Annotated in this window: 111 protein-coding genes and 1 riboswitch (2 of these 112 cut by a window edge); of the genes, 60 read left to right on the plus strand and 51 right to left on the minus strand. The window is 35.5% G+C overall.

Going from position 1 to position 115,343, the window contains the following annotated elements; translation table 11 throughout:
* The 7 genes from CJF12_RS00280 to CJF12_RS00310 form a co-directional block, all read right to left on the minus strand.
* Window positions 1–1,339, minus strand: partial view of a glycosyltransferase family protein gene (locus CJF12_RS00280; RefSeq protein WP_034682494.1) — the 5' portion only. It extends 29 nt beyond the left edge of the window; only the first 1,339 of its 1,368 coding nucleotides appear in the window; it begins with the start codon at window positions 1,337–1,339; its stop codon lies beyond the left edge, outside the window.
* A 184-nt stretch (window positions 1,340–1,523) separates the two neighbouring features.
* On the minus strand, window positions 1,524–4,064 hold the full coding sequence (locus CJF12_RS00285; protein WP_034682493.1) for a YfhO family protein: 2,541 nt from the start codon (window positions 4,062–4,064) through the stop codon (window positions 1,524–1,526).
* Between the two features lie 32 nt (window positions 4,065–4,096).
* The gene (locus tag CJF12_RS00290) at window positions 4,097–4,321 is read right to left on the minus strand and encodes a hypothetical protein (RefSeq protein ID WP_034682492.1); all 225 of its coding nucleotides are present in this window, start codon (window positions 4,319–4,321) and stop codon (window positions 4,097–4,099) included.
* A 25-nt stretch (window positions 4,322–4,346) separates the two neighbouring features.
* Window positions 4,347–5,396 carry a DUF6263 family protein gene (locus CJF12_RS00295; RefSeq protein ID WP_034682491.1) on the minus strand — a complete coding sequence of 350 codons (1,050 nt, stop codon included), beginning with the start codon at window positions 5,394–5,396 and terminating at the stop codon, window positions 4,347–4,349.
* A 493-nt stretch (window positions 5,397–5,889) separates the two neighbouring features.
* Entirely contained in the window at window positions 5,890–6,639 is a 750-nt protein-coding gene (rlmB, locus tag CJF12_RS00300; protein ID WP_034682490.1) for a 23S rRNA (guanosine(2251)-2'-O)-methyltransferase RlmB, read from the minus strand.
* A gap of 122 nt (window positions 6,640–6,761) precedes the next feature.
* On the minus strand, window positions 6,762–7,232 hold the full coding sequence (locus CJF12_RS00305) for a DinB family protein (protein WP_034682489.1): 471 nt from the start codon (window positions 7,230–7,232) through the stop codon (window positions 6,762–6,764).
* A 207-nt stretch (window positions 7,233–7,439) separates the two neighbouring features.
* Window positions 7,440–8,777 carry a peptide-N-glycosidase F-related protein gene (locus CJF12_RS00310; protein ID WP_034682488.1) on the minus strand — a complete coding sequence of 446 codons (1,338 nt, stop codon included), beginning with the start codon at window positions 8,775–8,777 and terminating at the stop codon, window positions 7,440–7,442.
* Window positions 8,778–8,895: 118 nt separating this feature from the next.
* On the opposite strand from CJF12_RS00310, the gene CJF12_RS00315 reads away from it, so the two are divergent.
* From CJF12_RS00315 to CJF12_RS00365, 11 genes are all read left to right on the plus strand, one after another.
* The gene (locus CJF12_RS00315) at window positions 8,896–10,191 is read left to right on the plus strand and encodes a hypothetical protein (protein WP_034682487.1); all 1,296 of its coding nucleotides are present in this window, start codon (window positions 8,896–8,898) and stop codon (window positions 10,189–10,191) included.
* 241 nt (window positions 10,192–10,432) lie between these two features.
* Window positions 10,433–11,437 (plus strand): AAA family ATPase, encoded by a 1,005-nt coding sequence (locus CJF12_RS00320; RefSeq protein WP_034682486.1) that lies wholly within the window; start codon window positions 10,433–10,435, stop codon window positions 11,435–11,437.
* A gap of 9 nt (window positions 11,438–11,446) precedes the next feature.
* The gene (locus CJF12_RS00325; protein ID WP_034682485.1) at window positions 11,447–11,905 is read left to right on the plus strand and encodes a GNAT family N-acetyltransferase; all 459 of its coding nucleotides are present in this window, start codon (window positions 11,447–11,449) and stop codon (window positions 11,903–11,905) included.
* A gap of 99 nt (window positions 11,906–12,004) precedes the next feature.
* A complete protein-coding gene (locus tag CJF12_RS00330) occupies window positions 12,005–12,868 on the plus strand; it encodes a DUF58 domain-containing protein (RefSeq protein ID WP_034682484.1) in 864 nt (287 codons plus the stop codon).
* Between the two features lie 172 nt (window positions 12,869–13,040).
* The gene (locus CJF12_RS00335) at window positions 13,041–13,937 is read left to right on the plus strand and encodes a BatD family protein (protein WP_185097160.1); all 897 of its coding nucleotides are present in this window, start codon (window positions 13,041–13,043) and stop codon (window positions 13,935–13,937) included.
* On the plus strand, window positions 13,930–14,922 hold the full coding sequence (locus CJF12_RS00340; RefSeq protein WP_034682482.1) for a VWA domain-containing protein: 993 nt from the start codon (window positions 13,930–13,932) through the stop codon (window positions 14,920–14,922). The genes CJF12_RS00335 and CJF12_RS00340 overlap by 8 nt, the downstream gene beginning before the upstream one ends.
* Window positions 14,922–15,929 (plus strand): vWA domain-containing protein, encoded by a 1,008-nt coding sequence (locus CJF12_RS00345; RefSeq protein ID WP_034682481.1) that lies wholly within the window; start codon window positions 14,922–14,924, stop codon window positions 15,927–15,929. The genes CJF12_RS00340 and CJF12_RS00345 overlap by 1 nt, the downstream gene beginning before the upstream one ends.
* A 100-nt stretch (window positions 15,930–16,029) precedes the next feature.
* Entirely contained in the window at window positions 16,030–16,776 is a 747-nt protein-coding gene (locus CJF12_RS00350) for a tetratricopeptide repeat protein (RefSeq protein WP_034682480.1), read from the plus strand.
* A complete protein-coding gene (locus CJF12_RS00355; protein WP_034682479.1) occupies window positions 16,776–18,509 on the plus strand; it encodes a BatD family protein in 1,734 nt (577 codons plus the stop codon). Before CJF12_RS00350 ends, CJF12_RS00355 begins: the two co-directional genes overlap by 1 nt.
* Window positions 18,510–18,552: 43 nt before the next feature.
* Window positions 18,553–19,155 carry a MarC family protein gene (locus tag CJF12_RS00360; protein WP_034682478.1) on the plus strand — a complete coding sequence of 201 codons (603 nt, stop codon included), beginning with the start codon at window positions 18,553–18,555 and terminating at the stop codon, window positions 19,153–19,155.
* A 5-nt stretch (window positions 19,156–19,160) separates the two neighbouring features.
* Window positions 19,161–19,355: a hypothetical protein gene (locus tag CJF12_RS00365; protein ID WP_034682477.1), complete on the plus strand. Its 195-nt coding sequence runs from the start codon at window positions 19,161–19,163 to the stop codon at window positions 19,353–19,355.
* 504 nt (window positions 19,356–19,859) lie between these two features.
* Here the strand turns inward: CJF12_RS00365 and CJF12_RS20310 are convergent.
* From CJF12_RS20310 to CJF12_RS00390, 6 genes are all read right to left on the minus strand, one after another.
* A complete protein-coding gene (locus CJF12_RS20310; RefSeq protein WP_262483401.1) occupies window positions 19,860–19,988 on the minus strand; it encodes a hypothetical protein in 129 nt (42 codons plus the stop codon).
* Window positions 19,989–20,462: 474 nt separating this feature from the next.
* Window positions 20,463–21,440, minus strand: a complete 978-nt coding sequence (locus tag CJF12_RS00370) for a chorismate-binding protein (RefSeq protein WP_034682476.1) — start codon at window positions 21,438–21,440, stop codon at window positions 20,463–20,465.
* Between the two features lie 161 nt (window positions 21,441–21,601).
* The gene (locus CJF12_RS00375) at window positions 21,602–22,030 is read right to left on the minus strand and encodes a PaaI family thioesterase (RefSeq protein WP_034682475.1); all 429 of its coding nucleotides are present in this window, start codon (window positions 22,028–22,030) and stop codon (window positions 21,602–21,604) included.
* An 86-nt stretch (window positions 22,031–22,116) separates the two neighbouring features.
* Window positions 22,117–22,704: a 1-acyl-sn-glycerol-3-phosphate acyltransferase gene (locus tag CJF12_RS00380; RefSeq protein ID WP_034682474.1), complete on the minus strand. Its 588-nt coding sequence runs from the start codon at window positions 22,702–22,704 to the stop codon at window positions 22,117–22,119.
* 313 nt (window positions 22,705–23,017) lie between these two features.
* Complete coding sequence (locus CJF12_RS00385; RefSeq protein WP_034682473.1) at window positions 23,018–24,736, minus strand: PspC domain-containing protein; 1,719 nt, start codon at window positions 24,734–24,736, stop codon at window positions 23,018–23,020.
* Between the two features lie 11 nt (window positions 24,737–24,747).
* Window positions 24,748–25,077, minus strand: coding sequence for a PadR family transcriptional regulator (locus tag CJF12_RS00390; RefSeq protein WP_034682472.1), 330 nt, complete (start codon window positions 25,075–25,077; stop codon window positions 24,748–24,750).
* A 400-nt stretch (window positions 25,078–25,477) separates the two neighbouring features.
* Between CJF12_RS00390 and CJF12_RS00395 the strand changes: the two genes are divergently transcribed.
* A complete protein-coding gene (locus CJF12_RS00395; RefSeq protein ID WP_034682471.1) occupies window positions 25,478–26,068 on the plus strand; it encodes an HD domain-containing protein in 591 nt (196 codons plus the stop codon).
* Window positions 26,069–26,151: 83 nt separating this feature from the next.
* On the opposite strand, the gene CJF12_RS00400 is transcribed toward CJF12_RS00395, so the two are convergent.
* The 4 genes from CJF12_RS00400 to CJF12_RS00415 form a co-directional block, all read right to left on the minus strand.
* Window positions 26,152–27,528, minus strand: coding sequence for a DUF4932 domain-containing protein (locus CJF12_RS00400; RefSeq protein WP_034682470.1), 1,377 nt, complete (start codon window positions 27,526–27,528; stop codon window positions 26,152–26,154).
* Window positions 27,529–27,763: 235 nt separating this feature from the next.
* Window positions 27,764–28,147: an acyl-CoA thioesterase gene (locus CJF12_RS00405; RefSeq protein WP_034682469.1), complete on the minus strand. Its 384-nt coding sequence runs from the start codon at window positions 28,145–28,147 to the stop codon at window positions 27,764–27,766.
* A gap of 116 nt (window positions 28,148–28,263) precedes the next feature.
* A riboswitch (cobalamin riboswitch) is annotated at window positions 28,264–28,445 on the minus strand.
* 55 nt (window positions 28,446–28,500) lie between these two features.
* Entirely contained in the window at window positions 28,501–29,298 is a 798-nt protein-coding gene (locus tag CJF12_RS00410) for a hypothetical protein (protein ID WP_228379065.1), read from the minus strand.
* 211 nt (window positions 29,299–29,509) lie between these two features.
* The gene (locus tag CJF12_RS00415) at window positions 29,510–31,657 is read right to left on the minus strand and encodes an endonuclease MutS2 (RefSeq protein WP_034682468.1); all 2,148 of its coding nucleotides are present in this window, start codon (window positions 31,655–31,657) and stop codon (window positions 29,510–29,512) included.
* 122 nt (window positions 31,658–31,779) lie between these two features.
* On the opposite strand from CJF12_RS00415, the gene CJF12_RS00420 reads away from it, so the two are divergent.
* Window positions 31,780–32,289 carry a GNAT family N-acetyltransferase gene (locus tag CJF12_RS00420; RefSeq protein WP_034682466.1) on the plus strand — a complete coding sequence of 170 codons (510 nt, stop codon included), beginning with the start codon at window positions 31,780–31,782 and terminating at the stop codon, window positions 32,287–32,289.
* A gap of 130 nt (window positions 32,290–32,419) precedes the next feature.
* Window positions 32,420–33,061, plus strand: coding sequence for a uracil-DNA glycosylase (locus CJF12_RS00425; RefSeq protein ID WP_034682465.1), 642 nt, complete (start codon window positions 32,420–32,422; stop codon window positions 33,059–33,061).
* Here the strand turns inward: CJF12_RS00425 and CJF12_RS00430 are convergent.
* Window positions 33,048–33,548 (minus strand): hypothetical protein, encoded by a 501-nt coding sequence (locus CJF12_RS00430; RefSeq protein ID WP_034682464.1) that lies wholly within the window; start codon window positions 33,546–33,548, stop codon window positions 33,048–33,050. The two genes, CJF12_RS00425 and CJF12_RS00430, sit on opposite strands and share 14 nt — an antisense overlap.
* Window positions 33,549–33,560: 12 nt before the next feature.
* Window positions 33,561–34,052: a DUF456 domain-containing protein gene (locus CJF12_RS00435; RefSeq protein WP_034682463.1), complete on the minus strand. Its 492-nt coding sequence runs from the start codon at window positions 34,050–34,052 to the stop codon at window positions 33,561–33,563.
* Between the two features lie 131 nt (window positions 34,053–34,183).
* On the opposite strand from CJF12_RS00435, the gene CJF12_RS00440 reads away from it, so the two are divergent.
* From CJF12_RS00440 to CJF12_RS00485, 10 genes are all read left to right on the plus strand, one after another.
* The gene (locus CJF12_RS00440; protein WP_034682461.1) at window positions 34,184–35,446 is read left to right on the plus strand and encodes a mechanosensitive ion channel family protein; all 1,263 of its coding nucleotides are present in this window, start codon (window positions 34,184–34,186) and stop codon (window positions 35,444–35,446) included.
* A 178-nt stretch (window positions 35,447–35,624) separates the two neighbouring features.
* Window positions 35,625–36,344, plus strand: coding sequence for a pyridoxine 5'-phosphate synthase (locus tag CJF12_RS00445; protein ID WP_034682519.1), 720 nt, complete (start codon window positions 35,625–35,627; stop codon window positions 36,342–36,344).
* A 123-nt stretch (window positions 36,345–36,467) separates the two neighbouring features.
* Complete coding sequence (locus tag CJF12_RS00450; RefSeq protein WP_034682459.1) at window positions 36,468–37,247, plus strand: alpha/beta fold hydrolase; 780 nt, start codon at window positions 36,468–36,470, stop codon at window positions 37,245–37,247.
* A 115-nt stretch (window positions 37,248–37,362) separates the two neighbouring features.
* Window positions 37,363–37,599: a microviridin/marinostatin family tricyclic proteinase inhibitor gene (locus tag CJF12_RS00455; RefSeq protein WP_034682458.1), complete on the plus strand. Its 237-nt coding sequence runs from the start codon at window positions 37,363–37,365 to the stop codon at window positions 37,597–37,599.
* Window positions 37,600–37,665: 66 nt separating this feature from the next.
* Window positions 37,666–37,863: a microviridin/marinostatin family tricyclic proteinase inhibitor gene (locus tag CJF12_RS00460; RefSeq protein ID WP_034682457.1), complete on the plus strand. Its 198-nt coding sequence runs from the start codon at window positions 37,666–37,668 to the stop codon at window positions 37,861–37,863.
* A gap of 90 nt (window positions 37,864–37,953) precedes the next feature.
* Window positions 37,954–38,913: an MvdC/MvdD family ATP grasp protein gene (locus CJF12_RS00465; RefSeq protein ID WP_034682454.1), complete on the plus strand. Its 960-nt coding sequence runs from the start codon at window positions 37,954–37,956 to the stop codon at window positions 38,911–38,913.
* Window positions 38,903–39,910, plus strand: a complete 1,008-nt coding sequence (locus CJF12_RS00470; protein WP_034682453.1) for an MvdC/MvdD family ATP grasp protein — start codon at window positions 38,903–38,905, stop codon at window positions 39,908–39,910. Before CJF12_RS00465 ends, CJF12_RS00470 begins: the two co-directional genes overlap by 11 nt.
* Before the next feature lie 442 nt (window positions 39,911–40,352).
* Window positions 40,353–41,366: an NAD-dependent epimerase/dehydratase family protein gene (locus CJF12_RS00475; protein ID WP_034682518.1), complete on the plus strand. Its 1,014-nt coding sequence runs from the start codon at window positions 40,353–40,355 to the stop codon at window positions 41,364–41,366.
* Entirely contained in the window at window positions 41,367–43,130 is a 1,764-nt protein-coding gene (locus tag CJF12_RS00480; protein WP_034682451.1) for an AMP-dependent synthetase/ligase, read from the plus strand.
* A gap of 88 nt (window positions 43,131–43,218) precedes the next feature.
* Complete coding sequence (locus CJF12_RS00485) at window positions 43,219–44,277, plus strand: diphosphomevalonate/mevalonate 3,5-bisphosphate decarboxylase family protein (RefSeq protein ID WP_034682450.1); 1,059 nt, start codon at window positions 43,219–43,221, stop codon at window positions 44,275–44,277.
* Window positions 44,278–45,026: 749 nt separating this feature from the next.
* Here the strand turns inward: CJF12_RS00485 and CJF12_RS00490 are convergent.
* Window positions 45,027–46,157: an endonuclease/exonuclease/phosphatase family protein gene (locus tag CJF12_RS00490; protein ID WP_228379064.1), complete on the minus strand. Its 1,131-nt coding sequence runs from the start codon at window positions 46,155–46,157 to the stop codon at window positions 45,027–45,029.
* 85 nt (window positions 46,158–46,242) lie between these two features.
* On the opposite strand from CJF12_RS00490, the gene CJF12_RS00495 reads away from it, so the two are divergent.
* Together CJF12_RS00495 and gloA2 are read left to right on the plus strand one after the other, a co-directional pair.
* Complete coding sequence (locus CJF12_RS00495; protein WP_034682447.1) at window positions 46,243–46,692, plus strand: nuclear transport factor 2 family protein; 450 nt, start codon at window positions 46,243–46,245, stop codon at window positions 46,690–46,692.
* Window positions 46,693–46,706: 14 nt separating this feature from the next.
* Complete coding sequence (gene gloA2, locus CJF12_RS00500) at window positions 46,707–47,084, plus strand: SMU1112c/YaeR family gloxylase I-like metalloprotein (protein WP_034682446.1); 378 nt, start codon at window positions 46,707–46,709, stop codon at window positions 47,082–47,084.
* A gap of 3 nt (window positions 47,085–47,087) precedes the next feature.
* Here the strand turns inward: gloA2 and CJF12_RS00505 are convergent, their stop codons facing one another.
* Together CJF12_RS00505 and CJF12_RS00510 are read right to left on the minus strand one after the other, a co-directional pair.
* Window positions 47,088–47,471: a DUF1634 domain-containing protein gene (locus tag CJF12_RS00505; RefSeq protein WP_034682445.1), complete on the minus strand. Its 384-nt coding sequence runs from the start codon at window positions 47,469–47,471 to the stop codon at window positions 47,088–47,090.
* On the minus strand, window positions 47,468–48,298 hold the full coding sequence (locus CJF12_RS00510) for a sulfite exporter TauE/SafE family protein (RefSeq protein WP_034682443.1): 831 nt from the start codon (window positions 48,296–48,298) through the stop codon (window positions 47,468–47,470). The genes CJF12_RS00505 and CJF12_RS00510 overlap by 4 nt, the downstream gene beginning before the upstream one ends.
* 87 nt (window positions 48,299–48,385) lie before the next feature.
* On the opposite strand from CJF12_RS00510, the gene CJF12_RS00515 reads away from it, so the two are divergent.
* Together CJF12_RS00515 and CJF12_RS00520 are read left to right on the plus strand one after the other, a co-directional pair.
* On the plus strand, window positions 48,386–48,934 hold the full coding sequence (locus tag CJF12_RS00515; protein WP_034682517.1) for a DUF1543 domain-containing protein: 549 nt from the start codon (window positions 48,386–48,388) through the stop codon (window positions 48,932–48,934).
* Between the two features lie 253 nt (window positions 48,935–49,187).
* Window positions 49,188–50,297 carry a 5-(carboxyamino)imidazole ribonucleotide synthase gene (locus tag CJF12_RS00520; RefSeq protein WP_034682441.1) on the plus strand — a complete coding sequence of 370 codons (1,110 nt, stop codon included), beginning with the start codon at window positions 49,188–49,190 and terminating at the stop codon, window positions 50,295–50,297.
* A gap of 69 nt (window positions 50,298–50,366) precedes the next feature.
* On the opposite strand, the gene CJF12_RS00525 is transcribed toward CJF12_RS00520, so the two are convergent.
* The 4 genes from CJF12_RS00525 to CJF12_RS00540 all read right to left on the minus strand — a co-directional run bounded on the left by CJF12_RS00525 (window position 50,367) and on the right by CJF12_RS00540 (window position 54,980).
* Entirely contained in the window at window positions 50,367–50,999 is a 633-nt protein-coding gene (locus CJF12_RS00525; protein WP_034682440.1) for an HdeD family acid-resistance protein, read from the minus strand.
* 221 nt (window positions 51,000–51,220) lie between these two features.
* On the minus strand, window positions 51,221–53,344 hold the full coding sequence (locus CJF12_RS00530) for a cation:proton antiporter (protein WP_034682438.1): 2,124 nt from the start codon (window positions 53,342–53,344) through the stop codon (window positions 51,221–51,223).
* Between the two features lie 8 nt (window positions 53,345–53,352).
* The gene (locus tag CJF12_RS00535) at window positions 53,353–53,922 is read right to left on the minus strand and encodes a hypothetical protein (protein WP_034682436.1); all 570 of its coding nucleotides are present in this window, start codon (window positions 53,920–53,922) and stop codon (window positions 53,353–53,355) included.
* A gap of 152 nt (window positions 53,923–54,074) precedes the next feature.
* The gene (locus CJF12_RS00540; RefSeq protein ID WP_034682435.1) at window positions 54,075–54,980 is read right to left on the minus strand and encodes a DMT family transporter; all 906 of its coding nucleotides are present in this window, start codon (window positions 54,978–54,980) and stop codon (window positions 54,075–54,077) included.
* Window positions 54,981–55,190: 210 nt separating this feature from the next.
* Between CJF12_RS00540 and purE the strand changes: the two genes are divergently transcribed.
* Window positions 55,191–55,694, plus strand: a complete 504-nt coding sequence (purE, locus tag CJF12_RS00545) for a 5-(carboxyamino)imidazole ribonucleotide mutase (RefSeq protein WP_034682433.1) — start codon at window positions 55,191–55,193, stop codon at window positions 55,692–55,694.
* Window positions 55,695–55,827: 133 nt separating this feature from the next.
* Here purE and sph read toward each other — a convergent pair whose 3' ends face one another.
* The 3 genes from sph to ahcY form a co-directional block, all read right to left on the minus strand.
* A complete protein-coding gene (gene sph, locus CJF12_RS00550) occupies window positions 55,828–57,408 on the minus strand; it encodes a sphingomyelin phosphodiesterase (protein ID WP_084675604.1) in 1,581 nt (526 codons plus the stop codon).
* A gap of 165 nt (window positions 57,409–57,573) precedes the next feature.
* A complete protein-coding gene (locus tag CJF12_RS00555; protein ID WP_034682432.1) occupies window positions 57,574–58,377 on the minus strand; it encodes a hypothetical protein in 804 nt (267 codons plus the stop codon).
* Between the two features lie 112 nt (window positions 58,378–58,489).
* Window positions 58,490–59,806, minus strand: a complete 1,317-nt coding sequence (gene ahcY / locus CJF12_RS00560; protein WP_034682430.1) for an adenosylhomocysteinase — start codon at window positions 59,804–59,806, stop codon at window positions 58,490–58,492.
* A gap of 54 nt (window positions 59,807–59,860) precedes the next feature.
* Between ahcY and CJF12_RS00565 the strand changes: the two genes are divergently transcribed.
* Window positions 59,861–60,475: a 4'-phosphopantetheinyl transferase family protein gene (locus CJF12_RS00565; RefSeq protein WP_034682428.1), complete on the plus strand. Its 615-nt coding sequence runs from the start codon at window positions 59,861–59,863 to the stop codon at window positions 60,473–60,475.
* On the opposite strand, the gene CJF12_RS00570 is transcribed toward CJF12_RS00565, so the two are convergent.
* The 3 genes from CJF12_RS00570 to porU all read right to left on the minus strand — a co-directional run bounded on the left by CJF12_RS00570 (window position 60,456) and on the right by porU (window position 67,902).
* Window positions 60,456–62,717, minus strand: coding sequence for an FUSC family protein (locus tag CJF12_RS00570; RefSeq protein WP_034682427.1), 2,262 nt, complete (start codon window positions 62,715–62,717; stop codon window positions 60,456–60,458). The two genes, CJF12_RS00565 and CJF12_RS00570, sit on opposite strands and share 20 nt — an antisense overlap.
* Window positions 62,718–62,793: 76 nt before the next feature.
* Window positions 62,794–63,957 carry a type IX secretion system outer membrane channel protein PorV gene (gene porV / locus CJF12_RS00575; protein ID WP_034682426.1) on the minus strand — a complete coding sequence of 388 codons (1,164 nt, stop codon included), beginning with the start codon at window positions 63,955–63,957 and terminating at the stop codon, window positions 62,794–62,796.
* A 60-nt stretch (window positions 63,958–64,017) separates the two neighbouring features.
* Window positions 64,018–67,902, minus strand: a complete 3,885-nt coding sequence (porU, locus tag CJF12_RS00580; RefSeq protein ID WP_034682425.1) for a type IX secretion system sortase PorU — start codon at window positions 67,900–67,902, stop codon at window positions 64,018–64,020.
* 164 nt (window positions 67,903–68,066) lie between these two features.
* Between porU and gldJ the strand changes: the two genes are divergently transcribed.
* Both gldJ and CJF12_RS00590 read left to right on the plus strand, forming a co-directional pair.
* Complete coding sequence (gldJ, locus tag CJF12_RS00585) at window positions 68,067–69,668, plus strand: gliding motility lipoprotein GldJ (protein WP_034682424.1); 1,602 nt, start codon at window positions 68,067–68,069, stop codon at window positions 69,666–69,668.
* A gap of 67 nt (window positions 69,669–69,735) precedes the next feature.
* Complete coding sequence (locus CJF12_RS00590; protein WP_034682422.1) at window positions 69,736–71,007, plus strand: UDP-N-acetylmuramoyl-tripeptide--D-alanyl-D-alanine ligase; 1,272 nt, start codon at window positions 69,736–69,738, stop codon at window positions 71,005–71,007.
* Here CJF12_RS00590 and CJF12_RS00595 read toward each other — a convergent pair.
* Together CJF12_RS00595 and CJF12_RS00605 are read right to left on the minus strand one after the other, a co-directional pair.
* Window positions 71,000–71,611, minus strand: coding sequence for an NUDIX hydrolase (locus tag CJF12_RS00595; protein WP_034682421.1), 612 nt, complete (start codon window positions 71,609–71,611; stop codon window positions 71,000–71,002). The two genes, CJF12_RS00590 and CJF12_RS00595, sit on opposite strands and share 8 nt — an antisense overlap.
* A gap of 1,213 nt (window positions 71,612–72,824) precedes the next feature.
* Entirely contained in the window at window positions 72,825–73,379 is a 555-nt protein-coding gene (locus CJF12_RS00605) for an acyltransferase family protein (protein WP_095591027.1), read from the minus strand.
* A 396-nt stretch (window positions 73,380–73,775) separates the two neighbouring features.
* Here CJF12_RS00605 and CJF12_RS00615 point away from each other — a divergent pair, with 396 nt between their 5' ends.
* Complete coding sequence (locus CJF12_RS00615; RefSeq protein ID WP_034682417.1) at window positions 73,776–74,120, plus strand: hypothetical protein; 345 nt, start codon at window positions 73,776–73,778, stop codon at window positions 74,118–74,120.
* Between the two features lie 283 nt (window positions 74,121–74,403).
* Window positions 74,404–74,793: a hypothetical protein gene (locus tag CJF12_RS00620; RefSeq protein ID WP_034682416.1), complete on the plus strand. Its 390-nt coding sequence runs from the start codon at window positions 74,404–74,406 to the stop codon at window positions 74,791–74,793.
* Between the two features lie 30 nt (window positions 74,794–74,823).
* Here CJF12_RS00620 and CJF12_RS00625 read toward each other — a convergent pair whose 3' ends face one another.
* The 6 genes from CJF12_RS00625 to CJF12_RS00650 all read right to left on the minus strand — a co-directional run bounded on the left by CJF12_RS00625 (window position 74,824) and on the right by CJF12_RS00650 (window position 79,919).
* Window positions 74,824–75,867: an anhydro-N-acetylmuramic acid kinase gene (locus CJF12_RS00625; protein ID WP_034682414.1), complete on the minus strand. Its 1,044-nt coding sequence runs from the start codon at window positions 75,865–75,867 to the stop codon at window positions 74,824–74,826.
* 10 nt (window positions 75,868–75,877) lie between these two features.
* A complete protein-coding gene (gene lptC, locus CJF12_RS00630) occupies window positions 75,878–76,471 on the minus strand; it encodes an LPS export ABC transporter periplasmic protein LptC (RefSeq protein WP_034682412.1) in 594 nt (197 codons plus the stop codon).
* Between the two features lies 1 nt (window position 76,472).
* Window positions 76,473–77,774, minus strand: a complete 1,302-nt coding sequence (locus CJF12_RS00635; RefSeq protein WP_034682411.1) for a hypothetical protein — start codon at window positions 77,772–77,774, stop codon at window positions 76,473–76,475.
* A 292-nt stretch (window positions 77,775–78,066) separates the two neighbouring features.
* Entirely contained in the window at window positions 78,067–78,654 is a 588-nt protein-coding gene (locus CJF12_RS20315; protein ID WP_084675603.1) for an aldehyde dehydrogenase family protein, read from the minus strand.
* The gene (locus CJF12_RS20320; RefSeq protein WP_084675602.1) at window positions 78,650–79,387 is read right to left on the minus strand and encodes an aldehyde dehydrogenase family protein; all 738 of its coding nucleotides are present in this window, start codon (window positions 79,385–79,387) and stop codon (window positions 78,650–78,652) included. The genes CJF12_RS20315 and CJF12_RS20320 overlap by 5 nt, the downstream gene beginning before the upstream one ends.
* Before the next feature lie 103 nt (window positions 79,388–79,490).
* The gene (locus CJF12_RS00650) at window positions 79,491–79,919 is read right to left on the minus strand and encodes an organic hydroperoxide resistance protein (RefSeq protein WP_034682410.1); all 429 of its coding nucleotides are present in this window, start codon (window positions 79,917–79,919) and stop codon (window positions 79,491–79,493) included.
* Window positions 79,920–80,241: 322 nt separating this feature from the next.
* Here CJF12_RS00650 and CJF12_RS00655 point away from each other — a divergent pair, with 322 nt between their 5' ends.
* From CJF12_RS00655 to CJF12_RS00675, 5 genes are all read left to right on the plus strand, one after another.
* On the plus strand, window positions 80,242–81,360 hold the full coding sequence (locus tag CJF12_RS00655; protein WP_034682408.1) for a DNA polymerase III subunit: 1,119 nt from the start codon (window positions 80,242–80,244) through the stop codon (window positions 81,358–81,360).
* 398 nt (window positions 81,361–81,758) lie between these two features.
* The gene (locus CJF12_RS00660; protein ID WP_034682405.1) at window positions 81,759–82,385 is read left to right on the plus strand and encodes a TetR/AcrR family transcriptional regulator; all 627 of its coding nucleotides are present in this window, start codon (window positions 81,759–81,761) and stop codon (window positions 82,383–82,385) included.
* Window positions 82,369–83,682: a TolC family protein gene (locus CJF12_RS00665; RefSeq protein WP_034682403.1), complete on the plus strand. Its 1,314-nt coding sequence runs from the start codon at window positions 82,369–82,371 to the stop codon at window positions 83,680–83,682. Before CJF12_RS00660 ends, CJF12_RS00665 begins: the two co-directional genes overlap by 17 nt.
* Window positions 83,683–83,697: 15 nt before the next feature.
* Entirely contained in the window at window positions 83,698–84,810 is a 1,113-nt protein-coding gene (locus CJF12_RS00670; RefSeq protein ID WP_034682402.1) for an HlyD family secretion protein, read from the plus strand.
* Between the two features lie 191 nt (window positions 84,811–85,001).
* On the plus strand, window positions 85,002–86,579 hold the full coding sequence (locus CJF12_RS00675) for a DHA2 family efflux MFS transporter permease subunit (protein WP_034682401.1): 1,578 nt from the start codon (window positions 85,002–85,004) through the stop codon (window positions 86,577–86,579).
* A 54-nt stretch (window positions 86,580–86,633) separates the two neighbouring features.
* Here the strand turns inward: CJF12_RS00675 and CJF12_RS00680 are convergent, their stop codons facing one another.
* Together CJF12_RS00680 and CJF12_RS00685 are read right to left on the minus strand one after the other, a co-directional pair.
* Window positions 86,634–87,647: a TQO small subunit DoxD gene (locus tag CJF12_RS00680; RefSeq protein WP_034682400.1), complete on the minus strand. Its 1,014-nt coding sequence runs from the start codon at window positions 87,645–87,647 to the stop codon at window positions 86,634–86,636.
* 50 nt (window positions 87,648–87,697) lie between these two features.
* Entirely contained in the window at window positions 87,698–88,054 is a 357-nt protein-coding gene (locus CJF12_RS00685; protein WP_099668543.1) for a hypothetical protein, read from the minus strand.
* Between the two features lie 208 nt (window positions 88,055–88,262).
* On the opposite strand from CJF12_RS00685, the gene CJF12_RS00690 reads away from it, so the two are divergent.
* From CJF12_RS00690 to CJF12_RS00705, 4 genes are all read left to right on the plus strand, one after another.
* Window positions 88,263–89,084 (plus strand): SDR family oxidoreductase, encoded by an 822-nt coding sequence (locus tag CJF12_RS00690; RefSeq protein WP_034682398.1) that lies wholly within the window; start codon window positions 88,263–88,265, stop codon window positions 89,082–89,084.
* 116 nt (window positions 89,085–89,200) lie between these two features.
* Window positions 89,201–90,121 carry a helix-turn-helix domain-containing protein gene (locus tag CJF12_RS00695; RefSeq protein WP_034682396.1) on the plus strand — a complete coding sequence of 307 codons (921 nt, stop codon included), beginning with the start codon at window positions 89,201–89,203 and terminating at the stop codon, window positions 90,119–90,121.
* Window positions 90,121–90,441 carry a MazG-like protein gene (locus CJF12_RS00700; RefSeq protein WP_034682393.1) on the plus strand — a complete coding sequence of 107 codons (321 nt, stop codon included), beginning with the start codon at window positions 90,121–90,123 and terminating at the stop codon, window positions 90,439–90,441. The genes CJF12_RS00695 and CJF12_RS00700 overlap by 1 nt, the downstream gene beginning before the upstream one ends.
* On the plus strand, window positions 90,438–90,989 hold the full coding sequence (locus tag CJF12_RS00705) for a DNA-3-methyladenine glycosylase I (protein WP_034682391.1): 552 nt from the start codon (window positions 90,438–90,440) through the stop codon (window positions 90,987–90,989). Before CJF12_RS00700 ends, CJF12_RS00705 begins: the two co-directional genes overlap by 4 nt.
* A gap of 147 nt (window positions 90,990–91,136) precedes the next feature.
* On the opposite strand, the gene CJF12_RS00710 is transcribed toward CJF12_RS00705, so the two are convergent.
* Both CJF12_RS00710 and CJF12_RS00715 read right to left on the minus strand, forming a co-directional pair.
* The gene (locus tag CJF12_RS00710; protein ID WP_034682390.1) at window positions 91,137–91,526 is read right to left on the minus strand and encodes a winged helix-turn-helix transcriptional regulator; all 390 of its coding nucleotides are present in this window, start codon (window positions 91,524–91,526) and stop codon (window positions 91,137–91,139) included.
* Window positions 91,527–91,588: 62 nt separating this feature from the next.
* A complete protein-coding gene (locus CJF12_RS00715) occupies window positions 91,589–91,957 on the minus strand; it encodes a winged helix-turn-helix transcriptional regulator (RefSeq protein ID WP_034682389.1) in 369 nt (122 codons plus the stop codon).
* 97 nt (window positions 91,958–92,054) lie between these two features.
* Between CJF12_RS00715 and CJF12_RS00720 the strand changes: the two genes are divergently transcribed.
* Entirely contained in the window at window positions 92,055–92,585 is a 531-nt protein-coding gene (locus tag CJF12_RS00720; protein ID WP_034682387.1) for an NAD(P)H-dependent oxidoreductase, read from the plus strand.
* Between the two features lie 235 nt (window positions 92,586–92,820).
* Here CJF12_RS00720 and CJF12_RS00725 read toward each other — a convergent pair whose 3' ends face one another.
* Window positions 92,821–93,078, minus strand: a complete 258-nt coding sequence (locus tag CJF12_RS00725) for a winged helix-turn-helix transcriptional regulator (RefSeq protein ID WP_316930822.1) — start codon at window positions 93,076–93,078, stop codon at window positions 92,821–92,823.
* A 187-nt stretch (window positions 93,079–93,265) separates the two neighbouring features.
* Here CJF12_RS00725 and CJF12_RS00730 point away from each other — a divergent pair, with 187 nt between their 5' ends.
* On the plus strand, window positions 93,266–94,168 hold the full coding sequence (locus CJF12_RS00730; RefSeq protein WP_095591028.1) for an IS1595 family transposase: 903 nt from the start codon (window positions 93,266–93,268) through the stop codon (window positions 94,166–94,168).
* 80 nt (window positions 94,169–94,248) lie between these two features.
* On the opposite strand, the gene CJF12_RS00735 is transcribed toward CJF12_RS00730, so the two are convergent.
* Window positions 94,249–95,835: a patatin-like phospholipase family protein gene (locus CJF12_RS00735; protein WP_034684256.1), complete on the minus strand. Its 1,587-nt coding sequence runs from the start codon at window positions 95,833–95,835 to the stop codon at window positions 94,249–94,251.
* Window positions 95,836–96,766: 931 nt separating this feature from the next.
* Window positions 96,767–97,666 (minus strand): magnesium transporter CorA family protein, encoded by a 900-nt coding sequence (locus CJF12_RS00740; protein WP_034684257.1) that lies wholly within the window; start codon window positions 97,664–97,666, stop codon window positions 96,767–96,769.
* A 71-nt stretch (window positions 97,667–97,737) separates the two neighbouring features.
* On the opposite strand from CJF12_RS00740, the gene CJF12_RS00745 reads away from it, so the two are divergent.
* Entirely contained in the window at window positions 97,738–98,760 is a 1,023-nt protein-coding gene (locus CJF12_RS00745; RefSeq protein WP_034684261.1) for a 3-oxoacyl-ACP synthase III family protein, read from the plus strand.
* Between the two features lie 325 nt (window positions 98,761–99,085).
* Window positions 99,086–99,820 (plus strand): hypothetical protein, encoded by a 735-nt coding sequence (locus tag CJF12_RS00750; protein WP_034684265.1) that lies wholly within the window; start codon window positions 99,086–99,088, stop codon window positions 99,818–99,820.
* Between the two features lie 112 nt (window positions 99,821–99,932).
* Here the strand turns inward: CJF12_RS00750 and CJF12_RS00755 are convergent, their stop codons facing one another.
* The 4 genes from CJF12_RS00755 to pruA all read right to left on the minus strand — a co-directional run bounded on the left by CJF12_RS00755 (window position 99,933) and on the right by pruA (window position 103,939).
* Window positions 99,933–101,093: a thioredoxin family protein gene (locus CJF12_RS00755; protein WP_034684267.1), complete on the minus strand. Its 1,161-nt coding sequence runs from the start codon at window positions 101,091–101,093 to the stop codon at window positions 99,933–99,935.
* 184 nt (window positions 101,094–101,277) lie between these two features.
* Window positions 101,278–101,490, minus strand: a complete 213-nt coding sequence (locus CJF12_RS00760) for a hypothetical protein (protein ID WP_034684270.1) — start codon at window positions 101,488–101,490, stop codon at window positions 101,278–101,280.
* 151 nt (window positions 101,491–101,641) lie between these two features.
* On the minus strand, window positions 101,642–101,860 hold the full coding sequence (locus CJF12_RS00765) for a hypothetical protein (RefSeq protein ID WP_034684273.1): 219 nt from the start codon (window positions 101,858–101,860) through the stop codon (window positions 101,642–101,644).
* Between the two features lie 453 nt (window positions 101,861–102,313).
* Window positions 102,314–103,939, minus strand: coding sequence for an L-glutamate gamma-semialdehyde dehydrogenase (gene pruA / locus CJF12_RS00770; protein WP_034684276.1), 1,626 nt, complete (start codon window positions 103,937–103,939; stop codon window positions 102,314–102,316).
* Window positions 103,940–104,333: 394 nt separating this feature from the next.
* Between pruA and CJF12_RS00775 the strand changes: the two genes are divergently transcribed.
* From CJF12_RS00775 to CJF12_RS00835, 13 genes are all read left to right on the plus strand, one after another.
* Window positions 104,334–104,696, plus strand: coding sequence for a hypothetical protein (locus tag CJF12_RS00775; protein ID WP_131329528.1), 363 nt, complete (start codon window positions 104,334–104,336; stop codon window positions 104,694–104,696).
* Between the two features lie 151 nt (window positions 104,697–104,847).
* Window positions 104,848–105,150 (plus strand): urease subunit gamma, encoded by a 303-nt coding sequence (gene ureA, locus CJF12_RS00780; protein ID WP_034684280.1) that lies wholly within the window; start codon window positions 104,848–104,850, stop codon window positions 105,148–105,150.
* Window positions 105,151–105,162: 12 nt separating this feature from the next.
* Window positions 105,163–105,531: an urease subunit beta gene (ureB, locus tag CJF12_RS00785; protein WP_034684282.1), complete on the plus strand. Its 369-nt coding sequence runs from the start codon at window positions 105,163–105,165 to the stop codon at window positions 105,529–105,531.
* Between the two features lies 1 nt (window position 105,532).
* Window positions 105,533–107,254 (plus strand): urease subunit alpha, encoded by a 1,722-nt coding sequence (gene ureC / locus CJF12_RS00790; RefSeq protein WP_034684284.1) that lies wholly within the window; start codon window positions 105,533–105,535, stop codon window positions 107,252–107,254.
* Window positions 107,255–107,327: 73 nt separating this feature from the next.
* Window positions 107,328–107,993, plus strand: coding sequence for a hypothetical protein (locus CJF12_RS00795; protein ID WP_034684288.1), 666 nt, complete (start codon window positions 107,328–107,330; stop codon window positions 107,991–107,993).
* Window positions 107,983–108,495, plus strand: coding sequence for an urease accessory protein UreE (gene ureE / locus CJF12_RS00800; RefSeq protein WP_034684291.1), 513 nt, complete (start codon window positions 107,983–107,985; stop codon window positions 108,493–108,495). The genes CJF12_RS00795 and ureE overlap by 11 nt, the downstream gene beginning before the upstream one ends.
* Window position 108,496: 1 nt before the next feature.
* Window positions 108,497–109,186 (plus strand): urease accessory protein UreF, encoded by a 690-nt coding sequence (locus CJF12_RS00805; protein ID WP_034684434.1) that lies wholly within the window; start codon window positions 108,497–108,499, stop codon window positions 109,184–109,186.
* 125 nt (window positions 109,187–109,311) lie between these two features.
* Complete coding sequence (gene ureG, locus CJF12_RS00810) at window positions 109,312–109,950, plus strand: urease accessory protein UreG (RefSeq protein ID WP_034684295.1); 639 nt, start codon at window positions 109,312–109,314, stop codon at window positions 109,948–109,950.
* A complete protein-coding gene (locus CJF12_RS00815) occupies window positions 109,951–110,760 on the plus strand; it encodes an urease accessory protein UreD (protein ID WP_034684298.1) in 810 nt (269 codons plus the stop codon).
* Between the two features lie 87 nt (window positions 110,761–110,847).
* Window positions 110,848–111,549, plus strand: coding sequence for a hypothetical protein (locus tag CJF12_RS00820; RefSeq protein ID WP_034684301.1), 702 nt, complete (start codon window positions 110,848–110,850; stop codon window positions 111,547–111,549).
* A gap of 201 nt (window positions 111,550–111,750) precedes the next feature.
* The gene (locus tag CJF12_RS00825; RefSeq protein ID WP_034684304.1) at window positions 111,751–112,641 is read left to right on the plus strand and encodes an urea transporter; all 891 of its coding nucleotides are present in this window, start codon (window positions 111,751–111,753) and stop codon (window positions 112,639–112,641) included.
* Window positions 112,642–112,662: 21 nt separating this feature from the next.
* Window positions 112,663–114,915, plus strand: coding sequence for a TonB-dependent receptor (locus tag CJF12_RS00830; protein ID WP_034684307.1), 2,253 nt, complete (start codon window positions 112,663–112,665; stop codon window positions 114,913–114,915).
* 256 nt (window positions 114,916–115,171) lie between these two features.
* Window positions 115,172–115,343, plus strand: partial view of a helix-turn-helix domain-containing protein gene (locus CJF12_RS00835; RefSeq protein ID WP_051887271.1) — the 5' end (the start) only. It continues 719 nt past the right edge of the window; 172 of the gene's 891 nt are visible here — the first part of the coding sequence; it begins with the start codon at window positions 115,172–115,174; its stop codon lies off the right edge, out of view.

Consider the following 115,343-nt stretch of genomic DNA (forward strand, 5'->3'; position numbering starts at 1 on the left):
GATGTCTTCTTGAAAACTGTTCTATATTTTGAGCGTTTTCAAGAAGATTTCCTTTTTTCCATAATTCGAATTTTTCCAGGATAAATACTTTAATCATTTCAGAGTCTTCATAGCTGAAATGCTTTCCGGCATGAGTCTCTTCCAGTATCTTCGAAACGTCTGCTTTATCAGGGCCAAATGAAATAATCTGTTTTCCTGTAGCTAAATATTCGAAAATCTTTCCGGGAATAATACCTTTGGATGATTCGTTAGGAAAATTGGTGATCAACAGCACATCAGAATTTTGCATTTCTGTAATTGCCTTGTCATGAGATAGGTAGCCTAAATCCAGGATATGTTTTTTCAGGTTTGAATTCTGAAGCGAAGTTAGAATTTTATCATCGATTCTGCCTGCAAATTTCAAAGTGAAATGTTGGGCAAAATCAGTATCGGTTGTAACCAGATTGTCCAGTGCTTTCCAAAGGTTTTCAGGATTACGAAGCTGCTCTAAAACACCGATATAGCTTAATGTAAATTGAGTTTGAGGGTTTGAGGGTTTGAGTTCATTGTCTCCGTTATCTAACATTTGAGCAATTTCGCCATTTTGCAAATTTGCCTTTTCGCTATTGTGCCCTTCAGCTTTCTTTTCTGCATCACTCTCATCAAATCCATTGGTAATACAGATGGAGTTTGCTCCATTTTTCCTGAAGTTTTCGGCATCAGTATAGCTGGTGGCTAATGTAATATCCGCATTTTTAAAAACTTCACTTTCCAGTTGACGGTGTTTTCGATCTGAACTTTTGGTTAGTTTCAAATGCTTATAATATGAAATTTCTGTCCAGGGGTCACGGAAATCAGCGACCCATTTTAGAGATGGAAATTCTTTTTTAAGCTGTAAGCCGATAAGGTGTAAGGAGTGGGGTGGTCCGGAAGTGACTATAACATCAATTTTATGCTCTTTTAAATATTGTTCTAAAAACTTCACAGATGGCTTTACCCAGAAAACTCTGGCATCAGGAATGAAAAAATTCCCTCTTATCCAGATAGAAAGTTTGGATTTCCAGTTTTGGTTGGTGCCGACATCAAATTGTCCGGCCTTAAACTTTTTATTGCTTTTATTGAGTTTTTCAGCCAGCTGATAAGGTTCCCAGATGTTGGTTTTAATAATGTCAAGATCTTTTGGAACATCATTTAATAAACTTTCATCTAATAAAGGATAACTGGGATTTTCCGGTGTATAAATGATCGGCTTCCATCCGAAATCGGGTAAATATTTTGCAAACTTCAACCACCGCTGAACACCCGGACCTCCTGCCGGAGGCCAATAATAAGTGATGATCAATATTTTCTTCTCTTCCATTAATAGGGATGTTGTATTCTGTCGACAAAAACGTTAATCATCTTTATAACCTAAATGAGTCTTAATATTTTAAAATTTAACCATTAATCAAAGGTTGAGAATATTAAGAGATTTCTCTTTCGTCGAAATGACAGATGCTAATTGAATTTATATCGCAATTTAACAAATCAGCGATTTCTCCATTTTACGCTTTCTCGTCGGTTAAGACTTCTTTCTTTTTGTTTTTATTGATCCAGAATATTCCAAAGGCACTTAATGCGATAAATAGCCCGAAACAAAGTAAAGAAATCCATTTCCCTTTCTCAATAACTTCTGGCTCGAAAATCATTGTGATATGGTGTTTTCCTGCAGGAACGTGAACAGCACGAAGCAGATAGTCAGCTTTGATATATGGAACTTCTTTTTCATCTACAAACATTTTCCAACCGTGAGGATAGTAAATTTCAGAGAATACAGCCAATTGTGGGGTTTTAGATTCGGATCTAAACTCCAGTTCATTAGGCTGGTATTTTGTTAAATTAATAAATGCAGTAGAATCTGCCTGTACAGGCTTATTACTAAAATAAGATTTATCTTCGGAAGCAACGACAGCAGTTCTTTTGCTGTTGATCACTCCTATTGATTTGATCTCTTCATTCGGACTGTTGACAAACTGTATATCACTTACAAACCATGCATTACCGTTTGCTTTGGTATTAGGTACTGTCTGAGGATTTTCAGGACCACCAACAACCCAATATTTTGCATTGAGAAGGTTCAGAACATTGGGAACCTTTACAGAATCTGTGATTTGGAAGTACTCATTGATCACGTCATCATATCTTCTCAACTTTACTGCATGATAACCTCCGATAGAAGATTTGAAATAAGAGGTATTGGTTTCACTGAACGTTCCTAAGATGTTGTTGAAAATTCTATAATGAGATTTGTCTTTTTCAGCAATCGTTTCTAATGTTTTATTGACATTCACATTGGCTAAAATAGATCCAAGGCTTGGGTTAGCTTGTACTTTTTCTGCAAGCAGATCAGAACCTTCAGTCTGAAAAGGGTTTTCTGCAAAAACTTTATCTACATAATTTTCATCATTCAGATAACGTTTGTTTACCGTCCATAAATCAAATAAGCTCACAACACCGATAATGATCAATGCAATGTTCTGGCTTAGCTTTTTCTTCATGGTCAGGAATAAAACGGCAGCAGTAATAGCAAGATAAATAAATGCTTTGATAGCATCAATCTTAAACAATTTAAATCTTTCATCCACCAGATAATCCAGTAAAAAAGGTGGGAAATACAGCTTTTCATTATCCGTATAAAAGCCTAATAACCCCTTTCCGAAAATTAAAAGGATGAGAATAAAGCCTAAGGTTCCGCCTCCTACATAAAGAAGGATTTTCTTTTTATATTCTTCCGTCAGTTTCTCATCAGTGAAGAATTTATACAACCCGATAATGGCAATTAGCGGGAATAATAATTCTACGACTACCAGGATAGAAGAAGGTGCTCGGAATTTATTATAAAAAGGAACAAAGTCTATGAAGAAATCAGATAATGGCATAAAGTTGCTTCCCCATGCCAATAAAATGGTCAATATAGAAGCTCCTAAAATCCAATATCTGTATTTTTTAGAGGCAAAAAAGAATCCTAAAAGTGCCAGGAAACATACTACAGCACCCTGATAAGCAGGTCCAGAAGTTCCGGGTTGGTCACCCCAATAGGTTACGCTGCTAAATCCTTTGGAAATTCTATCCATTTCAGCTTGTGAAGTTACATTCTCCTGAACAAGCTCCTGAACTTTGTTCATGATTTCCTTAGCTTCAGGTTCCTGGCTTCCTCCTCCCATTAATCTTGGGATAAAAAGATTCAGGGTTTCCAATCTCCCATAGCTCCACATCAGCATACTTTCTTTATCCATTCCGGATTTCCCTGAAGTATGGGTTTCCGTATTCAAAATTTGCTTTCCACGGACAGTTTCTTTTATGTATTCGGAATTGGCCATGATTCTTTGAGAATTCATTCCAACACCGATGATACAAGCTCCTGCAATAATAGCTGAGGATGTGATGAAATGCTTCATCGGAACCTTTTTTTGAATAGCCCTGATCAGTTCAGAGATAAACAAAAAGCCTAATGCAAGAAATAGATAATAGGTCATCTGTGGGTGGTTTGCTGCCACCTGTAAGCCCATAAAGAGTGTCGTGACAATAAACCCTAAAACATATTTCTTACGGATATAGACCAATAAAATTCCTGCCAGCAGTGGGGCAAAATATTCGATCGTATTTACCTTACCGTTATGTCCGGCAGCAATGATGATATAGAAATAGGTGGAAAGTCCGAAGAAAGTTGCGCCTAATAAAGCATACTTCCAATTTCTGACAACCACCATTCCCAAAAGGAAAAATCCTGCAAAAAGTAAAAACAGATAATTAACCGGTCTGGGAAAGAAATTCAGGTTGCTATCAATTTTTTTGATGATATCTCCTTTAAACTGACTTCCCATCTGGTAAGTCGGCATTCCCCCAAACATAGAATCACTCCAGTAGGTTTCTTTTTCAAAATTAGCTCTGTAATCAAGAAGTTCTTTTGCGCCTCCTCGATACTGAACAATGTCATGTTGGAAAAGCTGTTTTCCCGTAAAAACAGGAGTGGAATATAAAAATGCTAAAACTATAAATACAACTAATGAAATTGCAATATAAATTAAGTTTTTATTTTTCGCCATGCTGGTTATTATCTTTTATTTCTTGGAATTTTTTACTTTTTATCCTTAGGTTCCTTTACTTCCTCGTAGTCCACAGTTTCTGCGTCCCAATTGATTTTTTGGTTTTTATTCTTATTTGAGTTTTGTATATCCTGATGCTTATTATTGTTGTTATTGAACCGGTAGCTATAGAAAGTCTTAAAGAAAATCCTTTTAAGGATATTCCAGACAAAGAAAAGAATAATAGCCGTCAGTATTAGCTCAAGAATCCACTTCATATCTTTTTAATTTTATAAACCTCAATTATTTGGCAGATGGGTTGACCATTACCGAAGAATTGGAAACACTTTTCATAGATTGAGACTGTTTTCCGTCAGAAATAGTTTCTACCTGTGTTGTTTTCACTGTAATATTCTGGTTGGTAATCCATCCTGTATTTTCATCAAATTTTATAGTACCATTTTGTACCAGCTCACTGCTGATGCTGTGAGTCATCGGACCTTGTGCCTGCTTGTCTGTTTTTTTAGGAATTCCACCTGTTACAGAGATTTCAGCTACACCATTTCCTACACTTTTCAGTTGGTAGTTTGAAGTTACTTTAATTTTACCATTAGGATCTGCATTTTCAGTATTGGACCATTTGTCGCCAACTTTTACTCCCTTTTTAGGCATAATAGTCAGGTTTTTGCTAAATTGATCTTTTAATACTTTCTCGTTAAAGCTTTCTTTAAGGCTGGCTACAACACTTGCCTTTTGGTTAGCATCTTTAACCAAAGTACCTACTGCATTGGAAACTTTAGTATAAACAGGATCGAAACCTGTAATAGAAATTACATTTCCTTTGGTATCCATTTTCATATTCAGCTTATTGCTGGTCAATGCTCTGTTGATATTCCAGATCATTTTAAGATCATCCTCTTTAGGAATAGGTTGCTTGGTATCTACCACAATCGTTTTTCCATCAGCAGTCTGAGAATTTCTTTTAGAGATCAGGTTAAGCGTAAGATCGTAAACATTATCCTTGACATCGTTTACGGTAAAGCTCATTTCATCTGTAGATTCGCTGGTTCCGTTTAAGGTTTTACCTTGTGGGTCAGTCATCGTTTTTACATCTCTCTGATAAGTTGTCAAAGGATAAGTTTTTCCTTTTTCAAGTTTGAAAGTTTGAGTGTATACTCCTGCAGAATCACTGATTGCAGGATGCTCAACCACTTTCGCTACTGAATCAGCCGGAACTTCTACTGTTACTGTTTTTCCGGTTTTAGGGTCTACTTTTGTTATTTTTGTTGTTTCTTTTTTACAAGATACAACAGCTATAGATGATATTAGCATTAATGCTGCTATGTTTTTCATTCGATCTTTTTTTATTTTTTACTACTATTTTTATATATACTTTCTGCAATATCCTGCAGTTTTCCTTGTGAAAGTCTATCCGATTCATTGGAAAGTAAAGCTACTCTCATATTTTTTGAAGGATACATCTGTTGGGCACTTGAAAAACCAAAGTTTCCTCCTGTATATCCGAAGGTCTTACTATCGTCTTTATAAGGATGAATTCTCCAAAATAAGCCGATGGGATCTCCGGTAGATTGAGCAAAGGCGTATGGGCAGCTATCCTATATTTATTATTTTTAAGGCGAAGCTGCGTATTATTCCACTATATCTTCACTTGTAAAGTAAATATCAATTGCCTGAGCCATTTCAAAGCATTATTTTTCCCTTTTCATCATAATCGGTCATAGTCTTGCAGAGTTCGTGCCAAGTATAGTGTGCTTCATCTTAAACTTTATGCATTCATTTCAAATGATACAAAACGTAATGATAAAAGAAACTATCTTGTCGTGAATTAAGGATTTGGAATTGCAGTTATCTTCTGCCTTACCGCCTCATATAAAATCGCTCCACATGCTACAGAAACATTTAGGGATTGAGTTTTACCCTCAATAGGTAGTTTTATTTTTTCATCTGAATGATGTAAAACTTCTTTTGATATACCCGTTTCTTCGTTCCCCATTACTATAGCACAAGGTCCTGTAAAATTAACATCATAAATCAGTTTCTGAGCTTTTTCAGTAGCTGCAAATACAGCAATTCCACTTTGTTGAAGAAAATCTACGGTATGTGCTAAGTTGTTTTCCTTACAAATCTTAATATTATAAAGTGCTCCTGCCGAAGTTTTGATTGCATCCGAATTGATCGGCGATGCTCCTTTTTCAGGAATAATAACAGCATCAATTCCTACACATTCTGCTGTTCTGCAGATAGCTCCAAAATTCCTTACATCGGTAAGCCTATCCAAAATCAATAAGAAAGGAGTTTTTCCTTCTTCAAATAATTGAGGAACGATATCTTCCACTTTATGAAATGGAACGTCCGAAATAAAAGCGACCACCCCCTGGTGGTTTTTTCTTGTAAAACGGTTCAGTTTTTCGATCGGAACGTAATTGGGACGGATTTTATTTTTTGCTAAAACTGCTTTCAGATCAGCATAAATAGGACCTTGAAGTGCATTTTGCAAAAAGATCTTGTCAATAGTTTTTCCCGCCTCAATAGCTTCAATTACGGGGCGCAGCCCGAAAATAAAGTCGTCTTTCATTTAATTTGTTTAAAGTTTAATGTTTAAAGTGGTCCGAGATTTTGGATACGAGTTCAAAAAATTGAATTTGTCGTTAGGGATTATTGTTTATTCCCTCTTCCTTATGTCCCTTCTTCCTTCATTTAATATTTTTCTCCTAAAATTGCTCTTTTTTGCGAAAGCAAATAGCCATAGTGTAAGCTTTCGTGCATGTTGTTAAAGATGATAGCATCCTGAATGCTTTTCAAATCCATACCGAAACTGGTAGTATATGGTGTGTAATCTGAGAAGAAATCACTGTCATAATCTTTCATTAAGATCTTTGAAGTTTCAGTCAATAGAAACTCTAAATCTTCCACTTCAGACTTCTGAACATTCAGATTAGGTAAGGTTCCTTTTTTATAGGTTTCAATCCAGTATTTATCAATTCTGAAAGGATTTCCGCTTAGGTAATAATGCAAAAGTTGCTGTGTAGCAACCGTATGGGCAATATTCCAATACATATTATTGTTGAAGCCATCCGGAATAAGCAAAAGATCTTCATGGGAAGTATTTTGCAATATATCCAATAGGTTTCTTCTTACCTGTCTGTGAGCTTGAAAATGATAATTCATTTTACAAAATTTTAATCACCAAAAATAGTTTAATAAACTGGAAATGACAATTTTTTGAAAGAGGGATTAAAGCAAAAATTTTTTAACCCTGGCCAATACGTTATTTATTTTCCTCTTTTTGTAAACTTTTTCTTTCTATAAAATAGACTCTAAAAAAGGTTTTGTTGTTTTTTTAAATAATAAGGTTTAAGTGTTTATATGAGAAAATTATTTTTTTATGATTTTATGTTTAAAGGCAGTACCATCCTTCATGACAATATTTAAAAAATAAATACCCGAACTGTAAGTGGAAAGATTGATGATGTTTTCTCCATAATTTTCAAATAATTTTCTTCCATCTATACTGAAAACAGCTATAGAGGAAACATCTGTCTTTGATTGGATATGAACAAGATCAGAAGTCGGATTGGGGTATATACTGACATCTATAGTCTTAATATCATTTACGTTCAAAACACTGCTGCTTTTTCCTTGCACATAGACCGATAAATAGACGTCCCCTTGCTGTTGATTAAATACAGCCGTTGGTATTGTATGTTTCAAGGTATGATTCCCGGCAGTTATACTAGGTAATGTGAAGCCTCTGATAGGTACGGAGTTGCCCGGGCACCAGTTTTTCCATGAAGTCCAGTCGGCAAAACTCTTTGGAGTAGAGCCGTAAATTCCGTTCCCTTGCGTATTGTATACCCTATAAGGTTCACAGGAAATACCGCCGGGTGTATAGGTGAGGACTTGTACATCATCTATGTAAGTGTAGTTTTGCCTTCTTATGTACTCTTCTCCACCGCTATTGGCACCATGGGGAGTAGATATTACAAAAAATCGGGCATCCGTAATAGTATTGGGCAGGTTGAAATTTAAGATTCTGACTGTTTCTCCAGTGACATCCGTGCTGTTGTAGTTGTTAAGTCTGCTGTAGCTTAGTAAAGGAACCAGACTATTGTAATCTGAAGCAGTTGCTCCCGTATTGGTTGAGAAAAATGTCAGAGTTCCTGAAAAAACATCAATTCTTCCAGCACATCCTGTAATCTGCGTTTGTGCTGCATAAGGAACGCCAAAAACATCCAGCTCCATATACATATCATACGTAGTCCGTAATCCGGTATCATGAAATACACTGTACAAATTACTTAAATCATATGTGTAAGGAACCTCCATAGGAGAACGGTTTTTGTTCATAAATGGAGTGATATATCTGCCTACTTCAATTCTTTTCACATTGGTGTCATTTGTTGTGTAAGTAGGTTGATTTTTAGGAACCATTGCTAAATAAACACTTCCCAGACGGTCATAATTATCACATAAAGCACCGATGGTTACTCTCATGGCAATTTTTGCCTTAAAGGAATTGAGTTCAGTATCTGTAAGTTTTCTTGCATACCTTGTGTTTGATAGCCTGATCAGTCCGGGTGGGACAGGGGTGGATACCGTAGCTGCATAACCATCATAATACACGGCTTGTGAAATCACATTGACTTCAGAAGTCGTCTGTGATTTAAGAAGGCCGGCAAAAAGTAGGCTTAAAAAAAATAGTTTTTTATGCATATTATTTGGGTGTTTAATACAAATATATTAAGATGTATGATTAAATAATCACATTTGTTGGAAAAATTAAAACTTTAATGTTAAATTAGCAATATGTATCAGGTTAATTTTATTAAATATGAAGAAAATTTTACTTTTATCTTTATTATTGACAGTATTGCTATTTAATGCTCAAATAAATATAAATATTGGAAGTACAGGTGTGGGAACTGTACCGATAAGTAGTTTTTTTTCCTATTCTTATGTTCATCAGATATATCCGAAGCAGGAAATAAATGCTAATGCAGCAGGGAATATCACAGGTCTTACATTTTATTTAGACTCATCAGCCAGTATCACCGATTCATCAAATTGGACTGTGTATCTTGGACATACCTCAAAGACCGCTTTTACTTCCGGAACAGATTGGATTCCTGTCTCACAACTAACTCAGGTATTTGCTGGAAGTGTAGTCAATAATAATGGTAAAGTTCAAGTTTCTTTTACCGTACCATTTTCCTATAATAATACAGATAATCTGGTGGTTGCAGCAAAAGAGAATTCTCAGAGTATTGATATTAATAATTTTGATGAAGCTTTTCATGTTTATCAGCATCTTCCTTATTCAACTCTTTATTATAAAGGAGATAAAATGATTGTTGATCCCGCATCTCCACCAGGTGGAATAAGGGCTGATTATAAATCAGCTATGACGATTTCAGGTTTAATACCGAGAGGAACTCCTGCCTGTCCTTTTATCATTTATCCATTAAATAATAACCAATCAGTTCCTTTGTCTCCTAATGTCGGGTGGTTTCCTGTTTCCGGAGCAAATTCTTATAGGGTTTCAATAGGAACGAGTCCAGGAAGTATAAATATTGTTAATCAACAGGTAGTAACCAATCCTAATTTTTCTCCATCAGTTCCTCTTAGCCCGGGTACAGATTATTATTTAAAAGTGACTAGTGTTTCTGCGGGTGCTGAATCTTCTGGTTGTACGGAAATTACTTTTAAAACAGTACCTCCCGTACCGGTAAATGATGCATGCTCTGGTGCTTTGTCAGTGACAGCTTTTCCTTATACCTATACACAGAATGATGCGATATCTGCTACTAATAATGCCGGCAATATCAATGTATGCGCTGATGCTATGAATGACGGAAGCTGGTTTAAACTTGTAGGTGACGGAAGCCAATATATCATTAAAGTATCTATGCCTGCAGGCAGTGCTTTTGATCCACAGATAGGTGTTTATAGTGGAAATTGTAATAACCTTGTATGTGTTAACACAGTAGACAATGGGGGAGTAGGTACTGCTGAAACAATGACTATAACCACTACGATGGGGAGTGAATATTTTGTAAATGTAGGATCCTATGAAGAATCGACAGATGTGGCAGAAGATACATTTACGATTAGCATTACCAAGCTTTAAATAGATCAGCAACCTGTTTCAGTTAATCATGCTTTCGAAGATTAAGTGTGATGACGTTATTATGAACAGGATATTATTTCATGTATTAAATTGATTTTTCAGATCGAAAATACAGCTGGATTACTCTGAAAGTCTTTCTAGCCCACGGAATATTTAACAAACTTTAACTCAAAAATGGCATTAATTGTGTTGATTAATGCGAGTATTTATTAGAAATTTACCAATTATTTTAAATTAAGCTATGTCAGATACATATCAAGCAGAAGATATTCGCCAGCTAACGGAGAAAGTAAAGGAAAAAAATTACTTGTTTTCTCTTCTGAGACAGGAAATCAACAAAGTTATTATTGGACAGGAATATATGATAGACCGCCTTTTGGTAGGTCTTTTGGGGAATGGTCATGTCCTTCTGGAAGGTGTTCCCGGATTAGCTAAAACCTTGGCTATAAAAACTTTGGCTGAGGCTGTGCATGGTGATTTTTCGAGGATTCAGTTCACCCCGGATTTATTGCCTGCTGATGTAGTTGGGACAATGATCTATAGTATCAAGGATAATGATTTTTCCATAAAAAAAGGTCCTGTGTTTGCTAATTTTGTACTTGCGGATGAGATCAACCGTGCTCCTGCAAAAGTGCAGTCTGCTCTTTTAGAGGTGATGCAGGAAAAACAAGTGACGATCGGAGATGAGACTATGAAACTACCTAAGCCTTTTTTGGTATTGGCAACTCAAAACCCAATCGACCAGGAAGGAACATATCTTTTACCAGAGGCTCAAAGTGACCGTTTCATGTTGAAATGTAAAATCAATTATCCCGAATTTGAGGATGAAAGAAAGGTGATGAGGATGGTTTCTACAGCTCACCAGCCTACTGTTCAGCCGGTTATTTCTCTTCAGGATATTGTGGATGCAAAAGATTTGATCAACCAGATTTATCTGGATGAGAAAATTGAAAAATACATTCTGGATATGGTTTTTGCAACCCGTTACCCTGAGAATTATGGGCTTTCCGAACTGAAAAACTATATTAGTTTCGGAGCTTCTCCAAGAGCATCCATCAATTTAGCCATTGCATCGAGATCGTATGCATTTCTAAAAGGAAGAGCATTTGTAATTCCTGAAGATGTAAAAGAGCTGGCTAAGGATGTTTTGAGACATAGAATTGGTTTAACTTTCGAAGCAGAAGCGGAAGAAGTTTCAACAGAAGAAATTATCAATAGAATTTTAGCTAAAATTCAGGCCCCTTAATATTATTGTATGGATAAAGTGGTAATCAGAAGCGCTGTACAGGATGATTGCGCTCCCATGTTAGAGCTTATTAAAGAACTTGCTGAGTATGAAAAAGCGCTGCACGAAGTTACAGTGAGCCTGGATGAGTTTATTGATGCCGGATTTGGAAGCGAACCTGTCTGGGGAGCTTTTGTGGCTGAAGTAGATGATGAGATTGTTGGCATATCTTTATACTATAATAGGTACTCTACCTGGAAAGGCAGAAGACTGTATCTTGAAGAGCTTGTTGTTACGGAAAGGATGAGAGGAAAGCAGATCGGGAAAAAATTATTTGACGCTACATTGGAATACGGGAAATCCAATAACTACAGTGGAATGATGTTTCAGGTATTGGACTGGAATGAGCCTGCCATTAATTTTTATAAAAAATACAGCCCTAAATTCGATAATGAATGGTTGAATGTATCTATTGAGTTTAAAGATTAAAGTTGAAGAAGGAATATGAAGTAAGGAAGCTAGGAGAAGGAGGTTAGATGAAGAATTAATACACTATAGCTCTAAACTATCAACCATTAACGATATACTATGCAGATAAAAGATATTGTAAAAAAAGTAAAACAGATTGAAATCCGCACCCGAAAAAAAACGGAGGCTACTTTAATGGGACAATATCACAGTGCTTTTAAAGGACAGGGAATGACTTTTTCAGAAGTTCGACCTTATCAATTTGGAGATGAAATCCGAAGGATCGATTGGAATAAAACAGCTCGTTTTCGAGAACCATTTGTAAAAGTAATGGAAGAGGAAAGAGAGTTGACCATGATGATTCTGGTTGATATTTCGGCCTCGATGGATTATGGAACCAAGTCTCAGCTGAAAAGAGAGTATGTAGCTGAAATTGCTGCAAGCCTAGGGTTTTCAGCAGCAGGTAATAATGATAAAGTTGGATTGATCCTGTTTGCAGATAAAGTATATAAAGTGATTCCGCCGCAGAAAGGCAGAAAACATATTCTTTCCATCATCAGCAATATTTTAACGGCAGATTATGTTCCCGCTGTATCTAAAGTGGATAAGGCATTGGAATATATGATGGGAATTTTTAAAAGAAAATCTTTGGTTTTTTTATTTTCCGATTTTGAGGATGAATACGATTCCAAAATGCTAAGGGTTGCTTCAAAAAAGCATCAGTTGCTGGGAATGAGAATTTATGACGAAAAAGATAATGAAATTCCGAATGTTGGATATGCTCTTTTTTATGATTCAGAAACAGGAAAACAGGTTTGGGCTAATACATCCAGTGCAAGATGGAGGTATACCTTTGCTGAAGCTCAGAAACAAAAAGTAAGAGCACTCGAAGATGATTTTGCTAACAGTTCTGCCAGTTTTATGAACGTTGCTGCGGGCGAAGATTATTCTAAACTATTATATAACTATTTCCAGAAGAAGTAATTGTATGAGAAGTAGAGTTAAAATGGCTGAATCGCAGATCTGTTAAAGCATTAAACTGCAAGAGAAATCTCAGGATAATTTTAATTACTGATTAAGCTGTCATGAACATTGAGTTTTAAATTTCCAGATCAGAATGATAAAGTTGCTTAATCATTAAAATGTATTGAAAAAATTGAAAAAAATATTATTTATATTATGTTCTTTAATCTGTGTCAGCAGTTTTTCACAGATACTGTCTTCCCACCTGGAGAAGCAGACCATTGCTTTAGGAGAACCTAATCATTTGATTATTAAAGTAAATAATCTCAATAATCAGCAAGTTACCTCGGCTGCTAAAAATGAATTGTTGCCTTTTCATTTTGAGGAAATAAAAGACAGCATAGGAACACAGCCCAATGTATACGAAAGAAAAATTGAATTTGCAGTTTATGAAGAAGGAAAATTTACAATTCCTGAACTTGAATTTAAGGTAGGGGACAGAGTATTGAAAACCATTCCTTATGAAATTGATGTTATTAATACGGCTCAAAAAGGAGATCAGATTAATGATATCATGAAGAACAAAGAGATCAAGCTGGGAACTAAAGACTACTGGGAGCTTTATAAGTGGTATATTTTAGCAGGCTTGTCGCTGATTGCTCTCATTGTTGCAATCATTATGTATCTTAAATGGGGAAGAAAATCGAAAAGTTCGCCTGCTGTGGCAACCAATCATACACTAAAAGAATTGGATTCACTTAAAAAGAAAAAATATATAGAAGAAGGAAATTACCGTTCGTTCTACGTAGAATTGATTGACATTTCAAGAAAATTTATCACCAAACAATATCATTTACCGGCAGATGTACTGCTTACGGATGATCTTGTCCACTTACTGAAGGAGAATAATACCATTTCGCTGGATAATGAAAAAGTAGTCGAAGAAGTATTTCTAAGAGGGGATTTGGTAAAGTTTGCCAAAACATTCCCTGATCAAAAGACTATGGAAAATGACTTTGCGGATATCAGAGAATTTGTAAAAAGATCTTCTAAAGATCTGGAATTTGAAAACTTAAGAAAGGATGTTTAATTTTGAATTGTATAGTCCATGGTTTTTGCTGCTTTTTCTGCTGTTTATTCCTCTTTTATTCAGGGATATAAGTAAACAGAAGAAAAAAGGTATTAAGGTCCCGACTGTAAAGAATATGGACCCCAATAATGGAATTCTCGCAGTACTTTTTCTTTTGAAAATATCAAAATATCTGATACTTTCTGCCCTTATCATTGCGATGGCAAGACCAAGAACTTTTACAGTTTCCCAGGACAGAGATGACACCAAGGGAATTGACATCATGCTCTCTGTAGATGTATCGCTAAGTATGCTGGCTAAAGACCTAACTCCTGACCGTTTGACTGCACTTAAAAATATTGCAATAAAATTTGTTGAAAAACGTCCTAATGACAGGGTGGGGCTTGTGACGTATTCCGGAGAAGCCTTTACAAAAGTTCCGGTCACTTCGGACCATCAGGTAGTCATCGATGAATTAAAGAATCTGAATCCCCTGGAACTCCAGCCGGGAACGGCAATCGGGGAAGGACTTTCTGTAGCGGTTAATCACCTGAAGAACAGCAAAGCAAAAAGTAAAATTATTATTCTGATGACAGATGGTGTTAATACCATTGAAAATGCAATGCCTACGCAGGTAGGAGCAGAGCTCGCTAAGAATAATAATATAAAAGTATATTCGATCGGGATAGGAACAAACGGTTATGCATTAATGCCTACACAAACAGATATCTTTGGTGATCTGGTGTTTACGGAAACCGAAGTTAAAATTGATGAGCCTATTTTGAGAGAAATTGCTCAGGTAACCGGCGGTAAATATTTCAGAGCAACTTCCAATAGTAGTCTGGAGGAAGTTTATGATGAGATTAACCAACTGGAAAAATCTGACGTGAAGGTCTCTAAATTATATAATTATGAGGAATATTTTAAAATTTTCCTTTGGATAGCCCTGGGAATGTTAGTAATGGATGCATTGTTGAGATGGGTATTTTATAAATTTTTAAGCTGATGAATTGGTATTTAGGAAATTATTGGTATTTATTGCTGTTGCTGCTTTTGCCGCTGCTGGCCTATCTATTGGTTCATTATCTGAAATGGAAAAATAAGAAGAAGAATATTTTTGCAGACAGTCAGTTTCATGAAGACTTATTTGAAAAGAAATCCGGATTTACGAAGGTTTTTCCAACCTTGTACTTATTGGGCATTTTATTTTTAATCTTTTCAATCATTGATTTATTAAACGGATCGGAAGAAATAAAGACCAATCAAAAATTAAATAATGTGATCTTTATGCTTGATGTCTCCAATTCGATGAATGCTGAAGATATTAATCCTAACCGTTTAAACGAAGCAAAAAATGTAATGATCAATACCATGCAGAAGATGAGAAACGATAAGATTGGTATTGTGATTTTTGCAGGTGAGGCAACTTCTATTATGCCGCTGACTACAGATTACGCTTCTGCTGAAACATATATTAATGCAATAGAGACCAACTCTATGCAGATTCAGGGAACTGATTTTTTAAAGGCTATGCGCACGGCGGTGAACAAATTTAAAAATGTAAGCAAAGGAGCCCGGAAAGTAGTCTTGTTGAGCGATGGGGAAGATAATGAAGGAAATGATAATGCAGCGATAAAATTAGCTAATAAAGAGGGCATTATGGTTACTTCTGTAGGAATCGGCTCCGATGAAGGAGCACCTGTACCAGAGTATGTTTTCGGACAATTAATGGGGTATAAAGCTGACCGAAATGGAGAGACTGTAATTTCTAAAAGACAGACAGCAGCTTTAAAAAAGATGGCGGAATCAACAGGCGGAAACTATATTGATGGAAATAATGTTAATGAGGCACCGGATCGGATTATTGATGCTCTGAACAGAAAAATGTCTTCTTCAGAAACATTGGTGAAATCTCAGAATGCGAATCATTATTATCAGTATTTTCTGGCCGTTTCTTTATTCTTTTTCTTTTTAATTTACATTTTCAATCCAAAGAGAGATTTCAATGTGTAGTATTATCCAATTTTCTTTGTATTTTTAAGGGAATACTTTAACCCAACTTTAACAAATAAAGGCCTGTTTATTAACATATAAAGGAATAATTTTGCACATAATGAATACTAAAATCATTTTTTTATCGTTTATAATTGCTTTTCTAGCGTCAGATTTCTTGTTTGCTCAAGAAAACTATAGGACTTTGGTGTATGAGGGTAATCAAAAATTCAATGGTAAAAACTATGATGGAGCATCTTCTAAATACATGGAAGCTATTAAATCCAATGAAAAAGATTTTACGGCACATTACAATCTAGGCAATGCTTTGTATAAAAATAAAAAATATGAAGAGGCCAAGGTTGAGTTTGAAAAAGCACAACAGCTTTCTCAGACGCTTCCTGATAAAGCAGCAGCTCTTTATAATTTAGGGAATACTTATATGCAGATGAATCAGCCGGATAAGGCTGCAGATTATTATAAGCAATCCTTAAAACAGGATCCTTATAACGAAGCAATCAGAAAGAACTATGAGATTGCCAAGCTCAAGGAAAAAGAAAATCAACAAAAGAAAAACCAAAAGAATAACTCAGGCAAAGGAGGCGGTGGTAAAGACCAACAACAAAATGATGATCAAAAAGGTAATCCTAAAGATCAAAAACAAGATCAGGGAAAAGGTCAGCAAAATCAAGGTGAAAGTCAACAGGGTAATGACCCTAACCAGAACCAAAACAACGAGGGCAAAATACCCAAAGATCTTGAAAACGCAATATTAGATAAAGTAAGCGATAAAGAAAAAGAAACCGCCAGAAGAATTTTAAATAAAAATTCTTATTCGATGCCTGAAAGCAACGAGAAAGATTGGTGATGCAGCAAAAACTGATTTACATACTAGTTATTCTTACGTCCGTAATTTCTTACGGACAAGTAAACATTTCTGTAACTCCGGATAAAACGGATTACAACAGTAAGGATATTGTAAATCTTACCATTGTTCTTGAATTGAATGGTAGTGAATATAATCAGCAGACCCCACTTCGTTTACCCGATCTGTCAAAGTTTACCATGGTTGGTAGCGGATCTGTTAGCAGTGGTTATATGGATCCCGAAACCAACACAGTAATCACTCAATACGTTACCCGGGTAGCTCTTGAGCCTAAGCAAAAAGGGAAAGTGAGAATAGGCTCTGTTTTGGTTACGATTAATAACAAAATTTACAAAACCGAACCCTTTGAAATCTTTGTAAGAGAGGGTGACAAAAGATCTGTTGCCAGCGCTTCGAATGATGTTTATCTGAATATGGAAATTGATGATAAGGAGGTGTATCAGGATCAGCCTACCATTGCTGTTTTAAAGGTATATTCTAAAAATATTGATAATTTCAGAAAAGTAAAAAACATTCGTCTTCCGAATCAGGATAATCTCAATGTTCATCCGATCAATTTTAAAAGATCTGAAATTGACCCTTCAGGATATGGGAATATGGCATCTCAGATTTTAGCCATGTTTCTTGTATTTCCTAATGAAGCTGGCTATGTTGAGGTACCTTCTGTCTCAGCTTCCGTAAATACTTATGCTAACAAGAATAAAATTCTATCCAATAAAGTCAAACTGAATGTCAAAAAGCTTCCCGAAGGCTCTCCTGAATACTTTACCAATGCAGTAGGGAATTTCAATGTAAGTGTATACAATGCATCGAAAGACAAAATTGAGGCTAAAAAGCCGATGAATGTGGTTGTAAAAATTTCCGGTGAGGGAAATCTGACGGATATGAATCTGCCGAAAATTGTCGAATCTCCGGATTATGAAGTGTTCGCACCTAAAATTACTTCTAAAGTAGTTCCCGGATTATCGGGAATAAAAGGAGAGATACTGGCGAATTATGTTGTCATTCCAAGAAAAGCAGGTCCTATTTCGATTAAAACAGAGCAATTTGCCTTCTTTAATCCGAATAGTAAAGAATATGTTGATCTGGGGCAGAAAATACTGGCTTTGAATGCTTTTTCCCACGAGCAGATTCTGGAATCACGTTCTACGGTTGAAAAAGTAAATGAGTATACCAACAGTCTGCTTGAAACGGTCAATACTCCGGTATTAAAAACAACAACATTTAAGGTTAAAGAAAAAAGTAAGTTTCACTGGAATATTCTTTTGACCAATATTGCCATTCTTTTAGCACTGTTAATAGGCTATATTTCATTTAAGACTTGGCAAAAAAAGCGTAAATTAATTAAAGAAACCGTACCTGTAAAACCTTTGGGTTCCGTTGCTGAAACAGAAAAGGAAATAAGAGAAAGGCTGAAAACTGATGTGAATGATTATTTCAGCTATTTAGAAAATCTTAAGGACAGCGGAGATTATAAAAAGTTCTTTGAAACGGTAGATGAACTGGATACTGAAGTGAGAAAAGAGTATTTCCAAGGCTCTTCAAAGGATTTTGGGAAATTTTTAGAAAGTTATAAAGGAATTGCTGTTGCTGAGGAATATAGAACTCTTTCCCAAAAGATCCAGATAGAAAAGTATTCACCTGTGAAATCTTCAGAAGGAATAGATGAACTTTTAGTGGCTGTTGTTAATTTGTATTCTAAGATTAGCAAATAGTCAGTTATTTTTCATATTTTTGCGAAATTTTTAATTACAAAGGATGGAAATTTTTGATCATTTTTCTTTTAAAGAAGTCATTACCTGCTTTATGGTTCTTTTTGCCGTAATCGATATTATTGGCTCTATTCCTATTGTTGTAGGTTTACAGCAGAAATTTGGGCAAATAGAGGCCGGGAGAGCGTCAATAACCGCAGGGTTAATTATGATTGTTTTCCTATTCGTAGGAAATAAAATTCTAAAGTTTATCGGAGTAGATGTTAACTCTTTCGCCATTGCTGGTGCATTTGTTATTTTTGTGATTGCTCTGGAAATGATTTTAGGCATTGAAATTAATAAAACGACCGAAGCTAAATCTGCCTCCATCGTTCCTATTGCTTTTCCACTGGTTGCAGGAGCAGGAACTTTGACTACAACATTATCGCTGAGAGCTGAATTTCATGATATTAATATCATTTGTGGAATTATACTCAATACAATTTTCGTATATTTGGTGCTGAAATCAGCGAAATGGCTGGAGAAGAAAATGGGCGAGGCTACATTGGCTATTTTGCAAAAAGTTTTCGGAATTATCCTTTTAGCGATTTCTATTAAATTATTTACAGCAAACTTTGCCCAATTGGTGCAAAACTATATTAATTTTTAAGTATCATGCAGAAGTTTTATAAAGTATTTTTAGTACTATTTATCGTTTTCATCGCAATTAACCTTTATGCTCTAGACTGGCAGTCAGAAGTTTTATCTGAAGATAACCTGAAGTTTGTTTTTTCAATCGCTTCAGCGGTAATCGGATTGATTCTTCTTTTTGTTCTGAATACATGGAGTAAGATCGGAGTAAAGAGATAATCTTTAATATTTATAGAAATTAAAAATCCTCACTGTATTCAGATGAGGATTTTCTTTTATGACTATTGAGGACTTGTGCTTTGAGATCCCTGAAAGACAAGTCTATCCGTAAAGTAAACTTTGTCATTCAGGAGGGATCTCGCCCTTATTATTTAAAAATTTAAAAAAGCCCCTATCCAGAAGATTTGTTATGAAAAGATATTTGAAGAGATAGGATAGGGGCTTAAAGATTAAGCTTCCCTATTAATAAAAGTAAAGATTGGTTTTATAATTGTGGGAGCATATTTTACTGCAACGACAGCCAATATTGCAACTAATAGGAAAATCATCATTTTTTTCTTCTTGTTTAACATCATTTGTTGTTTTTAATGGGTTAAGATTTAAAATATATTGTGTTTTTTATTAATAAAGTCTTTTTTACTCATTATCATTTTTATCTTAGCATAGGTCATGAAATTACTTATGACAACAAGACCTCACTATTACACTGACTTAATGAATATGTTAATCATTCGTCGTGAATAGTTCGCCGCTATAATTTTCAGTGAAATTTTTAGAAGTAAGGAAAAATAGGCTTTCAGGACCTTGTATACCCGTAGCTATCTTCCTATGATAATAGGTAGTGTTTTTCATCCATTTGGTTTTGTGCAAAATTATAAAAAAAATATAAGATAAACAACTGATCTGTTGAGAATCAATTGTTTGTATTTTTAATCTAGAGTAGATGATATAATGATTGATTTTCAATAAAATCATTAACTATCTAATGATTTTTAAGATTATCTAGTGAATTTTTAAATTTATTTGACTTATCAGAAATAATTATAATAAAAAAAACTTAATTTTTTTTTCAGAATGGTTGCTGGATTTTTTGTACTGAGGTGTATGTGGTGTCCGCGGGAAAGGTATCCTTTTGATGTTCTTCTGGATTAGGAACTAATTCTTGGCTTTCATTATATTTTTTGGAAGAAACATCCTTACAGGCTACAAAAAGAAAGAAGCTTATTAAAATTTAAAAAGGAATTTTCATCATGATCATATTCAGGCTAATGAAAGGAATTAGTCAAGAATTATAGCATGCAGAAAATAATGGGAATCCAGTATGATTTAAGAATAAATGAGATTTTTTAAAACAGCCTCAGACTTCAATTCCGTTTCCTGCCATTCTTTCTCAGGATTACTTTGTGCTGTAATGCCACCACCAACAAATAGATGAACAGAGTCCTGATAAAGCTTTGCACAGCGTAAATTAACGAAATACTGAACTGTATCTTTGATTTCAACTTTTATATAGCCTGCATAAAGCTCACGGGGAAATTTTTCAAATTTTTCAATATTTTCTCTGCAAAAATCTTTGGGAATACCACAAACAGCCGGTGTAGGATGCAGCTCACGTATAAGCTGATCTACGATCTCTTCTGTATTGAGCTTTAGTTTAAAATCTGTTCGGAGGTGTTTAATATTTCCCGAAATATGCTCACTAGTAGGGGATTCTTCGATTTCATCAGCAGGCGCATATTTTTTTAGAATATCCCGGATGTATTTAGAAACAGGCTTTTGTTCTTCAATTTCTTTTTCAGACCAGCTTTCAGAAACCGGAAGAGTACCCGCTAGGCTCATGGTTTCAAATTCATGAGTGATGGTACTGAATTTTCCTAAAACCTCTGAAAAAGCACCCATCCATGAGTTTCCTTCATGAATGAAAATATACCTGAAAGCATTAGGGTAGGCAGAGCAAAGGTTTTTAAAACTTTCTTTTAAATCAATAGTATTAAATCCTTCAATGATCTTTCTTCTGGAAAGTACCAGTTTGGGAAGTTGATTATTTTTAATAACTGCAATTACTTTGTTGAGTTTTTGGATATACTCATCTTTAGTTTCAGCAATGACAGCATCTGCTTGTTTGGGTAAAGACTGATACGGAATTCTTATTTTTTCAAAATCTTCTGGCTTAACTTCTATAATATCTCCTTTGAAATTCAATTGTTCAGAATTATCGAAAGCGTAAAAAGTGACGGAATTTTTAGATAGGTCTTCGTTGATTGTATACAGTTTTTCGTCAAAAGGAAGTTTGAAATAAATCATGAGTCTGCTATTAAATAGTCTTAGCCTGTTTTCTTACTGCAAAGGTATTATTAGTCTTAATGATGTCAAAATCAAATAAGGCTTTTTTTGTATTAATGTGGGATAAGGACATTAAAAAGGCCCAAAAATTGAGCCTGTATATATTTATTCTGTAAGATAGCTTATCTGTTGATAATATTATTGGTCATGGTAGTATGATTGATCAGTTGTCCTTTTTCATCACGGATTTCAATTTCTGAAACATGCATGGTTTTTCCCTTTCTGATAAATCGAGCCGTTCCTGTTATGATCCCATCTTTTTTGCTTCTTAAATGATTAGAATTGATATTGGTTCCAACCCCATAAAACTTTTCACCATCAATGAAAATATTGGACAGGCTAGACCCTAGGGTTTCGGCTAAAACGCAACTTGCACCACCATGTAAAATGCCAAACGGCTGATGTACTCTTGGCAGGACAGGCATCGTAGCGGTGAGTGTTTCATTAGTCTGATCTATATCAATGAATTTTATTTCAAGTGCTTTGGCTAATGTTTCTTCCCCCCAATTATTCAGGAAGTCTAATAGCTCATCTTTGGTCATATCTTTCATAGATTATACTTTTTTATATGGGTAATAAGTGATAAACAATCTGCAATGTGCATTACTTATTAATCATTAATAATTACTTATTTTTATTAGTCGTTTTCTGTTCCTATAATATTGGGGTTCCAGTTTTCAGGAACTTTTGGTGTAATATCATTCTTAATGTAATAGTTCTGAATTTCTTCCATAATTTCTGTAAAAGGAACAGAAGCAATTCTCTCATACGGAATGGTATATCCTAAATAAATGATGTTTTTTTTAAAATCTCCGGCTGCCAGGACAATAGGTACTTTGGCTGCTAAAGCCATATGGTAAAATCCTTTTCTCCATTTTGGCACCCAGCTTCTGGTTCCTTCAGGAGTAATTACCAGACTGAAATCTTCTTTGGCAAATTGAGAAGCAACGAAATTAACCAGATCATTTTTCTGGCTTCTGTCGATGCCAATTCCACCAAGACCTTTTACAATTCCACCGTACCAGGCTTTGGTATGGGTATCCTTGATGATGATTTTTAATGGCTTTTTTAAAGACCAATAAGAAAAATTACCCAGTATGTATTCCATATTGTGGGTGTGGGGTGCAACGACAAGAATACACCTGTTTAGATTGTTTACATCGCCCTGAAGAACGACTTTCCAACCCATGAGTTTCAACATCAAATTGCCGATTAGTTTTTTCATATATTTTCGTATTAAAACAAAAAAAGTATAACCAAATGAGTTATACTTTACAAATATATTGAAATATTATCGCTCTTAAAATAAACCGCTGATTAAATCTACGATTTTCATTACAATTTCTAATGCTACTTGTACCATGGTTGGGGTGTTTTTAAATGATTTGGTTATGATTTATATAACTATACGAAGGTATAACAAATTTTTAACATAAAGAACTAAATAGAGCAAATTTTTTGGTGTTGCTGAGAGAAGAAGAGTGTGAATTTCAAACGATTGTCTTCCATTCACACCTTCTGCCACTCTCTGCAGTTTGTTATTTAGTTTTTATGGATATTTCTTTTTTTCCATCCTTTATTTGGATGTCAACATTTCCTTTCTTTTCGATACTTGACTTTACTGAATCAAGTACTTTTTTAGATTGAGAGCTTGGAACTTTTTTTCCGTTGATGATGATGCTGTCTTTATCATCAGAGCTGTATTCAAACGTAGAGCCGTTTACTGAAATTTTATTTTTTTCGATTCTGATATTTCCATGATCATCATCTCCATTCTGGTCGTCATCATCGATTCCGTCTCCGTTAAGATCCCCATCAAAATCAATTCCTCCTTTTTTTAAAGGGATAATCACTGCATTTTGAGGGACTACCAGCTCATAATCTACACTATAATCTCTGAAACGGTGTTCATAAGGATATTTGATATAGTTTGGCAGGATCACTTTGTTATTTACGATTTCTACAGGAACGCTCACATTCAGCGGAACATTATAACCTTTGGCTTCTTTTTTAATGATCAGATAAGGAGTTTTTATACCCGCTTTTCTTGTTACCTGAACATGAATCCAGTCTTTTTCAAACACAGATACCTTGTCAGAATAAAGATCGTTGTCGTATCCTGTAAAACTTTGTGGAATAGCTATTTGCTTCAGGTCTACATATAAACTGTCGGAAGGGGTATTAATAGAGACCTCTTCAGTATCTTCTTTATGCCCTTTTAAAAACATTTCTCTTTTGGCCATACTTACTCCGAAATAAGCTCCAAGAGCCATTAGAGTAAGAAATAAAGCGCCTATAACCCAACCTATATTTCTCAATTTAGTTTTTGGAGAGAAGATTTTTATGCTTAATAAACTGAATATAATGGCAGGAATTAATGATCCAATGATAATGATTGCAGATAAGACTTTATACAGTCCGCTGTCATCGAAATAGAATTTCATTTGATTAGCGCCCGGGAAGTTAGAATCCATTCCGAAAAGCCCGAACACAACAAATACTCCAATAATACTGCTTATTGCCATTAAAGCAAGTATTCCGCCAATTACATATTTTAAGATATTCCAGACTCCATTCCCGGCATTGTTGATATAAGGTTTGTTTTCAATGTATATTTCTCCGACTCTCTGTGTAGATTCGTTAGCAAACTGTACCAGTTTGTTAGATTCGTTTTTCAGATTATCGAAGTTCATAGGCTTTCCCTTCATTTTCAAAAAATCGGCTGCTGTTTCTGCTTTGGGAAGTACTATCCAAAGAATGATATAAAGCAAGGCAACTAATGAAGAAGAAATTGCGGCTGTAAATATTCCTAAGATAAATACACCTAACCAGATGGCTCGCATTGCAGTAATATCCATTCCTACATAGTGTGCTAATCCAGCACAAACCCCTGCAATTTTTTGTCTTTCCGGATCACGGAACAATTGCTTTTTATCTGTTTGTTCAGTACCTGAATTATTAGTTTTCTTAGAATTTTTTTCAGAATAATACGCCTCTTCCTGTTCTTCAATCTTTTCAGGAGTACCGATTTGTGCGATTACTCTTTCTACATCTGTATCGTTGATAACTTCACGTTTTCCTAACGAATCCCTGAAAATTTCAACCATTCTTATTTCTATGTCATGCATTACCTCGTCTGCCTCTGAAGCATCTAGTGAGCTTCTCAGTGCATTAAGGTAGTCGCTTAGCTTTATGTATGCGTGTTCCTCTATCGTAAAAGAAAAACCTGCGAGTCCTATTGAGAGTGTCTTGTTCATAGCTTTGTTTTTTAATTTTTTTGAGTGATTTGGTTTACTGAATTGGTTAATTCGTGCCACGTGTTTTGAAGTTCATCTAAAAACAATTTACCTTTTTCTGTAATTTGGTAATATTTTCTTGGTGGTCCTCCGGTTGATTCTTCCCATCTGTAAGAAAGAAACTCACCATTTTTTAATCTTGTTAAAAGAGGGTAGAGTGTGCCTTCTACAACATCCAGTTTTCCTTTTTTCAGTTCATCTATTAGGTCGGAAACATACATTTCGCGATGATTGATAAGACTTAAAATACAGAACTCCAGAATCCCTTTTCGCATTTGCGCCTTGGTATTTTCAGTATTCATCTTAATAAGTTTTTAATTAGTTAGTATTTTAGACTTCAGTTCCTAGCTAGTTGAACCTATTCTAATTTTACATTACAAAGATATGTAATTAAAATGGTATTATGCAATACAAAGTAGTGTTATTTTTAAATGTAATTATTTAAACAACTGTAAATCAATTAAATAAATTTATTTAATTTTTTAATGAAAATGAAATTTTGTTAAAATGAGTAGTGAATGTTTAAAAATTTAATGGCTATTCTTACTTTTGTTATGAATTTTATTCATAATCAGTGAGAGAATTCAGATTAAAAAATACATGTTGAATATTATATAATTTCAGCAAAATTTGAGCTCAAAGAGAAAAATAGATATTGACACATAAAATATCAGATAGATCAATATTACAAATAAGCGTATCATGAAAATACAAAAGGAAATCGATTTTATTTTAGCAGTAGATGCTTTAAAAAATGTACAAAGAAGAAATTTTAATGCAGATGATTCAAGAAGAGAGAATACTGCTGAGCATTCATGGCAGATTATTATTTTAGCTCAGGTGCTCTATCCTTATGCAAAAAACAGAGCTGACATTGATCTCCTAAGAGTTATAAGAATGCTTTCCATTCATGATTTGGTTGAAATAGAAGCAGGAGATACTTTCATATTTGATGAGAAAGCAATGGTAGGAAAATTTGAAAGGGAAAAATTATCTGCTCAGAATATTTTTGGAATTTTGGATGAACCTTTACGTTCAGAATTTTTAAACCTTTGGCTTGAATTTGAAGAAGAGCAAACGCCGGATGCTATTTTTGCCTGTGCTATAGACCGTATTATGCCTTTTATCCTTAATTCGCACACGTCTGGAAAAAGCTGGACTGAAGCAAAGGTAACCGAAAGCCAGATCAGAAACATGTTAGAAAACGCAATAAGCCGTGCTTCCGATGAAATGGGAGAAGCCTTTCAACTTTTATTGAGCAAAAGTTTGGAAACGGAAAAAGTTTTAAAGTAATTCAACTTTTATAAAAGAAAAGACACTGTTCAGCTATTTTGAGCAGTGTCTTTATTTTTAATTTATAGGCAGGCTGAAATTATTTATGATGAAAGTAATAAGTAGTTTCGGGGATTTAGTAAAATACCATTCTTAGAATAAAGTCCTGTTTTACTATTCCATATATGAAAAGATAATCCAAAATCTTTATATGGAGTATCTAATTTGAATTTAACTTCTTTTCCATTTTTGGACCAAACTGGATTTGTAATAGTAATAATGGTTCTGTTATTGGTTTCTTTTCCATCTACTAATTCAAATAATCTCAGTTGAATACTTTTCGTCCTTTTCATGGGTTCTGTGAATTGTATTACTAGATTGTTTTTGTCAACCTTCTCAAGGTTTTTGTTGTTTGCGTTGACAACAGAAGGTTGGGAAATGCTTTTCTCCGTTTTATGAGTCCATTGTAACATTGGGGAATATAATTTTTCCAGGCTCTTATTACTTTTGTAAAGCTCTATCAATTTTTCGGAAAATAAATTTTGGGCTATAAATCCACGTGTGATATTTGTTTTATAATAGATAGTAGAGATACTATCTACTTTTTGTTCCGGAAAATTTTCTCGGATAAATAAATCATATACTGCCCAGGTCATATATTCATTAAAAGAATTAATATCGGAATATCCTGAATTTTTATCCCAGTTATTAAGACTGAAATTTTCCTTTATTTTATTGGAGTATTGATCAGAAATTGGATTTACATAACCATGGTCTATCTCCGAGAAAATAGTATGATTATCAATAATCCTCTGCGCAATATTACCTTTTAAATTTCCAAGTATCAGATCTTGGCCTATATTGGGGAAATCAACCGTTAATAAGCTGTTGATATCTCTATGGCAGTTTTGTCCACCGACCAGAGGAGAAATAGCAATAGCATAGGTTCTGCTGTTGTCGTTGGTAGGTCTTCCCGCAATCTTGTCTAGAAAAGCATAAGATTCGTTGATAAAGTAATAGTCTTTGTAATTGTTGATTAAAGAATTATAAAAACTCTGATGGTCTTTATAAAAAGTCCGATAATTAGATTTTTTTACAAAGTCATTGATTAGCTCAAGATTTTCATCTACTTCTTTAGGGCCAAATGAATTGAAAGGGTAATCTCTTTTCAGTAGTCCTTTTTCATCAAATGAAAAAGCATAAAAATCGGTTCGGAAACCCAGGAACTTTTTCCAGTCTTTTCTGGAATAATTTACTTTTTTTAATAAAGGATGGCCTTTTACAGGAGAAAAATAAGTGATGATTTCATCATAATAGGGAGGTATCTTTTGAACATCATAAGGGTCTGTTTTTCCATATTCGGTTAATGCTAGAATAATATTTCCTAATTCATAACCTTCAGGAAGCTCAATTTTTATGTTCTTTTGTGACCATATAGAAATTGAAAAGAAGAATGAAACAATAAAAATTATTTTTTTCATAGAATATAAATCTGTTGATCGTTTTATTTATTTTAAGGTTAGCAGAAGGAAGTATGAAGAGAATAATTATGCTCTAATTTTTTATATTTCCTTATCTGCTAAAATAAAAAGTAAAATAACTCTAGCAGTATTTAAATAATTATGATAAAACGAGCAATTTTGCTTTAAGAATAGAGAAGCTTATTTTCGAATAAAAAGACATCCGGCGGCCAAAGGCCGCCGGATGCTTCTCTAATTATAGTATTTGTATGGGCTTTTTGAATTCATCAATTGCGACAAAAGTAAAATCACCTACAATGGCTCTTTCCCTTTCATAAGAATACATTTGTTCCGTATAAATTTCTACATTGACTTTCATACTTGTTTTGCCGACATGCGAAACAGTTCCTATCAATTCAACGATAGTTCCTGCAGGAATAGGCTTTTTGAAATCGATTTTGTCACTGCTTACCGTTACTACTCTTTTTCTTGCAAAGCGGGTTGCGGTAATGAATGCCACTTCATCCATCAATTGCATCGCTGTACCTCCAAAGAGGGTATCATAATGATTGGTTGTATTGGGGAAAACCGCTTTAAATATTTTGGTTTCGGATGCCTGAATTCTTTCTTCTGTTGTCATATTTCATTATTAAATTAAAGCGAAATGAAATAGATTGAAACAAACAGAATAATAACAGGAATGGTGAAATCCCTGAAACAATCCATCAGATCAATAAACTTCAAGCCGCGAAAGTTTCTTGTTTAAAGAAATAGGCAGGTCTCCTGACTTGTAACATCTTTATTTCCTTCCCATACACATAGCACAGTGGATTCCTTATAAAGACTTTTAGCTACTTACAGTTGCGCGACAGTTCGTGATTTTCACACGATTCCCTTTTAATCTGTGGTTAAACAGAACCAACTTCTGTGATGAATAAGCATTAAAACTTTTTCAGTGGCAAAAATAAGGATAAAACAGAGAATTATGGTAGATTATTCCGGATTTTTATAAATAATCTGATTGGCAACCCGTCCTTCTTTGATTGTCCAAAGAGTTGTGTATCTGTTTTCGCCGGAACCGTTGATCATGTAAAGAAAAATATTATCGTTGTCAATGGCTGCAACATTGATGTTATTGAAATCCATGGTTGGCTGAAACATGTTTTTAATGGCTTCTCTTACAAAGACAGAGCCTCTTCCCGGCTGTTGTACTCTAATAGATTTAATTTCCGTCATCCCTTCAGGAATTTCATTGCTGATTCCCCAGGGTTTTATTTTGTCTATGGTTAGGAGTTTTCCCTCAGCATCTTTTTCCTGCTTACGATAGCTAGCATTGGAAGGGTAAACATCAATAATTACTTTACTTCTTTGCGCTGTCGGAATTTTAGGATTATTGTTATCCGTGAAAATCATGGATCGCCCGTTCTTAGATTTAGAAGGAGTGTATTGAGGGAGCTGGTCGATAAAAGCTACCCGGTCTTTATTCACCATGCCTTCTTTTTCAAGGGTTTCGTATCGCACAAAAGGTTTTTCCGTTTCTTCTTTGTCCGGATATTTGATCCACAGCCATTCGGTTTCGCCCGGGGCTGGTTTTACATAAAGAAAAACATCGCCTTTACGCATGCGGATCTTACCTACAATTTTTCTGTAATTATCCTTGGCAACACGAACGTTTGCATATCGATCTTCAGCTTTTACCACTCCAAAAGGAATTTTTTGTTGCCCTTGTATAAAAGCCAGAGAAAACAAACTAAAGGCTGATAAATAAAACGCTTTGCTTACGGAACTCATGATGAAAAATTTTAGATTCCTCAAATATATAAATTAAATGCTTTTGAGAAGACAAGTATATAAGCCAAAATCCTTGTTCGTTTAACGATAAAAATTAAAAAAGAGGATATTAATTAATATCCTCTTTTTTATAAATTTTAATTCCGTCTTCTTTCTTATAAAGATTTAGGAATTTTAATCAATCTATATTTTTCCAATACAAAGCGGTAGTTTAGATCCTTTCCAACTCATCTGCGTTGATTGTTGTCTTGAAAGTTCCATAGTTGACAATCACTTTATTTTTAGAGATTTTTTCTATGGTTCCGACACTTGTGCTTCCGGGAATACGAACACGTTGTCCTATTTTCATCCATACTGCACGGTCGATTTTACGCTTTTCCTCTATCTTTTCATTCGTTTCAGCTATCTTTTCAATAACATCTTCTTTCTTCAGCTGTTGCGTGATCTTTCTTTTGACCACCTGTAAGCGCTTGGTTTCATCTTTGTCAGCTCCTAATTTTCTGAATTTTTCCTGCTCTAATAATTTGACGAAATCTTTAACCACATCTTTTCGGGATTTACCTTTGGTATAGCTGTCGATAAAAGTTTCGATCTTATTCCCAAACTGTAGCTTACGGTGTTCTTCTTCATACAGCTTTTGGAAATTGAAAAGTTTTTGCTGGAGCTGCTCATTTAATTTCTGGAAATTGTCACGTTTATCTTCAACGGATTCCTTTCTTTCTGCCAGATCTGTTTTTAGTTTTTCAACTTCAAATTTTTCCTGTTGGAGCTTTACAATTGTTTTGTCAAGATTGACGATATCATGTTCTACTTTTTTCTTTGCAGAATGAATGATGAACCTTGGAATTTTATTCTTTTCTGCAACCTCAAATGTAAAGGAGCTTCCGGCTTGTCCTACTTCCAGTTTATACATTGGCTCAAGAGTTTCCTCATTAAACAACATAGCTGCATTTTCGGCATTAGGAAGCTGTTCTATTACCAGTTTGATATTGGTATAATGGGTTGTAATAATTGCAAAACTCTTTTTATCATAAAAGAATTCCAGAAAACTTTCGGCTAAAGCTCCTCCTAATTCCGGATCAGAACCTGTTCCAAATTCATCGATCAGTAAAAGCGTATTGGCATCCGATTCACGAATGATTCCGCTCATCTTTTTCAATCTGGAAGAATAGGTGGAAAGGTGGTTTTCTATGGACTGATTGTCACCAATATCCGTCATGATTTTTTCAAAGAAAAACATTTCGGATTTGGGATGTACGGGAACCAGTATACCACTCTGAATCATAAGCTGAAGCAGTCCTACAGTCTTTAATGTAATGGACTTTCCTCCTGCATTAGGTCCGGATATACAGATGATTCTGTTATGTTCCGTTAATGACAGGGTTTGTGGGAAAATGGTTTTATTTTCAGCTTTATTTCTCAACCATAATAAAGGATGGAAAGCATCTTTTAGCCTTAATGTTTTATGACGGTTGATTTTTGGCAGGATACCATTTACAAGCTCTCCAAACTTAGCTTTTGCTCTCGTCAGATCCAGATCGAAAATATACATCTGATATCTCCAAAGCTGGGGCTGGAATTCTGCGAGCTCAGCGGTAAGCTTTCTAAGGATTTTATCAATTTCCTTTTTCTCTTCTTCCTGGTTTTCGCGAAGTTTAAAATAATGCTTTACTACAGTATCCGGCTGGATATAAGTAATAGAACCTGTTTTAGAAAGCCCTAAAACTCTTCCGGGAACTCTTTTTTTGTATGCGGATTTTACGGCTAATACCCTTTGATCTTCAATAATACTTTCACGGATATCATCTAAAAAATCGCTTTGTCCGTAATTGAATAATACACGGTTGAAATTTTCCTGAATTGCTTTTTTAGCCTGCTGAATTTCTGTTCGCAGCGTCTTCAAAATGGGTGAGGCCTCACTTTTTACTTCTCCAAAACGATTAAAGACTTTATCAACCTTATCAATAATTTCTTTTTTAAATTCCAGAACAGAAGCATCTTCCATTAATTTAGGGAAGGTCTCTGGCATGGTAGGGAAGAACTTCTGAAGTTTTCCTATTTGTTCCGTAAGGGTTTTAATTTTGATAAATGCACTGTTTTCCAGACGATAATTTTCAATCAGCATTAATTTTAATTCTGCTTCAATATCTTCATATTCATCGAACGGGATAGCATTGGAACTTTCAAAACTGGACAGGTATTCTGAAGTTTTTTTTAAAGAAAGGTCTGCTTCGTCAATTTCCATCGGACGAAGTTGAAGAATTTTTTCTCTCGTTTTCGGAGAATAGGCAAATGGAGAAATTTCCGCAAGCAATTGCGGAAATTCTAATTCGTTTAAATCTTCTTTATTTATATACACGCTGCAAATTTAGTGAGAAATTGTGAATGTTAGGAATGTGGTCGTTTGAAAATGAGTTAATTTGAAAATTAATGTATGAGATACGATCATTTTGATTGAAGCAATTTTATTAAATTTGGAATATGAAACTTGAAACAGAAAGATTAATTCTGAAAGAAATCAATGAAACTCATGTAGAGGATATCCTGCGGATCCGAAGCAATGAGCTGATCAATAAGTATGTTATAAGAAATTCGCCAAAAACGAATTATGAGGCACTAGATTTTATCCTAACCATTAAAAAGAATACGGAAAATAATAAAACGATTTATTTAGGAGTTTCATACAAGAATGAATCTAATATTATCGGAACGATTTGCCTGTGGAATTTTTCTGAAGACAGAAAAACTGCAGAAGTAGGTTATGAATTGTTACCGAACTATCATAGAAAAGGGATTATGTCCGAAGCATTAGAAGCGGTTTTAAACTACGGTTTTAATGAACTAAATTTGCAGGAAATTATAGCGATTACCAATAAGTATAATGAAAGCTCAAAAGCTTTGCTTCTAAAGTATAATTTTGTTTTAGAAGAAGACAAGAAAGATGAGGACTTTCCCGATAATATTATCTTTAATTTAAAGAAAATTAATTAATTTGTCATTCCTAAAAACAAGGGAATATAAAGCTTAATAATCTTAATTTGATTTTAATGTTTCAGATTTAGGAGATAAGCTTCAACTTAATTTTAAAATTAACTCATTTTCAAATTTTCAAATTGAAATCATGACCTGGACAGAAATTTTAGCCCCGATAAAAAACACAGAATATTTTACCAATCTTTGGGAAAAAGTAAAACAAGAATATGCTACTACCAAAGTATTTCCTCCCAAAAATCAGATTTTCAGAGCACTGGAAATCACTCCTTTTGAAGATATTGAAGTAGTAATTATTGGCCAGGATCCTTACCATAATGATTACCAGGCAAACGGCTTATGTTTTTCTGTTTCAGAACAGGTTGCTGCACCACCATCCCTTAAAAATATATTTATCGAGTTAAAAGATGATTTGGGAGTTGTGAGGACTTCAAAGGAACTGGATGATTGGGGAAAACAAGGCGTTTTATTATTAAATGCAACGTTGACTGTTCGTGCCCATTCTCCTAATTCCCATAAAGATCTTGGATGGGAAAAATTCACGGATTATATCATTAAAGAAATTTCAGATAAAAAGGAAAATGTTGTTTTTGTATTGTGGGGGGCTTTTGCACAAAAAAAAGCCGAACTCATTGATCCGGCTAAACATTTTATTTTGAAATCGGCACATCCATCACCATTTTCTGTGTATAGAGGGTTCTTTGGAAGCAAACCTTTTTCAAAAATTAATGAATATCTTATTTCAAAAGGAAAGAAACCTATTTCGTGGTAGGGTTTTCTCCTGTCTTTTTAATAGTAATTCCAATTTTATATTTTCCTGAAAGTGCTTTTGTTCCTTCTTTCTCTGTAGGATAGGGCGTAACATTGGTCAACGAAATAGTATATCCGTTGAACGGAGCAGACTGTGTATAATTTCTTCCCGGGTTATCCGTGGTGGCCAAACTTAGTGTAACGGGTCTTGTTGCAACTCCCATTACCGTAATATTAGCAACGGCTACACCTGCCCAGATGCAGTTAACACCTTCAGGACATCGGCTGTCTTCAGAGATAGTGTTGAAAGTAACATTCATTTGATATTCCTTAAGGAATCTATTTTCACCTTCAGTGAAGTACATAATGTCGCCTTCTTTATTCATTGTTTTCGTGTCTGTGGTTGATGCTGAAGCAGATGAATTTGTTGTGGTCTTTTTCTCCTTTTGAGCGCTGCAGTTTGTCAATGCGAGCATTCCTAAGCTGAATAAAATGGTTTTGTGTAACATGGTGATTTTCTTTTAAATATAATTAAGCATATCTAATACTACTACCAAAAACATTGCCACACCTACCACAAAGCTGAATCCTGTTCCATAAATAAAACCTATAAAGGCTCCCTTTGTTGATTTCAGGGCCTTATTCATGTCTTTGCTGTCATGGAGTAATTCCCCGATAAATACCCCGGCAAACATTCCAATTAAAAATCCTAATGGGATTGGGAGAAACATCCCGACAATTGTTCCGATAACTGAGCCTACACTTCCCCATGTCGTACCACCGTATTTTTTATTGGTCCTTGCAGGGATTACATAATTTAAAACTGCGGAAGCTGCGGTGAGAATTCCGAAAACCCAGATATACAGCATAGGCAAATCAGAATCTGTCCCGAATTTATAAATCAATAATCCTCCGAGGCTTAATAATAACCCGGGTAAGACGGGAAGAAAGGTTCCTAGTATTCCCAGGACTAAAAGAATAAGGCAGAGAATATTAATTAATGTTGTATCCATTCCGTAAAATATTAATGCAAGATATAAAAAAAGAAGATTTATGGTGGTTTTATTATTTTGGGCTGAAAATTGATGCAGAATAATAAAATTCAGACGATAAAATCATCCCTAAATTTCATAAATTTGCTATAATGAAAGACGAACTACAAGACACTAAAGACTTTTTGCAGGATATAAGCGATCAGATCCATTATTTTGTAAGAAATAATGTGCCGAATGATTTCGTACTTATTTGTCAGATCATCCTTAAATTTTTATTTTTAGCAGGGGTGGTCTATCTGTTGGATTTCATTTTTAAAATTCTGGTCAATACCATATTTAAATATTTTTTTGATAAAGAGAAATATCCGGCTTTAAAATCAATCTACCAATCCAGGATTACCAATTCAATTGTTCACTTAGGGGCATTAAGCTTTGCAGAATCAGCTTTAAAATCTGTTTTTTGGAGACATCCTAAAAGTTTCGAGCTCTTAGGAGTTATTGTAGGTGTATCTATTATTTTTGTTATTGCAGGAATGCTGTTCAGAGCACTAACTGCTTTAAGAAATTATTTTGTAATCAAGCAGGATTTTTATAAAATAATGGCTTTAAATGCTATTTCAGAATCAGTCAAGATTTTTGGAATCTTCATTCTTACTGTGGTGGGGATTTGTCTGATTTTCGGTATAAAAGGTGGAACTATTTTAGGAAGCTTAGGGGCGATCACTGCTGTTTTGGTCCTTGTTTTCAGAGATACAATTCTAGGATTTGTAACCGGATTGCATGTAGCCACATCTAAAAATATGAAGGTAGGAGACTGGATCGGAATTCCTAAATATAATATTGAAGGGAATATTGCAGATATCAGTCTTTTGACAACAAAGATTACCAATTTTGATAAAACGGTTTCCACTATTCCAACTTATGATTTGTTGACGACAGAAATCAAGAATCTTCAGGTCATGTCCGAATCGAATACAAGGCGGATCAAAAAGTCAATTTTTTTCAATATCAATTCTTTTAAATTTTTAAATGATGAAGATATTGAACGTCTGAAAGATATCAATCTCATTTCTGAATACCTTGAAGGAAAGAGTGTAGAGATCAGAAATGAAAAAGAAAAACTCGCTCACAAAGATAAAATTGTTAACGGAAGACAGCTGACCAATATTGGAGTGTTCAGATATTATGCTCAAAAGTATATTGAGAATGATCCTGATATCGATGAAAAAGGAATGAGAATGGTTCGCCAGTTGGATATCACGCCTCATGGTTTGCCCTTGGAAATTTATTGTTTTACCAATGATTCTAAATGGGAACGTTTTGAACAGATTCAGGCAGATATTTTCGACCATTTATTAGTGGCTTCCAAAGAATTTGATCTACAGGTAATGCAGGTAACGCTAAAAGTATGATGAGTAGGAGGTTAGGGAGTTTGAAGTAGGAGGTCATCAGCATTATAATTGAAAATAAGTTTGATTAAATAATTTAATAATAAAGGGTAATAGATATTAATAAGCTAAGAGATGTTTTTTATCTGGAATGACTTCCAGCTCCTGGCTTTTTTCAACTACTCAAGATCTATATAAAAACATGACAAAACTAAGTGTAAACATTAATAAAATTGCTACTTTAAGGAATGCAAGAGGAGGCGAAACGCCAAGTGTAACAGAAGCGGCAGTAAAAATTCAGGAATTCGGAGGACAGGGAATCACCATCCATCCGAGGCCCGATGAAAGGCATATTACAAGAAAAGATGTTTATGATCTGAAACCTTTGGTTACAACAGAATTTAATATTGAAGGAAATCCACATCGTTCATTTATTGATATGGTGCTGGAAGTAAAACCTGAGCAGGTTACACTGGTTCCCGATGCGGATGACGCGATTACTTCCAATGCGGGCTGGGATACCAAAAAGCATTTGGATTTTCTTAAAGAAATCATTGCTGAGTTTAAAAATGCAGGAATCCGGACTTCAATTTTTCTTGATCCAACTCCTGAATTGGTTGAATATGCTGCAAAAACGGGAGCAGACAGGATTGAACTTTATACAGAAGCCTATGCGAAAAATTATCTGATTAATAAAGAACAAGCCATACAGCCTTATTATACAACAGCTGTTGAAGCGGGTAATTTTGGATTAGGAGTAAATGCCGGGCATGATCTCAGCCTTGAAAATTTAAAATATTTTGCTGATAATATTCCAAATTTACTGGAAGTTTCAATAGGTCATGCTTTAGTTTCTGAAGCGTTGTATATGGGAATGGAAAATACAATTCAGGCATATCTGAAGAGGTTGGCAAAATGGTAAGCCCGGTAGGGTTTGAGAGTACGAGTGTTTTAGAGTGCAGGGGAATGACTGATTAAGAAATTACTATTGATTATATGATACCTACAAACTGCTACCTATCATCTAATAGTTAAAAAAATAAATATGGAAATTTTACATTCAAAAATATTTGGCGAAGAAAAATCGTCGACTCCTCTTTTGGTATTTCACGGATTATTTGGAATGCTAGATAACTGGGGGAGTTTTGGGAAAGAATTGGGGGAATTTTTACCCGTTCATTTATTAGACTTACGAAATCATGGCAGAAGCTTTCATTCTGAGAGCATGACTCATGATGATCTGGCAGATGATATTGCCCGTTATATGGAACATCAGGGAATTGAGAAAGCTCATGTATTAGGGCATTCTCTAGGTGGAAAAGCGGTAATGCAGTTTGCTGTCAAATATCCTGAAAAAGTTGAAAAACTGATTGTTGTTGATATGACTCCTAAAGCTTATCCTCCGCATCATCAGGGTATTATTAAAGGATTGGAAAGTGTTGATTTTAATACAGTCGGTTCAAGAAGTGATGTTGAAGCTGTTTTAAGCCAATACATTCCTGAAAAGTCAACGATTCAGTTTTTGGCTAAAAGTCTCTATTGGAATGATGAAAAAAAGCTGAACTGGAGATTTAATCTTAAAACTTTGTCTGAAAAATACAATGAATTTGTTTCCAATGCCATCAAATTTGGTGTTTTTGAGGGAGATACCTTATTTATTTCAGGAGAAAAATCCAATTATATTTTGCCGCAGGATGAGTACATTATTAAGCAACAGTTCCCAAAGGCTACAATAGTAGTTGTGAAAAATGCTGGACATTGGGTTCAGGCAGATAATCCTGTTGATTTTACTAATGTTGTTAAGCAATTTTTAGGTTTAAATTGATTTGATTTACTATTTTGTGTGTTTTTGTTAAAATTGTCTTAAAAGAGTGATTTATTTTTTTCTCTATTGGAATTTTAGTAATTTAGGTTGGTCAAAAAGTTAAAAATATTTACTTATGAAAAACAAAAAACAAAAAAAACCATTCTTTGCTTCGTTTTTAGAGAAACAAATTCAGGATCCTGAAAAAGTAACCGGTGGAGGAACTATTACAACGCCTAGTATAGATGTTGTAACGATTCCTACAAGAGATAATATTACTTCTTTTGTAACTGATAATATAACGACTCCGGGAAATGATCATGTGACCTTAAAATACCCGTCTGATAGCGACGAGTCGGGACCTCTTGAATAGAGCTGTCATTACCGATAGATTAACAGGAAATTCATCAAAATATTAAATTCAATTAAACTAAACATTATGAAAAACAAGAATTCAAAGAAAAAGCCATTTTTCGCATCATTCCTTGAGAAGCAATTAAAAGATCCACAATCTGTTACAGGAGGAGGACCTGACATTACAATTCCAGAAAGAGATGTTGTTACAAAGCCAACAGTAGATTTGGCACATACTATGAAATATCCATCTGATGGAGATGATGATGCTCCAACAGTATAATAAGTTGTTTATATAATCGATCAACTTATTAACAAGTCATAATTAAAGGAAACTTACACTCTAAGTTTCCTTTTTTAATAAAAACAGCACATGATTCTTTGTATCACTCACTCTAATGATTTTTATAATATTGATATTTTCTTTGAATATCTTACTTCCAAAAACATTCCTCATTTCAGGTTGAATTCTGATCGTATGAACCATCTTCAGAAGATAAGCATTACTGAAAATTCTTTTGAACTGACAGATGAATACGGAAATTTGCTTCGCTCTGAAGAGATAAAAGCGGTCTGGCATAGAAAAGCCTGGAAGATTACGGTTCCTGAAGAGCTGGATAAAGATTATGAGCGAATTTTTCTAAATGAATATGGAAGCCTTAGATATAATCTCCATACTTTTTTAGAAAATATTCCCTGGATTAATCCGTACGAACAGGAAAGGAAAATAGATGGAAATAAGCTATATCAATTAAAGGTTGCTCAGAGAAATCAGTTGGTGATTCCTAAAACACTTTTTTCCAATGATGAAAAGAAAATAACCGAATTCTTTTATGAGCATTGCAATGGGAAAGCAGTTGCCAAGCTTCATGGTGTTGTTGAGAAATCAATGAGTGGCGAAAATTTACTTTCCACAACCATAATTGATGAAGAGAATTTGGAATTTATTTCAGATATTGAATATTGTCCTATGATTTTTCAGCCCTATGTTGAAAAAGAATATGAGCTGAGGATTGTATATCTGGATGGGATATTTTTTACCGGGAAAATTAATAATAGCGAGCATGTAGACTGGCGCGTGAGTCCGGGTAATCATTTCTGGTCTGCCTATGAGTTGCCTGAAGATATTAAATCCCGTTTGACTCTTATGATGAAAGAGATGGGATTATATATGGGAGCGATCGACATGATCAAAGGAAAAGACGGGAACTATTATTTCCTTGAGGTCAATCCGCAAGGAGAGTGGGGAATGCTACAAAAAGAATTAGACTTTCCTATTGCGGAAAGTATTGCTGATAACCTTATCAAAAGAATGAAAACCAATGAACAATAAAATTTTAATCATTACCCATACAGGGGATAATTTTTCAATAGAAAAAGTAACGGAGTATATCGGAAAAAACAATTTTGAAGTAATCCGATTTGATGTAGATTTATATCCTTTAAAAAATAAATTATCAACTACATTTCAGGATGGAAAGTGGATTTGTATCCTTGAAACTCCTGAAGCTAAGCATCGTCTGGACGATATTGCTGCAGTATGGTACAGGAGGGCTTATAATATGGGAAGTGGTTTAAAAGAAGAAATAGATGCTAAATTCTATGGTCCGGCGATGGGTGAAATAAGAACCACACTTTTTGGATTTTTAGAATCTATTGATGCATATGCTTTAGGGAAACCGAGTGTATACCGAAGATTAGACAGTAAGGAAGAACAACTGAAAATAGCGGATAAGATAGGATTTAAAATTCCTGAAACCTGTATTACCAATAATCCCGAGGAAGCAAAAGCTTTTATTCTTAAACACAAAAATGTGGTCGGGAAAATGCAGTCGGGTTTTGCTATTTATGAGGATGGTGTCGAGAATGTAGTATTTACCAATGTTATAAAAGATGAAAATCTTGAAGAACTCGATTCGCTGCTATACTGTCCGATGCAGTTTCAGAAAAGGATAGAAAAGAAGAAAGAGCTGAGGGTAACGGTAGTAGGACAGGATGTTTATGCTTTTGAGATCGATTCTCAGCAATCTGAGGAGGCAAAAGTAGATTGGAGAAAAGATGGTGTAAATCTGATTGACAAATGGATCCGTACAGAACTTCCGAAAGATATCGAAGAAAAGGTATTAGAGCTTTTAGATGTTTATCATGTGGATTACGGAGCCTTGGATATTATTGTTTCTCCTGAAGATGAATATTATTTTATTGAGATTAATGCTGCCGGAGAGTTTTTCTGGTTGGATAATCTTACAGAAGATAATTTAATTTCTAAAAGTATTGCGGATGTTTTATGTGATAAAGCACCGAGAAGAAATAATATGGTATTGGCTTAAATAAATCCGGATCTCGTTACAAAAAACATTAAGAAATTTCTCCTATCGAAATGACAAGGTTATCCGTATTTACAAATTTACGATTTAGTAATACTTAATAATCTTAACAACTTAACTCTAAACTTAATGGTTCAATTTAAAACATTAAGAATTATTTTAGAAGTTAAGAATATGAAGAGATTTCTCCTATCGAAATGATAAATACCTTTTAAACCTATAATTTAGCAAATCAGCAATTTTGCAGTTTTGCCATTACAAACATAGAAGCTATTTGGCAGATACTATTTTAACAGATAATATTGATGAAATAAAGCTGGATTATGTTTTAAAAATTGCAAATTTGCAGATGCTTTTTTTCGTGATACTTTTTCATTTCAATGAAGAATTGGCGAATAAAAAATATTGTCATAATTTAGTCAACAATCCAGTAGAAATATAATTGATGGTTTTTGTAACGGGAGCAACCGGAATTTTGGGCAGAGTACTTGTTTTAGAACTTCTGAAAAGAGGTAAAAGAGTACGTGCATCCAAAAGATCTGCAAGCGATTTAAAGGAAGTAAAACATTCATATCAGTTTTATACGGAAAATCCTGATGATTTTTTTGATAAAATAGAATGGGTAGATGTAGATTTTGATGATATTAATTCTTTGCAGGAAGCTTTGAAAGGAGTGCAAGAAGTATATCATTGTGCTGCCAAAGTGAGTTTTCATCCCAAGGATGAAAAAGAAATGTATCATACCAATATCAAAGGTACAGAGAATCTTCTGTTTGCCTGCGAAGGTTCTGATGTTACAAAATTCCTTCATGTAAGTTCTGTTGCCGTTTTAGACGGTTTCAACGAGAAAGGAGAGTTGGATGAGACTTCCGATTTCAATCCGAAAATCGATCATCCTGCCTATGCTATTTCTAAACATTTATCTGAAATGGAAATTTGGAGGGCATCTGCAGAAGGCTTGAATACAATCATTATCAATCCTGCTATTATCATTGGAAGTGGAAATTGGAATCAAAGTAGTGGAGAATTATTCTCGACTTTTGAAAAAAATAGCTTTACTTTCTCAGGAGGATCAGCGTATGTTGATGTGAGGGATGTTGCAAAGATCTCTGTTGATCTTATGGATAAAGGTGCTTTTGGAGAACGTTTTATTCTCATTTCAGAAAGTAAAAGATATGCTGAGGTTGGGAAACAAATTCGCAGCAGACTAGGATTAAAAGATGCAAAAATCCTTTCTCAGACAATGCTTAATGTTGGAAGGTTGGCCAATATCCTTTTTGGATGGCTGATTCCTCAACTGAAAATTGTTACCAAATCAAATATTGAATCCGTAACTTCTTTTACTACGATTTCAAATCAGAAAATTAAAGAAAGGCTTAGCTACCAGTTTATTCCGGTAAGTGAAAGTATTGATTTTCATCTCAATAATTATATTAACGACAAAAAGCTGAAGAACTAAATGAATCTTGCAGAAGCTATTATCAATAAAAATGTAGAGACTCACCCTTTAAAATCAGCTATTGGTTTTAAAACTAAAGAAGCCTGGAAAGAACTGAGCTGGAAGAAATTCAGCGAAATGATTTTTAAAACAGCTAATGCCCTTAAAAATGTGGGTGTTCAGGAAGGTGATAAGGTGGCTATTTATTCGGATAATTCTGCCGAATGGATGATTTTTGACCTGGCCTCGATGTCAATCGGAGCGATTACAGTACCTATTTACACTACCAATAACGCTGAACAGGCGGAATATATCATTAATGATGCACAGGCAAAAGTAATTCTAGTTGGCAACCAGGAGCAATATGATGCTTCTTTTGAAATTGTAAATAAGGAGGCAAGCTCTCTTCATACAGTTATAATTACTAAAAAAGCGGTCTGGATAAAAAAAGAAAACAGTTTTTATTTAGAAGATTTTATTGCAAAAGCATCTCCAAAGCTGGAGATATGTCATAAAGAATATGAAGATGTAGCAACGCTTATCTATACTTCAGGGACCACAGGGACACCTAAAGGAGTGATGCTGACTCATGGTAACTTCATCAAAGCTTTTGATGCTCATTTTGAATTCTTTACATTTAAAAACTTTGAAGAAGAGCTGTCTCTGGCATTTTTACCCCTCAGCCATGTTTTTGAAAGAAGCTGGAGCCTGCTTTCTTTGTATGGCGGAGCAAGAGTTTATTTTTTAGAAGATCCTAAAAATATAGCAAAAGCTTTAGTGGAAGTGAAGCCGACAATGATGTGTGCTGTTCCCCGGTTTTTCCAGAAGATCTATGCCGGAGTGAATGATATGGCCGCTGAAAGCTCCTCTTTAAAAAAGAAAATCTTTAACTGGGCATTGAAAGTAGGTTCAGAAACAGCAGAGCTGAGAAGAAATGAAATCTCAGCACCGTTAGGATTGAAAATAAAAGAATCTATTGCCAATATGCTGGTCTTTAGTAAGATCAAGGAAAAGATGGGTGGAAGACTTTGGTTCTTACCTTGTGGTGGAGCTTCTTTATCTCCTGAAGTTACCCGTTTTTTTGAGTCCGTAGGGATTCACGTTACAGTAGGATATGGTTTGACGGAAACGACGGCTACTTTAACACTTTTCCCATTGACTCATTTTGAACATGCTACCAGTGGAAAACCACTGCCCGGTGTAGAAATACGAATAGGTGAAAAGGATGAGATCCAGGCACGTGGAAATGGTATTATGAAGGGGTATTACAACAAGCCTGAAGATACAAAAGCTGTATTTACGGAAGATGGCTGGTTTAAAACCGGAGATGCTGGTAAATTTGACGATAAAGGAAATTTAATCATTACTGACAGGATTAAAGACCTTATGAAAACTTCCAACGGAAAATATATTGCACCACAGCAGATTGAAAATCTTTTAACCAATAATAATTATATCCAGCAGATTGTATTAATTGCAGAAGGAAGACAGTTTGTTTCCGCTTTGATCGTTCCGAATTTTGAATTTCTGGAAGATTATATCAAAAAGAATAATATTCCTTTTACAAGCTGGGCTGAATTGGTGAAAAGTGAGCAGATCATTACACTTTATAAAAATAAAATTAAAGAATTACAGGAACACCTGGCGGATTTTGAAAAGGTTAAAAAGTTTACACTAATGCCTTCGGAATTTGAGATCAATACAGGAGAAATTACACCTACTTTGAAGATCAAGAGAAATGTAGTTCTTAAGAAATACGAAGATATTATTGAGAAAATGTATTAAATGAAATTTGAAACTCCGCAAACAATATTGCAGTAAGCTGTTTAATACTTGTAGGATGTATTCGAGTTTTATCATTTTGAATTAAATTATGACAACACAAGAATTTTTAGGGAAACAAAATTTTACCATCAACACACAAACGGTTTCAGAAAGCTGTCCATCCAATATTGCTTTGATTAAATACTGGGGGAAATATGAACAGCAGATTCCTGCAAACCCAAGTATCAGCTATACCCTAAACCATTGTAAAACGAACACAACTATAGAGTTTTTTGCAAATGAACCTTTTTCTGTACAGACTTTTTTATCTGGAAATGAAGAACAGAAATTCGCTGAAAAAATTGAAAAATATTTTCAAAATATAGAACAGTATTTGCCCTGGATATTAAAAGGAAAATATATCATCAAAACTGAGAATACCTTTCCCCATAGTTCAGGGATTGCGAGTTCAGCCTCAGGATTTGGAGCTATTGCCAAATGTCTGATGAAACTGGACGATCATTTTTCGGGGAAGATATCTGAAGAAGATGCTCTGAGAAAAGCTTCATTTTTGGCGAGACTGGGAAGTGGAAGCGCCTGCCGAAGCTTGTATAACGGATTGGTAGTTTGGGGTGATTCTGATGAGGTTTCCGGAAGCTCAGATTTATTTGCTGTTCAATATCCGAATACTGAAGTTCACGAAGTTTTCAGAGATTTTAATGATTGGGTACTATTAATTCATGAAGGTCAGAAAAGCGTTTCTTCGACTGTAGGTCATGGTTTGATGAAAACGAATCCTTATGCAGAAAGGAGATTTCAGGAAGCGAGAGAAAATTTTATTCCAATGAAATCAATTCTTAAAAGCGGGGACTTGGAAAGCTTTATCAAATTAGTGGAACACGAAGCATTAACTCTTCATGCCATGATGATGATGAGTGATCCTGCATTTATTTTGATGAAAACAGGAACTCTGGAAGTGATTAACAAAATCTGGGATTTTAGAAGAGAAACTCAATTGCCGCTATTCTTTACTCTGGATGCGGGAGCTAACGTTCACCTTTTATTCCCTAATAATGGAACGGAAGAACAGGTTAAAGGTTTTATAGAAACTGAACTATTACAGCATACTCAGAAGAATGGGGTAGTGAAAGATATTATGAAGTTTTAAGTTTCCATGCATACATATAAAAACCGGGCTTTGGCTCGGTTTTTTATTTTTACCCTGATTAGAAGCTTTTCAGATTATTCTTTGTTTAGATTCCTAAGGAATGACAAAGAGCATGGTAATCACTACCATTTGTCATTGACTACGTCGAATCTTCGATTTCAGTAATGAAGCGAGAGCGGAGTGGAGGAATCTAGCCATAGCCAAGTAAGGGATAATGTAAGACCTATTTAGTTTTTCCATTCTATTTTGATCAAAGTCTCTATGTTACTTTGTTTAGATTCCTAAGGAATGACAAAAAGTGCGGTAATCACTACCATTTGTCATTGACTATGTCGAATCTTCGATTTCAGTAACGAAGCGAAAGCGGAGTGGAGGAATCTAAGCCTAGTTAAGGGAAGAATGAACGCCGAATCTATAATTTCTATTTAGATTTTGGATTCTATTTGGAGCCGAGACTCTGTTATTTCTTTGTTTAGATTCCTACGGAATGACAAAGAGCGTGGTAATCATTACCATTTGTCATTGACTACGTCTAATCCTTGATTTCAGTAACGAAGCGCAAGCGGAGTGGAGGAATCTAAGCCTAGTTAAGGGAAGATGAACGCCGAATCTATATTTCTATTTAGGTTTTGGATTCTATTTCGAGCCTAAACTCTGTTATTTGTTTGTTTAGATTCCTACGGAATGACAAAGAATGTGATAATTTAATAACAAAGTAAAGTGAAGGAATTTCAATATAGTAAAAGCCATCAATCTTCAGTAACCACGGCATCACGATCACCATCTTTCTGCTTCCCTTCCTGTATCATCTCTTCTGCTTCTGCTTTTTCCTCTACAGTAGCTTCTTCAATTCGCTCTTCTTGCTCATTATTGTGATGATCAATAAAAAACTCACAATATACCGGTAAATGATCGGACCCAAAATTATCGAGTGTTTTAAGCTCTTTAATAAAGATATCCTCACTATGAAACATCAAATCAATAGGAAATCTTAATAAACGGTATTTAGCATGAAACGTAGACACAAAAGCACGTCCGATCCTGGGGTCGATAAGATTGCTGGTTTTTCTGAATAAGATAGAAGATTTTGACCATGCGACATTATTAAAATCTCCGACAACAATAACCGGAATTTTAATTTCTTTTACGCGTTTTGCAATGCTTAAAAGATCTCCATCTCTTTCTTTTGACGTTTCTTCCTCTGTAGGGCTTGGAGGTGGAGGATGAACTCCAAAAAATACAAAAGAAAAGCCATCTTCAGTTTCCAAATGAATTTCAATACTAGGGATATCATCAGCTACAAAATAATGGGTAGTGTGGTCTTTAATTTTAATTTTGGAATAAAAATGCATTCCGTAGGTGTTTTCCAGAGTTACTTTATGCTGATACGGATAATCTTTTTCCAGAACTCTCAAAGCCTGCTCCCACTTGGAATCACTTTCCATAGTCATAAATATTTCCGGCTTACATTGCTCAATAAGTTTAATAAATCTATGGTACTCAGTATTGAACTGATAGACGTTAGCCGAAATAAAATGTATTTTTTGAGAAGAATTATTGCGCTGTTTATATTTTTTTACCCGATAAAGTGGGGTATACTTTACCAGAATGACACTATGGTGAACGAACAATACCAATAGTATCGTTTGAAAGTACCAAAAGTTTTCTGATGGCTCGGTGAAGAAGCCTAAAATGAAAGTAATAACAATAAAATAAGTAATCTGAATTTTACCAAATTCAGGTACCCGGAATATCCAATGTTGGTTTTGAATTTTAGGGAGTAACGTTAAAAAAATCAGCAAAAAGACTAAAATCAGGTAAGCAATCCACATAGTTCTTAAATAGGCTGATAAAAGTAATTTATTTTTATAACAATTCAAATGAAATTCTCTTATTTATCATGTTAATTAATATGGGGTTGAATGCGTATTTTTATTATTTTTATTCGATAATATTCTGAAAAAAATGAAGTATAAAATAGTAGGCATTACTTTGCTGTTAGGTGTCCTTTGTTTTGGGCAAAATTCTGAGAATAGTGAGATTGAAAAACCTATTCGTAATTTATTTCTGGCTATGAAAAATGCTGACACAGAATTGCTAAAATCTACTTTTACAAAATCGGCAATGCTTCAGACGGTTATGAAATATGGACTTGTAAAAACAGATAGTATACCGGATTTTATTGCTACTGTTTCTAAAGCTGCAAAAGGGGATCTTGATGAAAGAATCGAAATAGAATCAATTCACATTGATGGAGATATGGCCAGTGTTTTTACCCCTTACCAGTTTTATTATAAGGGCCAGTTTTCCCATTGTGGGGCTAATAGTTTCCAATTGGTAAAGCAAAACAAGCAGTGGAAGATCCAATATGTGATCGATACCAGGAGAAAAGAAGACTGTGAAAATATAAAATAAGATATAATATAACAATGAAAATTCATCATATAGCTATCATCGGCTCAAACTATGAAATATCTAAAAAATTCTATACGGAAATTCTGGGATTGAAGATAATCCGTGAAGTATACCGTGAAGAAAGACAATCCTATAAGCTTGATCTTGCTATTGGAGACCATTATGTAATTGAACTGTTTTCATTTCCGGATTCTCCTGCAAGGCCGTCTCGTCCTGAGGCTTGTGGCTTAAGGCATCTCGCATTTTCTGTAGAGAGTGTTTCTACAAAACGAAATGAGTTGCTTGAAAAAGGGCTGAATTGTGAAGATATACGGATTGATGAGTTTACGGGAAAAGAATTTTTCTTTACCCAGGATCCGGATCAGCTTCCTTTAGAGTTTTATGAAATGTAAGTTTTAGTGGGCATAGCCTGTAAAAAAGCTAATAGCCATAATAGCTAAAACGATGGATGAAATCACAACATAGGTGTAATCTTTTTCTTTGAGATATCCTATAAGTGCAAAGACAATCCTCATAAGCGGGGTGAATATGAGAACAAGAATTCCCAATTGAATGATGGCCATACCTTCACCCTTACACAAGGATTCCCAAAAGAGACTCCATACTTTTTCAGAAGAAGAACCCGTTTCCAATGCGGAATAATTTTTAGGCATTTTGAAGCCTTCTAAAAATAGCTTTATAAAGCCAACAAGAGATATGGCTACGGATAAAATAACCCCAAGCCTTAAAAGGTTTCCCACCGAACGGTTTAAATCAACATCTGTGAAATTCTTTCTCATCGGAAACTTTGATTTATTCCGTTATACATCATATAAATTGACAAAATAGTGATCACAATAGCAAAGAATGTTTTCAGCTTTTTTGTCTTGGACACCATTAAGGTTTTTGAACCTATGAAGCTTCCTATAACTACTCCAATTAATACGGGAGCTACAATGACAGGAATAATCTCACCTCTTTGAAAATAGATCAGAGAACTTGCTACAGCAGTAACCCCAATCATAAAGTTACTGGTCGTTGTAGAAACTTTGAAAGGTAATTTCATCATATTATCCATTGCTAATACCTTCAAGGCTCCTGAGCCTATTCCTAAAAGACCGGACATAGCCCCTGCAAACATCATCATAAAGAATCCCGGGACCGTATTTCTTGCGGAATAACTTTTAACTATCCCTTTGTCCGGGAAAGTTCCGTAAAGCTTTAGCTTATCTTCCAGACTTCCTTTTATCAAAGGTTCCTGATGATCGGGTTTACCTTTAAGGTTTAAAATGACGGTAAGAAGAAGAATGCTTGCGAAAATAATTCCGATGGTATTCGGATTAAGTATTCCGGATACAAGGGCTCCTACGATAGCTCCTGCTGTAGTGGCTATTTCAAGAAACATTCCGATTCTCATATTGGTAAATCCTTCTTTAACAAAAGCGACAGCAGCTCCCGAAGAAGTTCCTACGACAGAGATTAAAGAAGCTCCGATTGCGTAATGCATAGGGACGCCAAAACCAAGCGTCAATAAAGGGATGATGATAACTCCTCCTCCTAAACCGGTAAGCGAGCCTAAAAGGCCGGCAGAGATTGCTCCAAGAAAGAGAATGATGATTTCTGACATGAATACAAATATAAAACTATTGGTGTTTTCTGCCAAACTTTAAAAAAGATAAATTTGATGTATTTTTGTGTGACTAAAAAAATGAAAATGAAATTATTCTATATTATCCTTGGTGCTACTCCTAAAGGTAGGAATATTGAACAGCATGATGTATTCTTTGGTATCGGAGAAAGCTTAAAAGATCTGGTTCCTGACATGAAAGATTTTTGGAAGGAGGCAGAAGGAAAAATTCATCTTGACTGTCATCAGGAAGTAAGGTTTGCTGACGGATACGAAGTGAAGATTGTTGAAAAAACAGATCGTCCGTCCCAAAATCAATTGTATTTTATTAACCTTGGAGGATACAAGAAAGGGTATTTTGAAGAATTTCATGAGCAGCATTTAATGGTTGGAGAATCAATGGGTGAAATTGTGAAGAGAGTAAAAGACACCGAATTTTATAAAACAATGGGTTTTGATACTGCAGTAAGTCATATTGATGATAAGCATGGAGTAGATATTGATGATATTTATAATGTTAACGATATTCTTCCGGAAAAGATGAAAGAAAAGTACTCCATTATACTGGAAAAATCTGATGCAGAAAATCAGGAAAACCCTATTGGACTTGGGTATCTGAAAATAGATAAAGTATAATCATAAATAAAACATTTGAGCCGGCTTAAAAGCCGGCTCAAATGTTTTAAGGCTCTAGTCGGTAAAAAGAAATCGATTCCAGCTGAGTGAAGTTTTCAGGCAGTTGAAAATTTGGGCGATGGAATATAAAATTTTATCTTTGCACATTCTTACAAAGATAATTTCCGGATCTTTTTATAAAGAGATAGGACCGAAGAAATTGCCCTTTTTTAATCTTTGTGGTGTAATTAAAATATATCTAATAAAAAATAGAATGAAAATAGGAATTTTAGGAGGTGGACAGCTGGGAAGAATGCTGATACAGAGTGCGTTAAAATATGATGATGAATTTTACACTCTGGATCCCGATTCTGATGCACCTTGTCACAATATCTCTTATTTTACACAAGGGAATTTCAATGATTTTGAAACAGTTCTGAATTTTGGGAAGGATAAGGATGTTGTAACGATTGAGATCGAGCATGTGAATGCAGATGCATTGGCAGAGCTGGAAAACCAAGGGGTGAAAGTGGTTCCGAATTCTAAAATCATTAAGACAATTCAGCAGAAAATTCTTCAAAAGGAATTTTATAAAGCTCATCATATTCCAAGTCCGGAATTCCAGGTAGTCTGGAATAGTGACGAAAAAATTATGATGCCATTACCTTTTGTGCAGAAAATGAATACAGGAGGATATGATGGAAAGGGAGTTCAGGTTATTAAAACGGAAGACGATTATCAGCATTTATGGAAAGAGGCTTCTGTGATAGAAAGCCTTGTAGACATTGATCAAGAACTTTCTGTGATTGTTGCCAGAAATGAAATGGGGGAAACCAAAACTTTTCCGGTTACGGAAATGGTGGCTGATCCCAAACTGAATTTATTGGATTTTAATATCTGTCCGGTTTACTTAAGTGAAGAGGTTCAAAAACAGATTGACTCAATTACTGAGAAATTTTTAAATGTGGTGAATTCTCCAGGGCTTTTTGCCATTGAATTATTCCTGGATAAAGAAGGGAAAGTCTGGGTGAATGAAACGGCTCCAAGACTGCATAATTCCGGGCACCAAAGCCAGGAAGGAAATGCTAATTCTCAATTTGAGCAGATGTACCGTGTGGTAAAAAATTTACCTTTGGCTGATACGGATGCTGTTACTTATAGTGGAATGCTGAATTTGGTAGGCGCTGAAGGATATGCGGGGAAAGTGATTTATGAAGGAATGGAAGAGGTATTAAAGCTTCCAAAGACCTATGTTCATCTTTATGGAAAAACAGAGACCAAATCAGGAAGGAAAATGGGACATATCAATGTATTGGCGGATTCTAAGGAAGAGCTGATGGAGAAGCTGATTAAAGTAAAAGCAATGGTCAGAGTGATTGCATAAATCTTAACAATAAAATAAAAAGACTGCTGAAGAGCAGTCTTTTTATTTTGTATCTGTATAATAGATTTTTTATTTCATTCTATCATTGATTTCATTCTGTAAAGTATCTATTTTCTCTCTTAGTTCATGACTAAGTTTGCTAGGATAATCTTTCATTTTTTTCAAATTGAATGCTAAGATTACAGAAGCAATTCCTACAAAAATAAAGGATAAACCTGTTAAGACTACTAATGAAATTCCTGAAAATATAGGATTAGCTAAAAGCATCAAAGATAATATGATCCCCAGAACGCTGAAAATAGCAAGGTTACCCCAACTAAGTATATGGGCATCTTTTAGATCAAACGAAATTCCTAATAATTGAAAAGAACGGAACATTACCGTGAACCCTACAATGAATGGCAAAATACTCATTGAAATATGAGGATAAGATACCAGGTAAATTCCCATAATCAGGGAAAGCAGTCCGGTTACCAGATATAAACCCCATCCGTTTAAGAGTTTAGCATTATTAACAGCGAAGAAGATATCGGAAAGACCCGATACGATAAACGATACGCTAAAAAGGATGGATAACGCTAAATAGGTTTCAACAGGAGATGAGAATACATAACCTCCACATGCAATAAAAAGGATCCCTAAGATAAGTGGGATGTACCAGTGTTTTACTGAGTTTCTGAATGATTTTAATAAATTTGGCATAATCAGTGTGTTTTTGTTGCCTACTTTGGGATACGGTGTTCGGCTAGTCCGTGTTTTTAATAAGTTTAGATATTGAATTTGATATATAGATTCATTAATAAAAAGCAGAAACTTTTCAATGGTTACAGTAAGCTCATCATTTCATTTGCTCTAATTTAAAAAAATATACTAAAAAGAAAAAATGAAATATAGATTAAAGCTTGACCGTAAAAATATTTTAATTACTTAAAAATCTTCTGAATAACATTTCCTATTTCCATAAAGTCATTATGATTTCCAACAGACCGGGTTTCCAGGTTATTTTTATCATAATCAGAAAAAGGATAAATTAAAAGATAATTGTTATTTTTTAAAAATTTATTTAAAAGTTCAGGCATCAGTCTCATTGGAGGGGTATAAGACTGCATTCCTCTTTTGGCCATCATTACAATAAGTCCTTCGTCTTCTTTTAACTGTGCAGCTGTTTTTTCTCCGTCGCGCCAGGTATTCATAATGATAAATTCTGCTTCGATATTGGCTTTTTTAATAATTTTCTGCAGGATATCCAAAATGTTTTCCGGAGCATAAAATGTCATGGTAGCTCCCGAGTTTCTGGCAATATTCCATATCCTTAAAAGAGCATGGAAAAATCCGGCTTCTTTTTCCGAGTGTAAAGGAATCATCACAGCATATTTCTTTATCGTGGAAATAGGTTGTGCTGCATGATATACCAGAACATTCACATCATCATTCTGAAGATAGCCGTTGTATAGATTGTAAACAAAAGAAGGGGAGAATCCTTTTTCATTTTCAAGTCCTATGATTAGGTCTGTTACTTTCTGCTCTTTAATAACATTATTAATCCCATTGATCACATCGTTATCATATCTTTTAAGTGACTGTAAGCTGACATCAGCCGCTGCAGCCGCATCAGAAGCCTGATGAAGAAGCTTTTCCGCATTTTTTACAGAGGATTCATTTTTATCTTCATTAATAACATTCAGGGCATAAAGATCTTCTGTATTGGAATGGGCTTTTATCAGGATTCCCAGGTTTACCATTCGTTCTACCGTTTCTTCGTGGTTGATGGCAAGAAGGATGTTTTCTTCTTCATGACTGTTTCCTGAAACGGTATTTTCATTATCAATTTGCGCAATTTTCTGAGCACTGGCCATCGATACAAATGAAGAGATCGTACATGAAATCAGAATTAATAGAATACTCCCATTCAAAACATGTTCGTTCAACAATCGTATAGGCTCTCCTGTTTCTGTTTCAGAAACAATGATATTATATCCTACCATTACTGTGGCTAGCGTTGCAGCAGCAGAAGCGGAACTTAATCCAAAAATTAATGTTCCTTCTTCTTTTGTGAATTTAAATGTTTTTTGAGTGATTACTGCAGAAATATATTTACCACCAATGGACGCTACCAACATAATACCGGCCACTTTTAGGGTTTCAAAACTTTTGAAAAATATAGTGAAATCGATCAGCATTCCTACACTGATCAGGAAGAACGGAATGAAAATAGCATTTCCTACAAATTCGACCCTGTTCATCAGGGATGATGTATGTGGAATTAATCGGTTAAGGGCAAGTCCAGCAAAAAAGGCTCCGATAATGGCTTCAATTCCTGCTAATTCAGCTAGCATAGCAGCTAAATAAATCATCACCAGAACAAAAATATATTGGGAGATCTTATCATTAACCTTTTTGAAAAACCATCGGCCAATAATAGGAAATACCAGTAAAACAATTAAGCTGAAAAGAATAACTGAAACTGAAAGTTTAACCCAAAATGAAGTGCCTACATCTCCCTGAACCATTCCAACCACCACAGCAAGCACCAATAAAGTTGCAATATCTGTGATCATGGTTCCGCCAACGGTAATATTCACAGCCTGGTTTTTAGCAATTCCAAGTTTGCTGATTAAGGGGTAGGTAATAAGGGTCTGTGAAGAGAAGAGACTGGCAAAAAGTACGGAAGTTAGTGTTGAAAATCCCAATAAATAATACGCTCCTAAAAAACCTAATATGAAAGGAAAAATAAAAGCATAACCTCCATAGCCAAGACTTTTCCATTTATTTTTTTTGAAATCTCCCATATCGATCTCCAAGCCTGCCAAAAACATAATGTAGAGAAGCCCGGTGGTTCCGGTAACGACAATGCTACTGTCTCTTGCTAATACATTAAAACCGTTTGGTCCTATAATAGCCCCGGCAATGATAAGTCCTAAAAGATGGGGAACTTTAATTTTATTCAGGAGGAGGGGGGCTGCAAGAATAATAATCAGTACTAATAAGAACTTTAGTACAGGATCTTCTATTGGAAGACTCAGGTTATGAATACTCAGTAAAGTCATAGGTGTTTTTATTTAGACGAACGCGTCAATTCAACAGAAAATTTTGCCATGCAATTATTGTCAATGGTAACCGTTCTTGTCCCCCGGATTTTGGTGTCGGAAATATCGTTCAAAATAACGTTCATTTCTACTTTTTTATCGGCACTGGGGTCTGTTTGGAAATTGAGTTTAATTTCATTATTCTCAAATTTTCCGGAATATAATCTCACAAGATTATTATTGTTAACGATCTTAGCGACCATCTGTGTGGAGTCACTATCGAACTCCCAGGTGTCTGTACGTTGATCACCTACTACATAATCAGTACAATTGGATTCCGTACAAATTACTTTGCTGTTCCATGAGCCTGCAATTTCTTCCGGCCACATCTTATTAATAACAGCAGAATCTTTTTTTACAAAAATGCTGTCTCTCAATTTGAGCAGAGCCTGATATTCGGATTCCTTTTGTGCAAACAGTTTTTCTTTTTCAAGCAATTGCTTTTCACGTTCAACCAGGTTTTTTTCTTTTTGATTATCAGTACAGCTTGTCAAAAAGAGTGGAATAATAAATAAAATCAACAGTGTGTTTTTTATCATATTGTAGAAATTGATGTAAACAATATAGGTAAAAAAAAGTGAAAAATAAAATTGAACGGTGAATAAATAGAAAATGTGAACAGAGTTTCCCAATTATCGTTTCAGCCAATTCTTAGAACCTATAGGTTACCTTGTTGGCCTATTTTTATGATTTACAGGGCTTTTTGTCTTCTGAACATTTCAGGTTTGTAATTAATGATAAACACACCTAATATAATTAATACCGCTGCAATAATGAATTTAAAAGAAATAGCTTCGTCGAGAATAAGCCATCCCAGAAAAATGGCAATTATCGTGTTGATGTAAGCTAAAATAGATACCTGAACAGGGGAAACCCTCGTTAATGCAAAATGGAAAGCGAAAAATGCGGCAACGGAGCCAAAGCATGCCAGATACAGCATAGCAGAAACACTTTTAATACTCCAGTTTCCGAAGTTATAATTTTCTGAAAAAAGGAATGCAAAAATAATCTGTACAACTCCGGCAAAAGCAAACTGGTAAAATAAATTTAATGAAATATTACCACTTTGAATATTTAGCTTTTTGGTAAAAATAGTACCAGAAGCCCATCCGGAAATGGCACAGAAAAGGAAAACAATTCCCATTCTGTAATCTGGGTTGGCAAGATCTTTCAGCCCGTCCCAAAAGATGAAAAGAATTCCACTGAAACACATCAGAACTCCTATGAAAGCTCTGAAACTGAATTTTTGTAATCCGATAGCCACGCTTCCTAAAAATACCAAAATGGGAGAGGAAGCGCTGATTAATGAAGCAAGACTGCTGGATACTGTTTCTTCTGCTACGGTTGTCATTCCATTAGCAATGACAAGCATTAATGTCGCAAAGATAATCTGGTATCGTAAATTCTTCCATCCAATCCACTTCAATTCTTTTCTGTAAAGAAGAACAGAAAGCATGATAAGAGAGGCTAAAAATTGACGAATCCCTGCGACAAACCAGGCGGGTATGGTTTCTACTGCAACCCTGATAGCCAGGAATGTTGTTCCCCAGACAAGAGCTACAGTAAAAACAGCAATGAGGAGTTTATAATCTTTCAAAATATAGATGGGAAATGGAACACAAATATATTTATTTTGAAGTGATTTTTCCAGTAATATTTTGGTATAAAACAGTATTATAGCTACACTACTTCAATAATGATTTTTCGGGTGATTTTTTATTTTCTGAATGAGCGTACATTGATCATTGAAGCAATTTTAAAAAACAGATTTTAATTTTTATCTTTGAACATCTAATAAAAACTGAAGATGGTAGGAATTATCATGGGAAGTCAAAGTGACTTACCGATTATGGAACAAGCTGCAAATTTTTTGAAAACCCTGGAAATCCCTTATGAGCTTACGGTAGTGTCTGCTCACCGGACTCCGGAAAGGATGTTTGATTATGCTAAAACAGCAAAGGAAAGAGGACTGAAGGTGATTATTGCAGGAGCCGGTGGAGCTGCGCATCTTCCGGGAATGGTAGCGAGTTGCACGACTCTTCCTGTGATTGGAGTACCGATCTTATCCAGCAACTCTATTGACGGATGGGATTCTGTATTGTCAATTCTTCAAATGCCGGGGGGGATTCCTGTCGCTACAGTGGCTTTGAACGGAGCATTAAATGCCGGAATTCTTGCGGCTAAAATTTTAGGAAGTGCTGACGAACAGGTAGGTCAAAAACTTCAGAAGTATCAGGATTCATTAAAAGATAAAGTATTTGGAACCGTGAATGATATTAAAAATCAGCACCCTAACCATTTTGATCAATAAAATAAAATTCATATTACATAAAAAGCTTCACTTTTACAGTGAAGCTTTTTTATGAGCTTTTTAGGTCTACATTATAAATAAAGCTCCCTAAAAATAGAGAGCTTTATTTTTATTAGCTTGAATATGAAGTCGATTACCAGTTTTGTTGGATGTTGTTCATTTGAATTTCAAATTGTTCTGAAGGTCCTGCAGAATTTCCATTCAGATAAATCCAATCTGTTCCATTCTTTTTATATACTTGCAGATAATATGTTTTCCCGGCGGATGTTTGATCCCTGAAAGCAACAGTATCCCCATTTTCTATACTTGTGGAGGAGTTGCCGTTTTTCTTTTTCACAAGAATAAGCTCCAGGTTTTTAAGAGACTTTCCAAACTTGGGAAAATAGTAATATGCACCTCCATTGAGGTATTCCCAATACCAGAAATTATTAATCCGTTCACTGGTTTCTACACGAACCAAACCTGCTTTCAGATCAAAGTAGTTATCATCGGTTCCGAGGTTAACCAAATTAAACCAGGTATTTGAATTAGGAGAAGTGGCGGATACCTTAAGCCATTCATCTGGTTTTGAAAGATCAGATGTGATGTACTTACCGGTAGCTACAGACTTTAATGATATTTTATCATACTTTCTGAATTTCATACTGGATTTGGGAGACGTTTCATCTGAGTATACACTTCCTTCTACCGGGTAATGATCCGAATAATCTGTCCAGTAATATTTATCCTGATTGAGGTTCGTATAAGTCATTAAAGTACTGCTTACAGGATCAAAAACAATATTTTGCCAGGAAGGCGGAACTAAATGGTCATTAGATACAAAAACATAGTCCAGATATTCCGGTTGGTTTTTCGGATAAGGGTAGTGATAGGATGCCATGGTATTGGTTCTGGTATCCCAGGTCTGTGGGAGTCCTCTATAATTAGGAGCAGATACATTTAAGGTTTGCAGCATGACAGGATATTCCGGGCTGTCTTTAATTACATTAAAGTCTCCGCCATAGATAAGCGTTTCATCAGTAGGTATTTTGAGATCATTCACATAAGTTTTGATCATTTCTAACTGGCTTTTTCTTATACTGAGCTCACTTCCTTTGCAGCCTGGCTGGGTAGATTGAAGGTGAGTAGAAATAAAATGCATACGTTTTCCATTTTTCAGGATACGGATATAAACGAATCCTTTTAAAGAAAGAGCATCAAAATCACATCCTTTTGGAAAGATATATTGATTCATTATTTCAATTGGGTACTTACTGGCAATCATCACACCTCCGTTTTCGAATCCCCCTGAGGTTACTTCTCTCCAATCTCCGGAAGTGTTATTCCATCCCTGTTGAGTTTGTCCAAGGATAGGGGTCTGATAAGGAAATTTAGGTAAAAGCTTTTCACGGAGAATCCCAGCAGCTGTATTGTCAAAGCATTCCTGGAGTAACAGGATATCATAATTATTAATGAAGCCGGCGTTTCCAAGTCTTTCGGCTCTGGTATTCTGGGACCATTGTGTAGTAGAGGCTACAGCAATGTCACGCAATAAAAAAGTATTGTATGCGAGTACCTTAATTTCATTATCTCCCAATCGGGAAAACTTATTTTGTTGATTAGAGTTGTCTGTAAGAGGACTGTTTTCCTCAAAAGAACTTTGTTCCCTGCATGAATTAAAAGATAGAAGGCATAGTACTGCCAGAAGATAAAGTCTCCGGTTGAAATTTTTCATATGTATTTTTTATTTGATGGGCTAAAATACTTGATGAAAGAAAAGAAGATGTTATCTAAGTGTTATATGTATATTAAGTTTATGATGAAAGGAAGTAAATAGCGCAAATCATGGGAAATAAAAAACTCTCCTTTTAGGAGAGTTCGATATCAAGATTAGTTTTTATTACAATGTAATATATTCATAATTATATTTTACATAAGTATTTCCGTTAGCTTCTTTCCCAATCACTTCAACAGGTAGCTGCGCATTGTTGTATTGTATACTATAAGTGATGTTTTGGTTTTGGATCCAATTTCCATCATTATCTTTATAACTTATTTTTTCTGTTGTATAATTACTTTTGCTCAAGTTATATGCTCCTCCCATCATAATTCTCAAGTATTTGTTGGTATAAGTAAAAGGATTTAATTTATTATCATAAGAAAACTCTCTTTTAGTAGAATGATTGAATATTCCTCCACTTACTGATGTTTCCGTAGAAATATTGTCTCCATTATAGATATAAGATGAGGTGCCTGGGTTGGAACAGTTGTCTGACTGACAAAGGGTAGAAGAAGCCAGTTGACCATTTGAATTATAGGTGTAAGTAGAGCTCCTGTTATAATCCGGATTGGTATAGATCGCTTTGACATTGGTCACCTGATCTCCGGTATAGTTAAAAACAGAATAATAATCTAAGGTTTGATCAGGGTTGTAATAATTGATTTTTACAGGCTTTCCATTACTATATTCGAAAGTAAAAGTTCTTCCTTCTGAAAGTGTTTTTACAAGTTGTCCCTGGCTATTGTATTCTAATGTTGCGACATTAGTTTGAGGGCTAGCCGGATTGTTATAATAAACTGTGGTCATCTTACTTAGTAAGAATAATTTTTTTTCAGGATCAATTACGATGTCATTATCATTATTGCTACAACTGTTAAAGATTGAAGCTGAGCCTATCACCACTAAAAATAAATATTTTTTCATTCTTTTTTTGCTGCCAAAAATAAAGAATACTTACTGAGTTTGAAAATATTACGAATAAAAAAATCCCACTATTTTGAATAATGGGATTATATATATTAGATTAAATTTAAATCTAGTATCTGTAATATTCAGGTTTGAATGGTCCTTTCACATCTACACCGATATATTCAGCTTGTTCAGGGGAAAGAGTTTCAAGCTCTACACTTAACTTTTTAAGGTGTAAAGCAGCTACTTTCTCATCCAAATGCTTTGGTAATGTATATACTTCATTTCCATAAGCAGCAGAGTTGTTCCATAACTCGATCTGAGCCAAAGTCTGGTTAGAGAAAGAATTGGACATTACAAAACTTGGGTGTCCTGTAGCACATCCAAGGTTTACTAATCTACCTTCAGCAAGAATGATTACTTCTTTACCTCCTTCCAATGTATAGATATCTACCTGAGGCTTCACTTCAGATTTAGTTTGACCATAGTTTTGGTTTAACCATGCCATATCGATTTCATTATCGAAGTGACCGATGTTACAAACAATAGCTTTGTCTTTCATTTTAAGGAAATGTTCTCCTCTAACGATGTTAAAGTTACCGGTAGTTGTAATAACGATGTCTGCATTATCAACTACAGTGTCTAATCTTTTTACTTCATAACCGTCCATAGCAGCCTGAAGCGCACAGATTGGGTCGATTTCTGTAACAGTAACGATAGATCCTGCTCCTCTGAATGAAGCCGCAGTACCTTTACCTACATCACCGTAACCACAAACAACCACTCTTTTACCTGCTAACATTAAGTCAGTTGCTCTTCTTACAGCATCTACTGCAGATTCTTTACAACCGTATTTGTTATCAAACTTAGATTTGGTCACAGAGTCGTTAACGTTGATTGCCGGCATTACTAGAGTTCCGTTTTTCATTCTTTCGTACAATCTGTGTACACCTGTTGTCGTTTCTTCAGAAAGTCCTTTAATGTCTTTCGTCAACTGAGGATATTTGTCAAACACCATGTTTGTTAAATCTCCACCGTCATCAAGGATCATGTTCAATGGTTTTCTTTCTTCACCAAAGAATAATGTTTGCTCGATACACCAGTCAAATTCTTCTTCATTTAAACCCTTCCATGCATAAACAGGAATTCCTGCAGCAGCAATAGCAGCAGCAGCGTGATCTTGTGTAGAGAAAATATTACAAGAAGACCATGTAACTTCAGCTCCTAAAGCTACCAATGTCTCGATAAGTACAGCCGTTTGGATAGTCATGTGAAGACATCCAGCGATTCTAGCACCCTTTAATGGTTGAGACGGTCCGTATTCTTCACGGATAGACATCAAACCAGGCATTTCTGCCTCAGCAAGAGTGATTTCCTTTCTTCCCCATTCTGCCAGGGATATGTCCTTAACTTTATAAGGAATGTATTGTGTTGTTGCTTCCATCTATCTGAAAAATTTTTCGCAAATTTACAAACTAATATTCTGCTGACCAAAAATATGCCCCTTTACCGAGATTTTTCAGATGATAACGCCACCATTCTTATTTGGAAGTATGATGAGAACGAAGAACTGAGCATTGATGAGCTTTTAGAGCCGGAAAATGCTGAAAAAGTAAAAGACTACCATCCTAAAAAACTTTTGGAGGTGTTAATGGTACGCAAACTTTTAAAGGAATTAAAACCCCATTCAAAGATTTTGTACAAGGAGCGGGAGCCCTTTCTATCACCTAAGGATGCGGAAATTTCCATTACTCATTCTTTTCCTTTTGCATCGATAGCTATTTCAAAGAAAAAAATTGGGATTGATTTAGAAAGATTTAATCCTAAAATATTGAGGGTGATTGATAAATTCACTTATGAAAATGAAAGAGGTTTTATTCCTGAAGACAACGCAGATACGTATTATACTATTATCTGGAGCGTAAAAGAAAGTATGTATAAGATTCATCATTCAAAGTACTGGTCTTTGAAGAAAAATTATGAGGTAAAGCCTTTTGAGCTGAAGAATCTCCATAAAATACGCTGCAGAGTGTATGATGATCAGTTCTCAGACGAATTCAAAGCCAGGGTCGAGTTTTTTGATGAATACTGCTTTACGATTGTGGAGGCGTAGCTGCAGATTCGTTTTTGTATTTCTCGATTACTTTTCTTTGTTCCTTGGCAACATCATAAATAAGTTCCAGGATATCGTGGATATTTTTCAGTTCTGTAAGGTGAGATACTTTACCGGTATCTTTCAGATCAGAAGGTTCTTCCTCTATCTCAGTTCTCCTTTTTAACATAAGATCTTCAATGCATGAATCTTCAGGCTCGAGACGGCTTTCCATCTTAAGGGTTTCGGTAATTTCTTCATCATTAAGGAGGGTAAAGGTCTGCTGCATTTCAGCCTCAATTTTTCGGCTCCAGCTTTCAGCATCTATTTCAGGATATTTCTTATCGTTTTTAGAATACTGGGAAAGAGAAGCAGTATAAGCCGTAATAAGATGTGAGGTAGCAACAAACTGATGAACGACCTCCAGTTTTTTTCGTTGGTTTTTAGGTTCGGAAATCATTCGTTGAAAATTGTCGGAAAGATTTGCTAATGATATAATAGCATTTTTACGCTTTACCTTGTAATCTTCAAGATCAAACTCCTCCTGAAGGAATTTGGAAATAACGCTTTGAAAATAGATAAGATTGCTTTCTGCTGATTTTTTCATGAGAACCAGATTTTGAGTATGTTCCCAGACAGGAAGTACGATGTAAGAAACAAAAAATGCAATTGCACCGGCAATCATGGTATCTAAAATCCGATCTTTAAAAATGACATCAACTTTCCCGGGACTTAAAAAATTAAAACTCATGAATACATAAATCGTCATGAATAAAACGGCCCAGAAATATTTCCCTTTTAATAAACTGAAACAAAGAATCATGCTGATGAGTAGTGTCGCAAACAGAATGGCATTGATATGGACAAAGTGTAAGATTACATAGGCTATTGTAGCTCCCACAATGGTCCCGTACAAACGAAGTCGGTTTCTTTGTTTTGTGATTGAGTAAGCGGGTTTTAATATCGCCGTAATTGTGATTAATATCCAATAGGTATGACCAATTCCTAAAAACTGAAATAGTGAAAACAGATAACCTATTAATAAAGCAGTGGTAATCCGGATTGCATGGCGAAACAGTGATGAAGAAAGAGAGATATTATTTCTCAATACTTTAAAATTGAGTTTTTCTTCATTAGGCATAAACTTCCTTAAGTCTAAACCTGTAGAAAGACTCTTCGCTAATTTTATATCCTGTGAAAAAACTTTATAAATTTCATTGATCTCTTTTGTGATTTCACTGATACGCATGAGAATCTGGCGCAGGATCATGAAGTTTTCTAAAGTTCCCGGAGTAATCTGTCTATTTCTTACTTCGAAATAAAGGGTATTCAGCTTTTTTAATTCGGTATCAAGATTGAAAATAGGTTTTGCCCTAGTTCCTAACTGAAGCGATATTCCTATATTGGTTATTTCTTCGGAAAGTAAATTGAGGTAATCATGGATATTCACCAGTATCATACTATCTTCAAAACTTTGCTGAAGCTTTTGATAATCGCTTTCTGAGGTCATCAGCTTTTCATGAAGGTCCATTGAATTCAGGAACATCAGCATGAGTAACCTGCTGGTGGTCGTGGATTCGTTGACGATGGTTCGGGTTTTAAAAACGGTCTCCCGTGTATCTTCCTGAAGATTTTTAATCTCTATCTGCTTTGCTATAACCTGGGTGGTCAGTCTATCAAAATCAGGGTTTTTCTGATAGTAGTTGGCTTTTATTTTTAAAAATTCGGCAAGCTGGAGATAATTTTCTCCAATCATCTGGCTAGCGAGTTTATAGGGTTGGATTGTGGTAACAATTAGGAAGATCAGTAAAAACCAGATACACCCTGAAGCAAAAATAAGAAGACTTTTGAAAATATTACTTCCGGTGAGGTGTCCATCAATAAAGATGGCCAGTACAACCAGAGATAATGAGCCTACAGCTGCTAATCGTTGTCCGTATACTCCGATCAGGGAGAAGAACATCCCGAATACAATGATTTCAAGGATGACCAATACCTTTATATGCATTACTAAACTTGCAATAAGGGCTACAAGTACAAAGCAAAAAATGGCAAACGTTAGTGCATTTCTTCTTCGTATAAAAGGTCCCGGCTGATCCGTGAGTGCTACGAAACTTGTCCCAAGCGGGAAGAGGAAGTATTCTTTTAATATTCCGAAGTGGGCGAGAACCAAACATGGTAATACCGTAGCCAATGTAATTCTGATAGCAGAATACACATACTGACTGGTTACAAATTTTTTAAGCTCCGCCGAATAGTTCATATTACAAAAATAATTATTGAGAAACAAAAAAGCCCCATAAATATGAGACTTTTGTGAACTTAAATGTTATATTTTTTTAATAGTCAGCATTAGATGTTTCATCTCCTATGTTCCAGGTTAAACCAAAACGAAGAGTATTGTCTAAAGCAGTATTAATTTTGGACATATTAATTAAGTAAGAAATATCAAGACCAAAAGAACGGTATTTCAAGCCAACACCTGCTGTTGCAAATTGTCTAGCCCCCTGTTCTTCGCTTTCACGGAAGTAACCGGTTCTTACTGCAAAAGCATTATCATATGAATATTCTAAAGCACCACTATACATGATACTGTTTTTATTTTTGAAAGATTTGCTGATTCCTTCCAATACACCAACGTTAGGAACAGCATACATAGGTTGTCTTGTGTTAGGATCATTTCCAATGAATTCTTGACCCGGAACTAAAATTTTAGACCCTTCCACACTAATTCCTATTTTGTTTACATCATCAAGATACATGTCGTAACCCACCCCTAATCTTGCCATAGTAGGAAGATAAGATCTGGATTCTTCATTTCCGGTATAGTCAAGTTTAGGACCTAAGTTCTGGATTGCAAAACCTGCATTCAATTTACCATCATATCCCCCGAAACTTGAAAATCTTGGAGAGCTGTAGTATCCTGAAACGTCTACAGCAAAAGAGTTAGCAGGCTTAAGGGTAGTGTCTGTATTGAAACCTCCGGCTAAGTCTGAACGAATAAATCTACCAGTTACCGCCATTGAATAAGAATCTGAAAGTTTTAGTGCATAGGCAACATCAATGGAGAATTCATTAGGTTTAGATGTTCCCATAGAAGCTACGTCATTACCTACTAATTGGGTTAAGTCTACCTGCCCCATATTGAAGTAGTAAATACTTGCAGAGATGGTTGATCTTTCGTCCTGACCTAAAAACTTATGGAATGCACCATAGAGTAAGAATACGTCATTGGTCAATTTTCCCATGTAGGGAGTGTAGTTGAGGCCTACGGAAGAACTTGTTCTGCTAAAAGGATATTTCGCTGCATTCCAGAATTGAGAGAATGCATCCGGAGAGGTTACAACCCCCTGATCACCCATACCTCCCGATCTTGCATCTGGTGCAATCCTTAGAAACGGGGCTCCGGTTAATACAGGTCTTACCTGACTCAGATCTTGCGAATAGCCTAAAAAACCAGCACTTAATCCAATTCCTAAAAGCAGTTTAGTAGTTAAATTCATATGTTGTCTTTTATATATTATCAGTTTTTTATTAATATTATTATTTATACTTCTTTTATTTTACTTCAAAAGTACCATTTTTTCTACAGCTGTGGCACTTCCTTTGCATTTTTCTTGATTTTGACTTTTTGCAAATATCTTAAAAATATATGTACCCTTCCCAACAGTTGACCCAAAATCGTCTCTTCCGTCCCATTCTATCGCCTGTCGCGGTGTTCTGAAGCCCTGCAGGAATGGTTCTGCAACCACTGCCTGTGATAATGTTCTTACCAGTTTTCCTGTTATCGTATAGATCTGAACATTCACATTTAATATATCATCACAATTGTGTTCAAATTGAACATATGTTTTATTAGTAAATGGATTCGGCCAGTTAAGAGGTCTGTTGATCACCAAATGCTGATCGGATTCATCCTTAACCTCAAAGTTTAACGTAGCAGAGGTAGAATTATTGTTTATATCCCAAACTTTAAATGATAATTGATGTTGGCCTATCGCTAAATTCCTGAAAGGATAGGTTACATTCCCTTTTTGGTAATCCGCAAGACTTGGATTCAAACATCCGTTTCCTTCCCCGGAAGCATAAAAATCATTTAATACAATGGTATTAATAATCTGTCCGTCCAAATATACAGTAATATCGTGACCGATACCAGATCCGGTGGAATTTATTCCTGTATCATCAGTAACACAAGCCAACAGCATTGGATTCTGATTGGTAATTCCTCCGTCGGCGAAATTGGTATTATTCATGTAAAGCTTCACTTTTGGAGGTTCATTATCATTAATCCCATTAGGATTAATATCACCAACCCTCACAAGCTGATTATTAAATACGTCTGTTGATTTATTATCAGCATATCCTAATATCCTTCCTTCACCCACAGCATAATTAATATCTTTAGGTACATAGAACTCTACGGTGAAGACGCCGTTTACTGCAGTTCCGGAAGCTTTTACAATGGCACTTCCTTCCTCTGTATAATTAAGAATAGGAGTGAGGTTCCCATCGTTATTTAATGTTTTCTTATTTAATCTCTTATCAAAAATATTAATCACAACTCTTCCATTGAAAGTCGTATTCACAGTTCCGTTAGGATTATTAATATGTCCTTTTACTTTAACAAAGTCAAGTCCTCTTATTAATCCGGGAACCGGTGTTTCAATATTATCGATCATTAATAGTCTTTTAGGTCTGCTAAGTTTCATGGCAGGATCACCCAGAAGGTTTACTTTTAAATGATCACTCTGAGGACCTTTCATTTTTTTTGCATTTAAATGGGCAACCCCCAGGGTTTCAAAATCGTCATTAACCAGTTTGAAAATATCCTGAGTATAAAGGTCTGTAAAATCACGTCCGTAATCCACACCGATGGCACGGCTGGAAGTAATCATTGCTGCAGGACCTCCCTGCTTCATTTTAAGGAAACGTTCACCGGCTGATAAGGTTTCAGGCTCGTCCCATAAAGTAAACTCACACGTAATGGTAGATACGAACGGGAACCGGCTGTATACATTGGAGAAATTATTGGCGTTATTGATCTCGTCGATCGTTAAGACTCTTTCCTGTGCCCAGCCACTGATTCCTCCATGTCCGAAGTAGAATAAATACATACTGTTTCCGATATCATTGGAAATAGCCTGGTTAACCTGCGGATATCTTTGTCCACCTGCGGTACTCTGAGCCTGGAAGGCATCTAAATATAATTTTCTGACATTATATTCTTTAAGGTTAGACGATCCTATCTGTTCAAAAACAGTGGATAGTGTACTGTTCATAACATCATGAAACGGGCTTCCGCCATCACGGTCATCATCTACGACAAAGTCCAGTTTCATACGCCATTCTCCAAATGGAGTAGACTGTCCCGGTAATGCATTATAATAGGCAAGAGTTTTATCAATCATGGCACCGGCTTCAGTCGCATTAGCTGCTGGAATTCTACCTACCGGCAGATCGGGTAAATTGCTTGAAAGTGCAGAAGTAGTCTGCGGTTTTGTCATTACAATATAGTCATCCGTAACATATGAAGTAATAAAGTCTGCAGACTGCTCACTCTGATAGCTGGAAACTACATTCGAATTGTTCGGAATTCTATTCTTGTAATCATATGATGCATCTCCTAAAATGAAAACATATTTTAAGCTTCCAAGGGGAGTGTTTAATTTGGTGACAAAATCTCGGATTGCAGTAAGGTCTTTGCTTCCGCTTCCAAATTCATTATAGATTTTATTAGCATCTACAATCTGTACATTATAATTGTTTTTTGTTTGATGGTAGTTGGCAAGTCTTTGTGCCTGGGACATGAGCTCAGGAACCGTAATAATAAGGTAGTCTACATTTTGTAATGCAGACAGGTTCTGATTGGCCATTCTTTCTACAAATTGAGGAGAGTAGGCTGCATCCGCCTTAAAAGCAACGAACTCGTTATTGAAATTCGGATCAGCGGTAATATATCCAAAATTAAAAGTGGTTCCGCCTGTTGATTTATTCACTCTTCTATTAGCATTGGTGATATCCGTAACGTCCCAGATTTGTTCCATCCCTGCAATATTTGCTACACTGAATCCGTAAGCAGTGTTGGTACCACTGGCAAGGGAGAAATCCCGGAAGTTCATTTGTGAACCATTATATTTAAGGTCTTCTTTATATTGTACCTCTGCATAATCAAAATAGAATGTTCCATTAGGATTGGTTGTGATGCTGGGCTTATAATTAATAGAGATCTGATTTCCACTTAAATTATTAATATCTCCGTTATAGAAAAAGTTAACATAATCTTGATCTGTCGGATTCGAAGAAGAGACTACAGGGTTTTGGGTATTAATATCAAAAGCAATGCTATTACCCTGGGACTTGTATCCGACTACTTTGGTTCTGTATTTTACAACATCTCCGCCTTGAATAGGAGAGTTGAGGCTGAAAGTAACTGTTTTATCAGTCGTAAACGGAGGTTCTTCGACCCATATTCTACCTACTTTCATTAAATTTTTTTGGTCATTATTGATGACCTGATAATTGTCAAATCGGGTAATCAATGCAGCAGGAAGGTTGGCGTCTATGGCCTGAACTCTTTTCCCTGCTCCTTTATCAAAGTTGATAAAATAATAGGAGAAGTCTTCATAGATATTTTTCACGCCTTCAGTTCTGTCATTCCTGTTATCATCTCTTTTGAATCCGTTTCCGTTTGATTTATTATAAAGGTTATATCCATTGGGTCCCTGAGCATAAAAAAGTGCATAGTCCTGATCGTTCCATATTCCGTCATCTTCGCCTACTACCTGTATGGCATTTTCCTGCAAAGCGCTGTATTTTACATCCTGATTAAATTCGGGAAGCATGATTCCCCCGTTTCCATAGATTCTGAAGTTTCTTGGATTTACCGAAGAAGGATTAATACCATTATCCCTTAAAAACTGGGAGGTAATTTTGAAGATACCGGATTTGTCCACTTTAATCTTATAAAAAGTACCCCCTGATAATGGGTTGATGTTTGTTCCTACCTTAGCCGCATTCATCATTTGGTTTGAACCGCCACCTTCAGAAATTTCAAATGAAGACAGTCTTTGAATACGTCCTTTTATATTTTTAAAAAGAGCAACATTAATACTTGCATATTGTTCTCCTTGTGCATAGTAATAAGAAACATTTTTCACTTCATGCTCGGGGACTCCATTTTTGTTTAATTCAAACAAATCCTTATTGGAAATCGTTTCCCAAATTAGATTAGAAACCTTTACCTGTTTTTCTCCTGTTTTTTGTGTGATTGTTATAAAAATGTTATTTTGGTCATAAGAAAAACCTTTATTTTTGAAACTAGGAAGATTGATTTTTGTATCGCCAAAATCCTGAATTTTGGATCCATCCCATTCGATGTTGATTTTTTGAGCGTAAAGTATTGATACAAAAGTTAATAGGAGTAAAAACGTAATTTTTTGTTTCATGTTTATTTTTGAAATTTCTAAATTACAAAATAAATGAAAATTTTATAATTAAATTGTTATACAATAAAATTAATTTGTTAACGTTGTTCAAAAAAATCAAATGTTTACTTGATTTATTGAATAATTTATTTTTTCTTTGTACTTTGAAAATATTTATATCGACTATGAAAAAACTAAAGTTGTTTTCATTAATAGCATTAAGTTCTACACTTGCATTAACCAGTTGTGGTGGATCGGGTACCAACAAAGGAGGAGGTACTAAAAAATTTATCAGCAAGACGGGTTGGAAGCCAAACGAAAAACAAGGTTGGTTTTTTGCAGGAAAGCAACAAAAACAGAAAGGTTGGCCGGGGATGGTATATGTAGAAGGTGGAACTTTTACAATGGGATTAGTGAAAGATGATGTGATGCACGATTGGAATAATTCACCTCGCAGAATGCAGGTAAGTTCTTTCTTTATCGGTGAAACAGAGATTACTAACTATGAATACCGCGAATACCTTACATGGTTGAAGTATGTATTTCCACCAAGTGATCCTAGTTTTAAGGAAATTTATAATGGTGCTGTACCAGATACCTTATTATGGGATAACAAACTATCTAGAAATGATTACAACGAGACGTATTTCCGTTCTCCAGAGTTTGATTACTATCCAGTAGTAGGAGTTTCATGGACTCAGGCAAATAGATATTGCGAATGGTTAACAGACAGAGCTAATGAAAAAGCGTTAATGTCTGCAGGAATCATCGCCAAAGATTTGTATATCAACGAATCAAACAATCAGGGTGGAAGTGCATTCAATATGGATAAATTCAAAGCGAATGATCCTGAAATGCAAGGATACATCAACGAACAAAGAATGCAGCAGAAATCTGGGTTGAAAACAACCAACCAAAGACTTCTTTCTGCTAACAGAGCTCCAAATTCAGCAATGGTTCAGAAATTCAGACTTCCTACAGAAGTAGAATGGGAATATGCAGCTCTTGGAATGGCTAAAAACAGAGAATATAACCAATATTTAGGTAAAAAACCTGAAATTGAAAGATTAAGAGGTACTAAAGGAAAAGACAGAGGAATGTTCCTTGAAAACTTCAAAATGGGTAAAGGAGATTACTCCGGAATTGCTGGTTGGAAAAATGATGGTTCTGCCAGAACTTCAGATGTAAGACAATATCCATCTAATGATCTTGGAATCTATGGAATGTACGGAAACGTGTCTGAGTGGACAGCTGATGTTTACAGACCAATTATCGATGAAGATTTCAGTGATTTCAATTACTACAGAGGAAATATGCCTCAGGCTATTGTAAGAAACGGTGACGGGACTTATAAAATGGTTGATGAAGGCAATATTAAATATGATACTTTAGCTGACGGTAGATTAGTATACAGAAACCTGCCAGGTCAGTTTGAAAGACAAACTATTGCTGATTACAGAAACTACAGAGATGGAGACAAGCAATCTTCTTTAGAATATTACAAAGAAGGAGACTCTACTGCATCTTTTGATATGTATAATTCTCCAAGACAGAGATTTATCGTAGACGCTGGTGGAAGAGTAATTTTGCAAAAAGATACGAAAGACAGAACATCTGCGATGTCTAACGATATCAGAGTAATTAAAGGAGGTTCTTGGCAAGATACAGCATATTGGCTGGATCCGGGACAAAGACGATATAAAGATCAAAACAGAGCTTATGGATGGATTGGATTCCGTGTAGCTCAGGATGCCAGAGTGGCTGACAAGAGTAGAACTAGAAGATAAATATTTATCAAAAAAATAATTTCAAAAAACCTTCCAAAATACTGGAAGGTTTTTTTATTTTTGAACTATGAATATAGAACAGTTTTATCCTTTGTTTTTGCAGTCCAATAACGTTACGATTGACAGCAGAAAAATTGAAAAGAATGATATTTTCTTCGCTTTTTCAGGAGAGAATTTCAATGCAGCAATCGTAGCAGAAAAAGCAATTTCCGATGGGGCTCTGGCTGTCATTGTAGAGCAGCGGGATTTTGAGAATAGAGATAAAAACATTTTCTATGTTCATTCTACATTAGAATTTTTACAAGACCTTGCCATATATCACAGGGATCAGTTAAGTATTCCGATTCTTGGACTTACAGGAAGCAATGGAAAGACGACGACAAAGGAGTTGATTCACGCTGTTCTTTCCGAAAAATACAATGTTCAGTATACCCATGGTAATCTGAATAATCATATCGGGGTTCCTCTAACGATTTTATTGATCAGATCTCAACATGAGATGGCTGTCATTGAAATGGGAGCGAATCATCAAAAGGAAATTGAATTGCTATGCTCGATCTCAAAACCTGATTACGGTTATATTACCAATTTCGGGAAAGCGCATCTTGAAGGCTTCGGAGGTTTTGAAGGGGTTATCAAAGGAAAGTCTGAATTGTATGATTATTTAAAAGCGTCTCATAAAACAATACTGGTTAATGAGAATGATGAAATCCAGATGGACAAGACCGAAAATTATGAGCCGAAAATTACTTTTGGGAGAACTGATTCAGATTATTATTTTGAAGCATTTTCTGAGAACCACTGTGTAGGATTATCATATAAAAGCACAAAAGCCTTATCAAAACTGACAGGTAATTATAACTTCACAAATCTTTGTGCAGCAGTAAGTCTGGGACTTCATTTCGGAATTGATATTGAAAAAATAAAACATGCCATTGAGAGCTATACTCCAACTAATATGCGTTCTCAGATCGTAAAAAAAGAAGGAAAAACACTGGTTCTGGATACATACAATGCCAATCCAAGTTCGATGATGGCTTCATTACATAATTTCGTAACTTTTGAAGGCCGTAAAACGATTATTATAGGGGATATGCTTGAGTTGGGTACTGAGAGTGAAGCCGAGCATCAGAATATTTTAAAACTGGCCCTTGATTTAGGATTTGATGAAATTATAACCGTAGGAGGGAGTTTTAAAAAGATCAACTCTTCAACCCTTGCTTTTGAGAATACCCAGGAGCTAATAGAATACTTAAAACTGAATGCTATTCAATCTGATCATATTCTATTAAAAGCTTCAAGAGGCATTTCTTTAGAAAAGGCAGTAGACTTTATTTAGTCTTCCTTTCTCTGAATTCATTAACGATCAGCTGGATATTTTTGAAAGTGTTTGGAAAAACTTCATTTTCTATTTGAGAGTCGTTTTTCCAGGCAACTTCTGTGATACCTTCTTCAATCTGAGGTGTTGATGTATCTTCACCGTCGAAGCTCATTTCAAACCAGTGTGTGCATTTCAGGATCTTATCACCGTTTCTTTCTACATAAATATGATAAGTCGTATTGATGAAATCCAACAGTTCAACATCTTTCAGCCCTGTTTCTTCTTCAATCTCCCTGACAGCAGATTCCTCTCTGGATTCTCCTTTTTCCATTTTACCCTTGGGAAGATCCCACTTTCCAAGTCTTTTGATGAAAAGTATTTCTCCGTTCTTATTATTGACTAGTCCGCCAGCCGCTTCAATAATCCTGAAAAGACCTTTAAACTCACTCCAGATTGTATCAATATCATCTCCAAATACATTCAATTCTTTTACAGATGTATTTTCCAAAAGATCTAATGCAATTTCGAAAGTAGTAAAGTTTTCGTACTTAACGTTTTTTTCCAGGTTTTCGGTCTGTTTAGACAGTAATAATTTTTTTTCGTTCACAAAAACTTTATACATTTTGCGGATCTTTAATATTAGTTGATTATCAATTGGTTATGGGATTGAAAAACACGAAAAATCGAAGTTTTTACTATGTTTTTTACTACAATTATAACGCAAATATAAAAATTTAGAAACAAAAATAAACCTTAGTATAGGGCTTTTATTTACCAGTTGTCATCTGTTTATGTGTATTTCGTCACATCAAATAACTGTACAAAAGAATAATTTATTATCCGGGAAGGTGTTTACAAATATATTTCTGGGAGATTTGAAGAAATTCTAAAATCTGTGCAAGCGAAAGATTTACAAACGAAACCATGGGTCTTTTAACTCCTAAAAGAAGTAGTGGAGTTTTTACTTATATCTGGAATATATCAATGAATGGTTTTAAGTATGGAATGGATGTACAGGAACACAAAGACGGAGATTAAATCATTCTATCGAGTTGCGCAAACAGGATTGTGGATTAGAAAATCTGACCATGTGAGTTATATTTAAAGAGTACGTGCACAAAGATCTATATATCCTGTAAAAATTGAGGGTAATCATATCTTTGAGATAGTAGAATATGCAGGATCTGGACAAACAATCCTTACGTTTGGCAGAATACCATTTAAGAACTTGATGATCCTAATAATTTGGGAATAGTTGATACTTTCAGAATTACGTAAGATTGACAGGTGAGGGTATTCCAGATTAGGATTTTTTATCTCGCATCTTCATAAATGGTGTTTCAACAAATTTATACATTAATGTTGCTGCTAGGTAGCTCAAAATCCAAAATAAAAAAAACTTTAACCACATGTTAATTTTCAATGGAGCTAAAATACTGTAAGAAATTACAGATAGATTAATAAGGTATAACGAGTAAGATATTAAGCTTGTTTTGACGATGAAGTTTCCAAGTAATGATTTTGGTTGTTTTAAAAAGTAAAGCTTTGGTAGTAGTAGCAAAATTGAAAAAGGCATTACCACAAAATAAAACACGCAAATGTAAATACTATAGTTTAAAAGGTAGTCTCCATAAATCTTATTACTTATGAAAATTATCAAGCCAACTATAAAAAAGCTATTCTTATACTTTATGAAATAGTCTTTTTTGAACGTGTAAAACCAAGCCCCCATAACTCCTATTAATAAACTATCAAGACGAGTTATTACTGGAGATCTAAATCTGTTGTCCCAGTCTGTAATATTTAATGGTGGATAGTTTTTAAAAAAGTATAACCTAACAAGTAAAGAGCATATTAGAACTAAAAAAAAATAATAATAAGATTTTTTTAATAGATAATTTAGAAAGAAAATAAATGAAAAAGCAACCAATTGGTAGAATTAAATAAAACCATTCTTCAATTGATAAAGACCATGATTCTGAAAAAAAATAATTATTTCTCAAGGTTATATTCTGAATGAAAATAAATGTTTTAGCAACATGATTAAAATCTATTCCCTTCGATAAAATAAAATTTAATAATAATATTAAAAGAATGGTAAAATAATAAGCAGGTAATGTTCTCCACCAACGTCTTTTCCAAAAATGAAACATTTTTTTAAGATTAAATCCTTCTTCAAAATCTCTTATAAAAATACGACCGATTAGAAACCCAGATAGAACGAAAAATATTAAAACCCCATCGAAAATAAACTTATGAATAAAGATATATTTTTCGGGCAAAACAGAAATAGAATGACTTATAAGAACTGTAAAAATCGCAATAAAACGGAGGAGATCAAGACCAAAATTACGGCTTTCGGGAACTTGGATTTTAAATAAGTTTTTCATCTGTTAATAAAATACAGTGCGAAAATAAAGAAAATTATATGAAAACAATTAATTCTATATTACAATTGATGGGATTTATAAACCCTCCCGATTTTTTAGGAAAATATCATCCTCTTTTTGGGAGCATTTTGCTGGCTCACTTACCTTCTGGATTTTCTCCGGGTTTATTGAGACTCATAGTAGCATTTCGATGTTGCTATGGATATTCTTTGCTGTCGCAACCGTTTTTGATTTGTTGGCAGAACTTTACGCTAATCTTATATTCCTGAACGGAAAATTTAAAATTAATAGGTTCTTCAGAGTGATATTTAAGCCTTTCGTGATGTTTACGGTAATCTTCTTAACAAATACTTTTAAAAGAGGTTTAAAGAGACCTCTACTATCACTCCGGAATGGATGAAAGATATGGCAGTGGGAACTGTACCTACTATTCATTATTTTTTTGTGCTGACAATAGGGATTTTTATTCTTTTAAGTATTGCCGAAAATATGGCAAAGATGAAAATAAAAGCTGCGATAACTCTTACGAAGATTTTAAACATGCAAAATTTAAAAAAAATGAAAAATTCAATGATGAAACAGATACTAATAATATTCCTTAGTTTCTTTATAATACTTGGATGCAGAGCTAAGAAATTGGAAACAATAAATTTTCTGAAAATATACAGGTATTTAAAAGTATTCAAGCGGAAAAAAAAATCAGAAATAGAAGAGAAGCAAACATCATTTCTTTCTGGATAATATTCTGCAGGGATTCAGCTTTTAATATTCTATCTTCAAAAGTTTGTTCAGAATTGATGCCTTTGTAGATTTTTTTTATAATTTTGCTATTGTGGTAAATATATATGTACTATTTTTGATTTAGATTTTTGATGAAAATATGCGTACTTAAAAGTCTTTCATTTTGCTATGGGATTTTTACTACATTAAACTTAGTGGTTTTATAAATAATTAATAATAAGCGTGTTATAAAGGTAGTAAAAAACTTTATACATTTGTAAGAATTTAAATACAAAAATAAAAAATGAATTTAGAAGGACGAAAAATTATTGTCAATAAATCATCTAAAGAGTTAGCAGACTTACTAAAAACGTCTGAGAACTATAAAGAATTTATGCCGGACGGACTTCAAAAGTTTGAAAGCAGAGAAGATGGATTTAAATTCGGGTTACAAGGAATGCCGGAAATTGCTTTAAAAATAGATGAAGTTACAGATCAGAAAGCTGTTTTAAAATCGGCAAGTTCAAGTCTGGATTTTTCATTAACAGCAACTTTAAACCCTGTCAGCGAAAACCAGACGGAGGTACAGATGCTTTTTGAAGGAAAATTTAATCCATTTATAAAGATGATGGTAGAAAAGCCTCTACAGAATTTTATCAATGCCTTAACGGATAAAATAGAAGCTTATAAATAATAAACGAAACCTTCAGATCTGAAGGTTTTTTTATGCCATAATTCCGGAGCTATGGTCTTTATAACTTCCCGTAGCAGACGAAAGCACATTGACTTCGTTGTTGAGCTTTAGGATGCCTATAAAAGCAAAAATAAGAGCTTCCTTATAATCTATGATCTGTTTTTCAGGAATAATAATTTCAGCCTTGGTTTTGGCTTTTATCTTGTCGATAAGATAAGTGTTATAAGTTCCGCCTCCTGTGAAAAGAATATTTTTAAAATGATTTTCATTGATGACTCTGGAAATTTGCTGGGCAATGTGCTCAGTAAATGTGGCTAAAAGGTCAAGTGTTTCAACATTTTCAAACGAGGGGAATATATTTTCATGGCACCATTCAACACCTAAAGATTTGGGATGGGGCTGTCTGTAAAAATGCAGTGAACTAAGCTTGCTGAGTAAGTCTTCGTGTATTTTACCTTTTCTAGCCAAGATTCCCTCATGGTCATAATCCATACCGAAGGGCTGAGCCAGTTTATTCAGGATAATATTGACAGGAACGATGTCAAATGCTATTCTTTTACTCTCTGTTTTAAAAGAGATATTGGAGAATCCTCCCAGATTGAGACAGGCATCATACTGAGAAAAAAGATATTCGTCACCGATAGGAACCAGTGGAGCTCCATTTCCGCCCATGATTATATCCTGCGTTCTGAAATCATAAATAACAGGTATTCCTGTTTCAGATTTAATGGCTCTTCCGTCTCCGATCTGAAGGCTAAATTTTTTTTGAGGCTGATGAAAGACTGTGTGACCATGAGAGGCAATGACATCAATGTTCTTTAAATGATGAGTGGTCATGAAATCATGTACCAGCTTCCCGAGATAAAAGCCATATTCAACATTGAGCTCTAATAATTCTTCCGCAGAAAGGTAAATAGAATTTCTGAGTTTTTCTTCCCAACTTTTAGGATAAGGAATCGTTTCTGCTTTGATAATTTGAAAATCCCAGGCTTCCTGTTTTTCAAACCTTACAAAACAGATATCTAGACCGTCTAAGCTGGTGCCTGACATTAAACCCAGAGCATGTAGAATCATCGAATGAGAATTATCTTTTAGATTCGGTTAATTGTTTAGTTGTGAAATCCCCGGAACTATTAAAGAAAGTATATTCGGAGAAATCATCTTTGGCTGTCATTCCATTAGCTCCTACAAGCGTGGAGCCATCTTCCATGGTTACATATACTGTATCTTTGGTATAGATACGGTTCTTCCGTTGATCCCAATAGATACTTTGCATGGCAAATCTCTGGCCTTCATTGGTCGTTATTCTTACATTACCTTTCGCTTCATAGAATTTTTTATATTCGAAAATTCGGGCATATTTGGCGGTAAGTTTTCCAGGAACTTTAGGTTTTTTCTTATCAAAAAACTGGATGTCTATTCCTTTTTTTGCTACCACGTATGGACTGTCTATCAATTCGTATTTTTCGATGATAGGAGCAATTGCTTTTAAGGTAATAAACCCTGAATCCCTCTGAACAATATGGGCATTATTGATAATTTGTGAAGGAAAATTTTTGCTTTGATTCCCGTTTCTTTTTGTAAGATCCTCTTCACAGGATGTGAGTATAAAAAATATAGCACAACTAAAAAGGCATGCTATATATTTTTTATGTGATATGTTCTTGATCAGCTTCATTCTAGTTATACAGACTCTTTCTGAACCACTTGTCAGCAAAATTAAATCCGACACGAAGGTTAATGAAATTCTGATTGATCAGGTTGTTTTTAAGAGTTCCTCGTTTCCCAAGCTCAAGTCCAAGCTCGAGTCCGCTCATTCTCGTTATACTGCTGTTTTTGAATGGAAGCAATACTCCGGCAGAAATACCGAATTTGTTAATGCTGTTATTGGCAATTTTTAAACCACCTCTTTCATAGAAAGCTCCATAACGGTAAACTACTCTTGAGAAATAGCTTCTGAAGTTATTGTAGTTAGGCAAATACCAACCTCCGGCAGATATTCTATAGGTATCCTGAAAATCGAAAGTCTTTCCGAAATAAGAAATGTTTTCTCCTTTTTTATAATCTAACTGGGTTGATAAGAACCATTGGTTTTCACTTCCGTATCCTACCCCCAATGATGCCTGCATAGGCAATAAGTTTTTTGAACTGGTACTCTTTTGCTCAATGATTGTTTCATAAGCTTTGGTATCCACTCCTGAATAAAAGTAAGTACTGTTTGTGTAGTCAGTGTTCATATTACTGGTATTCCCGAAAGTAGCAGTTGCACCAATAGTCAGCTTTCTGTCACTACGCGTATTCAAATGCTGGTAGCTTGTTCCTAATGTAAAGTTAAAGTTTCTGATGCTGTTTTTGGTTTCATACCCATTGATCAGCTCCGAGCTTGGTGCTGAAGGATCAGAAGACGGTAAGTTTGTAAGTTCATTAAGATCAGAAAGATTTCCAAAATAATAGTTAGCTCTTAAACCTAATGCGAATTCATTACTTACCTTATAGGATACTGCTACCTGAGCTGTATTTAAAGTACCACTGCCTTTAAAGCGGTTCGTAAATAGGGTTCCGTCTTTACTCGTTTGAGTGTTGACAATATCATAACTCTTTGAGCTGTAAGGCTGGTATGATAATCCCATCTTTATTTTAGAAGAGATAGGAAATGCTAACGATATATTGGATAAATACGTAGAATGTTTCGTAGACTTCGTATTGTTATAATTCGTTTTGAAATAGTTGTTTTCGTTGGTTGCTTCAAGCTTTATACTTGTAAGTTCAAAGTTCGTATTGTTTGCCGGGTTTGCAAAATTGAAATTACTGGTGAAATCACTAATAAAAGCTGTAGAAATACCACCCATTGAAGCTGTTTCAATCGTATTATCATATTTTACATCTCCGATTCCGTAAGTTGCATATGGTGAATTACTTAAATTCTGTGCATTAAGGAAATACCCAACAGAAATGAATGATAGTACAAAGATTTTTTTCATTCTTTATTTTTAAAATAATGCGCAAATATCTTAAATATTAATGAACTGTAAAAATTTCAAGAGGTTAAAGTTTGTTAAGGGGGCGCATCTTTGAGCCTAAACTGAACTTTTTAGTTATAAAAATTAATAAAAAAGAAGAAACTTACTTTTTTGCCGATATTTTATGAATCGGATTCACAATATTCACTCATATCAGTTGATGATATGATGTGAGATTCAAGTCGTTTTTATCAACTCTTTTTGATATGAAATAAAGAGCCTGCTGCAATCTTTGCAGCAGGCTCTAATTATTTTATTTTACCTGGAGAACAGATCTGCTATGACTGAAAGCATCAAAGCTGAATTTTCCATGATATTTCCCCATTCCTGATGTTCCGACTCCTCCAAAAGGTAAATAGTGAGAGCCTACGTGAATGATCGTACTGTTGATTTCAGCATCACCGCTGGTAGTTCGGTTCAAAACATCATCAGCAAATGCCTGGCTTTCGGAAAAGACATACAATGCTAATGGTTTGGGACGGTTATTGATTTCTTCCAAAGCATCATCAATATCCGTGTACGTCAGGATAGGTAATATAGGTCCGAAGATTTCCTGCTGCATAACCTGGTCATCCCACGTTACATGATCCATTAAAGTAGCTTCAAAATAACGCTTGGCCATATCGTATTGTCCTCCATAAATTACCTTTTCCGGGGCTGCTTCTAAATAGCTTGCCAGGTGTTTGATTTGTCCGGGATTGACAATTTTTCCGATTTTTCCAAGTGACCCGTTAGGATAAGTAGTCTTCAAATAGGCTATAAATTTGCTGATGAAAGCTTCTTTTACCGATTCATGGATATAAATATAATCCGGAGCTACACAAGTTTGTCCGCAGTTAATCCACTTTTCCGTAAGATATTCTTTCTACTGCTTTATCAAGATCTGCATCTTTATGGACAATGGTTGGAGATTTACCACCTAATTCCAAGGTAAGGGGGATCAATTGCTCAGCTGCAGCTTTCATAACTATTTTTCCTACATTCGGGCTTCCTGTAAAAAATATATAATCAAAAGGGAGGCTGAGTAAGAGAGTGTTTTCTTCTATAGCACCCTGAAATACCTTTACATAAGCTTCATCAAAAGCTTCATAAACAATATTCTCAATTACTTTTGCTACATGAGGCGTGTTTTCAGAAGGTTTAATAATAGCTGTATTTCCTGAGATCAATGCGCCGATCAGAGGACTAAATGTCAACTGAACAGGGTAGTTGAAAGGGCCTATGATATAATTGACACCATAGGGTTCATAGATTATTTTGCTGATAACTTTTGCTCCTGACGGATGTGGTTTTGATTCCACCAGCGTAGGTTTTGCCCATTCGTCAATATTCTCAAGAAGATAATCCAGTTCACTCAGGACAATTTGTATTTCTACATATTCGGCTTCTTTTCGGCTTTTACCCAGATCGATGTCTAAAGCTTCGCAAAGAGCATCCGTATGGGATACAAATACTTCACGGAATTTACGCAACTGCATTTTTCTGAAGTCAATCTCTTTCGTCTGATTCGTTTTGAAAAATGCTTTTTGCTTTTCAAATACCGTTTTGATGTTTTGTTGTGATTCTGGTGTCATTTTTTGGTTGTTATATTAGATCTTAGCCTTAAACCTCTGTAGGGATTTTTATCTAAAATATTGATTTTTAATGAATATCAGTCAATGTATTTCAGGATTGGCCTTAAGATTCCGTATTGCTTACGGTCAGCTTTACTTCCATATTTCCTCTGGTTGCATTAGAATATGGACAAATTTGATGTGCTTTTTCTACCAAAGTATTGGCTTCTTCTATACTTACCCCTGGTACATTAGCATGCAGCTCTGCTGCAAGACCGAAGCCACCATTGTCCAGCTGCCCAATACTTACTTTAGCTGTAACGGAAGTTTCGCCGGTTTTAATTTTACTTTGTTTAATTACCAAATTCAATGCGCTGTCGAAACAAGCAGAATATCCTGCTGCAAAAAGCATTTCAGGATTGGCATAGTCATCATTGGATCCGCCTAATCCTTTGGGCATCCTTACCTCAAGGCTCAACACCCCGTTTTCACTTTCTACATGTCCGTTTCTTCCACCTGTGGCTGTAGCGCCGATACTATACAATGTTTTCATAATGCGTGTATTTGTTTAATAAAATTGTGTTGCAAATGTATTGTTAAAAATTAAATTGCACACAATTTAATTTTAGTATTCTTCAAAATAGGTTATTGATGTAGACTATGATTGATTAAGATAGTGATTTTTTTAAAACTATCTGAGCTGATTAACGAATACTAAGTATAAAGAATTTTTTCTGAAGACAGTACAGTCATAGGTTTTAAAACCTAAGATGTTTTATTCACAATTACTTTTTACTTAGTATTGGTATGCGAGTTTTATCATTTTTATATAAGAAAACAGCAAAATTTAATTAATTTTGCTGTTTTCTTATTATATGAATTGGGAGAACATTGCCGGACAAGAGAACCTGAAAAAACTTCTTAGAGACAGTATTGCTGAAAATAGAGTCAGCCATGCCCAGCTTTTCATCGGAAAAGAAGGATATGGAACCTTGCCCATGGCTTTAGCTTATGCCAAAGAAATTTTGCAGAAGGAAAATGAGCATGCCGCTTCGAAAGTAGAGCATTTAAACCATCTGGACTTACACTTCAGTTTTCCGGTTTATACGGACAATAAAAACTCTTTGAGTAAAAATAAATTTGAAGAATTCAGGGAGATGATTATCTCTTCCCCTTATGCAAGCTATGATGACTGGACGGCTTTCTTAGATTCTGAAAATAAGCAGCTTTTTATTTCTGCCGATGAAGTGGATGATCAAAACCAGAAATTCTCTCTTAAAAGTTTTGAAGGAGGAACTAAAATTCTGATTGTCTGGAGAGCTGATAAAATGAATATTGCAGCATCTAATAAATTCCTGAAATTTTTAGAAGAACCTCCGGCGAAAACGATTATTCTTCTCACTGCAGAAACGACAGATGATATTTTGCCTACCATACTTTCCAGAACACAGATGGTAGAGGTTCCAAGAATTAATGATACCGATGTCCAGGAGTACCTGATGAAGAATTTTTCTGTTTCGGAAGATCAGTGCAGAGAAATTGTTCATGAAGCTCAAGGCGATCTTAATGATGCCATTAAGCTGTTAAATTCCGGAAATAAAAACGAAGAATTTGAAAGGCTTTTTATCCAATGGGTAAGGGATGCATTCCAGGTAAAAAAGAGACCCGAATTCCTTAAAAATATTATTCTTTGGGCAAGAGAGATTGCAGGCTGGAACAGAGAAAAGCAAAAAAACTTTCTCAACTATTGTTCTGAAATATTCAGACTAGCATTACTTCAGAATTACCAATCAGAAAGTTTGGTTTATAAAAAGATTGATGCCAATGGCTTTAACTGGGTAGGGTTTTCTAAATTTATCAGCGGGGCCAATATTGAAAGTATTCTGGAAGAAATCAGCACAGCTGATTTACACTTAACCCGAAATGGGAATCCTAAGATTATCTGGACCGATTTAGGAATTAAACTGTCAAGATTTATTCATAAGACAACATAGTACACAGATAACATATTTTGGTCAGGTTTCAACACCAGGACAAATGATACCATACAAAAAGACTCCGATATTTCGGGGTCTTTTTTATTGTATTATGGACCTGTCTGGAAGCTATTTGTAAATATTTTTCGTTGATTGTAGTTTTTATCCTGAAAAATATTTTTAATGCTTTAAAAATTTGAAATGACTGAATTTTGATTAAATAAAATTAACTAATAAATTAAAGTAGGTTTAATTTTAAAATCGATTAATCAAATTTAATATTTTTATTTAGCTAAAATGTATTAATTTACAGTGAGTTATATTAACCGATATTAAAAAGATATTAAATAATCAATCAATCGTTTGATTTTATGAAAATCTTGTGTAAATTTGCGCCCTGAAAAAATACCAATGATATGATTTCAAAAGAAGAAAATATATTATTCGCCGCTGAAAAGCTTTTTGCTGAAAAAGGTTTTGACGGGACTTCTACCAGAGAAATTTCCAAGGCGGCCAATGTCAATATTTCTATGATTTCCTACTATTTCGGCTCAAAGGAAAAATTATACGAGAAACTGGTGGAGTACAGAATGAACGAAGGCCAGTTTTTTTCAAAAGATATTCTGGAAAGAACAGATATCAACGAATGGCAGAAGATAGAAAAAATCGTAGATCAGTTTTCAGCAAGGGTAAAAGATCATAAATGTTTTTACAGAATTATGCAAAGGGAACAGCTGCATGCAGAAAACCCTCAGATTGTAGAATTTCTCAAACAAACAAAAATGGGATTTATTTCGATGTATTCCCAGGTGCTGGAAAGCGGGCTTAAAAAAGGAATTTTTACTAAAAATCCAGCTATTTATTTATTACATGCTACCATAAGCGGAACCTTGTTTTATGCATCGAACGCTAAAGAAATGTATAAGGAATTCCTGAATAACAATGAAGATGAAGATGCTTTTGATGAGAAATATTACGCGGAACTTAATAAACATATAAAACATATACTAAAAGACCTTTTGGGTTATGAAGAGAATAAATAATTCAGTTATTGCGCTTTCTCTATTAGTGGGAATTGCAAACGCAAATGCTCAGGAGAAAAAACAACTCAGCCTCGATGAAGCTGTACAGTTGGGAATCCAAAACAGCAAGAGCCTCAAGATCGACGCAGCCAAAATAGAAGAGGCTACAGCAGATCTTCTGGAAGCGAAGAATAAACAACTTCCGGAGCTGAAAGTTTCAGGAAGTTATATGTACCTTCCTATAAAGCCTACCATTGATTTGAAAATCCCGGGAGTATCCTCAGCAGGTGGTCCGGAAGTTCATCAGGTTCTTTACGGTTCAGCTAATCTGAGTGTACCGATTTACAGTGGTGGCAGAATAAAGTATGGAATTGAGTCGGCCAAATACCTGGTGGAAGCCTCAAAATTAAATACGGAAAATGATAAGATAGCTATTGCCTACAATATTGCACAGGCTTATAACAACCTGTTTAAAGCCAATCAGTCTATCAAAGTACTTGAAGAGAATCTTACTGCTTCTGAAAAGAGAGATGAAACGTTCCTGAAAATGGAAAACAATGGCTTGATTGCAAGAAATGACAGGTTAAAGGCTAACCTTCAGACTTCGAATATCGAGCTTCAGCTATTGGATGCTAAAAACAACTACAGTATTGCCAATATCAATATGGATTTGTTATTAGGTCTTCCAGAAAAGACAGAAATAGAGGTAGATCAAAACTATATTGAAGAAGGAGATGAAGTAAAGCTTGTTGATTACTATGTGAATGAAGCCAGAGAAAACCGTAAGGATTTAAAGGCATTGGCACAGCAAAGAAAAGCTGCAGAAATGGGATCAAAAGCTGCCAAAGCAGAAAATCTTCCGTCAATAGCATTTACAGGAGGATATATAGCAGCAGATATTCCTAAATTCCTTACGATATACAATGCAGTCAATGTAGGAGTAGGGGTTTCTTATAACCTATCCAATCTGTGGAAAGAGAACTCATCTTTGAAGCAGTCTAAAGCAAGAGAACAACAGCTTGCTGCAACGAACGAACTATTAAACGATAATATTAAGCTTGATGTTAACAGAGAGTACCAAAATACCAATTACTCTAAGCAGAGAATTGCTGTTTTTGAGAAATCAGCTGAACAAGCTAACGAAAACTATAGAATAACTAAAAACAAGTTTGATAATGGTTTAGCGACTATGACAGAACTTCTGGATGCAGACGCGGCTCAGATTTCAGCCAATGTTGGAGTAATTAATGCAAAAGCAGATGCTGCATTGGCTTACAGAAAACTATTACAAACTACAGGAACTTTAACAATTAAATAAAAGAATAATACCACAATGGAAAATAATAAAACACAACAAGTAGAAAACTCAGAACCAAAAAAGAAAAAAAGTTTAGTTTTTCCTATCATTTTAGCAGTTGTATTAATCGGAGGTGGAATTTACGGATACAGAACCTATTCTTACGGACAGGTGCACGAAGAAACTGACGATGCTCAAATAGCTTCCAATATGAGCCCTGTGATTTCCAAAGTTTCAGGATATGTAACGGAAGTAAAAGTAAAAGATAACCAGTTTGTAAAAAAAGGGGATACCCTGGTTATTCTGGATAACAGAGATCAAAAAATGGCTTTAGATCAGGCAGAAGCGGCATTGTCTACAGCAAAAAGCAATATTTCAACAGCACAGGCTACAACTTCTGCAACATCGAAAAATATAGGCAGTTCAGAAGCAGCGGTAGCTACAGCAAACGCTCAGATAGAAGCAGCAAAAGTAAACGTTTGGAAAACTTCTCAGGATTTAAAAAGATATGCCAATCTTGTAAAGGATCATTCCATTACAGAACAGCAATATGAGCAGGCTTTAGCAGCAAAACAATCGGCAGATAAACAACTGCAGGTTTTGGTAGATCAGAGAAATCAGGTTGCTCAGCAGACAGGAATTGCTTCTTCTCAGACTGAAGCAAGCTCTCAACAAATCAACGTTGCTAGTTCAGTGGCTAAGCAAAGACAAGTAGATGTAGAGAACGCAAGATTAAATCTTTCTTATACCATTATTCTTGCCCCTGAAGATGGTTTTGTTGGAAAAGTTCCTATTCAGGCCGGACAATATTTACAAGCCGGAGCACAATTATTCAGTCTTGTTAAAAATGATCAAAAATGGGTAATCGCAAACTTTAAGGAAACTCAGGTTGATAAAATGGTAGAAGGGCAAAAAGTGAAAATTGAAATTGATGCTTTCCCTGACCAGGATTTTGAAGGAGTGGTAAGCTCATTCTCTCCTGCAACTGGAGCTACATTTTCTATTCTGCCTCCAGATAACGCTAGTGGTAACTTCGTAAAAGTAGTACAAAGACTTCCTGTAAAAATTGATTTTGTGAACCTGGATAAAAATATTGCTAAAAGACTAAGAACGGGAATGAATGTGAAAGCTGAAGTTTCGTTAAAATAGAATTTGTATTAACGTATTGATGAATGATTTAAAGATTGAAGAATTTAAGTATTAAAAGATTTAAATAGTTCAAGGGTTTTTACAATCAATAGAAGTGGGCTTCAGCCCACTCAATAAAAGGAAAGATCTAATGGCTTTAGCCAAAATCATTAATACATTTTACAAAATTTCACATTGTACCTATAAAAATTATGCAAGATTCATTAGTAGAATATGGAGCCCGAAGAGTGATCATTACGGTCACAGCTATTCTTTGTGCTCTGCTTGAGATTGTGGATTCCACGATTGTGAACGTTGCCCTTAACGAAATGAAAGGTAACCTGGGATCTACCCTTTCTGAAGTAGGTTGGGTAATTACGGCCTATGCTATAGGTAACGTAATTATTGTACCGATGACGAGTTGGCTTTCGCAGCAATTCGGGCGTAGAAATTATTTTGCGGCCTCTATTGTTATCTTTACCATATTTTCATTTTTATGTGGAAATGCAACCAATATCTGGGAGCTGGTATTTTTCAGACTATGCCAGGGGATTGGCGGTGGAGCATTGCTGGTAACATCACAAACCATCATTACGGAATCATATCCGATTGAGAAAAGAAGTATGGCTCAAGCAATTTATGGTTTGGGCGTTATTATCGGTCCGACTTTAGGCCCACCATTGGGAGGATATATCGTAGATAATTTTAGCTGGCCATATATTTTCTATATCAATATTCCGATTGGTATTGCGGCTACCTTGATGACTTTACAGTTTGTAAAAAGTCCGAAATATGCCGAGAAACGAAAAGTTTCCGATGTTGACTGGATTGGAATTGCTCTGTTAGCCGTTACAGTAGGCTCATTACAATTTATTCTGGAAAGAGGTCATGAAGAAGATTGGTTTGCCAGTGGAATGATCGTAGCCTTTACCGTATCAGCCATATTAGGATTTATATTATTTCTTTGGCGTGAACTTACCTTTAAGTACCCAATCGTAGAATTGCGGGTATTAAAGAATAGTAACTTAAGAATCGGAACCGCTATGTCTTTTGTATTAGGATTTGGTTTATATGGTTCTACTTTTATTGTTCCGTTGTATACGCAAAGTATCCTGGGGTGGACGGCTTTACAGTCGGGTGCTTTAATGATCCCTGCGGCTTTAACGACTGCTTTCATGATGCCCATAATTGGGAGATTGCTTTCAAAAGGAGCGAAACAACAAATCCTGGTGTCTTTAGGGCTATTTATTTTCTTTGTTTATAGTTTCTGGGGATATAAGATCCTTACACCGGATACCAGTAAAGAAGCATTTTTCTGGATGTTAATAGTACGGGGAGCTGGATTAGGACTTCTATTTATACCTATTACTTCCTTATCTTTAAGTACGTTGAAAGGTCAGGAAATTGGACAAGGAGCTGCATTTACAGGGATGATGAGACAATTAGGAGGATCTTTCGGGATTGCGGCTATTACAACCTTCATTGCTAATGCAAGTCAGAAATACAGGGTCAACTTAATTACCCATCTTGATAGCAACAGCTTTGAAGTCCAACAGAGGATAGCAAGCCTGAAAGCAAGTTTTATCTCAAAAGGAATGACTCCCGATAACGCGCTGAATGCTGCTTATAAAATGCTGGATCTATCGGTTACCAAACAAGCTACGGTACTATCCTATATGGATGTTTTCCTCTATTTAGGAATTGCTTTCTTGGTTTGTATACCGTTTATTTTATTTGTAAAAGAAAGAAAAAGTAAAGAAAAAATAGATTTGAGTGATGCCATGCACTAAATTTAATAAAAGCCTCCGAAATATCTCGGAGGCTTTTTTATTATTGGATGTTGCTTAAAATGTAGCCGTCCATTCTATACCGCTGACATCGATCAGTTTTATACTATGTATTTTGTTTCTAAGATCGGAAATATCTCCAATATTGAGTTTTATATCAGCTTTGGCACCGAGAGGAATAATTAAGCTGTGTTTGCCTGGTTTCACTTTTGCGACATAATAGTTTTTAATATGGTCAGATTGGAATTTTGATAAATCGTCAGCATGTAATGCTTTTAAAATTTTTCCATTTTGATCTAAAATATGGATTCCGATAAGAAATGAACCATAGACATCTGCTCCTTCTGTCCTATATGCATTAAAGCTAATATCAGATTCATGAAGTTTAAGATCAGAAATTTCAATTTTAGGTTTTACGGATTTATTATGCAAAGTTCCCCATACGCCACCATGGAAATACTGATTGGTAAATAAGGTGATACCAAAAATAAAAACGGAGAGGATGAGTACAAAAATCTTAGGATTTTGAATAGGAAAACTACCTGAGCCTGTCCATCCGAACCATTTTTTACGGGTAAAAGGCCAATTTTTTTTCATAAAGTAATAATCGAAAGAATAAGGACCGCTTCCGGTGAGAAATAAGGTAAATCCACCTGCAATTCCTAAAACGCCAATCTGCCATTCATCAAGACAGGTAGTTCCAAGCCAGCCGGAACCTAATAGAATTCCAAATGCCAACCCGAAAATCCCAATGCTCATTAGTCTGGTAAATACACCTAATATGATCAATAAGCCTATAATACCTTCAATAATCGTAAAGGTGACCATTGAAGTATGGAGCGCATCAGGATGAGTGACCAGATATTCGATAATCGGTTTGATTCCTAATGCGTTAGGAAGAAAGTGATTGAATTTTTCTCCGATATATCCCTGTTCGTCCGGAATTAATTTATTTTCGAGAACCAGCCTTCTCCAGAAAGCTGAAAAGTAGGTCCATCCAATCACGAGACGGATAGATAAAGTATATAAGCCAGCCTTATTCATGGGCTGATTCATGTTGTTATTTTCCATTAAATTATATTTTACTGAATGATTGATAAATAAAGTGCGCAGATGAGAATCTAGGCCATGCTTATTTTCAACCGTTTAAATAAAATATATTTTGGAGGACTGTTACCACTTGTGTAGCCGGAATAGTTGTTGAGGGATTTTTGCCCTTCTGTTGAAAAGCAGAATGCAGGAATACGAAAGGAAAATGGATGATGATCTGATTTTAAATCTCCTTTAGAAACTATTGTTTTTGTAGACTTAAATTCAGTAGATCCACTACAACCGGAAGCCTGATAAGTGATTTTTACTTTATTGAAAGTATTGATGTACTCGATATCAAAAATATCCAGAAGGTTCCTTTTAATCGAACATGGAGATAACGAAAATATCAGAACAAGCACGGTAATGATTGTTTTATATATTTTCATATGTATTTTAAAATCTGACATCCTCTGCAAAACTAGGCTTTTATACTCTAGGAAAAAAATGAATGTATTTTGTCGGTAGTTAATTTAAAATAAAATGTATACTTCTGATTTGATTAATCATATTCGTCAAAATAGCTACAATCATACTCAATATGGCTACATTTAATTTTCTGTTTCTAAAGACCTTTGCCTTATCAATATTACAACAATGCAAAAAACAATTTTTATTACAGGAGCGTCTTCAGGTTTGGGAAAAGCAACTGCCAGACTATTTCAAAGTCATGGCTGGAATGTAATAGCAACGATGAGGCATCCGGAAAAAGAGAGGGAGTTAACCGCATTAGAAAATATATCGATTATCAAGCTGGATGTTACGAATAAAGAAGAGTTGGAAGAGACCATAACGAAGATTCTTTCTGAAAATGAGGTGCATGTAGTGATTAATAATGCAGGATATGGGCTGGTAGGTCCTCTTGAGGCTTTTACAGACGACCAGATTAAAAAACAGATTGAGACGAATCTGCTGGGGGTGATCAGGATTACTAAAGCTTTTACCCCTTATTTCAGAGAAAGACGGGCAGGGGTTCTGATCAATATTACTTCCAGTTTTGGTTTGATGGGTTTTCCTACCTGTTCGATATATAGTGCTACCAAGTTTGCTGTAGATGGATTTTCAGAGTCTATGGGGTATGAAATGGCGCAATTCGGAGTTCAGGTAAAGGTAGTGGCTCCGGGTGGAATCCAGACCGATTTTGCCGGCCGATCGCTTGATGGTGCTCAGCATGAAGCGTACCAACAAATGGTTTCAAAAGTTCAGGAAGGATATAGCCCTGAACAGGTCGCTCATTATTCAACTTCTGGAGTTATTGCTGGTATTATTTATGAAGCAGCTACTGATGGAAAAGATCAGCTGAGGTATGTTGCCGGTGAAGATGCTATAGCTTTGTATCATGACCGGAATGCGATCGGAGTTGAAAACCATGTTCGAAAAATAAAATCAGGTTTTGTATTTGGAGGTAACGGGTATTAGGTCGATATTACCCATTGCTTATTACTCATTACTCATCATTCATAACTTATAACTCATCGCTTATAAAAGTTTCCTACTGACTCCCTGTTGTCACAATCCTATCTTATCTTTGTATTATGAAAACGACTCAATTACCTGTTCATTTTCGGTCCTTATCAGCTTTGCATCAGGCGATGGGACGGCCTGCGCCATTGCATCCTCTTATCAGTATTATCAATTACGGTGAAGCCCGATTTGATCCAAAAGATTTTGAGCATGGGATGAAAACTGATTTTTATAAGATTTCTTTTAAAACCGATTTCCATGGTAAGATCAGATACGGGCAGGGATACTATGACTTTGAGGAAGGAGGGATGTCATTTGTTTCACCCGGTCAGGTTCTTATATTGAACCATGAAGAATCAGGGTATAGTGGTATGTCATTGTATATTCATCCGGATTTTATGAGGTCTTATTCCTTATCACAAAAAATAAAAAAATATGGATTCTTTTCTTATTCAGCAGCTGAAGCCCTCTATCTTTCAGAAAAAGAGAAGACAACCATGCTGGAAATCTTTACTTATATTCAGAGTGAGCTGGAAGAAAGGATTGATCAGTTTAGCCAGGATGTGATTATTTCACAGATAGAATTACTGCTTACTTACAGCAACCGGTTTTATAACCGTCAGTTTATTACCAGAAAACCTGCGACTCATGACTTAATTTCTACGATGGAGGAGGTGTTAGATCATCATTTTGACGCAGAAAATGGAGTGAACGGGCTGCCTACAGTAGAATTTTTGGCTTCTCAGTTAAATCTTACCCCAAGATATCTAAGTGATATGCTGCGCCATTATACCGGACAGAGTGCCCAGCAGCATATTCATGATAAACTGATTGAAAAGGCTAAAGAATATTTGTCAGAACCTCAATTCTCAGTTTCTGAAATAGCTTATCAGCTGGGTTTCGAACATCCTCAGTCATTCAGTAAGTTATTTAAAAATAAAACAAAACAGACGCCTAATGAATATAAACAATCACTTCAAAAAATTAAATAATGGACCAGAATAATTTTGATACAATCATAGAGCGCTCTTTGGAGATCAGAGCAAAATACCATGAGTTGGAAAAGCAACATCATGGTAGTGAATGGACCCTGGAGGAAGATACACTTGCGTATCTCACTGATGCCGGATTGGTAGGCAGGGATATCATGTCACATCAGAAAAGATGGCTAAAAACGGGTTCTGGTGATGAACTTAAACATAAACTGGGTGAAAATATCTGGTGGTTGATTATATTAGCAGATCGTACCGGCATAGATATTAAAGATGCTTTAGATCAATTTTTAACCAAAACAGAAAAAATATTCAAATGAGTTATTGTTCAGCCATAGAAAGAATGCAGCCTGAAAGCAGGAAATCTCTTCACAAAAACTATCATGATAACCATTACGGATTTCCTATTCATGATGATAATGAATTATTCGGAAGACTGATTATGGAGATTAACCAGGCGGGGTTAAGTTGGGAAACGATATTAAAGAAAGAAGAAGGTTTTAGAAAAGCTTATGATCAGTTTGATATTCAGAAAGTGGCAGATTATACAGAAGATGACCGTGAAAGATTGTTAAATGATCCAGGAATTATCCGGAATAAGCTAAAGGTTAATGCAGCGATTGAAAATGCTAAAACCATTATTCAACTGCAAAAAGAATTCGGTTCTTTTGAAAAGTGGCTGGAGCATCATCATCCTAAAACCTTAGAAGAATGGATGAAATTGTTTAAGAAAACGTTCAAATTTACCGGTGGGGAAATTGTGAATGAATTTCTTATGAGTATCGGTTATCTGAAGGGGGCTCACTCTGAGGAATGTGCTGTGTACGGAACTGTTTTAAAGCATAAGCCGAAGTGGAAAGCAGAATAATAGGATATTCATAAAATCAAAAAGCATCTCTGCATCAAAACAAAATTTGAGCGAAAAGAGATGCTTTTTGATTTCAGAGTTCAGAAAGTGGTACAATTTGATACCCTGCTTATTGAACTTTATATTGTTAAAAAACTTTTGACTATTTTATTTTTTGCATGCCAATACCGGTTCGGGTTCACCGACATATTTCTTGTGCTCTATACCCCAATCTTCTAAAGCCATAATAATAGGTTCCAAACGATATCCGATTGGAGTTAATTCATATTCCACTTTAGGAGGAACCTCGGCATACACTTTTCTTGTAATGATTTTGTTCTCCTCTAATTTTCTGAGCTGTAAGGTAAGCATTCGCTCTGTGACGTTTGGAAGAGATCTTTTTAATTCCCCGAATCTCATTTTTCCACTAATAAGCCAGCCGCATATGGCTAACGCCCACTGTCCTCCTATAATATTGGTAGCATATACTTCTGTACATATTTCTCCTAATGCTTTTTTATTAGCGAAATTGGTTGATGTTTCTTTTATTTTAGTCATAATATTATAGTTTTTATAGTATGATAATGCTGCAATTAATTATTTCTGAATACAAATTGGTATTATTCTATATCACCAACTGTATCTTTATGTTTTTTTCCCCAGTTTTCTAATTCTTTGATAATGGGGGCTAATTCATAGCCGATTGGTGTCAATTCATATTCAACACGGGGAGGAACTTCTGCAAATACCTTACGGGTAACAACCTGAAGTGCTTCAAGCTTTCTTAATTGCAGGGTAAGCATTCGCTCGGTAATCGTTGGAAGATCTTTTTTGATTTCTCCAAATCTCATTTTTCCTCTAACTAAAGAACAGCATATAGCTAACGACCATTGTCCGCCGATGATATTGGAAGCATATACTTCCGGGCACATCACGAATAGTGTTTCTTTATTGGCGAAATTGGTGGATGTTTTCTTTATTTTATACATTACTTACAAATTTTATAGTATCAGACAATTTATTGCTAATGTACAAAAAGTTAGTTACATGTATTATTTTTGTAATCACAAATTTAAATAAATTAAAATGAAAACATTAGTTATTGTAACACACCCCAACATGAAAGACTCTGTAATTAATAAAAGATGGGTGGAAGAGTTGGAAAAGTATCCTGAAAAGTATAGTATTCATGAGTTGTATAAAGCTTATCCTGATGGAAATATTGATGTTAAGAAAGAACAGGCATTAATAGAATCTTATGATAAAATCATTTTTCAGTTTCCCTTTTACTGGTTCAGCAGTCCACCGCTTTTAAAGAAATGGTTCGATGAGGTGTTTGCGTTTGGTTGGGCATTTGGAACTGACAGTGGTTATAAAGTAGGAGGAAAGAAAATAGGTCTATTAATATCAACAGGAATCAGCGAAGAAGGGTATTCGGCAGCGGGTAAGCAGAAGTATACTATGAAAGAAATGACAAGACCTTTTGAGTTGACTTTTAATTATGTAAAGGCAGATTATAAAGGATTATTTGTATATTATGGAATGGAAGTAAATCCTTCTCCTGAATGGGTTGAAAGCAGTGTCTCCGGATATATGAACTTTATTGAGAAAATATGATAAAGAGAATTGTAGAATACTGGAATTTATCATAATCTAAAATTTACATTTTTTATGTAATGATAGAAGGGATCTGAAAATAAATGACAAAGTATTATTTTCGGGTCTCTTTTTATATCAGGTTTAAGCTTTTATATTGCCTGATATAACGGATTAAGTTGGATTCTATGTATCAATATTACTTATTCATTGCGGGTTGTTTTCTTATGCTTTTCTCCCACTTTTCCAATTCTTTTTAGGTGGGTTCCAATTCATAGTCTATTGGAGCCGGCTCATACTCAACCCGGGGAGGGACTTGTGCAAATACCGTACGGGTAACAATTTTCATTTCTACCAATTTTTTCAATTGAAGATTAAGCATTCTATCTGCAATCGTTGGAAAGTACTTTTTTATGTCTCCAAACCTCTTTTTTTCTGTAATTAAAGAAGTGCATATTGCTAACAACCATTGTCCGCCAATAACATTAACAGTATATATTTCTGTATATTCCAAAAGGTTTTGTTTTGTTGGCAGAATTGGTTGATGTTTTCTTTATTTTTAGTCATTACTTATATTTTTTATAGTACATACATTGGGTTGCAAATTCATAAAAAAAAGGTCTAATGACCTGTTTTTGTGAATATAAATATATTGAGTTATCTAAATAAATTCTGTATATTATTACCAGAACCTGAGCTATATGGAAATATTTAAAGGCCAAAATCTTATCAACTTTGGAAAAGTCTTCCCAGATGACGATTCATGTCTGGGTTATTTGTTTGACTTGAAATGGAAAGACGGCTTTGTTTGTACGAAGTGCGGTAATACCTCAGGCTGTGAAAAATCAGGCCATAAATATCATTGTTATAGCTGCAATCATGTAGAAAGTGCCACAGCAGGGACGTTATTTCATAGGGTTCGATTCGGTTTACACAAAGCCTTTCATATTGTTTTTGAAATGGTAAACAGTAGTAAAGGGATCTCGAGCATTCAGGTAGGCCTTCGCTACGGCATCCGCCAACCCACGGCATGGACATTTATGCATAAGGTAAGAAAAGCCATGGAAAGCAGTAAGAAATATCCGATGTCTGATTTGGTTCATGTAGACGAATTTGTGGTAGGTGGAATGGAAGAGGGTAAAAAAGGCAGAAGCTATAACACACAAAAAACCAAAGCTGTTGTGGCGGTTGAACTTAGCGAAAAGCATCAGGTGAAACGTGTTTACATCAAAGCCATTGATGATTATTCTGCTAAATCTTTAACGCCTATTTTTGAGCAGCACATCAGTGAATCAGCCAAAGTGGTGACCGATAAGTGGAAAGGATATCTTCCCTTGAGTAAAAAGTATAATATTGAGCAAATCTCTTCGGATCAAGGAAAGAATTTTAAACAATTACACGTGATTATCCACCAGATAAAGTCTTGGATTCGAACCATACCCACTCATGTAAGTAAAAAACATGTAGAAAGTTATTGTAATGAATTTTCATACCGTATTAACCGTTCACAAAATAGAAATACCATCTTTCATAACATTATCCAAAGAATGCTTAATGCAAAACCTTTGAATTACGATAAATTAATACGGAAATTAAACGTATAACGAAGTGAATAATTCTATATTGTTTGAATTTTTGCATTAAAAACTTTACAATAAAAATTAGCTGCTTCTTTAGCCTCTTGTTATCCTACTGTAGGGGTATCCTCTTCTTTCAATATTTTTTTCTCTTTCATGTAGATCATCATTCTTTCATACTTATATTTTTCCCAGTCAAATCGGTTGAGGAAATCCAATGCAGCCAGAAACCCGGCATTAAAAAGCTGTTCTTTTTCTTCTCTTTTCATAAAGAAATTCAGCCAGCTGCTCGAGCTGCAATCCACATTTTGTATACTGTATAAAGTATAAAAAGTATGTTTGGTAAGAAAAGATTTGTCATTGAACCCTTTTAAAGTATTAATGATATTTCCGGCATATGAAAAAGGTGTTTTCATAATCTGCTCGCTTGTTTTTCCTTTTTCGGAATCCGTTTCAGATTTACTGGTCAGTCGTACGCCAAACAAAGGCATTCTCGGATAAAAGAACTCGCTCATATGGAAAAGATCGATAGGAAAGTTGGAAATGCTCCCGCCGTCGATAAAAATACCGACAGGGTAGATATCCTGAGGTTGAGTATTCATCCAGAATCTCCAGGCATATTTCACGGAGTCATCATCTTTATTAATTCTTTTTTGCAGAGGTTCGAAGAAAAAAGGGACTGACATTGAAGCGCGCACAAATTCAGCGGGACTGATATGTTTCAATTCTTCCTCTGACCAGTATAAATTGGCCATCGTGGGAAGTTCTACTTTAATTTTAGCATTAATATCAGTGGTCACTACTACATATTCAGATTTTAACAGGTAAAATGGATTGTTTTTATAGTGATCATTATTTACCGTACTATCATAAAATATTTTATATTGGGTTTCATCAATATGTTCCTGATTCTTAGTTTTAATGGCTTCCATACTTTTAAGGGAAATCGTATAATATTCCTGCCCATTGCCATAACGGTAATTAAGATCGAGGTCTTTTTCCTTTGGCGCAAATTTTCGGTTGAGCTCTGCTACTGTTTTTACCTCAAAGCTATCCAGTACTTCTTTCATTGTATTTAAAAAAGTATTTCCGGGATTCAATCCACTGTTTTGTTTCCTGAAATCATTGTAAAACTTTTTTAAGCAAAAAAGGATAATAATCAATGGGATGACCGGTACTAGAAAAAGCAACTTTGCCCGTAATATGGTTTCCGAAGGAATGGCAAAAGGAGTAATAATTAGAAGAATTAAAGTAATAGCAGCAATAATGATGTTGGTCTTCAGAAAGTTTTTATTGTTCAGCATAGCATGAACGGTTGTACGTACATACGGCTTTCCGTCCATGAAGTCTGCAAAATTCCAGTTGAATAAAATTTCTTTGATCTTTTCACTTTTTGCATCCTTTTTTGTTTTATAGGCAGCGATAAGCATGGTATTAATTGCACCTGCACTGGTTCCTGCCACTTTCAGAAAACGGATTCCGAAGATTTCAAGACCATAAAGGTAGCCTACTAACGCACTTCCCCAAACACCACCACCTTCCTGAACAAATTCTACATATTGATTGCCCTCATCATCCAAAAGGTCTGAAAACTCTTTGGATGAAATATTTTCATGGAGAGCCATCAGTTTATCTTTGGATTCTTTTGAAAGAACACCGTCATCTAGTATTTTGTTGAGAAGATCAGGTTTCATAGCGGTTTCATAGTTTATGATTAGATACAAATGCAGAAATCTCTTTTAAAGATATTTTCGTTTTTAGGATGTAATGATTTTTATCTAAGATAAAAATACCAAAAGATCTGCAAAGTCACCCTAGTTTACTTGAGTTTAAAAAACACTTTGAATATGATTAATCGCAAAGACGCAAAGGATTTTAAAAGTAATGTATTTCTAAGGCGCAAAAGACGTTTCACTCAGTAAAGATAATAATGGCAGTTACCGTCGTCGTTTGTCATTGACTTCGTCTAATCTTCGATTTCAGAATGAAGCGTAGTGGAATGAGGAATCTAAACATTAAGGAATAATAAGTTATTAAGATCATTAAAAGATTTCTCACTGTGTTCGAAATGACAAAGCTAAAACAGAATGTGTGTCATTGACTTCGTCTAATCTTCGATTTCAGAACGGAGCGAAAGCGGAGTGAAGGAATCTAAACACAGCAGGAAAATAAAAATCTGCTTAATCTGCTCAATCTGCGAGAGCTAAATAAACATAAAAATATCTGTGTAAATCTGCGAAATCTGTGGGCTAAAAAAATTAACCACAAAAGTCACAAAAGTTATTTAAAACACTTTAGTTATTTAAGTTTAATTCATAGTGTATAAGAAGTACACATAAGCTTCTTAAAATCAAAGATTTTTATAAGATGGACCAAATGTGCACAATCTGCGAGAGAAAAATAAGCATACACATCTGTGTTAATCTATGGTAAAAAGATTAACCACAAAAGTCACAAAAGTTATTTAAAACACTTAAGCTATTTAAGTTGAATTCATAGTGTATAACAAGTACACATAAGCTCTGTAAAAATCTTTGATTTTTACAGCATCTGCGAAATCGGCTCAATCAGCGAGAATTAAAATAATAGTAGCATCTGTGCTAGAAGTGTTGTTTATTCATAGAATTACCATTGTTTTCTCCGTGCATAAATAAATGTAACAATAACAATCAATCCCATGAGTCCCAAAGTAGAATAGTATCCATATTTTTGATGGAGTTCGGGCATTTCGTCAAAGTTCATTCCGTAAACCCCGGCAATAAAGGTTATCGGTAAAAAATAGACAGAGTAAATAGCCAGTACTTTCATAACCTGGTTGGCTTTCTGATCTGAAAGAGCCAGAAACATGGAAATTAAGTTGGTAATCTGAATATTTAAATGGTCAAAATCGGCTACCACATCTTTGTGTTTATCTTTCAGGTCCACAAATTCAGAGTCCTGTAAATTGAGAAGTTTGAATTTATCAATAGCATCGGTAGAAATAACAAGAACTCTTGAGTTAAGTCCTGATTTTCTTTTCAGTTTATAAAGCCTGCGAATCTGATTGGTGTGGTTGGTATTTTTTAGAAAAATTTCATTTTCAATATTGTCCATGGTTTCCAGCAGGCTGATTGATTCATCATCAAAACTTTTCATAATCAGCAGAGCAATCATTAATGCTATTTTCTGAGATGAGGTCGTAGTCTGATTGACGGCCAATTGCTTTTTAGTTTCGGAAATACTTCTTGTTTTCATCCTATGGACGGTAATAATGGTATTTTCCAAAATAAAGATTCCTATCTTGGTGCTGATATCACTTATCGTATTGAGGTTTTTTCTTTCCAGCTCAGTACTTTCACGCAATAGGAAAAATTTGACATCTCCGTCTTCTTCATATTTTGGTAAGTGATTCGGATCTAGGGTATCTTCCAAAAGAAGGTTGTTAATTTCATATCTTTCATGAAGGAATTGTAGGTCTTCCGGTGTAGGAGCTTCTACATCTACCCATTCGCAATGGGAATCTCTGTAAATCGTGTCAATTGGCATAAGTAAAAATAGTGATATTTTGAAATACTATGTGTTAAATAAGTTTATCTTTGCCAAAATTATAAAACTATATGATTAAAAGTACAATAAAAGGAATCGGATTTTATGTTCCGGATAATGTTGTAACCAATGATGATTTAGCTAAATTAATGACCACCAGTGATGAATGGATCACTGAAAGAACAGGAATTAAGGAAAGGAGACACAGAAAAAACAGGAACGATGCTCAGGAAACGACAGCTTACCTGGGATTTAAAGCTTCTGAAAAAGCACTTGAAAAGGCTGGTTTAACAGCAAAAGATATAGATTATATTGTTTTTGCAACTCTTTCTCCTGATTATTACTTTCCTGGATCCGGGGTATTGCTTCAGGATATGTTGGGATGTGATACTATTGGTGCTTTGGATGTAAGAAATCAATGTTCAGGATTTGTATATGCTATGAGTGTAGCCAATGCTTTTATTAAAACAGGAGCATATAAAAATATATTGGTTGTAGGGGCAGAAGTTCACTCCTTTGGATTAGATTTTTCTGATGAAGGAAGAGGAGTGTCTGTTATTTTCGGAGACGGGGCAGGAGCTCTTGTACTTTCAGCTACCGAAGATGAGAATGCCGGAGATATTCTTGCTTTTAATATGCATTCCGAAGGTAAATATGCAGATGAGCTATGTACGCAGTTTCCAGGCTCCAAATATGGATGGAGCGACAGGATGAGAAAAGAACCTGAAAATGTTACCAATAAGGAAGTATATCCGATCATGAACGGCAACTTTGTCTTTAAACATGCGGTAACACGATTCCCTGAAACGATGCAAGAAGCTTTAGATAAGGCAGGAAAGACAATAGAAGATCTGGATATGTTTATCCCGCACCAGGCCAATTTAAGAATTGCTCAGTTTGTACAGCAAAAATTCGGATTGCCAGATGAGAAGGTTCACAACAATATCCAGAAATATGGAAATACAACAGCTGCATCTATTCCTATTGCTCTTAACGAAGCTATTGAACAAGGGAAAGTAAAAAGAGGAGATCTGGTTCTTCTTTCAGCATTTGGAAGTGGGTTTACATGGGGTAGTGTATTGTTTGAATATTGATTTAATTAAGTTATCAATTTATATACTAAGCAGCCGGAAGTTTTCTTCCGGCTTTTTTTACGGATGTTTTTTTAAAGCTGATGTTATTGAAATCTTATAATGGACATAATTTTTTAATTCATAGCAGAGTAATTATAACCGTGAGTTTACATATTTTGGTATTTTAATTTATTGAAAAATTAAAATATACTGTTATAATTTATGGTATATATAAGATATTGTTTTAAGTGTTATTTTAAATAATGTTAAGTGTAGGTATTTTGTCTATATTTGTAAATTAACCCTTTGAATTTTAAAGGGCAATCACAAAAAAAATAAATGAAAAATGAAAAAAAAAGTACTTTTAGGGATGTTGATTTTTCCTTTGCTCGCTTATGGCCAAGTAGGGATTAATACAACAACTCCACAAAAATCATTACATGTTAATGGTTCATTGCAAATTGTAAATGAATTAAACGTAGGTGGAGACGCTACGACTATAGGATCTGCCGGAACAGCAGGTCAGGTATTGAAATCTGGGGGGCCTGGTATGTCTCCATCCTGGCAGAGTCTTGCTGGCGTTCCTAATTCTACAGGAAGTGTAATTGTAGTAAATGGTGAATTTTTAGTAGCCCAGGAGATTGTGGTACAATTATCGGCTGATTACACCAAGCCGGCAGGGGGTGGATCAACAGATCCAATTGGTAATCTCACGAATATAATTGTTGACAATGAAAGCCGCTATTCTGGCAATGCCAATACTAATTCATTTACCGTATCTGCAAATGGGGTATATCAGGTAACTATGAATGCTCAGCTATCCACTAATAATGGTGAATCTCCGGTTATTGGAATTTGGGATGATACTGCGGATGGATGGGTTGCCCGAGTTAATGACCGTTTTACTGCTCCGAATGGCAGTTTACAGACTTATACCTTAATTACCTCTATTCCTATGGTTACTTCAAATACCTATTCATTTAGAGTGGCAAATAATGCAGCTGTCACAGTGAAAGCTTTAAGTGGTGGCGGAACTGGCTCAGGACCGGTTACTCAGGTATTTGTGCAACGTTTGAAATAAATTTAAATCTAAAATTGAAATTCTTATCAAATCAATATGATGAAGTTTTCTTACTCAAAAAAAAACCGCAGACTCGTTCTGCGGTTTTTTGTTTTTAAAGATTTTAAATAAATTACAGGCTTTTCAATAATTTCTCAGTATCGGAGGAATCCTCACCTGATTTTTTAGCCAGTTCTACAGATTTTTCTGCCCACAGCTTAGCGTTCTTTTTATCGCCGATTTTATTGTAGAGATTAGCCAGGGTGTCTGTATTTGCATAATTTTCATTTTTCTTTACTGATTCCTGAGCCCAAAGAACAGCTTTTTCAAGTGATGGTTTAGTATTCACTTTTTCAAAGAAATTCCACGCTATAGCATTAAGTTCCTCAGAAGATGCAGCCGAGTAATCTTTATATAATTCTAAGCTTAGTTTTTCATAAGTTGCAACATCATCATTCTTCAGAGCTCTGTTTGCTTTTGCTCTTTTCAGAATTTTTTCAGCTTCATCTTTGGTTAAAAATTTTTGAGTTTCAGCTAAGAAGTAGCTGTCATTCCATGTTTTAGTATCTGCATTATAAGCTTTTTTGACGATGGTGTTCATCTTGATGTTTTTATCAACCAGGTCATACTTCTCTGCAGGAAGGACTTTAATAATATCAGCTTTTTTATCCTTAAATATTTTATATAAAGGGCTTTCTGTACTTTGAGTCCCGGCAAGAAGCATCTGAACATCTTCCTGATCCAGGTTGGCTTTTGGCTGGAAATAGCGATCTAAAACCCTACCAGCGAATTCAGCATCATTATACATCGTAAGTCCCGCAAGATTCTTTAAGAATTCAGGATCCTTTTCCCCGTTTTCAAAGTTTTGCTTAAGAGCCGTAAGCCTTTTGTTAGGGTCTTCAGCATCTTTAGCAAACTGAATGAAATCACTTTCCTCTACGTATCCTAAAGTTCTGTGTACTTCTTCACCATTCGCATTGATGAATAAATAAGTAGGAAAAGCCTTTACATTATATTTTTTTGCAAGATCTATTCCTTCCCCTTTTTCCATATCAATTTTTGCATTGATGAAATGAGAATTATAATAATCACCAACGTTTTTCAAAGGGAAAATATTTTTAACCATCAGCTTACAAGGTCCGCACCATGAAGCGTAGGCATCAATAAAGATGAGTTTGTTTTCTTTTTTCGCTTTTGCAACAACACTTGCAAAGCTGGTATCTTCGAATTTAATCCCCTGGCCAAAAACAAGGGCTCCAATAAGGATGGAAGAGAATATGGCTATTTTTTTCATAAAAACTTTTTTATTGATTACAAATGTAATAATTATGTTAACGCATAAGTCGTCTTGAAACCAAAATAGTTACGATGCTCTTTTATTTTTATGAATTTTTTAAGAATAATGAAATGTGCTGATTGTCGGCGGACATTGATTCTATTCTGAAAAAAATCCGCAATAACTATTGCGGATTTTTGTATTATTTGGTTTTGGTAGAATCTGTCTTTCCTTTTAAAGAGTCAGATACAGCAGCCGGAGTCTGTTCTGAATTCGCTACCGCAGAATCTCCCATGCTGTTTCGCATCGCATTTTTATCGTGCTCATCTTTAAACTCTTCACGCTTCTCTTTGTTTTGAGCACAGCTTCCCAGGAAGAATAGACCTAAAATGGCTCCAATCCATAGTTTTTTCATAGTATTTCTTTTAATGTTTGTCTTATCAAATATAAAAAAATATTGATAGTAATGGGGTATATCTGATGTATTATATAAATTAAGAGCTTGTATAAGCTTAAAAAATCCGCAGAACTTTCATCTGCGGATTTTCCATTTTTAATTCAACTTCTTATCGGGTAGCAGGAGCTTTCATAGTATCGGTTTTCATTTTGATACTATCAGGGTTCGCCATTTTGGTTGTCATTGTATCTGTTGTTGATGGTGAGGCTTTTAGAGATTGGTCTACTGCTGTAGAGTCTGTATTCCCTGAAGACATTTGCGGTTCTTTGGTTCCGCAACTCACTGCAAATATTCCTAAACCTAAGCTTAGTAACAAAAACTTTTTCATACTATTCTATTTTTGGTGTATTTGTAAAAGTTCAATAACCATTCCTAAGTGGGTAGGTGTTTTATTAAATAAATAATAAAATAATCAAAAATATGTTAATAAATATAATGTAAATTTATTTTAATGTTGATTTTATTTTCATTTTTTGACTTTTCGTCAGTTCGAGTGTAAAGATGAGATCTTCACTAGTAAGACATAATAACCTGGTTGAGATTCCTACGAAAACTAAAAGTTCGACGAAGTCAATGACAGAAGGAATCTTTGGATTGAGAATATTTGTTCTATCGTCAGTTCGAGTGTTTTATTAATAAACAAAAATAACCATACATATCTGTGTCAATCTGGGCAATCTGTGGCCAAAAAAACATACCACAAAAGTTTAAAACAAAAAAGCCCCGAAAGTAAAACTCCGGGGCTCATATTGCTTATTAATGATTACTCATTACTTATTTTTTATCCTAAATACGGATATTTATAATCTTTAGGAGAAACGAAAGTTTCTTTAATACTTCTTACAGAAGTCCATCTTAAAAGATTCATTTTAGAACCTGCTTTATCATTGGTTCCTGAAGCTCTACCACCACCGAATGGCTGTTGTCCAACTACAGCTCCTGTCGGCTTATCGTTGATGTAGAAGTTTCCGGAAGCATTTTCTAATGCTTTGAAAGCTTCGTTGATAGCATAACGATCCTGAGCAAATACAGAACCTGTCAATGAATATGGAGATGAAGAATCAACTACTTGTAATGTTTCTTTCCAGTCTTTATCTTCATATACATAGATACTCAAGATAGGGCCGAAGATTTCTTCTACCATACTTTCGTACTGAGGATTTGTAGTTTCAATAACTGTTGGGCTTACAAACCATCCTTTAGAATCGTCATATGTACCACCAATAGCTATTTTAGCTTCTCCGGAGTTTTGAGCTCTGTCAATATATCCTCTACACTTTTCGAAAGAGTTTTTATCAATAACAGCGTTTACAAAGTTAGAAGGATCTTCAGGAGAACCAATTTTAATCGTACTCATCTGAGCTTCCATTACTTTTTTTACACCTTCCCAAAGAGATTTAGGAATATATGCTCTTGAAGCAGCCGAACATTTCTGTCCCTGATATTCGAAAGCACCTCTTACTAAACCAGTTGCTACTGCTTCTACGTTAGCAGAAGGGTGAGCGATAACGAAATCTTTACCTCCTGTTTCTCCAACAATTCTTGGATATGTTCTGTAGTTGTGGATGTTATCTCCGATCATTTTCCACATTCCCTGGAATACTTTTGTAGAACCTGTGAAATGAAGTCCTGCAAAGTCACGGTGTGCCAATACTTTTTCAGCAGTTTCTTTTCCATCGGTGAATACCATATTGATAACCCCGGCAGGAAGACCAGCCTCAATAAGAACATCCATGATTACTTTTGCAGAATAAACCTGCTTATCTGAAGGTTTCCAAACCACTACGTTTCCAAGCATTGCCATACAAGTAGGCAGGTTTCCTGAAATTGCTGTAAAGTTGAATGGAGTTACTGCGAAACAAAATCCTTCTAACGGTCTGTACTCAACACGGTTCCATATTCCGTTGTCAGAAATAGGCTGCTCAGCATACATCTCCGTCATAAATTCTACGTTGAATCTTAAGAAATCTATAAACTCACAAGCTGCATCAATTTCAGCCTGGTGTACATTCTTAGATTGTCCGATCATAGTAGCAGCGTTGATTACATCTCTGTAAGGTCCTGCCAATAGATCAGCCGCTTTTAAGAAGATAGCAGCACGCTGTTCCCAGCCCAGTTCATTCCATTCCTTTTTAGCAGCTAATGCAGCATTGATCGCATCATCCACATGTTGCATGGTTCCTTTATAATAAAATCCAAAATCATGAGCATGATCCTGTGGAGACTGAAGCTGAACTTTTTCGTCAGTTTTCACTTCTTTTCCATTAATGACCATTGGGATTTCTATCTTTTCAGCCCACATTTTTTTGTATGTGGCAATAAGGCTTTTTACTTCAGCTGAACCTGGTTCATAAGAGTTTACGGGCTCATTCACTGCAAGTGGAACTTGCGAAATTGCTTTTGACATATATTTAAATTGTTTTTAATTAAGTCTGTACCACAAATTTACGATAATTCGGGCAAAGAAAAAATAAACGATTGTTTTTATAAAATATCATTTACAGAAGTACACTATTCAATAAATATATTATTTCTGCATGAAAATGTACTATTTCAGTTGTTTTTATTTCGATTTTATAAATAAATAATGAAATCCATTAGGTATCAAAATGTAGGATTATATGAAAAAGATCTCGACTGTCCTACTTCTCCACCTATGCTGATGTCCTATGGTTAAAAGACTTAAGAGATGATTGAAAATAAATATAATTTCTATTTGTCACGATTTTGAACATTTTAAATGATCTTTTTGATAGCCGGAGAATTTACATTAGTCTAATTTTACACGATCAATAATGGATATGAATAAAAGGATTGTACTCTTCTCTTTCGTGGTATTCTTCACGGCTCTGTGTACCTATTTTTACGGGTACAGAGGTGAGATTCAATCATCATCCCATACCATTTCCAAAAATAAAATTTCACAAAAATCTGATCATCAGAACCCAGACGAAGGTTATACTTTGCTGGATAACCAGGATGAGCCTGATCTCAATGATCTTGAAAAAGTGAAATTTGATTATTCCATTTTCGTACAACAGTGCATCAACCTTTTCTTTGGAACTTATTCTTACGAAACCCAATCTTTGGTTGTTCACGATCCTGTGTACAATACTACACCAAGATATATTTTATATCATTCTTTACAGATAGACTTCTGTTAATTTTTCTTTTGATTAATCTACCCTTATAAAATCCGTATTTCTATACCGATTCGTAAGATTCGTTTTCAATTTTTTGATATAAAAAGCATTTCTATTTGTCTTTTCTAAAAGACAGACCGGATACCGCATGTTTAATTTTAAATAACATATAATGCATTTAACACCCAGAGAAACAGAGAAACTCATGCTGTACATGGCAGGTGAGCTGGCACTTAAGAGAAAAGCCAGAGGACTTAAGCTGAATTATCCTGAAGCAATAGCCATCATCAGTCATTTCTTATTGGAAGGAGCCAGAGATGGTAAAAAAGTAGCAGAACTGATGCAGGAAGGTGCGCAGATTCTTAATAAAGATGATGTAATGCCCGGCGTTGCAGATATGATTCACGATGTTCAGATAGAAGCTACATTCCCGGACGGAACCAAACTGGTAACTGTTCATGACCCTATTCGTTAATCCTTATTATTTATGATACCAGGAGAAATTTTTGTAAAAGAAGGCACTGTCATCTGTAATGAAGGCAGAGAAACCGTAAAAATAAAAGTAGTGAATACAGGAGATCGTCCCATTCAGGTGGGGTCCCATTTTCATTTTTTTGAAGTGAATAAAGCGATGTCTTTTGATCGCGAAAAAGCTTTTGGAAAACGGCTGAATATTGTAGCCAGTACTGCGGTTCGTTTTGAGCCGGGAGAAGAAAAAGAAGTTGAGCTTGTAGAAATAGGAGGCAGTAAAAAAGCAATGGGATTCAATAATCTTGTAGATGGGTCTGTGGATTCAGAAGCTCAGAAAAAAGAAAGCCTTGCCAAAGCGATTCATTTAAATTTTAAAAACCTGTAAGATGAGTTTACACGTAGACAGAAAACAATACGCGAACATATTAGGGCCTACTGCCGGAGACAGAATCCGTCTAGGGGATACTGAGATGATTATTGAAATAGAAAAGGATTTCACCCATTATGGAGACGAAGCTGTTTTCGGAGGAGGAAAAACCGTTCGCGACGGAATGGGACAGAATGTAACCCGTAAAAGAGATGAAGGGGTTTTGGACCTTTGTATTACCGGAGCTGTGATTATTGACCATTGGGGAATTGTAAAGGCGGATATCGGAATTAAAGATGGTAAGATCGTAGGAATAGGGAAAGCAGGAAACCCGGATACAATGGACGGAGTGGATCCCGATATGATTATCGGAGCTTCTACAGAGGTGCACGGTGGAAAAGGATATATCGTAACAGCAGGAGGAATCGATACCCACATTCACTATATCTGTCCGCAACAAATAGAAACCTCTTTATATAGTGGTATTACAACTATGATTGGGGGTGGAACAGGGCCTAATGACGGGACCAATGCTACAACCGTTACTCCGGGAAGATTTAATATGCAGAGAATGCTGGAAGCAGCAGAAGAATATCCGATGAATTTGGGGTTTTTCGGAAAAGGAAACTGTTCTGCCGAAGAACCGATTGAAGAGCAGGTAGAGGCAGGAGCATTGGGCGTAAAAATTCATGAAGATTGGGGTGCGACTCCTGCTACGATTGATGCCGCGCTGAAAGTGGCAGATAAGTATGATGTACAGGTGGCTATCCATACAGATACATTGAATGAAGGAGGATTCCTGGAAGATACTATGCGTGCCATCAACGGAAGAGTAATTCATACTTTCCATACGGAAGGCGCCGGTGGAGGGCACGCTCCGGATATCATCAAGGCGGCGATGTATCCGAATGTGCTTCCTGCATCTACCAATCCTACACGTCCTTATACCATCAATACGATCGATGAACATTTGGATATGCTGATGGTTTGCCATCATTTAAGTAAAAATATTCCTGAGGATGTTGCATTTGCGGATTCCCGTATTCGTCCTGAAACCATTGCAGCAGAAGATATTCTTCATGATATGGGAGTATTCAGCATCATGAGTTCTGACTCGCAGGCTATGGGAAGACCAGGCGAAGTGATTACCAGAACATGGCAGACAGCCAGTAAAATGAAAGAGCAACGCGGTCAGCTGGATGAAGATAAAGGCTCTGAACATGACAATTACCGTGCAAAAAGATATGTCGCAAAATATACGATCAATCCTGCTATTGCCCATGGAATCTCAGACTATGTAGGCACTATTGAAAAAGGAAAGTTGGCGGATCTGGTGATTTGGAGACCTGCTTTATTTGGAGTAAAACCGGAGATGATCTATAAGGGAGGAATGGTGATTGCCAGCAAAATGGGAGATCCAAATGCTTCTATTCCTACGCCTCAACCGGTTATTTACAGAAATATGTTCGGTGCACATGGAAGAGCAAAATATGGAACCTGTGTTACGTTTGTATCTCAGATTTCTATTGATAATGGGTCTATTGCTGAGTTTAAACTGGAGAAAATGATTCTTCCTGTAAAAAACTGTAGAAATATTTCCAAAGCAGACCTTATCCATAATGATAAGACTCCTTTGATAGAAGTGAATCCGGAAAATTATAAAGTGACCGTAGATGGAGAATACATCACCTGTGAGCCGGCTGAAAAACTTCCGCTTACCCAATTGTATTATCTGTTCTAAAAAGATAAAGTTCTCATCGTGCCCGGTGAAATTCCGGGCTTTTTAAAAGATATAATTTAAATGTAAAGATCAGATGAAATACTTTAATAAAAAGGCTTTATCATTTGTCGTAGCGGGAACGTCCATGATGTCGGTTCAGCTGCATGCTCAGTTTCTCGGCGGAAGAAGACTGAAAGATAATGAAGAAGGGCCGAAAGGACAATTCATGATATATGGTTCTTTTGATTATTCCAAAACCAATGCACCTTCGAGCAGTAACAGTTCAGTAGGAACCAGCGCCAATGCAGGTGTACCTATCGGGATAGGATACTTTTTTAATAATAATGATGTCATAGGAATTAATTATGCTTATGCACAGAATGTTTCAGACCATAGAACCATCTATAAGCAGAATGAAGCAGGAATTTGGTACAGCCCGTCAGTAACTCTTGGGAAATATTTTGCTTTGATCGGCCAGGTTGATGCTCATTATGTTTGGGGACAGAAGCTGTCGGACTCATCAGATGCGATGAATAATTTTACAGGATACCGATTGCGTGCCTATCCTTTGTTTGCCATTTTCCTTGGAGGTGGATGGGCTTTAAAATTCAAATTTGCCGAGCTTTCTATGTTGCAGACAAAAACGAAACAGGAAGGCTGGACGAAGACTTACGTTGCCGGAATAAGTGCATCTACCTTTGGGGTAGGGATTTCTAAAAATATTGATTTCAGAAAAAAGAATAAAGATCATGATTATTAATGAAACTATAGGGAATATCTCGGAATGTCCTATTGAAGGAAAAGAGGTGGATTTTCTGGATCTGGAATGGTTTGAAACCACCAAAAGAATTCAACGCAAGAAAACCCGTCAGGGGACAGATGTTGCAATTAAATTTCTTAGGGAAGGACAGCGCTTACGCGAAGGAGATATTCTCTATCAGGACGAAGAAAAGCTGATTATAGTGAATGTCCTGGAAACAGAGGCGATTGTAATGACTCCGGCATCAATGCTGGAAATGGGTACAGTTTGTTATGAGATTGGCAATAAACATATTCCTTTGTTTATCCAGAATGATCAGGTGTTATTACCATTTGAAATGCCTATGTATAGATGGCTGGAAGCAAGTGGATTTGCTCCCGAAAAGCAGAATGTAAAGCTGTTGAATCTTCTTAAATCTAACGTGGAGCCACATGGACACGGCAGTCTGGGATCTACTTTATTTACCAAAATACTTAAAATGGCAGCCCCTAAGGATGAATAATATGAATTTAAATTTCCTGGCAGGCCTGCTGCATATCGCAGACCCTACATTGCCCATTGGTGGTTACAGCCACTCTAACGGATTGGAAACTTATGTACAGAAAAGGATAATACATAATGTAAAGACAGCCAAAGAGTTCGTAGAAAATATGCTGGTTTATAATCTTAAATACAATGATGGTGCTTTTATGAAGCTCACTTATGAAGCTGTTCAAAAAGAAGATCTGAGATTGATACTACAACTGGATAACGAATGCAATGCCATAAAATGTCCGAGAGAAATTCGTCAGGCAAGTCAGAAGCTCGGCTTACGTCTGATTAAAATTTTCAAAAGAAGAGACCATTTCCCTTTTATAGAAGCTTACGAAAAAGCAGTCCGGAATGGCGAAGCCAATTCTCATTACTGTATCGTATTTGGAATGTATGCTGCTGTCATGAAGATCCCATTATATGAAGCACTCTTAGGGTTTTATTACACGTCTGTAGCAGGAATGATTACCAATGCTGTGAAACTGGTGCCCCTGGGGCAACTGGATGGGCAGGATATTCTTTTCTCCCTGTATCCGGTGATGGAACAGACGGTTCTGGAAACAATCGATCTTGATAGAGAACTCGTGGGAATCTGTAATACTTCTTTTGATATTCATTGTATGCAGCATGAAAGGTTGTATTCGAGATTGTATATGTCATAGGGGTGAAACCGTTGAATCGTAAAATTGTTAAATCGTGAAAGGGCTGAAAAGCTGAGGGGTTGAATCGCAAAAAAAGCAAATTCGCCTATCTGCCTTTTTGCCATTTTACTAAAAAAATAAAAAAAATGGAAAATAGAAAATATATAAAAGTAGGTGTGGCTGGTCCTGTAGGTTCAGGGAAAACAGCATTATTGGAACGTTTGAGCAGAAAAATGTTCGGAACTTATGATCTTGGTGTGATTACCAATGATATTTATACAAAAGAAGATGCAGAGTTTATGGCTAAAAACAGTCTTCTGCCTCATGAAAGAATTATTGGCGTCGAAACCGGAGGATGTCCACATACTGCCATCAGAGAAGATGCGAGTATGAATCTGGAAGCAGTAGATGAGCTTACTGCCCGTTTCCCTGATATTGAATTGGTGCTTATAGAAAGTGGAGGAGATAATTTATCGGCAACCTTCAGTCCGGATTTAGCTGACGTCACTATTTTCATTATCGACGTAGCTGAAGGAGAGAAAATTCCAAGAAAAGGAGGCCCGGGAATTACCCGTTCCGATCTTTTGATCATTAATAAAATTGACCTGGCACCACATGTAGGGGCAAGTCTTGAAGTAATGGAAAGAGACGCCAGAAGAATGCGAAACGGAAGTCCTTTCGTATTCACTAATCTGAAAACGGATGAAGGATTGGAAAAAGTAATCGGGTGGATCAAAAAATATGCATTGCTGGAAGAATGTGAAGAACCGAATCTCGTAAGATAAATGGATAGTCGATTAGAACTCGTTGCCGGATATAAGGAGGGGAAGTCTTTTGTGAAGGATCTCTATGTTTCCCTTCCTTTCAGAGTTGTTTCTGTCGGGCAGCGTAAAAATGATAATAAACTCTATCAGATGGTCATGAGTTCTTCGCCGGGAATTCTTGACGGAGACCGTTACCATCTTGAAATTTCCCTGGAAAAAGGGGCTTCATTGCAACTGCAGTCACAATCTTACCAGAGGTTATTCAATATGGAAGATAAAGCGACTCAATTATTGAAAGTGTCCTTGGATGATGATACTTCTTTTGCCTACGTTCCGCATCCAATCGTTCCCCATGAGCGTTCGAATTTTAAAAGTGAAGCGCAGGTTCATATCGGGAAAAACAGCCAGATTATTATCAGTGAGATTATTACTTGCGGAAGGAAGCATTATGGAGAGGTTTTTAAGCTGAAGCGTTTTCAGAATCTGGTGGAAATTTATCATGAAAATAAACTGGTCATCAAGGATAATGTTTTAATTCAGCCCGATCTGATCCCTGTGAACGGAATTGGAAATCTCGAACAGTTTACCCATCAGGGAACCTTAATTTTCTACACAACACGAGACAATATCAATCAGGAAGCCTTAATAGAATCTATTTTAAATGCTGATGAAGCAAAGAATACGGATATGGAAATTGGTATTTCAGCCATGGAAAATAATGGATTTATCATCAGAACACTAGGACATGGAGGAGAGGTGATGTATAACTTTTTCCTTTACGTGCAGGAAAAGCTATGGGCATTAGAACAGAACAATGATTCTCGCCAATAGAAGTGACTCACCCGTAATAAAAATAAATACAAAGGCTTTAGCCAAAATTTAAAGGTTATGAATGAATAACCCTAACAAAATTAATTAATGGATACAACGATTTGGGCACTATTGATCAGTGCAATTTCTATAAGTTTTATACATACGGCATCGGGACCGGATCATTATCTTCCGTTTATCGTGCTTTCAAAATCGAAAAAATGGAGTGGAATGAAAACGGCTGTTTTAACAATAATTTGTGGATTCGGTCATGTGATGAGCTCTTTAGTACTAGGATTTATCGGCGTGTTTTTAGGATGGCAGCTGAACAGAATTTCATGGTTTCAGGATATCAGAGGTAACTTCTCCGGATGGGCTTTGCTGATTTTTGGAGGAGTTTATCTGGTGTATGGCTTAATACAGGCGGTAAGAAATAAGCCTCATAAGCATTTCGATGTTATGGGAGATGATGTGTATGTCTATGAGCATAATCATACAGAGGTTGTGATGCCCCAAAAAAGGATTAAAGTAACCCCTCTTGTTCTTTTTATGATTTTTGTAATGGGACCTAGTGAGCCTTTGATTCCTCTTTTATTTTATTCGGGAGTGAAGCATTCGACTACGGAGATTATTGTGCTGGTTACTTCATTTACCATAACTACGGTGTTAACAATGCTGGGAATGGTGCTGTTGGGACGCTACGGATATTCAACGTTATTCAATACCGAAAAGCTGGAGCGTTATATGGGGGTAGTGAGCGGGGCCGTGGTTACAGTCTGTGGAATCGGAATGGTATTCCTGGGATGGTAGGCGAGTTGCGAGTTTCGAGTTGTAGGATGTCGGAAATAATGTTGGTATTTAATAGAAATTGAACTACAAAAAACCGAACCTTATTAATTCTACCCTCTGTAACCACGTAACCACGTAACTCGTAACTCGAAACTCGCATCCCGCACCCAGAAATCCCGCGTCTCACCCTCTTCTAAAATCTAATTTCTAACTCAACTAACTATGAACAAATTTTTTGAAAAACTTCCTTTTATAGATCATATTTTAAAAGGGATCGGACAGATTATGCTCCAGGAAAACAGATGGACGGGTCTCTTATTTCTGATTGGAATTTTTATGGGAAGCTGGCAGGGCGGAGTGGCTGTGCTATTATCTACCACAGCAGGAACACTAGCTGCTATGAAATTGCGTTATACCCAATCGGAAATCAATGCCGGGTTATATGGTTTTAGTGCTGCTCTGGTAGGGGTTGCCTTATCTTTTGTATTTCAGACCACCTTATTGATATGGATTCTGATTATTGTCGGTGGGGTATTGGCTACTGTGATCCAGCATTTTTTTATTCAGAAAAAGATTCCTGTATTTACGTTTCCTTTTATTATAGTGACATGGATCTGCATTTATTGCCTGCATCATTATACTCAGATTCCACCTTCGGATATGATGAATGCTAAAATGGAGCCAGTAGATTATGACGACTTTCTTACATGTACCAATGGGTTTGGAGAAGTTATTTTTCAGGGAGGAATTCTTTCCGGAATTATTTTCTTCGTTGCTGTATTTATCAGCTCACCTGCTGCTGCCCTCTATGGTTTAGCCGGATCAGTGCTGGGAGCCTATCTCTCTCATATGCATGGAGAACCTATTGATAAAATTCATATGGGATTGTTCGGCTTCAATGCCGTGCTTTCTGCTATTGTTTTTTCAGGGTTCAAAAAAACAGATGGGATATGGGTACTGGTTGCGGTACTGGTTACAGTGGCAATCGACGATCTTTTAATCGATCACAATGTGCTGAATGAAGTGGGTGGAGTATTGACATTTCCTTTTGTGGCAGGGACATGGATCACACTACTTGTTCAGAAACTTCTTATAAAAAATAAAAATAATTAATAAAAAATAGTTTAAATCAAAATGAAAATTACAAAAGTAATGATCGTCTTTCTTGCTGTATGGATGAATGAAAAGGTTGCAGCGCAGGAGACAGAGACACAAAAACAATTGTTAATTAAAGACTTTGATGATAAATTTCCAATTTCAGATGCTTTGGTACAGTTTAATCACGGAAATGATCATGCGCATTCCGGAACCGACGGGTCTGTAAAATTCAATATCGTTTCATATCCGGATACCTTGGTAATTAGCCATAAAGGATATGATGATGTGAAATGGGTGATGACTAATAATGACGACAAAAATAGAGTTGTTTTCCTTCAGCATAAGCCCTTTCAGATTTCAGAAGTAGCGATTAATCATAGTTCGTTTTTATCCGCTATAACGAAAGTGGATCTTAATAAATTTCCGGTTAATTCAGCGCAAGATCTTCTTCGTAAAGTACCGGGACTTTTTATTGCGCAGCATGCAGGTGGAGGGAAAGCAGAACAGCTTTTTCTTAGAGGATTCGATTCAGATCATGGAACGGATGTGAGTGTGAATGTAGACGGAATGCCGGTGAATATTGTTTCCCATGCTCATGGGCAGGGATATTCGGATTTACATTTTGTGATTCCTGAAACGGTTAATAATATTGATTTTGGCAAAGGAGCGTATTATACCGATCGGGGAGATTTTAATACGGCCGGGTATGTGGATTTTAAAACTTATGACCGTTTGAACAACAGTATGATCAAGCTGGAAGGGGGTTCATTCAATACAAAAAGGATTTTAGGAATGTTCAATATCCTTAATGATGCAGCCGGACGAAAGAGTGCTTACCTTGCAGCTGAATACAATTATACAGATGGGCCTTTTGATGTTAAACAAAATTTTAACAGGGTGAATATCTTTGGGAAATATAATCAATGGCTGACTGATAATGATTATTTCAATATTCAGTTTTCCACATTCAATTCTTCATGGAATGCTTCCGGACAAATTCCCGAGCGCGCCGTGAATGAAGGAATCATAGGACGTTGGGGGAGTATAGATCCTACCGAAGGAGGAAATACTTCAAGGACGAATCTGCAAATGAATTATAAACATATCATTTCACCTTCCGAGCAAATAGATGCGATGGTATGGTATTCAAAATATGATTTTAATCTGTATTCTGATTTTACGTTTTATTTAAAAGACAAAGACCATGGAGATGAGATTCAGCAGACAGATGGAAGGAATATCTACGGAACTGAAATAAAATATACCAAAAACTTTTCACTACCTAATGGAACATTAGATTGGGTTTCGGGAGTAGGGTTTAGAAATGATGATATCAATACGCTTCAGCTGAACCATGTATACCACCGGGATTTACTTTTGGATAAGTTATCGAATGTCAACGGTACAGAAACAAATCTGCATGCCTACACAGGATTGGTTTGGAAAACCGGAAAATGGACGATTAATCCGGGGTTACGGGTAGATCATTTTATTTTTAATATGCACAATCTGATGAATCCCGAGCAACTGCCTTCCGGACAGTCTTCAGAAGGAACAAGATTGAGCCCCAAGCTTAATTTCTCTTATGCGGTAAATGACAACATGATGTGGTTTTTAAAAACGGGGATGGGATTCCATTCCAATGATATGAGGGTGGTGATTGAGCAACAGGGCGTAAAAACACTTCCTTATTCCGTAGGTGGAGATTTGGGCGTAAGATTGCATCCTTTTAAATCATTGATCATTACTCCAACCGTGTGGTATTTGTACCTACAGCAGGAATTTGTTTATGTGGGAGACGATGCGGTTGTAGAGCCATCCGGAAAATCACAGCGTTTTGGGGCTGATTTAGGAATCCGGTTCCAGCCTTTAGAGAATTTCTATTTGAATGCAGATGTCAACTATGCCTATGCGAGGTTTACAGAAGAAAAGAAAGGAGAAGATTATGTGCCTTTGGCTCCGGTTATTACCAGTACAGGTTCTGTGAACTGGGATTTTTTACACGGTTTTTCATTAGGTATTCAATACCGTTATTTAGGGACAAGACCTGCGGTGGAGGATAACAGTATCAGAACAAAGGCTTATTTTGTTAATGATCTGATTCTTTCCTACAACCAGCCCAAATGGGGAGCGAATGTTCAGGTCAGCAATCTTTTCAATGTGAAATGGAATGAAGCACAGTTTGCCACAGAAACACAATTAAAAAATGAGCAGGAACCAGTCACTGATCTTACCTATACTCCAGGAAGTCCTTTTGGGATGAGAGTAGGAGTGTATTATAAGTTTTGATGAGGATTGAGTTTGAGGGTTTGAGAGTATTAGAGTATTAGAGTTGCGGAAATGATTTGCTTTAATGGCTAGAGTTTCAGTCGACAGATTGCTACATTGTTATATTGTTATATTGTTATATTGTTACACTGTTACATTAATAAATACACATTCTCAGGTCGATGTATTGCTACACTGTTACATTACTAAATTGTTACATTATTAAAGAGCTACATCATCAATTTTGTTTAATTTTAATTAATATATAAGTAAGGATATGGAGGTATTATCCAATTTTCAGTATAAAAAACTTTTTCTCCCTAATATTACCGAGAAAATATTGGCTAATAATGCGGATGTACAGCTTTACCGGCTTGAGAATTATCTTAAAGGGATTCTGATGCCGGTAATTCCATACCGGACGACATTTAATTTTATCATCTTTATTA

The sequence above is a fragment of the Chryseobacterium piperi genome (assembly GCF_002285635.2).
GTDB classification, from domain to species: Bacteria; Bacteroidota; Bacteroidia; order Flavobacteriales; family Weeksellaceae; genus Chryseobacterium; species Chryseobacterium piperi.

Bases quoted from the DNA above. Each gene is read 5' to 3' on its own strand.
- CJF12_RS00285 (WP_034682493.1), bottom strand. From the start codon at position 4,064: ATGGCGAAAAATAAAAACTTAATTTATATTGCAATTTCATTAGTTGTA.
- CJF12_RS00290 (WP_034682492.1), bottom strand. From the start codon at position 4,321: ATGAAGTGGATTCTTGAGCTAATACTGACGGCTATTATTCTTTTCTTT.
- CJF12_RS00295 (WP_034682491.1), bottom strand. From the start codon at position 5,396: ATGAAAAACATAGCAGCATTAATGCTAATATCATCTATAGCTGTTGTA.
- rlmB (WP_034682490.1), bottom strand. From the start codon at position 6,639: ATGAAAGACGACTTTATTTTCGGGCTGCGCCCCGTAATTGAAGCTATT.
- CJF12_RS00305 (WP_034682489.1), bottom strand. From the start codon at position 7,232: ATGAATTATCATTTTCAAGCTCACAGACAGGTAAGAAGAAACCTATTG.
- CJF12_RS00310 (WP_034682488.1), bottom strand. From the start codon at position 8,777: ATGCATAAAAAACTATTTTTTTTAAGCCTACTTTTTGCCGGCCTTCTT.
- CJF12_RS00315 (WP_034682487.1), top strand. From the start codon at position 8,896: ATGAAGAAAATTTTACTTTTATCTTTATTATTGACAGTATTGCTATTT.
- CJF12_RS00320 (WP_034682486.1), top strand. From the start codon at position 10,433: ATGTCAGATACATATCAAGCAGAAGATATTCGCCAGCTAACGGAGAAA.
- CJF12_RS00325 (WP_034682485.1), top strand. From the start codon at position 11,447: ATGGATAAAGTGGTAATCAGAAGCGCTGTACAGGATGATTGCGCTCCC.
- CJF12_RS00330 (WP_034682484.1), top strand. From the start codon at position 12,005: ATGCAGATAAAAGATATTGTAAAAAAAGTAAAACAGATTGAAATCCGC.
- CJF12_RS00340 (WP_034682482.1), top strand. From the start codon at position 13,930: ATGTTTAATTTTGAATTGTATAGTCCATGGTTTTTGCTGCTTTTTCTG.
- CJF12_RS00345 (WP_034682481.1), top strand. From the start codon at position 14,922: ATGAATTGGTATTTAGGAAATTATTGGTATTTATTGCTGTTGCTGCTT.
- CJF12_RS00350 (WP_034682480.1), top strand. From the start codon at position 16,030: ATGAATACTAAAATCATTTTTTTATCGTTTATAATTGCTTTTCTAGCG.
- CJF12_RS00355 (WP_034682479.1), top strand. From the start codon at position 16,776: ATGCAGCAAAAACTGATTTACATACTAGTTATTCTTACGTCCGTAATT.
- CJF12_RS00360 (WP_034682478.1), top strand. From the start codon at position 18,553: ATGGAAATTTTTGATCATTTTTCTTTTAAAGAAGTCATTACCTGCTTT.
- CJF12_RS00365 (WP_034682477.1), top strand. From the start codon at position 19,161: ATGCAGAAGTTTTATAAAGTATTTTTAGTACTATTTATCGTTTTCATC.
- CJF12_RS20310 (WP_262483401.1), bottom strand. From the start codon at position 19,988: ATGAAAAACACTACCTATTATCATAGGAAGATAGCTACGGGTATACAA.
- CJF12_RS00370 (WP_034682476.1), bottom strand. From the start codon at position 21,440: ATGATTTATTTCAAACTTCCTTTTGACGAAAAACTGTATACAATCAAC.
- CJF12_RS00375 (WP_034682475.1), bottom strand. From the start codon at position 22,030: ATGAAAGATATGACCAAAGATGAGCTATTAGACTTCCTGAATAATTGG.
- CJF12_RS00380 (WP_034682474.1), bottom strand. From the start codon at position 22,704: ATGAAAAAACTAATCGGCAATTTGATGTTGAAACTCATGGGTTGGAAA.
- CJF12_RS00385 (WP_034682473.1), bottom strand. From the start codon at position 24,736: ATGAACAAGACACTCTCAATAGGACTCGCAGGTTTTTCTTTTACGATA.
- CJF12_RS00390 (WP_034682472.1), bottom strand. From the start codon at position 25,077: ATGAATACTGAAAATACCAAGGCGCAAATGCGAAAAGGGATTCTGGAG.
- CJF12_RS00395 (WP_034682471.1), top strand. From the start codon at position 25,478: ATGAAAATACAAAAGGAAATCGATTTTATTTTAGCAGTAGATGCTTTA.
- CJF12_RS00400 (WP_034682470.1), bottom strand. From the start codon at position 27,528: ATGAAAAAAATAATTTTTATTGTTTCATTCTTCTTTTCAATTTCTATA.
- CJF12_RS00405 (WP_034682469.1), bottom strand. From the start codon at position 28,147: ATGACAACAGAAGAAAGAATTCAGGCATCCGAAACCAAAATATTTAAA.
- CJF12_RS00410 (WP_228379065.1), bottom strand. From the start codon at position 29,298: ATGAGTTCCGTAAGCAAAGCGTTTTATTTATCAGCCTTTAGTTTGTTT.
- CJF12_RS00420 (WP_034682466.1), top strand. From the start codon at position 31,780: ATGAAACTTGAAACAGAAAGATTAATTCTGAAAGAAATCAATGAAACT.
- CJF12_RS00425 (WP_034682465.1), top strand. From the start codon at position 32,420: ATGACCTGGACAGAAATTTTAGCCCCGATAAAAAACACAGAATATTTT.
- CJF12_RS00430 (WP_034682464.1), bottom strand. From the start codon at position 33,548: ATGTTACACAAAACCATTTTATTCAGCTTAGGAATGCTCGCATTGACA.
- CJF12_RS00435 (WP_034682463.1), bottom strand. From the start codon at position 34,052: ATGGATACAACATTAATTAATATTCTCTGCCTTATTCTTTTAGTCCTG.
- CJF12_RS00440 (WP_034682461.1), top strand. From the start codon at position 34,184: ATGAAAGACGAACTACAAGACACTAAAGACTTTTTGCAGGATATAAGC.
- CJF12_RS00445 (WP_034682519.1), top strand. From the start codon at position 35,625: ATGACAAAACTAAGTGTAAACATTAATAAAATTGCTACTTTAAGGAAT.
- CJF12_RS00450 (WP_034682459.1), top strand. From the start codon at position 36,468: ATGGAAATTTTACATTCAAAAATATTTGGCGAAGAAAAATCGTCGACT.
- CJF12_RS00455 (WP_034682458.1), top strand. From the start codon at position 37,363: ATGAAAAACAAAAAACAAAAAAAACCATTCTTTGCTTCGTTTTTAGAG.
- CJF12_RS00460 (WP_034682457.1), top strand. From the start codon at position 37,666: ATGAAAAACAAGAATTCAAAGAAAAAGCCATTTTTCGCATCATTCCTT.
- CJF12_RS00465 (WP_034682454.1), top strand. From the start codon at position 37,954: ATGATTCTTTGTATCACTCACTCTAATGATTTTTATAATATTGATATT.
- CJF12_RS00470 (WP_034682453.1), top strand. From the start codon at position 38,903: ATGAACAATAAAATTTTAATCATTACCCATACAGGGGATAATTTTTCA.
- CJF12_RS00475 (WP_034682518.1), top strand. From the start codon at position 40,353: ATGGTTTTTGTAACGGGAGCAACCGGAATTTTGGGCAGAGTACTTGTT.
- CJF12_RS00480 (WP_034682451.1), top strand. From the start codon at position 41,367: ATGAATCTTGCAGAAGCTATTATCAATAAAAATGTAGAGACTCACCCT.
- CJF12_RS00485 (WP_034682450.1), top strand. From the start codon at position 43,219: ATGACAACACAAGAATTTTTAGGGAAACAAAATTTTACCATCAACACA.
- CJF12_RS00495 (WP_034682447.1), top strand. From the start codon at position 46,243: ATGAAGTATAAAATAGTAGGCATTACTTTGCTGTTAGGTGTCCTTTGT.
- gloA2 (WP_034682446.1), top strand. From the start codon at position 46,707: ATGAAAATTCATCATATAGCTATCATCGGCTCAAACTATGAAATATCT.
- CJF12_RS00505 (WP_034682445.1), bottom strand. From the start codon at position 47,471: ATGAGAAAGAATTTCACAGATGTTGATTTAAACCGTTCGGTGGGAAAC.
- CJF12_RS00510 (WP_034682443.1), bottom strand. From the start codon at position 48,298: ATGTCAGAAATCATCATTCTCTTTCTTGGAGCAATCTCTGCCGGCCTT.
- CJF12_RS00515 (WP_034682517.1), top strand. From the start codon at position 48,386: ATGAAATTATTCTATATTATCCTTGGTGCTACTCCTAAAGGTAGGAAT.
- CJF12_RS00520 (WP_034682441.1), top strand. From the start codon at position 49,188: ATGAAAATAGGAATTTTAGGAGGTGGACAGCTGGGAAGAATGCTGATA.
- CJF12_RS00525 (WP_034682440.1), bottom strand. From the start codon at position 50,999: ATGCCAAATTTATTAAAATCATTCAGAAACTCAGTAAAACACTGGTAC.
- CJF12_RS00530 (WP_034682438.1), bottom strand. From the start codon at position 53,344: ATGACTTTACTGAGTATTCATAACCTGAGTCTTCCAATAGAAGATCCT.
- CJF12_RS00535 (WP_034682436.1), bottom strand. From the start codon at position 53,922: ATGATAAAAAACACACTGTTGATTTTATTTATTATTCCACTCTTTTTG.
- purE (WP_034682433.1), top strand. From the start codon at position 55,191: ATGGTAGGAATTATCATGGGAAGTCAAAGTGACTTACCGATTATGGAA.
- sph (WP_084675604.1), bottom strand. From the start codon at position 57,408: ATGAAAAATTTCAACCGGAGACTTTATCTTCTGGCAGTACTATGCCTT.
- CJF12_RS00555 (WP_034682432.1), bottom strand. From the start codon at position 58,377: ATGAAAAAATATTTATTTTTAGTGGTGATAGGCTCAGCTTCAATCTTT.
- ahcY (WP_034682430.1), bottom strand. From the start codon at position 59,806: ATGGAAGCAACAACACAATACATTCCTTATAAAGTTAAGGACATATCC.
- CJF12_RS00565 (WP_034682428.1), top strand. From the start codon at position 59,861: ATGCCCCTTTACCGAGATTTTTCAGATGATAACGCCACCATTCTTATT.
- CJF12_RS00570 (WP_034682427.1), bottom strand. From the start codon at position 62,717: ATGAACTATTCGGCGGAGCTTAAAAAATTTGTAACCAGTCAGTATGTG.
- porV (WP_034682426.1), bottom strand. From the start codon at position 63,957: ATGAATTTAACTACTAAACTGCTTTTAGGAATTGGATTAAGTGCTGGT.
- porU (WP_034682425.1), bottom strand. From the start codon at position 67,902: ATGAAACAAAAAATTACGTTTTTACTCCTATTAACTTTTGTATCAATA.
- gldJ (WP_034682424.1), top strand. From the start codon at position 68,067: ATGAAAAAACTAAAGTTGTTTTCATTAATAGCATTAAGTTCTACACTT.
- CJF12_RS00590 (WP_034682422.1), top strand. From the start codon at position 69,736: ATGAATATAGAACAGTTTTATCCTTTGTTTTTGCAGTCCAATAACGTT.
- CJF12_RS00595 (WP_034682421.1), bottom strand. From the start codon at position 71,611: ATGTATAAAGTTTTTGTGAACGAAAAAAAATTATTACTGTCTAAACAG.
- CJF12_RS00605 (WP_095591027.1), bottom strand. From the start codon at position 73,379: ATGAAAAACTTATTTAAAATCCAAGTTCCCGAAAGCCGTAATTTTGGT.
- CJF12_RS00615 (WP_034682417.1), top strand. From the start codon at position 73,776: ATGAAAGATATGGCAGTGGGAACTGTACCTACTATTCATTATTTTTTT.
- CJF12_RS00620 (WP_034682416.1), top strand. From the start codon at position 74,404: ATGAATTTAGAAGGACGAAAAATTATTGTCAATAAATCATCTAAAGAG.
- CJF12_RS00625 (WP_034682414.1), bottom strand. From the start codon at position 75,867: ATGATTCTACATGCTCTGGGTTTAATGTCAGGCACCAGCTTAGACGGT.
- lptC (WP_034682412.1), bottom strand. From the start codon at position 76,471: ATGAAGCTGATCAAGAACATATCACATAAAAAATATATAGCATGCCTT.
- CJF12_RS00635 (WP_034682411.1), bottom strand. From the start codon at position 77,774: ATGAAAAAAATCTTTGTACTATCATTCATTTCTGTTGGGTATTTCCTT.
- CJF12_RS20320 (WP_084675602.1), bottom strand. From the start codon at position 79,387: ATGACACCAGAATCACAACAAAACATCAAAACGGTATTTGAAAAGCAA.
- CJF12_RS00650 (WP_034682410.1), bottom strand. From the start codon at position 79,919: ATGAAAACATTGTATAGTATCGGCGCTACAGCCACAGGTGGAAGAAAC.
- CJF12_RS00655 (WP_034682408.1), top strand. From the start codon at position 80,242: ATGAATTGGGAGAACATTGCCGGACAAGAGAACCTGAAAAAACTTCTT.
- CJF12_RS00660 (WP_034682405.1), top strand. From the start codon at position 81,759: ATGATTTCAAAAGAAGAAAATATATTATTCGCCGCTGAAAAGCTTTTT.
- CJF12_RS00665 (WP_034682403.1), top strand. From the start codon at position 82,369: ATGAAGAGAATAAATAATTCAGTTATTGCGCTTTCTCTATTAGTGGGA.
- CJF12_RS00670 (WP_034682402.1), top strand. From the start codon at position 83,698: ATGGAAAATAATAAAACACAACAAGTAGAAAACTCAGAACCAAAAAAG.
- CJF12_RS00675 (WP_034682401.1), top strand. From the start codon at position 85,002: ATGCAAGATTCATTAGTAGAATATGGAGCCCGAAGAGTGATCATTACG.
- CJF12_RS00680 (WP_034682400.1), bottom strand. From the start codon at position 87,647: ATGGAAAATAACAACATGAATCAGCCCATGAATAAGGCTGGCTTATAT.
- CJF12_RS00685 (WP_099668543.1), bottom strand. From the start codon at position 88,054: ATGAAAATATATAAAACAATCATTACCGTGCTTGTTCTGATATTTTCG.
- CJF12_RS00690 (WP_034682398.1), top strand. From the start codon at position 88,263: ATGCAAAAAACAATTTTTATTACAGGAGCGTCTTCAGGTTTGGGAAAA.
- CJF12_RS00695 (WP_034682396.1), top strand. From the start codon at position 89,201: ATGAAAACGACTCAATTACCTGTTCATTTTCGGTCCTTATCAGCTTTG.
- CJF12_RS00700 (WP_034682393.1), top strand. From the start codon at position 90,121: ATGGACCAGAATAATTTTGATACAATCATAGAGCGCTCTTTGGAGATC.
- CJF12_RS00705 (WP_034682391.1), top strand. From the start codon at position 90,438: ATGAGTTATTGTTCAGCCATAGAAAGAATGCAGCCTGAAAGCAGGAAA.
- CJF12_RS00710 (WP_034682390.1), bottom strand. From the start codon at position 91,526: ATGACTAAAATAAAAGAAACATCAACCAATTTCGCTAATAAAAAAGCA.
- CJF12_RS00715 (WP_034682389.1), bottom strand. From the start codon at position 91,957: ATGTATAAAATAAAGAAAACATCCACCAATTTCGCCAATAAAGAAACA.
- CJF12_RS00720 (WP_034682387.1), top strand. From the start codon at position 92,055: ATGAAAACATTAGTTATTGTAACACACCCCAACATGAAAGACTCTGTA.
- CJF12_RS00730 (WP_095591028.1), top strand. From the start codon at position 93,266: ATGGAAATATTTAAAGGCCAAAATCTTATCAACTTTGGAAAAGTCTTC.
- CJF12_RS00735 (WP_034684256.1), bottom strand. From the start codon at position 95,835: ATGAAACCTGATCTTCTCAACAAAATACTAGATGACGGTGTTCTTTCA.
- CJF12_RS00740 (WP_034684257.1), bottom strand. From the start codon at position 97,666: ATGCCAATTGACACGATTTACAGAGATTCCCATTGCGAATGGGTAGAT.
- CJF12_RS00745 (WP_034684261.1), top strand. From the start codon at position 97,738: ATGATTAAAAGTACAATAAAAGGAATCGGATTTTATGTTCCGGATAAT.
- CJF12_RS00750 (WP_034684265.1), top strand. From the start codon at position 99,086: ATGAAAAAAAAAGTACTTTTAGGGATGTTGATTTTTCCTTTGCTCGCT.
- CJF12_RS00755 (WP_034684267.1), bottom strand. From the start codon at position 101,093: ATGAAAAAAATAGCCATATTCTCTTCCATCCTTATTGGAGCCCTTGTT.
- CJF12_RS00760 (WP_034684270.1), bottom strand. From the start codon at position 101,490: ATGAAAAAACTATGGATTGGAGCCATTTTAGGTCTATTCTTCCTGGGA.
- CJF12_RS00765 (WP_034684273.1), bottom strand. From the start codon at position 101,860: ATGAAAAAGTTTTTGTTACTAAGCTTAGGTTTAGGAATATTTGCAGTG.
- pruA (WP_034684276.1), bottom strand. From the start codon at position 103,939: ATGTCAAAAGCAATTTCGCAAGTTCCACTTGCAGTGAATGAGCCCGTA.
- CJF12_RS00775 (WP_131329528.1), top strand. From the start codon at position 104,334: ATGAATAAAAGGATTGTACTCTTCTCTTTCGTGGTATTCTTCACGGCT.
- ureA (WP_034684280.1), top strand. From the start codon at position 104,848: ATGCATTTAACACCCAGAGAAACAGAGAAACTCATGCTGTACATGGCA.
- ureB (WP_034684282.1), top strand. From the start codon at position 105,163: ATGATACCAGGAGAAATTTTTGTAAAAGAAGGCACTGTCATCTGTAAT.
- ureC (WP_034684284.1), top strand. From the start codon at position 105,533: ATGAGTTTACACGTAGACAGAAAACAATACGCGAACATATTAGGGCCT.
- CJF12_RS00795 (WP_034684288.1), top strand. From the start codon at position 107,328: ATGAAATACTTTAATAAAAAGGCTTTATCATTTGTCGTAGCGGGAACG.
- ureE (WP_034684291.1), top strand. From the start codon at position 107,983: ATGATTATTAATGAAACTATAGGGAATATCTCGGAATGTCCTATTGAA.
- CJF12_RS00805 (WP_034684434.1), top strand. From the start codon at position 108,497: ATGAATTTAAATTTCCTGGCAGGCCTGCTGCATATCGCAGACCCTACA.
- ureG (WP_034684295.1), top strand. From the start codon at position 109,312: ATGGAAAATAGAAAATATATAAAAGTAGGTGTGGCTGGTCCTGTAGGT.
- CJF12_RS00815 (WP_034684298.1), top strand. From the start codon at position 109,951: ATGGATAGTCGATTAGAACTCGTTGCCGGATATAAGGAGGGGAAGTCT.
- CJF12_RS00820 (WP_034684301.1), top strand. From the start codon at position 110,848: ATGGATACAACGATTTGGGCACTATTGATCAGTGCAATTTCTATAAGT.
- CJF12_RS00825 (WP_034684304.1), top strand. From the start codon at position 111,751: ATGAACAAATTTTTTGAAAAACTTCCTTTTATAGATCATATTTTAAAA.
- CJF12_RS00830 (WP_034684307.1), top strand. From the start codon at position 112,663: ATGAAAATTACAAAAGTAATGATCGTCTTTCTTGCTGTATGGATGAAT.